The 104,596-nt window shown below is 35.6% G+C and carries 91 protein-coding genes, 1 pseudogene, 1 riboswitch and 2 other annotated features; of the genes and pseudogenes, 65 read left to right on the top strand and 27 right to left on the bottom strand.

Translation table 11 applies throughout. The features are described from left to right. Positions 1-77 precede the first annotated feature (77 nt). Positions 78-1,256 (bottom strand): DHH family phosphoesterase, encoded by a 1,179-nt coding sequence (locus RTL21_RS07685; protein WP_312094936.1) that lies wholly within the window; start codon positions 1,254-1,256, stop codon positions 78-80. Positions 1,257-1,398: 142 nt separating this feature from the next. Further along, entirely contained in the window at positions 1,399-4,491 is a 3,093-nt protein-coding gene (gene ileS / locus RTL21_RS07680) for an isoleucine--tRNA ligase (RefSeq protein WP_312094934.1), read from the bottom strand. A gap of 79 nt (positions 4,492-4,570) precedes the next feature. Continuing rightward, positions 4,571-4,823 (bottom strand) — a binding site (T-box leader). A gap of 186 nt (positions 4,824-5,009) precedes the next feature. Here ileS and RTL21_RS07675 point away from each other — a divergent pair. Beyond that, positions 5,010-5,438, top strand: coding sequence for a DUF2871 domain-containing protein (locus RTL21_RS07675; protein WP_312094932.1), 429 nt, complete (start codon positions 5,010-5,012; stop codon positions 5,436-5,438). A 64-nt stretch (positions 5,439-5,502) separates the two neighbouring features. Here the strand turns inward: RTL21_RS07675 and shc are convergent, their stop codons facing one another. After that, entirely contained in the window at positions 5,503-7,407 is a 1,905-nt protein-coding gene (gene shc / locus RTL21_RS07670; protein WP_312094930.1) for a squalene--hopene cyclase, read from the bottom strand. A gap of 140 nt (positions 7,408-7,547) precedes the next feature. Continuing rightward, positions 7,548-7,759 (top strand) — a binding site (T-box leader). Positions 7,760-7,949: 190 nt separating this feature from the next. Between shc and aspS the strand changes: the two genes are divergently transcribed. Both aspS and RTL21_RS07660 read left to right on the top strand, forming a co-directional pair. Further along, the gene (aspS, locus tag RTL21_RS07665; protein WP_312094928.1) at positions 7,950-9,245 is read left to right on the top strand and encodes an aspartate--tRNA(Asn) ligase; all 1,296 of its coding nucleotides are present in this window, start codon (positions 7,950-7,952) and stop codon (positions 9,243-9,245) included. A gap of 284 nt (positions 9,246-9,529) precedes the next feature. Continuing rightward, a complete protein-coding gene (locus RTL21_RS07660; RefSeq protein ID WP_312094926.1) occupies positions 9,530-10,414 on the top strand; it encodes an SMP-30/gluconolactonase/LRE family protein in 885 nt (294 codons plus the stop codon). 90 nt (positions 10,415-10,504) lie between these two features. Here RTL21_RS07660 and RTL21_RS07655 read toward each other — a convergent pair whose 3' ends face one another. After that, complete coding sequence (locus tag RTL21_RS07655; protein ID WP_312094924.1) at positions 10,505-10,924, bottom strand: universal stress protein; 420 nt, start codon at positions 10,922-10,924, stop codon at positions 10,505-10,507. A gap of 22 nt (positions 10,925-10,946) precedes the next feature. Beyond that, entirely contained in the window at positions 10,947-12,410 is a 1,464-nt protein-coding gene (locus tag RTL21_RS07650) for a SulP family inorganic anion transporter (protein ID WP_312094922.1), read from the bottom strand. 143 nt (positions 12,411-12,553) lie between these two features. Between RTL21_RS07650 and RTL21_RS07645 the strand changes: the two genes are divergently transcribed. Next, the gene (locus tag RTL21_RS07645; RefSeq protein WP_312094920.1) at positions 12,554-13,093 is read left to right on the top strand and encodes a recombinase family protein; all 540 of its coding nucleotides are present in this window, start codon (positions 12,554-12,556) and stop codon (positions 13,091-13,093) included. 139 nt (positions 13,094-13,232) lie between these two features. On the opposite strand, the gene RTL21_RS07640 is transcribed toward RTL21_RS07645, so the two are convergent. The 4 genes from RTL21_RS07640 to RTL21_RS07625 all read right to left on the bottom strand — a co-directional run bounded on the left by RTL21_RS07640 (position 13,233) and on the right by RTL21_RS07625 (position 18,495). Next, the gene (locus tag RTL21_RS07640) at positions 13,233-14,321 is read right to left on the bottom strand and encodes a helix-turn-helix domain-containing protein (RefSeq protein WP_312094918.1); all 1,089 of its coding nucleotides are present in this window, start codon (positions 14,319-14,321) and stop codon (positions 13,233-13,235) included. A gap of 219 nt (positions 14,322-14,540) precedes the next feature. Next, complete coding sequence (locus RTL21_RS07635) at positions 14,541-15,896, bottom strand: 6-phospho-alpha-glucosidase (protein ID WP_312094916.1); 1,356 nt, start codon at positions 15,894-15,896, stop codon at positions 14,541-14,543. Between the two features lies 1 nt (position 15,897). Continuing rightward, complete coding sequence (locus RTL21_RS07630; RefSeq protein WP_312094914.1) at positions 15,898-17,472, bottom strand: PTS transporter subunit EIIC; 1,575 nt, start codon at positions 17,470-17,472, stop codon at positions 15,898-15,900. A gap of 213 nt (positions 17,473-17,685) precedes the next feature. After that, positions 17,686-18,495: a MurR/RpiR family transcriptional regulator gene (locus tag RTL21_RS07625; RefSeq protein WP_312094912.1), complete on the bottom strand. Its 810-nt coding sequence runs from the start codon at positions 18,493-18,495 to the stop codon at positions 17,686-17,688. Between the two features lie 151 nt (positions 18,496-18,646). On the opposite strand from RTL21_RS07625, the gene RTL21_RS07620 reads away from it, so the two are divergent. Continuing rightward, on the top strand, positions 18,647-19,636 hold the full coding sequence (locus tag RTL21_RS07620; RefSeq protein WP_312094910.1) for a DUF3231 family protein: 990 nt from the start codon (positions 18,647-18,649) through the stop codon (positions 19,634-19,636). Positions 19,637-19,704: 68 nt separating this feature from the next. Here RTL21_RS07620 and RTL21_RS07615 read toward each other — a convergent pair whose 3' ends face one another. Beyond that, the gene (locus tag RTL21_RS07615) at positions 19,705-20,454 is read right to left on the bottom strand and encodes a MurR/RpiR family transcriptional regulator (RefSeq protein ID WP_312094908.1); all 750 of its coding nucleotides are present in this window, start codon (positions 20,452-20,454) and stop codon (positions 19,705-19,707) included. A gap of 508 nt (positions 20,455-20,962) precedes the next feature. Between RTL21_RS07615 and RTL21_RS07610 the strand changes: the two genes are divergently transcribed. From RTL21_RS07610 to trhO, 4 genes are all read left to right on the top strand, one after another. Continuing rightward, a complete protein-coding gene (locus RTL21_RS07610; protein WP_312094906.1) occupies positions 20,963-21,265 on the top strand; it encodes a PTS sugar transporter subunit IIB in 303 nt (100 codons plus the stop codon). A gap of 87 nt (positions 21,266-21,352) precedes the next feature. Beyond that, positions 21,353-22,699, top strand: a complete 1,347-nt coding sequence (locus RTL21_RS07605; RefSeq protein ID WP_312094904.1) for a PTS sugar transporter subunit IIC — start codon at positions 21,353-21,355, stop codon at positions 22,697-22,699. Next, positions 22,677-22,955, top strand: coding sequence for a hypothetical protein (locus RTL21_RS07600; RefSeq protein WP_312094902.1), 279 nt, complete (start codon positions 22,677-22,679; stop codon positions 22,953-22,955). Before RTL21_RS07605 ends, RTL21_RS07600 begins: the two co-directional genes overlap by 23 nt. 341 nt (positions 22,956-23,296) lie before the next feature. Then, entirely contained in the window at positions 23,297-24,268 is a 972-nt protein-coding gene (trhO, locus tag RTL21_RS07595; protein WP_312094948.1) for an oxygen-dependent tRNA uridine(34) hydroxylase TrhO, read from the top strand. Positions 24,269-24,405: 137 nt separating this feature from the next. On the opposite strand, the gene RTL21_RS07590 is transcribed toward trhO, so the two are convergent. After that, positions 24,406-25,011: a TetR/AcrR family transcriptional regulator gene (locus RTL21_RS07590; RefSeq protein ID WP_312094901.1), complete on the bottom strand. Its 606-nt coding sequence runs from the start codon at positions 25,009-25,011 to the stop codon at positions 24,406-24,408. Between the two features lie 196 nt (positions 25,012-25,207). On the opposite strand from RTL21_RS07590, the gene RTL21_RS07585 reads away from it, so the two are divergent. Next, the gene (locus RTL21_RS07585; RefSeq protein ID WP_312094899.1) at positions 25,208-25,966 is read left to right on the top strand and encodes an SDR family oxidoreductase; all 759 of its coding nucleotides are present in this window, start codon (positions 25,208-25,210) and stop codon (positions 25,964-25,966) included. Positions 25,967-26,243: 277 nt separating this feature from the next. Here the strand turns inward: RTL21_RS07585 and RTL21_RS07580 are convergent, their stop codons facing one another. From RTL21_RS07580 to RTL21_RS07565, 4 genes are all read right to left on the bottom strand, one after another. Continuing rightward, positions 26,244-26,933: a metal-dependent hydrolase gene (locus tag RTL21_RS07580; RefSeq protein ID WP_312094897.1), complete on the bottom strand. Its 690-nt coding sequence runs from the start codon at positions 26,931-26,933 to the stop codon at positions 26,244-26,246. A 162-nt stretch (positions 26,934-27,095) separates the two neighbouring features. After that, positions 27,096-27,776 (bottom strand): molybdate ABC transporter permease subunit, encoded by a 681-nt coding sequence (gene modB, locus RTL21_RS07575; RefSeq protein ID WP_312094896.1) that lies wholly within the window; start codon positions 27,774-27,776, stop codon positions 27,096-27,098. Continuing rightward, complete coding sequence (gene modA / locus RTL21_RS07570) at positions 27,757-28,551, bottom strand: molybdate ABC transporter substrate-binding protein (protein WP_312094894.1); 795 nt, start codon at positions 28,549-28,551, stop codon at positions 27,757-27,759. Before modA ends, modB begins: the two co-directional genes overlap by 20 nt. Then, on the bottom strand, positions 28,548-29,438 hold the full coding sequence (locus RTL21_RS07565; protein WP_312094892.1) for a dihydrodipicolinate synthase family protein: 891 nt from the start codon (positions 29,436-29,438) through the stop codon (positions 28,548-28,550). The genes modA and RTL21_RS07565 overlap by 4 nt, the downstream gene beginning before the upstream one ends. A 140-nt stretch (positions 29,439-29,578) precedes the next feature. Between RTL21_RS07565 and RTL21_RS07560 the strand changes: the two genes are divergently transcribed. The 4 genes from RTL21_RS07560 to RTL21_RS07545 all read left to right on the top strand — a co-directional run bounded on the left by RTL21_RS07560 (position 29,579) and on the right by RTL21_RS07545 (position 31,172). After that, the gene (locus tag RTL21_RS07560) at positions 29,579-30,016 is read left to right on the top strand and encodes a hypothetical protein (protein ID WP_312094890.1); all 438 of its coding nucleotides are present in this window, start codon (positions 29,579-29,581) and stop codon (positions 30,014-30,016) included. A 159-nt stretch (positions 30,017-30,175) separates the two neighbouring features. Next, positions 30,176-30,790, top strand: coding sequence for a sigma factor-like helix-turn-helix DNA-binding protein (locus RTL21_RS07555; protein ID WP_312094888.1), 615 nt, complete (start codon positions 30,176-30,178; stop codon positions 30,788-30,790). Then, entirely contained in the window at positions 30,781-30,945 is a 165-nt protein-coding gene (locus RTL21_RS07550; RefSeq protein WP_312094886.1) for a YvrJ family protein, read from the top strand. Before RTL21_RS07555 ends, RTL21_RS07550 begins: the two co-directional genes overlap by 10 nt. Beyond that, the gene (locus RTL21_RS07545; protein ID WP_312094884.1) at positions 30,942-31,172 is read left to right on the top strand and encodes a hypothetical protein; all 231 of its coding nucleotides are present in this window, start codon (positions 30,942-30,944) and stop codon (positions 31,170-31,172) included. The genes RTL21_RS07550 and RTL21_RS07545 overlap by 4 nt, the downstream gene beginning before the upstream one ends. Before the next feature lie 74 nt (positions 31,173-31,246). On the opposite strand, the gene RTL21_RS07540 is transcribed toward RTL21_RS07545, so the two are convergent. The 3 genes from RTL21_RS07540 to RTL21_RS07530 all read right to left on the bottom strand — a co-directional run bounded on the left by RTL21_RS07540 (position 31,247) and on the right by RTL21_RS07530 (position 34,951). Further along, entirely contained in the window at positions 31,247-32,227 is a 981-nt protein-coding gene (locus RTL21_RS07540; RefSeq protein ID WP_312094882.1) for a polyprenyl synthetase family protein, read from the bottom strand. 3 nt (positions 32,228-32,230) lie between these two features. Continuing rightward, on the bottom strand, positions 32,231-32,782 hold the full coding sequence (locus RTL21_RS07535) for a Gx transporter family protein (protein ID WP_312094880.1): 552 nt from the start codon (positions 32,780-32,782) through the stop codon (positions 32,231-32,233). 297 nt (positions 32,783-33,079) lie between these two features. Then, positions 33,080-34,951 carry an FAD-dependent oxidoreductase gene (locus RTL21_RS07530; RefSeq protein ID WP_312094878.1) on the bottom strand — a complete coding sequence of 624 codons (1,872 nt, stop codon included), beginning with the start codon at positions 34,949-34,951 and terminating at the stop codon, positions 33,080-33,082. A 411-nt stretch (positions 34,952-35,362) separates the two neighbouring features. On the opposite strand from RTL21_RS07530, the gene RTL21_RS07525 reads away from it, so the two are divergent. The 13 genes from RTL21_RS07525 to tuaH all read left to right on the top strand — a co-directional run bounded on the left by RTL21_RS07525 (position 35,363) and on the right by tuaH (position 49,205). Further along, entirely contained in the window at positions 35,363-36,409 is a 1,047-nt protein-coding gene (locus RTL21_RS07525; RefSeq protein ID WP_312094876.1) for an FAD:protein FMN transferase, read from the top strand. A gap of 22 nt (positions 36,410-36,431) precedes the next feature. Further along, positions 36,432-37,373: a 1,4-dihydroxy-2-naphthoate polyprenyltransferase gene (gene menA / locus RTL21_RS07520; protein WP_312094874.1), complete on the top strand. Its 942-nt coding sequence runs from the start codon at positions 36,432-36,434 to the stop codon at positions 37,371-37,373. 210 nt (positions 37,374-37,583) lie between these two features. Then, positions 37,584-38,387: an energy-coupling factor transporter ATPase gene (locus RTL21_RS07515; RefSeq protein WP_312094872.1), complete on the top strand. Its 804-nt coding sequence runs from the start codon at positions 37,584-37,586 to the stop codon at positions 38,385-38,387. Then, positions 38,372-39,229, top strand: a complete 858-nt coding sequence (locus tag RTL21_RS07510) for an energy-coupling factor transporter ATPase (RefSeq protein ID WP_312094870.1) — start codon at positions 38,372-38,374, stop codon at positions 39,227-39,229. The genes RTL21_RS07515 and RTL21_RS07510 overlap by 16 nt, the downstream gene beginning before the upstream one ends. Then, positions 39,226-40,020, top strand: coding sequence for an energy-coupling factor transporter transmembrane component T family protein (locus RTL21_RS07505; protein WP_312094868.1), 795 nt, complete (start codon positions 39,226-39,228; stop codon positions 40,018-40,020). Before RTL21_RS07510 ends, RTL21_RS07505 begins: the two co-directional genes overlap by 4 nt. Positions 40,021-40,793: 773 nt before the next feature. Further along, on the top strand, positions 40,794-41,453 hold the full coding sequence (locus RTL21_RS07500) for a sugar transferase (RefSeq protein ID WP_312094866.1): 660 nt from the start codon (positions 40,794-40,796) through the stop codon (positions 41,451-41,453). Then, on the top strand, positions 41,454-42,896 hold the full coding sequence (gene tuaB / locus RTL21_RS07495; protein WP_312094864.1) for a teichuronic acid biosynthesis protein TuaB: 1,443 nt from the start codon (positions 41,454-41,456) through the stop codon (positions 42,894-42,896). A gap of 35 nt (positions 42,897-42,931) precedes the next feature. Beyond that, positions 42,932-44,161, top strand: a complete 1,230-nt coding sequence (gene tuaC / locus RTL21_RS07490) for a teichuronic acid biosynthesis protein TuaC (RefSeq protein WP_312094946.1) — start codon at positions 42,932-42,934, stop codon at positions 44,159-44,161. Further along, complete coding sequence (locus RTL21_RS07485; RefSeq protein ID WP_312094862.1) at positions 44,158-45,087, top strand: NAD-dependent epimerase/dehydratase family protein; 930 nt, start codon at positions 44,158-44,160, stop codon at positions 45,085-45,087. Before tuaC ends, RTL21_RS07485 begins: the two co-directional genes overlap by 4 nt. Before the next feature lie 30 nt (positions 45,088-45,117). Next, on the top strand, positions 45,118-46,557 hold the full coding sequence (gene tuaE / locus RTL21_RS07480; protein WP_312094860.1) for a teichuronic acid biosynthesis protein TuaE: 1,440 nt from the start codon (positions 45,118-45,120) through the stop codon (positions 46,555-46,557). Between the two features lie 29 nt (positions 46,558-46,586). Beyond that, positions 46,587-47,252: a hypothetical protein gene (locus RTL21_RS07475; protein ID WP_312094858.1), complete on the top strand. Its 666-nt coding sequence runs from the start codon at positions 46,587-46,589 to the stop codon at positions 47,250-47,252. Positions 47,253-47,267: 15 nt separating this feature from the next. Next, the gene (gene tuaG, locus RTL21_RS07470) at positions 47,268-48,017 is read left to right on the top strand and encodes a teichuronic acid biosynthesis protein TuaG (RefSeq protein WP_312094856.1); all 750 of its coding nucleotides are present in this window, start codon (positions 47,268-47,270) and stop codon (positions 48,015-48,017) included. A 21-nt stretch (positions 48,018-48,038) separates the two neighbouring features. Next, a complete protein-coding gene (gene tuaH, locus RTL21_RS07465; RefSeq protein ID WP_312094854.1) occupies positions 48,039-49,205 on the top strand; it encodes a teichuronic acid biosynthesis protein TuaH in 1,167 nt (388 codons plus the stop codon). A 39-nt stretch (positions 49,206-49,244) separates the two neighbouring features. Here tuaH and RTL21_RS07460 read toward each other — a convergent pair whose 3' ends face one another. Next, a complete protein-coding gene (locus tag RTL21_RS07460) occupies positions 49,245-49,667 on the bottom strand; it encodes an Rrf2 family transcriptional regulator (protein ID WP_312094944.1) in 423 nt (140 codons plus the stop codon). A 299-nt stretch (positions 49,668-49,966) separates the two neighbouring features. Here RTL21_RS07460 and RTL21_RS07455 point away from each other — a divergent pair, with 299 nt between their 5' ends. The 4 genes from RTL21_RS07455 (at position 49,967) to murB (ending at position 55,450) form a co-directional block, all read left to right on the top strand. Continuing rightward, positions 49,967-51,355 (top strand): protoporphyrinogen oxidase, encoded by a 1,389-nt coding sequence (locus tag RTL21_RS07455; protein WP_312094853.1) that lies wholly within the window; start codon positions 49,967-49,969, stop codon positions 51,353-51,355. Between the two features lie 229 nt (positions 51,356-51,584). Further along, the gene (locus RTL21_RS07450; protein ID WP_312094851.1) at positions 51,585-53,165 is read left to right on the top strand and encodes a histidine kinase N-terminal 7TM domain-containing diguanylate cyclase; all 1,581 of its coding nucleotides are present in this window, start codon (positions 51,585-51,587) and stop codon (positions 53,163-53,165) included. 310 nt (positions 53,166-53,475) lie between these two features. Further along, the gene (locus tag RTL21_RS07445; RefSeq protein WP_312094849.1) at positions 53,476-54,294 is read left to right on the top strand and encodes an ABC transporter ATP-binding protein; all 819 of its coding nucleotides are present in this window, start codon (positions 53,476-53,478) and stop codon (positions 54,292-54,294) included. Positions 54,295-54,538: 244 nt separating this feature from the next. Beyond that, positions 54,539-55,450 (top strand): UDP-N-acetylmuramate dehydrogenase, encoded by a 912-nt coding sequence (murB, locus tag RTL21_RS07440; RefSeq protein WP_312094847.1) that lies wholly within the window; start codon positions 54,539-54,541, stop codon positions 55,448-55,450. Positions 55,451-55,616: 166 nt separating this feature from the next. Here the strand turns inward: murB and RTL21_RS07435 are convergent, their stop codons facing one another. Further along, entirely contained in the window at positions 55,617-56,228 is a 612-nt protein-coding gene (locus tag RTL21_RS07435; protein WP_312094845.1) for a VanZ family protein, read from the bottom strand. Between the two features lie 160 nt (positions 56,229-56,388). Between RTL21_RS07435 and RTL21_RS07430 the strand changes: the two genes are divergently transcribed. From RTL21_RS07430 to ilvD, 3 genes are all read left to right on the top strand, one after another. Then, complete coding sequence (locus RTL21_RS07430) at positions 56,389-57,321, top strand: aldo/keto reductase (RefSeq protein ID WP_396954425.1); 933 nt, start codon at positions 56,389-56,391, stop codon at positions 57,319-57,321. 248 nt (positions 57,322-57,569) lie between these two features. Beyond that, positions 57,570-57,806, top strand: a complete 237-nt coding sequence (locus RTL21_RS07425; protein ID WP_312094843.1) for a hypothetical protein — start codon at positions 57,570-57,572, stop codon at positions 57,804-57,806. 396 nt (positions 57,807-58,202) lie between these two features. Beyond that, positions 58,203-59,879 carry a dihydroxy-acid dehydratase gene (ilvD, locus tag RTL21_RS07420; protein WP_312094841.1) on the top strand — a complete coding sequence of 559 codons (1,677 nt, stop codon included), beginning with the start codon at positions 58,203-58,205 and terminating at the stop codon, positions 59,877-59,879. A 159-nt stretch (positions 59,880-60,038) separates the two neighbouring features. On the opposite strand, the gene RTL21_RS07415 is transcribed toward ilvD, so the two are convergent. Further along, on the bottom strand, positions 60,039-61,070 hold the full coding sequence (locus tag RTL21_RS07415; RefSeq protein WP_312094839.1) for an AI-2E family transporter: 1,032 nt from the start codon (positions 61,068-61,070) through the stop codon (positions 60,039-60,041). Positions 61,071-61,324: 254 nt separating this feature from the next. On the opposite strand from RTL21_RS07415, the gene RTL21_RS07410 reads away from it, so the two are divergent. The 21 genes from RTL21_RS07410 (at position 61,325) to RTL21_RS07310 (ending at position 87,567) form a co-directional block, all read left to right on the top strand. Continuing rightward, on the top strand, positions 61,325-61,474 hold the full coding sequence (locus RTL21_RS07410) for a MerR family DNA-binding transcriptional regulator (protein ID WP_312094837.1): 150 nt from the start codon (positions 61,325-61,327) through the stop codon (positions 61,472-61,474). 408 nt (positions 61,475-61,882) lie between these two features. After that, on the top strand, positions 61,883-63,187 hold the full coding sequence (locus tag RTL21_RS07405; protein ID WP_312094835.1) for a hemolysin family protein: 1,305 nt from the start codon (positions 61,883-61,885) through the stop codon (positions 63,185-63,187). A gap of 248 nt (positions 63,188-63,435) precedes the next feature. Then, positions 63,436-64,872, top strand: coding sequence for a PTS mannitol transporter subunit IIBC (locus RTL21_RS07400; RefSeq protein WP_312094833.1), 1,437 nt, complete (start codon positions 63,436-63,438; stop codon positions 64,870-64,872). Positions 64,873-65,146: 274 nt separating this feature from the next. Beyond that, on the top strand, positions 65,147-67,234 hold the full coding sequence (locus RTL21_RS07395; protein WP_312094831.1) for a BglG family transcription antiterminator: 2,088 nt from the start codon (positions 65,147-65,149) through the stop codon (positions 67,232-67,234). 14 nt (positions 67,235-67,248) lie between these two features. Then, positions 67,249-67,680 (top strand): PTS mannitol transporter subunit IIA, encoded by a 432-nt coding sequence (locus RTL21_RS07390; RefSeq protein WP_312094829.1) that lies wholly within the window; start codon positions 67,249-67,251, stop codon positions 67,678-67,680. A 4-nt stretch (positions 67,681-67,684) separates the two neighbouring features. After that, positions 67,685-68,836 (top strand): mannitol-1-phosphate 5-dehydrogenase, encoded by a 1,152-nt coding sequence (locus RTL21_RS07385; RefSeq protein ID WP_312094827.1) that lies wholly within the window; start codon positions 67,685-67,687, stop codon positions 68,834-68,836. A 584-nt stretch (positions 68,837-69,420) separates the two neighbouring features. Continuing rightward, positions 69,421-71,520 (top strand): PBP1A family penicillin-binding protein, encoded by a 2,100-nt coding sequence (locus tag RTL21_RS07380; protein ID WP_312094825.1) that lies wholly within the window; start codon positions 69,421-69,423, stop codon positions 71,518-71,520. A 602-nt stretch (positions 71,521-72,122) separates the two neighbouring features. Then, positions 72,123-73,058, top strand: a complete 936-nt coding sequence (gene qoxA / locus RTL21_RS07375) for a cytochrome aa3 quinol oxidase subunit II (RefSeq protein WP_312094823.1) — start codon at positions 72,123-72,125, stop codon at positions 73,056-73,058. Next, a complete protein-coding gene (gene qoxB / locus RTL21_RS07370; RefSeq protein ID WP_312094822.1) occupies positions 73,048-75,000 on the top strand; it encodes a cytochrome aa3 quinol oxidase subunit I in 1,953 nt (650 codons plus the stop codon). Before qoxA ends, qoxB begins: the two co-directional genes overlap by 11 nt. Further along, positions 75,000-75,602, top strand: a complete 603-nt coding sequence (qoxC, locus tag RTL21_RS07365) for a cytochrome aa3 quinol oxidase subunit III (protein WP_396954423.1) — start codon at positions 75,000-75,002, stop codon at positions 75,600-75,602. Before qoxB ends, qoxC begins: the two co-directional genes overlap by 1 nt. Positions 75,603-75,608: 6 nt before the next feature. Continuing rightward, a complete protein-coding gene (gene qoxD / locus RTL21_RS07360; protein ID WP_312094820.1) occupies positions 75,609-75,914 on the top strand; it encodes a cytochrome aa3 quinol oxidase subunit IV in 306 nt (101 codons plus the stop codon). A 407-nt stretch (positions 75,915-76,321) separates the two neighbouring features. Next, positions 76,322-77,278, top strand: a complete 957-nt coding sequence (locus RTL21_RS07355; RefSeq protein WP_312094818.1) for an ABC transporter permease — start codon at positions 76,322-76,324, stop codon at positions 77,276-77,278. After that, positions 77,265-78,221, top strand: coding sequence for an iron chelate uptake ABC transporter family permease subunit (locus RTL21_RS07350; protein ID WP_312094816.1), 957 nt, complete (start codon positions 77,265-77,267; stop codon positions 78,219-78,221). Before RTL21_RS07355 ends, RTL21_RS07350 begins: the two co-directional genes overlap by 14 nt. Next, positions 78,215-78,973 carry an iron ABC transporter ATP-binding protein gene (locus tag RTL21_RS07345; RefSeq protein ID WP_312094814.1) on the top strand — a complete coding sequence of 253 codons (759 nt, stop codon included), beginning with the start codon at positions 78,215-78,217 and terminating at the stop codon, positions 78,971-78,973. The genes RTL21_RS07350 and RTL21_RS07345 overlap by 7 nt, the downstream gene beginning before the upstream one ends. A gap of 285 nt (positions 78,974-79,258) precedes the next feature. Further along, a complete protein-coding gene (locus RTL21_RS07340; protein ID WP_312094812.1) occupies positions 79,259-80,215 on the top strand; it encodes a siderophore ABC transporter substrate-binding protein in 957 nt (318 codons plus the stop codon). 207 nt (positions 80,216-80,422) lie between these two features. Then, entirely contained in the window at positions 80,423-81,412 is a 990-nt protein-coding gene (locus RTL21_RS07335) for a Gfo/Idh/MocA family protein (RefSeq protein WP_312094810.1), read from the top strand. 42 nt (positions 81,413-81,454) lie between these two features. After that, on the top strand, positions 81,455-82,342 hold the full coding sequence (locus tag RTL21_RS07330) for an ROK family protein (protein WP_312094808.1): 888 nt from the start codon (positions 81,455-81,457) through the stop codon (positions 82,340-82,342). A gap of 279 nt (positions 82,343-82,621) precedes the next feature. Further along, on the top strand, positions 82,622-83,308 hold the full coding sequence (locus tag RTL21_RS07325) for a response regulator (RefSeq protein WP_312094806.1): 687 nt from the start codon (positions 82,622-82,624) through the stop codon (positions 83,306-83,308). Further along, positions 83,298-84,719, top strand: coding sequence for a sensor histidine kinase (locus RTL21_RS07320; protein ID WP_312094804.1), 1,422 nt, complete (start codon positions 83,298-83,300; stop codon positions 84,717-84,719). The genes RTL21_RS07325 and RTL21_RS07320 overlap by 11 nt, the downstream gene beginning before the upstream one ends. Before the next feature lie 279 nt (positions 84,720-84,998). Further along, positions 84,999-86,495 carry a S1C family serine protease gene (locus RTL21_RS07315; protein ID WP_312094802.1) on the top strand — a complete coding sequence of 499 codons (1,497 nt, stop codon included), beginning with the start codon at positions 84,999-85,001 and terminating at the stop codon, positions 86,493-86,495. A gap of 187 nt (positions 86,496-86,682) precedes the next feature. Continuing rightward, positions 86,683-87,567: a peptidylprolyl isomerase gene (locus RTL21_RS07310; RefSeq protein WP_312094800.1), complete on the top strand. Its 885-nt coding sequence runs from the start codon at positions 86,683-86,685 to the stop codon at positions 87,565-87,567. Between the two features lie 106 nt (positions 87,568-87,673). Here RTL21_RS07310 and def read toward each other — a convergent pair whose 3' ends face one another. After that, a complete protein-coding gene (gene def, locus RTL21_RS07305; protein ID WP_312094798.1) occupies positions 87,674-88,255 on the bottom strand; it encodes a peptide deformylase in 582 nt (193 codons plus the stop codon). 218 nt (positions 88,256-88,473) lie between these two features. On the opposite strand from def, the gene RTL21_RS07300 reads away from it, so the two are divergent. The 8 genes from RTL21_RS07300 (at position 88,474) to RTL21_RS07265 (ending at position 95,694) form a co-directional block, all read left to right on the top strand. Next, positions 88,474-89,196, top strand: coding sequence for a hypothetical protein (locus RTL21_RS07300; protein WP_312094796.1), 723 nt, complete (start codon positions 88,474-88,476; stop codon positions 89,194-89,196). Positions 89,197-89,643: 447 nt separating this feature from the next. Continuing rightward, complete coding sequence (locus RTL21_RS07295) at positions 89,644-89,889, top strand: hypothetical protein (RefSeq protein WP_312094795.1); 246 nt, start codon at positions 89,644-89,646, stop codon at positions 89,887-89,889. Between the two features lie 316 nt (positions 89,890-90,205). Then, the gene (locus RTL21_RS07290; RefSeq protein WP_312094793.1) at positions 90,206-90,748 is read left to right on the top strand and encodes a helix-turn-helix domain-containing protein; all 543 of its coding nucleotides are present in this window, start codon (positions 90,206-90,208) and stop codon (positions 90,746-90,748) included. A 47-nt stretch (positions 90,749-90,795) separates the two neighbouring features. Then, complete coding sequence (locus RTL21_RS07285; RefSeq protein WP_312094790.1) at positions 90,796-91,902, top strand: ABC transporter ATP-binding protein; 1,107 nt, start codon at positions 90,796-90,798, stop codon at positions 91,900-91,902. Beyond that, positions 91,892-92,689, top strand: coding sequence for an ABC transporter permease (locus RTL21_RS07280; protein ID WP_312094788.1), 798 nt, complete (start codon positions 91,892-91,894; stop codon positions 92,687-92,689). The genes RTL21_RS07285 and RTL21_RS07280 overlap by 11 nt, the downstream gene beginning before the upstream one ends. Before the next feature lies 1 nt (position 92,690). After that, entirely contained in the window at positions 92,691-93,494 is an 804-nt protein-coding gene (locus RTL21_RS07275) for an ABC transporter permease (protein ID WP_312094786.1), read from the top strand. Continuing rightward, complete coding sequence (locus tag RTL21_RS07270; protein WP_312094784.1) at positions 93,491-94,564, top strand: ABC transporter substrate-binding protein; 1,074 nt, start codon at positions 93,491-93,493, stop codon at positions 94,562-94,564. Before RTL21_RS07275 ends, RTL21_RS07270 begins: the two co-directional genes overlap by 4 nt. Positions 94,565-94,908: 344 nt before the next feature. Beyond that, positions 94,909-95,694 (top strand): divergent polysaccharide deacetylase family protein, encoded by a 786-nt coding sequence (locus RTL21_RS07265; RefSeq protein ID WP_312094783.1) that lies wholly within the window; start codon positions 94,909-94,911, stop codon positions 95,692-95,694. A 202-nt stretch (positions 95,695-95,896) separates the two neighbouring features. Here RTL21_RS07265 and RTL21_RS07260 read toward each other — a convergent pair whose 3' ends face one another. The 5 genes from RTL21_RS07260 to mgtE all read right to left on the bottom strand — a co-directional run bounded on the left by RTL21_RS07260 (position 95,897) and on the right by mgtE (position 102,077). Further along, positions 95,897-97,402, bottom strand: a complete 1,506-nt coding sequence (locus RTL21_RS07260; protein ID WP_312094781.1) for a mechanosensitive ion channel — start codon at positions 97,400-97,402, stop codon at positions 95,897-95,899. A 196-nt stretch (positions 97,403-97,598) separates the two neighbouring features. Continuing rightward, positions 97,599-98,258, bottom strand: coding sequence for a potassium channel family protein (locus RTL21_RS07255; RefSeq protein WP_312094779.1), 660 nt, complete (start codon positions 98,256-98,258; stop codon positions 97,599-97,601). A 222-nt stretch (positions 98,259-98,480) separates the two neighbouring features. Next, complete coding sequence (locus RTL21_RS07250; RefSeq protein ID WP_312094777.1) at positions 98,481-98,933, bottom strand: Dps family protein; 453 nt, start codon at positions 98,931-98,933, stop codon at positions 98,481-98,483. A 298-nt stretch (positions 98,934-99,231) separates the two neighbouring features. Next, positions 99,232-100,401 carry an FtsW/RodA/SpoVE family cell cycle protein gene (locus RTL21_RS07245; RefSeq protein ID WP_312094775.1) on the bottom strand — a complete coding sequence of 390 codons (1,170 nt, stop codon included), beginning with the start codon at positions 100,399-100,401 and terminating at the stop codon, positions 99,232-99,234. 317 nt (positions 100,402-100,718) lie between these two features. After that, a complete protein-coding gene (mgtE, locus tag RTL21_RS07240) occupies positions 100,719-102,077 on the bottom strand; it encodes a magnesium transporter (protein WP_312094773.1) in 1,359 nt (452 codons plus the stop codon). A 231-nt stretch (positions 102,078-102,308) separates the two neighbouring features. Beyond that, a riboswitch (purine riboswitch) is annotated at positions 102,309-102,407 on the top strand. A 63-nt stretch (positions 102,408-102,470) separates the two neighbouring features. Between mgtE and RTL21_RS07235 the strand changes: the two genes are divergently transcribed. Both RTL21_RS07235 and RTL21_RS07230 read left to right on the top strand, forming a co-directional pair. Next, positions 102,471-103,805: a 5'-deoxyadenosine deaminase gene (locus RTL21_RS07235; protein ID WP_312094771.1), complete on the top strand. Its 1,335-nt coding sequence runs from the start codon at positions 102,471-102,473 to the stop codon at positions 103,803-103,805. 507 nt (positions 103,806-104,312) lie between these two features. Further along, positions 104,313-104,596, top strand: a pseudogene (locus RTL21_RS07230) (hypothetical protein); the annotation flags it as partial.

Here is a 104,596-nt window from a genome sequence, read left to right as displayed (position 1 = left end):
GTACCCTACAGGTAGACTTTTTTTTAGTGTCTACTCTATAGGGTACATTTTATTCCCCCCACTGGTTTTTTGACCTATTATTTTTGCTTTACAAAGTCCATTACGTAACGAATATATTTATCATCTCTTGCAAGCCATACTCCATAGTTTCTACGTAGGAAGATTTCTCCTTGCAAGAAGGTAGAGAATGTTTGTTGGAGCTTTGTTCTCTTCTGGTTGATGGCCCACTGGTTTTTACTCACCTGATAAAGGAAGAACACCTCATCCTGTTTGTTTTCAAATAGAGTTCCAAGTGGAGAATCCTTTTTATTGTATTCGTTCTTTTTCGGATCTTCTCTTAAAGGCTCTAATGTGAAAGTTTCTAAGCAGTAATTTTGGTATGCTTTATCGGTTAAGTTACAGCCAGACGCCTTTACATGACCACCACCGCCATATGTGCCTGCCACTTTTGATACATCTACATGATCATGAATGGTACGGAAACCAAGTTTTTTTCCGCCAATATTAACAATTGCTATGTAATCTAAATGAGGATATTCCTTTCCAAGCTCATTCCCTAGTTCAGAATGGTATTGTTCAGCATAAACAACCCCAGCGTATAAACCATCAATCTCTTTTTGAACGAGCTCACGTCGTTTGCGGCGAATGTATCGATCAATTTTCTTTTCTTCCATGTCTAGTATTTGTGTCTCTAGCTCATCGAAAAAGAAATGCTCATTTGCCTGCAAACGGGTAACCATTTTTTCAACAAATTCATCAAAAGAAATAAGATAAAAAAGTGCATTTAAACGTTGTGCTGCTAGATTATTGTTTTTTTCCCAATCCCAAGTGTCATATTGTCTTACTAACTCAACAAATTCTGCAACTGCTGGTGAGGGATTCATGTATTTATTTTGGAGAAGGTATTCATATAATAAAGAAGTGGCACTAGTCAACGTTCCATCCTCATCTTGGACAGAAACAAATCCCCATTCAAAATCATTTAAATGAAGAGCTGTTTTATGATGGTCAATAAGTTGAACTTTTCCACCTTTTTTATAATAGTCATCTAGTCGAATCGTATTTTCTTCATTGACAGACAGATCAGTAATAAAGAGAAAGGTATCTTCTATTTTTTGATCTAAGAACTTTTCTACTTCTTGGTTCAGAAAAGAAACGGAATTATATCGAATCTCTACGTCTTCTCCGAATGCAAGTTTTGCGATAATGCCGCAGCCGACTCCATCTAGGTCATTATGCGATAATAGTTTGTACATTTTTTTCACCCCTGCCCAATAGTATAATCTAATATGGAAAAAATAGAACAGCTAATAGCTAATTTCTTTTAAAAAAAACTGCTAAAAGAAAAAAGGTGTCTCAAATAGGTTTTCAACCAGTTTCGAGACAGCCTTGATATCGTTATTTCAAACCAATGTATACACTTTCGCCGTCTATTTGAATTTCTTTCATATTCTCTGTTCTTTCAAAGTAAAACTTATGGAGAATTACCCCTTTATGGATAAGGGTATCATATTCCACAAGTGTTTTTTGAAAAGCTTTAGAACCATCGATGTATAAATCAATTTTTTTATCGATAGGCAGATTCTTCTCTTTTCGCAAATCCTGGATAGACCGAATGAGTTCCCTGATATTACCCTCTTTTTTTAATGTTTCTGAAATCGTAGTATCAAGCATCACGGTAAAGTGTTTAGTAGTAGCCTCGTGATAACCAGGTAAATTCGTCTTTTTATGGAGTACTATTTCTTCTCCTGTTAAGGTAATGCTCTCTTTATTTTCTAGTTGAACAGATAAATATCCTTTATTTATAAAGAAATTTATCTGTTCTTCTGTAGCGTTTTGCAATTTATCGTTTACACTTTTTACATTTCTTCCTAGCTTCGGTCCGGCTTTTTTAAAATCAAGCTTTAAAGAATAGTGAACATACTCATCTGCAGAATCTAACCAGTTAATCCCTTTTACATTCAGCTCATCCTTGATAATTGATTCAAACTGTAAAAGCTCTATGTTCTCCGTATTGTTTGCCGAAACAATCAGTAAAGTTGCTAATGGTTGTTTTGTTTTGATTTGATACCGATGGCGAAGGCTTCTTCCTAGCTCCACTACCTCTTTGACCTTTTCCATTTGCTTCTCTAATTGCCTTTCTCTCCATCCCGAAATAGTAGAAGGGAAGTTAGTTAAATGAACACTTTTCCCTGTTAAGGCAAGATGAATGCTTTCAGAAGTGAAAGGAATAAAAGGAGCAAGCAATTGTGATAAGTGAATTAATACAGTATATAGGGTTTGAAATGCAGACACCTTGTCATCTGACATTCCGTCTATCCAAAATCTTTCACGATTTCTGCGAATATACCAATTGCTTACATCATCCATTAATTCACCCATTTTTCTGGCTGCGTTTGTCAGCTGATAGTGTTCCATTTCGGTTTTTACCACTTTTGTCGTTGTTGCTAATCGAGAGAGAATCCATCGATCCATGATAGGAATGCTTTTGACCTTTGGCAATTCCGGGTCAAAGTGATCAATCTCAGCGTATAGAGAGTAGAAATGAAATAAGCTTAGGAATGTATCAATCATTTTTGATTTTGCTTCTTGGACATTTTTTTCTGAGAATCTTTTTTGATTCCATGGAGCACTATCTGCAACTAGGGCCCATCTCAAGGCATCTGCACCATATGTTTGGATAAGCTCAACAGGATTTAACGCATTGCCCTTGCTTTTAGACATTTTTTGTCCGTGCTCATCTAGTACATGCCCTGTAGCAACGACATTTTTATATGGCACTTCCCCTGTATAAAGGACAGATACTGCTAATAAGGAATAAAACCATCCTCTTGTTTGATCAATTCCTTCTACTACGACATCTGCCGGGAACTGTTGTTGAAATAAATCGCCATTTTCAAATGGAGTATGATATTGGGCAAATGGCATGGATCCACTATCGAACCATACATCAATAACCTCTGGTGTCCGGTACATATCTCCGCTGCAGGATGGACATGTAAAGACAAGGTCATCTACATATGGTTTATGCAATTCTAATTCATTAAAGGGAACTTTAGCATATTGTTTTACTTGTGCAATGCTTTTTGGAGCAACTTCCTTTTGACAGGAAGTACATTGCCAAACGTTTAAAGGAGTTCCCCAGTATCGATTTCGGCTAATATTCCAATCGACTAAACCATCGAGGAAGTTTCCGAAGCGCCCATTCTTTATATGCTCAGGATACCAATTTACTTCTTGATTTTTCGCAACTAGCAATTCTTTTGCAGCAGTTGTTTTAATAAACCAGCTTTCTGTAGCATAGTACAAAAGGGGTGTGTCACAGCGCCAGCAATGTGGATAAGCATGTTCATATTTCTCTTTATGAAACAACAGCCCTTTTTGATGAAGCAGTTTGATTATCTCCACATCAACCTTCCCATCTTTTACAAAGGTGCCGGCTAATGGGGTAATGCTTTCCTTGTATCTTCCCCTTTCATCGACAACATGAACAAAAGAAAGATTATTTGTTTGCACAAGACGATAGTCATCTTCTCCGTATGCTGGAGCGATATGGACAATTCCTGTTCCGCTATCGTTTGTGACGAAATCGCCATGATGAATGGTGTGACCTTTCTCCACTTGTACGTATGAAAATGGTGCTTTATAGGAAAGCCCGAGTAAGGATGAGCCTTTCAATGTTTCAAGTACTTTCCCTTCTGTGCCGACCACTTGCTCCAATCTATCTTTAGCAACGATGAATATTTCTTCCCCTACTTTTACCTTTACATAGTCTAAATCTTTATGCACTGCTAAGGCGACATTTGCTGGCAGTGTCCACGGGGTCGTTGTCCAGCCAAGTATATACTCATTTTCTTTTGTAGCGAGCTGAAACTTTACCGTTGCACTCAAATCCTTTACATCTTTATAGCCTTGGGCCACCTCATGGGAGCTTAAAGAGGTTTGGCAACTAGGACAGTATGGAGAGACCCGATGCCCTTTATACAGCCAGCCTTTTTCGTGAATGGTGCCAAGGATATTCCAAACCGATTCGATATATTCATTGCTCATGGTCATATAGGGATGATCCATATCAACCCAATACCCTAATTCTTTCGTAAAAGTTCGCCATTGTTTTTCATAGGAGAACACACTTTCTTTACATTGTTCGATAAAAGGGATAACTCCGTACTTCTCGATTTCTTGCTTTCCTGAAATCCCGAGTGCTTTTTCGACCCCTAATTCAACAGGGAGTCCGTGCGTATCCCAGCCTGCTTTGCGAACGACTTGTTTCCCGTTCATTGTTTGAAATCGGGCGATGATATCTTTGATGGTTCTGCCAAGCGCATGGCCGACATGTGGAAGGCCATTAGCTGTTGGTGGTCCTTCGTAAAATACGAAGGTGTCATTGTTTTTGCGCTGTTCGATTGATTTTTGAAAAATTTGTTCTTTTTCCCAGAAAGCGAGTATTCTTTTTTCACGAGCCCTGTCTGTTTCTTTTTGTTTTTCCATCTATATCCCTCCATTTATTAAATAAACATTCCAGTATAGAAAGATATTTTTAGGAAATAAAAAACACCCGTCCCTATTGAAAAGGGACGAGTGTATTATTCATAACCCGCGTTACCACCCAAATTCTGTTTGGCAAAAAGCAAACAGCGCTTAGTCAACGTACTATCATACGTGTTCCTTTTAACGGTGGAAATCCGTCAAGACTTACTAAATGTTCAGCCTTGCATCTCAGAGATGATTTTTCGGCTTCCCGTTTCCTTACTGGCTTTCACCATACCCAGCTCGCTAAAAAGGAACAAAAAAAACGTACTTTTTCTCTTCATCGATTTCTATGAATTGGAATGTTTTGTATAGGATAGCACTTTTAAATGGGAAAAACAAGAGATATATGCCTATTTTTCCTAAGGAGAAATGCGCTATAAATAGGAGTATTTAGCCACAAAACTGTCATAGTATCGAGATTAGGATTTTGTTAGAATGGTAGGTAGTGATTATTAGGCTTGAAAGGGAGTAGAGAGATGAAGAAAGTATTAAATATAGCCTTCTTTTATGCTATTTTAGGGTTAGTTAGTGGTGTTTATTATAGAGAGTTTACGAAAATGAGAGATTTTGCAGGGGAAACCCAGCTCTCCGTTGTTCATACGCACTCATTTGCCTTAGGAATGATGATAATGCTCATCGTCTATTTATTCTGTTATACGATGAAAATACATACACTTAAAAATTTTGATGTATTCTTTTATTTTTATAATATTGGTGTTCTATCAACGATTACGTTAATGATTATTAGAGGGACCTTGCAAGTACTAGAGTTTGATTTATCAAGTGGTTTAGATTCTGCTATTTCTGGAATTGCAGGACTAGGACATATCGCCGTTACTATCGGATTAGTGTTGTTCTTCCTTCTATTGAGAAGAAATCATAGCGAAAATATTCGTACAAAGTAAAAAGGCTGTTTTTCCGAAGCGGTTTGGTAGGGAAGCTGCTTCGGAAAAACAATAGATAGTGTAGTTAAGATTTTGCCTCTTTGTTTTTATTATCGTTTAGATAATGGGAAAGAGCCAATAAAGGGAAAATTTTATTATAGCTATGATAGTAAATATAGAACTGTTTTGGTAAACCAATGCCTGTTGGATAGGTGATTGCATGTGTGTCTTGTTTTTCTGTTAATAAAAAACTGATTCCCCTTTTTACTTCTTTGCTTTCCCCTTCTCCAGCCGCAATTAAGGCATCAACAGCCCAAGCAGTTTGGGATTCCGTGCTAAATGGTAGAGAAACATAGGTTAATTTTTCACAGCTCCTGCAAGACTCCCCCCAACCACCATTTGATTGTTGGATCTTCTTCAGCCAAGCAATTGCTTTCTTGATCGCTGGGTGATTTACTTTGATACCAACGGCTGTTAACCCCGTAATCGCTGCCCATGTACCGTAAATATAACAAACACCCCATCTGCCATACCAAGAACCATCTTTTTCTTGATTATCGATTAGAAAGCGGATAGCTTGCTTTACATGAGTATGTTTGTAGTTTAGTTGGGCAAAGTTTCCCAGGTATTCTAGTACTCTTCCGGTTAAATCAGCAGTAGAGGGATCCACTGCTGCATCCTTTGCATTGTCAATTGGTACCAATTTGAGGATTTCCCAATCGGTATTTTTTTCAAATGCCCCCCACCCTCCATCTTTATTTTGCATCGATAATAAATAGGTGGTGCCCTTTTGCCAAGCGTGATGAACAGTTTGATTCGTTGCGGCTGTGACGGTTAAGGCACGCAAAACGGCAGACGTATCATCATTATCTGGATTATTCGTGTTAATGTCAGAAAAACCCCATCCTCCTGGTTCCGTATTTTGGTTATGAATCTGCCAATCACCTTTTTTTGTATGTTGTTTTGCTAGCAAATAATTCGTTGCTTTATTTATCGTAATAGAATCTGTAGACATACCTGCTTGCTGTAATGTATAGCTAATTAAACCTGTATCCCAAACAGTGCTAGTAGAATTCTCTAAGTGACTTCGTTCGCCCGTTTTATCGATAAGGGATGTGAGACCAGAAACTGCCTTTTGAATAATAGGTGAATTCTTTTTATAGCCGAGAGCAAGCAGCGCATAAATCATAAAGAAAGTAGCGCTCGCATAACTGTAGAGAGTCCCATCCTCTTCTAATCGATCCAACATATATTTTTCTCCATATTGAAAGCCTAAGTGATGGAGATAGGCTGGAAGCTTTCCTATGCGTTTCATTTCTTTCCATAAGAATGTAAGGGGAGATCGGTCGTCTTCTAGGTGGGCATAGGATGGATAAAGGGCTATATCTCTTGTAAATAGGTCATCTAGCTGTGGCTTGGTTTTTGTTTGGATAGTGAATTTTTTATTAGCCGCTATTAACATTGGAATAAAGTGAATGCGAGCATAGGAGCTAAACTGATAGAAATTAATGGGCTGAAAGGTTGGCAAAAGTAAAAATGTCATCGGAATGTATATCATATGGGACCAAGGGTAAAGACCATTCACCGAAAGCATCCACTTTATCATAAAATGAGCCTTCGCTAGTCCGCCGTTTTTTAAAATAAATGCCTTCGCTTTTTTCATTTGTTTATCTTCCTTCGAATAAAGACCAGAATATAAAAGAGCAGTATAAGCAATAATGGTTGCAGATAGATGTCCAGCAGGTTCATCCCTATATGCCTTCCAGTACCCTTCTTTATGCTGGGTGCCCCGCAATGTTTTTACTAAAAGACGGATATGTTCTTCCTCTGTTTGAATGTTTAACGCTCGAATCGTAATGATATAAAAAGCATCGGTCATTATGCTTCCTTGAAAGCGGAAATGAAAAGAACCGTCTGACCGCTGTAGTTCGACTAGCTCTTGGATACGTTTTTGTTGTTCCTGTTCAACAGAATGAAGAAATGTATTCAATAAAATCACCTCAAAAAAACGTTGTATTAATAAACTTTATGCATCCTAAGGAAAGTCGTATTCAGAAATATTTATATTTTCTTTTTTTTGTGGTTGAAATTGGAAGAAGAGAGGGATATAATAAAACATAATTTAATCGAGCGAACATGTTGATCAGAAGGAGTATCCTAAGAAGTTTTTTCGAAAGAGAGCAGTCGGTAGCTGAAAAGATTGTGCAAAAGCCTTAGGAGAAGACATCTGTGAGTGTTACTTTGAACGTTTTTTAGTAGAGGTAACCGGCTATCACCGTTATGATACAAGTGGTTTCTGTATGGAACAATTTGGGTGGTACCGCGGATAATCCGTCCCTTTTATAGGGGCGGATTTTTGTTGTTTTTTGGGATGAATTTTACTGTTAAGAAAGTATAAGTTTTTTGAAGTTAATTTGGTGTCTAGCTCTGGGCACTTAAGAGCTTTTCTTATAAGGAGGTGAGTACCATGGACGATGATGATGATAACGATATGAATCGAAAGAATTTACTAAACGTAGGAGGAATAACGATATGGAATCTTCAAAAAGGGTACTCATCTCTGAGTGCGAACAATTTATTGGGGAAGAGATTGTTTTAAAGGGCTGGGTGAAGAAAATTCGCCAGCTAGGAAAGGTTGGATTCTTGTTATTAAGAGACCGCACTGGGTTGATTCAGTGCGTATTAGAGCAAGAGCAGAATCAGGTGAAGATCGAGACAGAAAGCATCGTTCAAGTTACTGGAACCTTTGTTAAAACAGATAAAACAGCAAATGGAGTAGAACTTCAAGTAAACGAAGTGCTGGTACTAGCAGAAGCTGACCCTTTGCCATTTGAAATTAATAAGAAAAAACTGAATGTAGGCCTAGATCATTTATTAAATAATCGCGTATTATCTTTACGGCATGAACAAATAAACGCAATTTTTTCGATTCAATCTATGTTTGTAAAAGGTTTTACAGAGTTTTTAATAAAAGAAGGTTTCACTCAAATTTTCACTCCGAAAATCGTTTCCCAAGGAGCAGAGGGCGGAGCAAATGTTTTTACTTTTAACTATTTTGATAAAAATGCCTATTTAGCGCAATCACCTCAATTCTATAAACAAATGATGGTCGGAGCAGGCTTTGAGCGAGTGTTTGAAATTGCTCCCGTATATCGAGCAGAAGAGCATAATTCATCAAGACATCTAAATGAATATATTTCGCTAGATGTAGAAATCGGATTTATTGAAAATGTGGACGAAGTAATGGAGATGGAGAAGCAGGTTCTTCAATATACTTATCATTATATAAAGAAGCATTGTCAGAAACAATTAGACGTACTTCAGGTCGAAGTACCAGTGATTAACGATATTCCCAAAATGACATTAGCAGAGGCACAGCAGTTATTAAAGGAGATATATCAAAAGGAATCGCCAGAAGGCGACTTAAATACAGAAGGGGAAAAATGCATCGGAAGCTATGTAAAGGAGAAGTACGGAAGTGATTTTGTTTTTATAACTAACTATCCGAGAGCGACAAGACCGATGTATACGATGCCAAATAAAGAGAATCCCGAGCTTACAGATTCCTTTGACCTATTATATAAAGGGAGTGAAATTACTTCAGGCGGACAAAGAATTCATCATCAAACAGAGCTAATTGCTTCTTTTAGAGAAAAGGGACTAAATCCGAATGAATTTAAGGCATATATCGATTCATTTGCATATGGGATTCCGCCGCATGGAGGGTTTGCGATTGGCTTAGAACGAATCCTTATGAAGCTTCTAAACTTAGGTAATATTCGAGAAGCAAGTGCTTTTCCTAGAGATTGTGATAGGCTTATTCCGTAAAATAGAAAGCCTGCTGGGAAAAGCAAGTAATTATTAAGAAAATTAGCTCCTTCCTCGTACATTTGTAGGTTAATTTGGGTGAAATGTTTAGTGAGAACAGAACCCATATCAGAGCTACATGATGAAAGGAGCTAATCTTATTATCGATAATTTCCTAAAATTTGTAGATTGAAACGTCTTATTTTTAAAATTTTTGGACAATTTTTGTGGAGATGGTTTCTTTTCTATGTAGAAAAGGTATATAACAAGGAGATAAATTTATACATAGTTGGAGGGGGAACCATATGCTAGAAGATCTAGAATTAGTGCTTGATGCAAAAGCAGTGCTTGGAGAAGGGCCATGCTGGGATTTTCGAAACAATATTTTATATTGGGTAGATATTGAAGGGAAAAAAGTACATATGTATAACCAAATCTCTGGTAAGCACAAAAAGATACAACTAGACCGAGAAATTTCGGCTATTATCCCTTGTAAAACAAAAGATACAGAATTTATCGTTACATTAGATAATGGCTTTCATTTCTTAAATATAGAAACGGGGCAGCTAGAGTTTATTGCTGATCCAGAGCAGAATATAGAGCATAATCGTTTTAATGATGGGAAGTGTGATGCTTCTGGCCGTTTATGGGCAGGAACAATGTGTAGAGATGGCAAGACAAAAGATGCGGCACTTTATTGTCTTGATAAAGATGGGAAGTTGACGAAAAAAATAAATCAATTGAGAATTTCGAATGGAATGGCATGGACAAGTAATAATCACTATTTATACCATATTGATACACCTTCTCAAAAAGTAACACGATATGAATATGATATAGAAACAGGAGATTTAGGAAAAGCAAAACAGATTATTGATTTTTCCGAGGAGGAAGGATTCCCAGATGGTATGACAATCGATAGCCAAGAAATGCTATGGATTGCTCATTATGGCGGAGGTAGGGTGTCCAGATGGAATCCAGAGAGCGGAGAGAAATTAGGTGAAATTCGCTTGCCTGTTCCAAATGTGACTTCTTGTACATTTGGAGGAAAAAAACTAAATGAATTATATATAACGACAGCAAGATCAGGTTTGGATGAAGAGGAGCTAAAAAAGTACCCTCAATCAGGAGGAGTATTTAAAGCCAAGCTAGATATACCAGGAGTAAAAACTTATTTATATCAAGACTAATCTTGATTGTTGAGAGGGAGATTTTAATTAAGATTAGAAAATAAAAAAGAGAGCTGATCAAAAAGGATACTCTCTTTGATCAGCTCTTTTTCATTTTACAACTAATACTGGACATTTTGCCCTTTTGATCACTTTATGACTAACGCTTCCTAAAACCATTTCTTGCAAGGAATTTAAACCGCGACTACCAATTACAAGTAAGTCAAAGCTGTTTTGATTAGCATACTCGACAATAATAGGCCCAGGCTCTCCATGAAGAAATATTAGTTGATAAGCAATGTGGTTGGATTGTAAGTATTCTTCTATCGATGCGAATTTTTTACGCCTAGCAAGTTCTAAATCAGCCGTTCCTTGTGCATGTAATACATCATATTTCGATTGAGAAATATTTAGGACATGGACAACTGTAATTACTGGGTTCTCCTGAAGGGAAGCTAATTTTGCTGCTTCTGCTGTCGCTCTTAAGGAGTTTTTTGAACCATCAATTGCTAATAGAATAGTAGAATACATTATTTACGCTCCTTTTTCTGACTTAGTGATCAGATATTTTAGCATGTGGTTTTTGAAATACAGCAAGTTTATCCACAATCTTTTTACTAGCAGAATCTAAGCCAGTAACGGTAACTGTATTTTGATTCTCTTTCAGCTTTAAAGCAATTTTATCAATTGCACCAACAGCAGAATCATCCCATACATGGGATTTAGTAAAATCAATGGAAATCTGTTTATTTTCAATGGTTGTATCAAATGCTTGAACAAAGCTATCGACAGAAGCAAAAAATAGTTGTCCTTCCACTTCATAATTGTATCCTTGTGGCGTTTCCTGTTTATGCATCTTCACATGGGAGATCTTTGCAGCGAATAAGACAGCACTTAAAATAACTCCAGCAATAACTCCTATTGATAAATTATCGGTTGCTACAACAATTATCACGGTTACGAGCATAACGATTGCGTCTCCTTTTGGAGCAGTAACTAAATACTTGAAGGAAGACCAGTCAAAGGTACCGATACAAACCATAATCATGATTCCAACTAGGACAGGCATTGGAATTTGTACAACGAGACTTCCTAATACCATTATCAAAAACATAAGAAAAGCACCTGCAATAAATGTGGAAAGTCTCCCTCTTCCGCCAGACTTTACATTGATAACTGACTGACCAATCATCGCACAGCCAGCCATTCCGCCAAAGAATCCTGTAACGATATTAGCAATTCCCTGTCCTCTTGCTTCTCTGTTTTTATTGCTATCTGTATCTGTCGCGTCATCCACGATAGAAGCTGTTAATAAGGATTCTAATAGACCGACAATCGATAAAGCTAGCGCATATGGAAAAATAATCGCTAACGTTTCAAAGGAAAACGGTACATTTGGAATAAAGAAAGATGGCAAGGATTGCGTAATTTTTCCCAAATCGCCAACAATAGCTACATTAATATTTCCAAAAATAGCAACAGCAGTTAAAATAATAATAGCAATTAGCGGTGCTGGAATGACTTTTATAAATCGTGGCAAGATATACACAATTAATAACGTGATGATTACAAATAAATAAGTAATATTGGTTACGTTAATAAGATGTGGCACTTGAGCCATAAAGATTAAGATGGCTAAAGCATTAACAAATCCAATCATAACCGCTCTAGGGATAAACTTCATTAATTTGGCAATCTTTAATACGCCGAAAAGAATCTGAATAAGCCCTGTAAGGATTGTAGCAGCAAATAAATAGTCTAATCCGTGATCTCTGACTAATGGCCCCATCAACAGTGCCATTGCTCCTGTTGCCGCCGAAATCATACCAGGTCTTCCACCTGCAAATGAGATAACTACAGCCATAGTAAAGGAGGCATATAATCCAATCATTGGATCAACCCCAGCGATAATGGAAAATGCAATTGCCTCTGGTATTAATGCAAGGGCAACGACCATTCCTGATAAAATATCCCCACGGATATTTGAAAACCAATCCCTTTTTATGTTTTCAATCAAATGATTCACCTCAATATCTTTCTGTTTGATACAAAGTAGTCTACCATGGATTTTCCCAAAAAGGAATATGTTTTGGGAAAGTTTTTACAAGGAGTGAATTTCTATCTATAATAATTAGATAGATAATGTTGGAGGCAATTAAAATGAAATATGGTTATATGCGACCTACTATTGCAGATACTAGCTGCGACCAGCAATTAAAGATGCTTGAACCAATTTGTGGGCAAGTATATATAGAAGAACATGATTCAGCAAAAGATAGAACGGAGTTATTAGCGTTACTTCAAAATCTTTCCGAAGGTGACAAAATCGTCGTAGGGCAGTTATTTACTATTGCAGATTCTAGTAGGCATCTAATGGAGCTGTTAGAATTGCTAGATAGGAAAGGTGCTTATTTGCAGACACTAAAGGAAGAAATTGATACGGAAAGAAAGAGAGAATATTCGTTGTCTAAAATGCTGAACCATTTAGTAGAGTTCCAGAATGAGATTATTCGGGAAAGAACAAAAAAAGGGATGGAATATGCGAGGAAGCATGGGAAAGCAAGTGGCAGACCTAGAAAAGCAGATGAAAATGTAAAAAAAGCAATCGAGATGTACCAATCAAAAAAATATACGTTGAAAGACATTAAAGAAGAGACAGGTATTAGTAAGTCTACTTTGTATAGATATTTAGAGAATTAATGGTGAGCGTCCTTTTTAAGGAGAAAAAGAGGGATCATTCTTCTTAGGAAAGATGAAAGCTGAAACGGTCGTTCATTCCTGAAATGAACGACCAAACAGAGTAGAAAATACCAAAAACAGCTTTCGTTAAACTACGAGCCTACTTTGTCTTTAATAGCTGCTTAATAATGGTGCCTAAAGAACTTCCGCCCATAAAAGGAGCTAGCTTTGTTAGTGACTGTGGAGAAATTTTATCAGCTTCAATATTGGATAATAATTGATCGATTGCTTCTTCTTCTAAAAAAGGAGCGAGTTCGATTAGCTGCTCTAATTCTATTTCTCCATCCACAGCTTTATTCACTAGGTCATTAAACGTATCCTCGCCTATAAAAGGGGCTATTTTTTTTATGAGGGACCATTCCCCCTTACTTGCTGCAATGGAAACTAATTGACCAATTGCTTCTTCTTCTAAGAAGGGAGCCAAGCCAATTATATGTTCCTCCTTAAGCTTATCATCTATTCCTTGCAAGACTAGGTTATTTAAAGCTTTATCACTTATAAAAGGAGCCATGCTTGTGATGAACTTCCAAGTTAATTGTCCATTTTGTACTTTCGGTATTAAGCTGTCAATATACTCTTCATCTAAGAAAGGTGCAAGCTGGACCAATTCCATTGGCTCGATTGATTCACTAATCACTTGATTTGCAATGGAATATAATGCACTGGAAGAGACAAAAGGAGCAATCCGCTGTATACTCTTCCAATCTTTTGTCTCTGCTGTTGCTTGCATGACGATTTCATCTAATGCTTCGGTTGAAAGAAAAGGAGCTAGATGAACAATGGTGTCTAAATCCCAAGCATTGGAATCCATTTTTTCAGATACTCTACTTAATTGACTAGTTTTAATAATAGGGGCGATATCAATAAGCTCCTTTACGTCGGCAGCTCCTGAATTAATTAAATCCGCTACTTCCTCTGTTTTGTCAGCCGATAAATGTTCAACCATTTTTCCAAGATGCTTGGAAGGTTCTGTTTGCTTAATCCCTCCATTCATTAAGAGATCAATAGTAACCTCAAATTCATTAGCAATAATGGGAATAGTCGTAATATCAGGAAGTGATTCTCCTCTCTCCCATTTGGATACTGCTTGGTGACTGACATTCAATTTATCTGCTAATTCAACTTGCGTAAGATCCTTTTCTTTTCTTAATTTCGATATATAGGCACCAATTTTTCGTGAATCAACCATACTTGTCATCTCCTTTACTTTTCCAGTGCGCACTGTCTAATTTGATACTAGCATACTTGCCAAATCATGCCTATCAACGGTTAGTTGAATATGCAAAAAATAACGATTCTACTGGTGGTAGAATTGTTTTGTAAAAGAAGATCTCTAGCGGAAATCAATGCATTATTAGAACACAAAAAATCCACAAAGAGTATCAACTCCTTGTGGACTATTAAAATCTTACACTAATACGCCTTCTTTATATTCTTTCGTTAATGTTGGCCAGAATTCTTTATTTGCTTCAATTAAATCATCAAGGACTGCTTTCGCTACTTTAGCAGAAGGTAAGGTTTTATTTAATGTGAATGCTTGTAATGCTTTTTCATAAGAACCTTCCACAATGGCTTCCACTAAAATTTTCTCTGATGCTAATTGTTGGTCAATCATTGCTTTGTAGAAGTAAGGAATGTCTCCAACAAATTCAGGTTTAGGACCATCACTTGTAATAAGCGCAGGCACTTCAATCATCGCATCATTTGGCAAGTTTGGAATTGTTCCATTGTTTTCTACCATTACTAAATATCTTTTTCCTAGATTTTGAGCAAGAGATACTGTTACATCTACAATAAATGTTCCGTGTACACCGACTGCAAAGGAATCTTCTAAAATACCAGTCTCTTCATATTTATCTACTGTTTCAAACAATGTTTTTTCACGGCCATCCATTACTTCGTTCGCACGAGTGTATTCCTTATTTGAAGTTTCCACAATATGATCTGGGAACAGATAGTATTGTAAATATGGATTCGGCAGATATTCTGGAAAATGATCCATGATTAGTTTAATATTCTTAAAGGTTTTAATCCAAGAAGAATCTGCATGACGATAGTCAATTTTTGAAACATCTTCTGTTAGTAATCCATATTTATATACATGCTCACGAATCTCTGGCAATCTTTCTACACCATCAACTTTAATACTTGTAAACCAGCCAAAGTGGTTTAAGCCAAAGTAGTCAACGTCTAATTCTTCTCTTTCTACACCGAGGATTGCTGCGATATTACGCATTGTTGCAACCGGCATATCACAAATATTTAAGACTCTTGATTTTGGTCGAAGTTTACGAACACCTTCTGCCACAATGGATGCAGGGTTTGAGTAGTTTACAATCCATGCTGTTTCTTTTGCATATTTCTCTACATAGTCGATAAGCTCAATCATTGGAGAGATGGTTCTTAGCCCATACGCTAATCCGCCAGGTCCACATGTTTCTTGTCCCACTACATTATGAGAAAGAGGAATTTTCTCATCGAGTTCACGCATTGCATATTTTCCAACTCTCATTTGGGCAAATACAAAGTCTACATCTTCAAACGCTGTTTCCGGATCTGTTGTATCAATTACTTTAATTTTATCTGTATATTCTTTGATAACGGCCTTCGCAGCTACAACCACTTTCGATTGTCTTTCTCCATCAATATCGTAGAAGCGAATTTCAGAAAGTGGTAGATCTTCTAATCTGTCCATTAAGCTACGAATAATTCCTGGTGTATAAGTGCTTCCTCCGCCTGCAACTGCTAATTTATATGTTTTCATCTTAAATTCCTCCTAATTGTTGGTCTACTTGATCTCGAACAGATTTGACATTTAAACCATAAACGACTTGAACGTTATTTCCGGATTTAATAATTCCTTTTGAGCCTGTTTGTTTTAATGTTTGTTCATCCACTGCATTTGGGTCTTTTAAAATTAAGCGTAATCTTGTATAGCAATTATCAACATTTTCAATATTTGCTTTTCCGCCTAATGCATCGACGATGGTCGCTCCTAAAGCAGATGGCGAATTGTTTGCTGCAACACTAGATGCAGCTGCTTCTGAATTAGCTAATTGATTTGTATCGGTTGCTACCGTATCATCTTCTCGACCTGGTGTTTTTAAATTCAATTTAAGAATTAAGAAGCGGAAAAGAAGGAAATAGATAGTTGCCATTAATAATCCTACTAAGATAAACATTGGCCAGTTTGACTTGGTTGTTCCAAGCGGTAAATTATATAGCAAGAAATCAATAAATCCATTTGCGCCAATTGCATGTACGTTAAAGATACTTAAGAGCATCATACCCACACCAGAAAGAACAGCGTGTAGGACAAACAAGATTGGTGCGGTGAAAAGGAAAGCGAATTCTAAAGGCTCTGTAACTCCTAGTAAGAAGGAGGTAAAAGCTGCTGGAAGAAGAATCGCTTTGGCGATCGTTTTCTTCTTTTTATCTGCAGTTACGTACATTGCTAGTGCTGCTCCCATAAGTCCAAACATTTTGCTTAAACCACGAGCATCCCAGTTAACCGTACTGCTTAAAACTTTAATGCTTGAATCTGCCATTTCCGCAAAATAGATATTTCTAGCTCCATAAATAATTTCGTTTCCGATATTTGCAACTCCACCTAATTCTGTGTACAGGAATGGAGTATAGACTAAGTGATGCAGACCAGTTGGGATCAGGATTCTTTCTAAGAATCCATAAATAAGTAATCCAACTACACCTAAATTTTTAATGCCGCTTGCAACTGTTGTAATGCCATCTTGGACGAATGGCCAAAATTCTGCGGCAAGTGCTCCTAAGATCATAGCACTAGGAATGGCTAAAATAGCAACGAAGCGATGTCCTGAATAAATGGCCATAACACCTTTGAATTCTGTATCACAGTACTTATTGTGCAAAATACCAACTAAAGCACCTAGAAGAATTCCGGAGAATACTCCCATTTCCAACACTTGAACATTTAGTACCATTGCTTGACCAGATAATTGCATTTGCTCTGGTGCTACTAAGCGACCAGTTAGATTTAATATTTGATGCATAGCATTTATGAAGATAACAAATGTTACTAGCCCGGTTAAGGCAGCGTATCCTTTATCTTTTTTAGCTAAGCCAATCGGAATGCCGACTGCAAAGATTAAAGCTAAATTCTGCAAAATGGATACTGCAGAGGAAGAAATAAATTTCCCCGTATTTTGGATAAGTGGATTTTCTAAAAACGGTATATATTGAGCAAGATTTCCGTTTCCAAAAACATTACCAAATGCAATAAATAGACCGATAATCGGTAAAATGAGAATTGGTGCAAATAAAGATTTACCGAAGAGCTGCAGACCATTTACGACCTTTTTCATCTATAAAACCTCCCTTTGTTGGTAAGCGTTGTCATATCTCTTTAATAACCAAAGTATATAATTGAATAGGTAATTTTGAAAGGGGTTGCAATCATTGTGTACTATGTCTTTCAATCCTGTAACATGTTACAAGACTTTAAGGAAAGATAATAACGAAATAGAGAGGATGTTTTAGAGCATCCTCTATTTGACTGTATATAAAAGGAAATGGCTTTAATATTCTTTAATAATACCTCTTTTAATTGCTACGATTAAAAGTAAATCAATGAGCATAAACATATTGGACTCATAGGAGGTTACTTCAAATTCTTGTTGAGACTCGATAGTTGGATCGAGGACGGTAAAGACAATATCAGCAATATTTGCGGTTGAGCTTTTATTATTTCCAGTAAAAAGAATTGTCTTTACGCCTTTATTCTTTGCAATTTTCACTTTCTCTAATACTTTAGCTGTTTCACCGGAGCGTGAAAAGGCAATGAGTAACTTGTATTTTTGTATATTATTGAGAAAAATTGCTCTGCTGTCACTTGTTGTTGTATTGGAAACATAATAACCAAATAACTCTAGCTTTTTGGCAAAATAGCTAGAAAAAAGGGTAGAGAAGCCTGCCCCATAAAAGTAAATCATTTTATTTTCACGAATTTGTTCAAGAAACTGTTCAATGCTTGTTTCATCTAGGGAATCAATTGTTTGTTTATAATTTTGTTTAAAGGAAGAAATCGCATTTATTAGTGGCTGATGGATACTATCCACGTATTCCACTTCTTGATCAAGCATTTTCGTGACTTTTAAATTTAGATTGTAAATAAATTCACTATAACCGCTAAAACCGAGCTTTTTACAAAGCCGGATAATTGTTGCAGTAGACACAAATAGATCATTAGCAGCTGCTCGAATGCTTAACGTTTCTCCTGCTAATTTCTTCTGAATGAGGAAATGGATGATTTCTTTCTCCGCCTCAGTTAGGTTTTTATCATTCGCATAATCAAGAAAAAGCATATCTATATTTTTCAAGCTAATCATCAGTCCTTGTTCGTATTTTCGTCTTGTATGTATTCCTTTATTATAATGAATATGTTGACATTATGTTTTGCTATTTTTCAATGGATAAGCATAAATCCTAAGAGGATGCCAATACTACTAAACACAATGTGAATTCTGGAGGTTTTACTTCGTGTCCCAATCAAATATCAAACTAACATCCTCAGAAATAGCTTCCCTGTGGACATCGTATATGAATAATTGTATGTCTAAGCAAGTTCTAACGCATATGCTTCAGCATGTAAAGGATCGAGAAATTTCAAGTGCACTTCGTTTTTCTTTTCAGTTTGCCCAAAAACAAGAAAAGCGTTTTATAAAAATTTTTCAAAAAGATGATTTCGCCATTCCCCATGGATTTACAGAAGCAGATGTTACTACCAATGCTCCTGCATTATTTACAGAAACCTTTTGTCTAGCATATATTAACCAAATGGCGAAAGCTGGCTTAGTTGCTTACGGGGGATTCCTTGCCATGAGTACAAGGGAAGACTTGATTGCCTTTTTTCATCATGGATTACATAATACTTCAAAGCTATATCATTTAACGAACGCTATATTAGAAAAAAAGGGATTGTTAATTCGAGCACCTCATACTTCTATTCCCAAGAAAATTGATTATATAGATAACAAAAAATATTTGAGTGGTTTCTCTTTGTTTCATAAAAAAAGACCCTTAAATGCAGTGGAAGTTTCGCATCTTTTTATGAATTCTCAGACGAACAATATGGGGGTGAAGATTACATTAGCCTTTGCAAAGACTACTACTAATAAAGATGTACGGGCATATATGTTAAGAGGAAAAGATATTTCCCAAAAGCATTTAAAATTGTTTATGGATGCTTTAGTGGATGAGGGGATTCAAAGTCCGAATTCTTCGGAGATAGGGATTACTGATTCTACAGTACGTACATTTTCAGATAAGTTAATGATGTTTCATATTAGTTTATTAAGCGCTTCTGGGGTTGGAAATTATGCATTAGCAGGAGGTGCTAGTCAAAGAAGTGACCTTTTGCTCAATTATGAAAGATTGTCGATGGAAATTGCTCAATATGCAAAAGATGGAGCAGATTTAATGATTGAAAATAATTGGATAGAACAGCCTCCTCCAACTATACAAACATAATTAATGAGGGGGGCTCGAGAATATGAAAAAGGGAAATCCTTAAAGATGGAGTTTCCCTTTTTCATATTTTATGCCTCTAGTTCAGTGGTACGGTTTTTACTGTTCCTTTTTACAGTGTGAGCGCTTTCCTCCAGTATATACATTACCGGTAATTGAGAAGTTATATTCGACTCTCCAATATATACCTCTGTCACATAATAGGCAATGTTAATATCGGATATTTTTGCTAATTGGCAGTTTTTGCTGTTGGTAATACTGATGATGTTGCAGCCTTCTAACTTTAATTGATTGGCGAGGTGTAGCGTGTGATCCGTTTCCCCAGAAACAGATAATATAATTGCCGTACTGTTTTTAAGCTCTTTACTGTTAATTGGATAAAAGGGGTCTTTAATAAAAGTAGAAAATTTTCCTAAGCTTGAAAAGTACCTTGCTCCATACTCTGCTAAAATTCCAGAACTTCCTGTTCCTACAAATATGACTTTATTCGATTGGAGCACCATTTCAGCTGTTTCTTGTATGTATGTTTCAAAATTGCCTTTCATGGTTCGTTCTAAAAACTCAGAAAGGTAGTATTTCGTTGATTTTAAGTTTTCTTGATCATTTCTATCTAAATATAATTTTAATTTAATCTTAAACTCGGAAAATCCATCACAGTTAAGTTTTCTGCAAAATCTTAGAATACTAGATGTGGAGACATGGGTTTCATCAGATAATTCTCTAATACGCATGTAAATAACCTTATCAATATTTTTGGTAACATAGTTATAGAGTAGCATTTCGAGATCATTAAAGGATTGGATCATTTCATTTGTGAACAAATTTCTTCCTCCTACTCTAAATGTATTTTTCCTATATTCCCCTCTTAACGGACAGTATGACTTTCCCCTCTTGCTAATGAGAATTCGAGGAAGATAGGTGGCAGATCAACTGTCCATAAAGGTTCGATTGGTTTAACCATCAGTGAGGGATGAAGAAAACCCCACTGATGGAAGTTTCACTTTATTATAAAACAGGTTGTGACTAAAATGTAACAATTTCCTTCTGAAGAAAAAAGATACTAAGTGTTTATTTTTTCTTGTTTTATATTTGAAAGCGTATACAATTTAGGTGGGGAGGAGAAGAAGATGTCTTCAAGTATGCATTACTTATCTTCATTTATATTCAAGCATGACAAAGCGCAATAAAAGAGGGCAGTGGCTTAATTGGATATTGTACTTATTCCTTTAAAGATCTATTAATCTGGGTTTAACAGCTAACAAAAAGTCGAGGAAACATAAGGAAGGAAAATAATTGTTTTTTGGTTTTAAAAATAGGGAGGGAATAAAAATGAAGAAATTACTTTTAGTATGTGCAGCAGGAATGTCCACTAGCTTATTGGTAAACAAAATGAAGGATGCGGCAAAAGAAAAAGGAATGGTTCTGGAAATTTTTGCATTGCCAGTATCAGAATGTCAAAAAGTAGCTCATGAAGTGGATGTTGTGTTATTAGGACCACAGGTTCGCTACCAAAAACCACAGGTTGAAGAAATTATAGCTGGAAGAGTACCAGTGGAAGTAATCGATATGAGAGCATATGGAACAATGAATGGAAAGGCGGTATTAGAAAGAGCATTAGAATTAATGGCCTAATGGATATGTGATACGCACCTAGAGGAGCCTCAAAACAAAACATTTTTTTACTGTAGAAATAATGATAATTATATAGGGGGAGTTATAATGGGTTTTATGGCGGCCTTTGAAAAGTTTGCGGAGAAAACGTTAGTGCCTGTTGCATCAAAATTAAACTCACAGAGGCATATAGTTGCCATCCGTGATGCATTTATTCTATCTTTTCCTATCACGCTTGCAGGTTCATTAATTGTCTTACTAAACTTTGCCGTTTTAGCTCCAGATGGCTTTATTGCTAAAATATTATTTTTGCATAAATTATTTCCTAATTTAGCAGATCTACAATCAGTTTTCTCGCCAGTTTTAAATGGATCTGTTAATATTTTGTCTATGTTTATTGTCTTTCTCGTTGCTAGAAATATGGCAATTTCCCTTAAAGCAGATGAATTATTAAGCGGACTTACAGGTCTTTCTGTATTTTTCATTATTTATCCACCTTATACAAATGTAGAAGGAACCAATTTCTTAACGACTCAATGGGTAGGTGCCCAAGGATTATTCGTTGCATTAATCGTTGGATTATTAGTGGGAGAGCTTTTCAGTAGATTATCTAAGTCAAAAAAGTTGCAAATAAACATGCCTGATTCTGTGCCTCCGGCTGTTTCTCGATCTTTTAAGGTATTATTTCCAATTATTATTATTACTGTTTTGTTTGCGATTGTAAACGCTTTGATAAATGCTGTTTATCCAGATGGACTACACGGATTTATTTATGCGGCGATTCAAACACCATTAAAAAGCTTAGGTACAAATATTGTCTCTCTAGTCATACTTGCAATTGTTTCTAATTTGCTATGGGTATTTGGTATTCATGGTCCCAATACGATTGCTGCAATTCGTGAAGCAATGTTTGCAGAGGCAAACTTAGAAAATCTTAACTTTGTTGCGGAGCATGGAACAGCTTGGGGAGCTCCATATCCTGTAACATGGGCGATAAATGATGCTTTTGCGAATTATGGCGGCTCAGGAATGACCCTTGGATTACTCATTGCTATCTTTATTGTTGCGAAAAGACAGGATTACAGAGATATTGGGAAACTATCGATTGCACCAGGGTTATTTAACATTAATGAACCAGTTATTTTTGGTTTACCAGTAGTATTGAATCCCATTTTAATCGTGCCGTTTATTCTTGTTCCTGCCATTAATATTATTATTGGCTATGTTGCCATTGTATCAGGATTAATACCGCCAATTGCTTATTCCGTACCATGGACTACTCCAGGGCCACTAATTGCCTTCCTTGGAACGGGCGGAAACTATATTGCGCTATTACTTGGATTTGTTTGTTTGGCTGTTTCTACCCTTGTATATTTACCATTCGTCATCGCAGCAAATAAGGCTAATGCAGTCAGCTATGAAGGACAAAAAAGTGATTCGGATGTCTCCATGTAAAGTATCAGTAGATATGAATCAATATACTATCCAATTTTTCTGTGGACAAATAAACTATGTTCGGTCTTTTTTTGAAAATTATCAAGATGATAAAGTTAGGACAGATGTAGAAATTATTAATAAAATAAAAGCAAATATACAGGTAGAATCAGAGTTAAGTATAACAGCAGCACAATCCTATCTGGAAAAAATTTTTCAACAATCTAAATATGGTTGTGCCCTACATTTCCAAACCAAGGCTTTAATGGAAGAGTAGGAGTAATAATGGATATACAAAGCTTTTAGGTGCTCAGTTAGAGAGCACCTATTTTAATGGTAAAGGATTATTTTTCTGATTTTTAAAGAGTATATTAATGTGCTAGTATGTGAACGATAAATATCAAATGGAATTTTCATACTAGGTAAAATCTGCATCTTTCTTTTTATCTCGTATTACATTATAATTATTTTAACTTAATTTATAAGCAGGAGGAGATTTCAATGAGTGAAGTCTCTTTCTGTTTGTTTGCGATTTTACAAAGATGCAATGGATTTTTACTATTAACACAATTGGTGTATAGTTATTATAGATAATTTTAGAAGGAATAGGGTGTTGAAATAATGAGTGAATATCGAGTATTACTTTATTATAAATATGTGCCGATTGAAAATCCGGAAGAATTTACAAAGGAGCATTTAGCTTTTTGTAAAGAGCTTGGATTATTAGGTCGTATTCTTATTTCCCATGAAGGGATCAATGGAACAGTTTCTGGTACGGTAGAACAAACAGATAAATATATAGAAGCAATGAGACAAGATCCTCGTTTTAGTGATACTATTTTTAAAATTGATGAAGAAGATGGTCATGCATTTAAGAAAATGCATGTTCGCCATAAGAAAGAATTAGTTAACTTAAGCTTAGAGGATGACGTAAATCCACTAGAACTAACTGGTAAACATTTAAAGCCAACAGAATTTTATGAGAAAATGCAAGATCCTGATACAGTTGTGATTGACGCTCGTAATGACTATGAATTTGATCTTGGTCATTTTAGAGGTGCTATTAAGCCAGATATTGAAACATTTAGAGAGCTACCACAATGGATTAAAGAAAATAAAGATATGCTTGAAGGCAAGAAAATCCTTACCTATTGTACAGGTGGGGTAAGATGTGAGAAATTCTCTGGATGGTTAATGAAAGAAGGCTTTGAAGATGTAAGCCAATTAGATGGTGGAATTGTCACTTACGGTAAAGATCCAGAAGTTCAAGGAGAACTTTGGGATGGTCAATGCTATGTATTCGATCAAAGAATCAGTGTGCCAGTTAACCGTAAAGAACATGTTATTGTAGGTCGTGACTTCTTTACAGGGGAGCCATGTGAAAGATATGTAAACTGTGCAAACCCAGAGTGTAACCGCAAAATGCTATGTAGTGAAGAAAATGAAGAGAAGTACATGAGAAGCTGTAGCCATGAGTGCCGCACGCATCCTAGAAATTTCTACGTGAAACATAATGGACTTACTCCAGAGCAAGTAGAAGCAAGAGTGAAAGAAATTGCTCAATGGGAAGAAGAAAGTAAAGTAAAGTAATGGTAAGGGCTGTCCTTTAAGGGCGGCTTTTTTTGTTTATTGTGGGAATGGGTTTGGTTGGAAAAAGTAAAAATTTGGCTGATACCCCACTTATCTGCACGATATCAACCTTTGTTGGATCATTAGTGGCAACGAAATTAGTTTAAGATCTTTATTTTAGACGGGGAGGAATGGGTACTGTGTATAAATGCTAATAATTGTTCTGCCATATACTCAGTAGGGTAACAAAAATCTTCCTTCACCCACTCCATAATCATACCGATGATTGCATTTGCTTGATAACTGATATGGAGATTTCGGTTGATTTTTGGATCTATAAGTGCATACTCAAAATCTTCTATATTTATATTTTTTAAGGTCTGATAAATACGCTGCTGATAATCGTATAGGAAGTCAGAAGAGAAAATAAGTTTATAAAACAGGGCATGCCTTTGAACATGTTCAAATATTTTAATCGAGTTAGATGATAATGTAGATACATCAAAGGTATCTAGATGAACATAGGGAAAGCGATATGCCCAAATTAAATCAGAGAGAACATCATTTGTTAAATCCTCTAGTAAATCTTCTTTGTATTGGTAATGTCGATAAAAGGTTCCTCGATTTACATCAGCAAGCTCGACAATGTTTGTAATGCTAATATCTTTAAAATCCTTTTGATCCATTAAAGTGATAAGGGCATTTTTTAATGCTTTTTTTGATTTTTTCACTCTTCTATCAGAGCTAGTTTCGATTGTTTTCATCATTATAAGCCTCCCTACTACTTCAAAGAATTTGAGTAATAAAACAAAAATCTACTCTATTGTTCAATAAGAGACATTTCTTGTTTTTTTGCTGATTGAATAGTTTATTGTAATAAAATTATACTATAAGAGTAGTGAATACGTTAAATAATTTAACTGCTTTTTGATAGCGATTTCAGTAGGAGGAGTAGATTATATGAAGTTACAAGATAAAGTTGCGGTTATTACAGGTGCAGCATCTGGAATGGGTAAAGCAATTGCTTTAACTTATGCAAAAGAAGGTGCAAGTGTTGTTGTTTCTGATTTAAATTTAGAAGGTGCTGAGGCTACTGTTCAGGAGATTGAAGCAAATGGAGGAAAAGCATTTTCTATCAAAACAAATGTAGCGGTAGAAGAGGATATTCAGCAATTAATTGATTCAGCTGTTGATACTTTTGGAAAAGTAGATATCCTTGTGAACAATGCTGGGATTATGGACAATATGGAGCCAGCAGCTGATATTGAAGATAAAAATTGGGAGAGAATATTTGCAATTAATACGACTAGTGTGATGCGTTCTACTAGAAAAGTATTGCCATTATTTTTAGAACAGCAGGGTGGAGTAATTGTAAATATTGCTTCTGCAGGAGGTTTATATGGAGCTCGTGCGGGTGGAGCTTATACTGCTTCTAAGCATGCGGTTGTTGGATTTACGAAAAATACTGGATTTATGTATGCTGACCAAGGGATTAGATGTAATGCGATTGCTCCAGGAGCAGTTATTACAAATATCGGTTCTACGATGACAAATATCAATCAATATGGTGCATCTAAACAACAACTAGGTATGGCGATTAATCCAAGAGCTGGCAGTGCAGAAGAAATTGCAAAGGTTGCCCTGTTTTTAGCATCTGATGATTCCAGCTTTTTAAATGGAACAGTTATTACAGCTGATGGTGGCTGGACTGCTTATTAAAATAGAAGAAACTAGTTATTGCCGACAAACTTAGGTTGTCGGCAATATTTTTTACTGTTAAAATGGATAAGTTTTCTGAAAGCCCACACGCCCCTAACCGGGTGCCATCCGCTTTTCTGATTGTCTAACACCAGCACCAGCGCCTACCGCCTAGCAAACTTCAGGTCATCTCCCTACGATAAGTCAACATCGAATCGCTTACGCTCTTCGTGTTTCCTATATCTCAGTCGATGCCCTTCCAGTTTGTACGGCGGTGAGCAAGACGCTGGCGCTTTTCTTACAACTCGATGGTTTCGCCTAGCTCTAATACTTTCCCTTTAAGCCCAAGTTCTTCCAGCTTGTTTACAAAGGCTTTTGCGTCTTGCTCGATAACAGGGAATGTATTGTAATGAATCGGAATGATTAGTTTTGCTTGATACCATTCGGCTGCTTGCAGTGCATCTTCTGGTCCCATTGTATAATGGTCTCCGATTGGTAGAAAAACAACGTCTAAATTATTTCGATCACCAATCATTTTCATATCACCGAAAAGTCCAGTGTCTCCGGCATGGTGTAGCACTTTTCCCTCTGCTTCGATAATATATCCAGCTGGCATCCCACCATATAAGATGTTTTTATTTTCTTCATCAATAATCCCTGAACTATGGAAGGCATGTGTCATTTTTGCTTTGGCAAATCCTAAATCGACTGTTCCGCCAATATTCATGCCAATTGTTTCAACGCCTTTCCATGACATATAGGCAGCTAACTCAGGATTAGAGACAACTGGGGCATTATTTGCTTTTGCGATGGGTGCGGCATCGAGAATATGATCCATATGAGCATGGGTCAATAGGACAGCATCCACTTTTACTTCCTCTATTTTTGAAACTGCTGACGGATTTCCGCTAATAAACGGATCAATAATTAAAGACTTTCCTGCTGTATTAATTTCAATAGCGGATTGACCATGATAAGTAATTTTCATGCAAAATCATCTCCTTCATTCCACAAAAAGGTGGATTCTTGTCCATTTTAGATTAAAACAAAGAGGGGAAATGTGCCAAATGATATGCCTATTTTTCATAGGAAAGCACATCTTCTTTGCTATAAGAAGTATTCACACTTCCTCTTAAGGAAATACATGGAACTACCGTTGTTTTGGCTGGCAAAAAGCTAACATCGCAAAAGAAATAATTGTGATGGTTACTACCCAAATCCATGCCATTCGTATATTTCCCGTATCAATAGCAACATAAATCGCGGTAGGTAAGGTCTGCGTTTTTCCTGGGATATTACCCGCAAACATTAAAGTAGCTCCAAATTCTCCTAATCCTCTGGCAAAGCTCAGGATGCTCCCGGAAAGAATAGAATGGGAGGCGAGTGGAATGGAAATGGATGTTAGTACTTTCCATTCATTCGCACCATCTACTCGTGCCGCATCTTCAATGGAGGGATCAATTTGGATAAAGCCAGCTTTAGCTGATTGATACATTAAAGGAAAGGATACTACAAATGCAGCGATTACCGCAGCCCACCACGTAAAAATGACAGGCTGCTGAAAAATCCATTCGATTCCTTTGCCAATGAAACTATTTCTACCAAACAAAACAAGCAATAGGAAGCCTGTAACTGTTGGGGGAAGGACGATTGGCAAAAGTAAACATGTTTCAAGCAATGTCTTTCCTTTAAAATTTTTTCTGGCTAACTTGGCAGCAAGAATCGTTCCACTGGCAATGACAACGACAGTGGCAACTAGAGAAACTTGTAAGGAAATAGAAATGGGTGACCAAAAATTAGCCCATTCCTCTTTAGTTAACAATGAATCCATCTTCTTTGAAAACCTTTAAACTAGTTGGTGTTTGCAAATAGTCATAAAATGTTTTTGCTGCCTCATAATTTTTACTGTCCTTGATGATGCCAATTGGATAGACAATAGGAGTATGGCTTGATTCATCCGCAATTGCTACTACCTCGACAGAATCGGATGTCTTTGCATCTGTCCCATAAACGATCCCTGCAGCCACATTGTTTGTTTCTACATATGACAATACTTGGCGGACATCCTTTGCGCGAACAATATTCTTCTCTACTTCTTCCCAAATATGGAGGGATTGAAGCGTCTCTTTTGCATAATTTCCTGCTGGAACAGATTCAGGTATACCAATAGCAATTTTTTCCTTATCCAATTTTTCTAAATCAGCGAAGCTATTAATCGTTGTATTGGATTGTTTATTGGTAATGAGTACTAAATTATTTTTAACTAAGTCCATATGATCTGAGTCCTTAATAAATCCATCCGCTACTAAAAGATCTAGCTTATCCTTCGCTGCTGAGAAAAATAAATCAACTGGTGCTCCTTGTGAAATCTGTTGTTGTAATGCTCCTGATGAACCAAAATTAAAGGTTATTACAATGTCTGGATGTTCCTCTTCAAATTTCTCTTTGATCGTACCTAATGAATCTTGCATACTTGCAGCAGCAGAGACAGTTAAGGAAATAGGTTCTTCCTTAGGGGGGGATGATTGTTTCTGATTGCTACTACAAGCGGCTAGAACCAGTAAGGTTATAAATAAGAATAGTATGAGTTGAATGTTCTTTCTCATAGTGCGTCACCTTTTTTCCCAACATTCCTTAATGTTTCTTTTTCTTGAGTACTCAAAGTAGATAATGGCTCTCTACATATTCCTGCTTCAATATTATTTTCTGTTAGAACATATTTGATAGCCCGCAGTGCTCCTATTTCTAAAATGGTATGTATGGCTGGGAGTAATTCAGAGAATTGTTCTTCTGCAAGTTTCCATTCGTTTGTTTTTATCAATTGAACAATTTGTTGCATTTCTTTTGGAAAAATATTTCCTATTATACTAGTGATTCCGTCATAACCGTTTTGCATATTTTCTAAAAGTTGTAGATCAAACCCTGTTAAAACAGAGAAGGAAGGACCAAGCTTATTTTTGACGAGAGGAGCATTTTTAGGATTACCAGCCTCTTTTAGAGCTTGGATTTGAGGATAACGCTCTACTAGATCGTATAAAGTATGTAAGTCTAGGTTAAATCCAGTACGTGGTGGATTATTATAGAGCATAATTGGTAAATCAGTAGCATTACAAACTTTTTTCACGTAATCCTCTGCTTCTTTTTGGCTCATACGTAAATAAGGAGGAAATCCAAGCATAATTCCATCCAGATTTTCTCGTTGGGCAGCCTCTGCCAATCGTATGGCATCGGGTGTTCTCACAGCAGCAACTCCTCCAATGAGAAGGAGATCCTCTTGTCCCGCCAACTTTGCTTCGCGATAGAGAATTAGTCGTTCTTCGATTGACATCGAATGCTGTTCTCCAGTGGAACCACTGATAAGAAGAGCAGGAACATGATTCTTTTTATAGTAATCTATTAAAGAATAAATGCCACTTAGCCAGAGCTTTTCCTTATGATCAAAAGGGGTAACCATCGCAACACTATATGGAACAAACGGATTTTGTTTAATCATACTCCTCACTCCTTTTAAAATAGATTATACTTGAACTATTCAGATAATTAAAAAGAAAGCTGTTTAATAAAAGGCTTTCTACCAATTTATCTTTTTCTTGCTATGAAATCAATATGAAATATGAAGGGAGCAGGGTATTTGTGGTTAGGGTAGCGCTAAATTATGCAATCATGCTAGAACTAGTGAAAAGTAAAGGATACAAGGAAGAAGAGATTTTACAAGCTCTGGAAAGGAAAGACCTTGTTTTCTTTCAAAGCTGTGGCAATGGTTTGCCGGATTGGGAAACGCTATTCACTTATTATGAAAAAAATAAACCAGGAGTAAAAGCGATCATTGCAGATGATTATGAAATTACCTTTTTGACAAAGGGAACATTAAAAAGACTTTTATTACTTAAATATCAATTAGTGGAGGGAAAAGACTTTGAGGATCGAGGAGAAATTTTAGGGACAATAACTTTACCAAAGGAATTCTTTCATTCCTTTACAACAATAGTAGCGAAAAATTGGACTTTTGTCGTATTGGAAGAGAATACATACAATGTTATCTTTGATATTAAGTTATCAGTAATCGAATAAATGTATTTGGGACAAGTGGTTGTTATTTTTAAGATAAATCTTTCTTTATATATATAGAAGGAGGTAAAAATAACAAATAGGATAGAAAAGCGGCTAATGAAGATTAGTCCCTTTTTTTACAACAAAAACAGAACATATGTTCCTTTGGGAGGTTTGAATATGAAGGAATGCCGTTCTTTACAATCAGAGGCTTTTACCACGTTTTTGCAAGAAAATAAATCATTATTAAGTAACCCAATTGTAAAGAGTTTTTTGAAGAAAAAGGTGAATTTTCATCTGTTAAAAAAAGCAATAGAATGTCCAACAAAGGAAAATAGAGAAAAGGTGGATGAAGCCTTTAAAAAGCATTTCTTTACGATTCGGTTTACTTCGTATATCACTTCTTCGATGGAGTATAGCACCATTAATTTTAATAAAAGCCTAACTCTGTATCAGAAAAGATTTCCCTTAATTTTGGCTGAAAAGGAAACAGAAGGAGAGAAGGATCTTACTCTACAGGATAAGCATGCTGAAATAGAAAGCATAGTGGAGAATGAGGCTATGAGATCTGGTATGGAGGAATATATCTCAGACAAAACGATATATTCTGCCATTCTTAGCCTGACACAATCACAACGAGTAGTTCTTACCTATGCATATCTTTATAAATTAACGGATACAGAAATTGCTCGGGCAATCGGTACATCACAACAATATGTTTCCAAAACGCGAAAAACAGCTTTAAAACATATTGTTTCATTTATGAATAGAAAGGAGGAAGGTAGATGGAATTGATAGACATGACACAATGGATGACAATAATCAGTAACTTTGGTTTTCCGCTAACTTTATCTTTATTTGTTCTGCTTCGTTTAGATAAAAAAGTGGATCAGCTTCTTAAGGAATGGAAGGAAATACATTCAAATCAACGAAAGGAAAATGGCAAATGACAGATATGTATACAATCGTGAAAAGGGCAAAAGTAGATCCTGAAATATTAAATGAATTAATTGAGATGTTTGAGCCAAAGGTAAATAAATTAATGAAAAGAACAAATCCAAATGATATGGCAGATCTTTCTCAAGAGCTAAAACTTATGCTTATAAAGTCTGCCCATCAATATGATCTAGATAGTATACCGGGATTCTGGGAGTTTAAGGATAAGCAAAAAAGATAAGGGTTATGTAAACGTAAAAATCCGAACCCAGTACGAGCAGATGAGACTCTAGGTTCGGATTTTTTTAGGAGATGCTAAACTTTCCGCTTCAATAAGCTATTTGTAATCGCGTAAAGATGATTTTTGTAATCTCCTTCAGGTAATTTATTAAGTTGTTTGATGGCTTTTTCTGTATATTTTTTAGCGAGAAGTTCGGATTTTTCTACCCCATTATATTTAGCAATAAGTTCAGAAATCTGTTGCATGTCCTCGTCAGTCAAGTCGTCTTTTTTATCTAGGATAGGAATCAGCTCTTTAGGACTTGCTTGAATAGCATAAATGAGTGGCAGATTATAATGACCTTGTTTAATATCTGCCATCACTGGTTTGCCTAATGTTAAGCTATCTCCTTTATAATCCAGAATATCATCCATTATTTGAAAGGCCATGCCGATATAATGGCCCATATTCCAAGCATTCATAGCGAGTGCTCTGTTTGCTTCACTTTCAATCGCACCGGAATAGCAGCTTACTGCAAAAAGCTGGGCAGTTTTTCCGGAGATTCTTGTTAAATAATTTTTAACTGTAACGGTAGATTGGTATCGGGCGTTCAATTGATCTAATTCTCCGCTTAAAATTTTTTCCATGCTGCGGGCATTAAATTCTAAATGAGATAGAGAAGTAGCGTGTTTGGATAAAATGGTAAAACAAACGCAGAATAGATAATCACCTGCGTAGATGGCAAACTTATTCCCGTTTCGAGAATGAATGGTTGGAATGCTATGCCGTGTCGGTGATTCATCAATAACGTCGTCATGGATTAGTGTCGCCATATGCAATGTTTCCAATGCAGCTGCGACAGCAATGGCACGATTCTTGTCTTTAGAAGGACCTATTTGTGAACAAAGAAGGGAGTAGGCAGGTCTCAGTAACTTACCACCGGAATAGATTAAATCCTTAATCGTTTTTTCTACTACTTTGTCACGAACGCGAATATTCTTTTCAATTAATTGAAGTACTTTAGACAAGTCATTTTTTAATTCAGGATACGTATCCCACATTTGATGTACACGCATAGTCTAACCTCTTTCATTACTAGATTCGTTTATTTCAGATAAATCTCTATAATATTGTAGTTTTTCTACATGTGTGATTAAATAGTTGGCAAGTATTCCTATGGCTATTCCTGATAATATTCCGATAAAGGATAAGACAGGTAGATATAGGAGTACGGTCCATGTTTGTGCAACAAAGCTTGCAACGGCCAATTGGCCAATATTATGAAGAATTGCCCCAGTGGTACTTACCCCAATTAAGCTAATTCGTTTAGTGCCTAGTTGCTTTACGCTCCACATGCCGATAAAGCTTAAGATTGCCCCGCTTGCACTATACATAAAGGTAGAAAGCGTTCCTCCTAATAGTGCTGCTAAGCAAAGGCGAATCGCAACTACTTTAAAGGCATCTTTCGTAGGAAGTGTGTATAGAGCCAAGCATGTAATAATATTTGCTAATCCAAGCTTTGCTCCTGGCGCAAATGCAAAGGGAAAAGGGATTGCTCGTTCTAATAAGCTTATTATTACAGCTTGTGACGCAAGCAGTGCTATATATACAAGGCGTTGATTTTTCGTCATCTTCTCAACTTCCATTCTTGCAAATATAATTATTCCTATAAATAAGTTGCTTGTAGGTTAAATAAATACTGACTCGTATTAATCAGTACAGGACAAAAAAGAATAGGTTTTTAGTTTTATCTTTATTCTGTGACCAGGTTGAATAATGCGGAAAGCAACCAACTAATTTTGAAAGACTAGCTTTTAAAAGCATCACTGAATAAAATCAAAAGCTTCTTTTTTCTCCTTTACTGATTCAGGAGGATTGCTAGAAACATGGAGAATTCTATATTCTCTATGTTTCTAGCATATTTTCAATTATTTATAGTCTTTATATATCGCTCGTTCTTTTCCGTACCACCAGTCGCCTAATTTTCTTTGAAGGAAAGGAATAACCCAATAATCTAATCCGAATGTACGACCAGATCCGTTCATCAAGGCGATAGATGCTGGTAATGCCCAAACTTTATCCCATCCAAGCATCGCACATAAAGTGAACATTACTAAGAATGCAGCACTTGCAGCATTTGCTAACCATGTGAATAAACCAGCTAGAATTGCTAAACCGATTGCTAATTCAATAAAAATCATCATTTTTTGCATAAATAGTGCAACTTCTGGTGTCGGTAGCATGATTTTCATAATCCATTCAAACCAGAATGGCATTTTGCTTAAAATTGGTGTCGCCAAGTCAGTAGAAGCAGCTGCTTCACTTGCCCCACTTGTTGCTGTTTGTAGCCATTCAAAAGGCATTTTTACACTAGTAGCTGTTAGCCAAGAATCTTCTCCAATGCCTTTGAATAGATTTGGAACCTTAGACCAGCTAGAGATAGAATCTTTCCATACAGATTCACCCCAAAATTTTGCACATGCTTCAATTATCCAGAAACCTGCAACAAATACTCGTAAAGGTAAGCTCCAAAGGACATTGCCATAGCGTGTTAAGAAGTCACGGAAAATATTACGTTTATCTTTTGTATGGAAAAACTCATGCATCACATATTGGTACATATAATAGCCGCTTCCGATGCCAAAGAAATAATATAGATTAACCATATGTTTCATGAAGTTTGCAAACCAGCCACTTAAATGCATACCACTTAAATTCGCAACGCCGTATCTTGCTCCTATTGATACCATTACCCCGTGGTATTTCCCTTTATATGATTCTTTTTCGCCGCCACTAATTTCTGCAATAATATTCTTTGCAGCTGTCAAAGCAGTTTGTTCAGCAGCTTCTACAATTTGAGGAGTAGGCTTTCCAGGCTCTTCTTCAAAATATGCTAAGTCACCAACTACATAGACATCTTTATAATCTTCTGATTCCATATGAGCATTTACTTTTAATCGTCCTGCTCTTCCAGCAGACATACCATAATCTTTTGTGTCAGAATTAGCACGAACACCTGCTGTCCAAATAAGGGTGTAGGTTGGAAGCTCTTCGCCAGATTTTAGAACGATAGCATCTTCTTTTACTTCAACGATTGGAGAGCTTTTCAGGATTTTAACACCTTTTTTCACCATATAGCTTTCAGCTTTATCAGCATCTCTGCGTTCAAGCATATTTAATATAGTAGGAGCTGCTTCCACAACGTATAAGGTAATATCCTTTGCATCTAGTTTATAGTCTTTCGCTAATCTTTCTTTCCATTCAATAAGTTCTCCAACCATTTCGATTCCTGTGAACCCAGAACCACAGACAGTAAAGGTTAGCATTGCTTTTCTTGTAGCTTCTTCATGAACACTAGCAGCTTTCCGAACGGTCTTCTCAATATGTTCTCTTAATCTGACAGAATCTTCCCAAGACCAAAGAGTAAATCCATTTTCTTTTACTCCAGGTGTGCCAAAATCATTTGGTTCTCCGCCCATTCCTAAGATTAAATAATCAAAGGAAAATTGTCCGTGTTCTGTTGTTACTAATTTACTTTGATAATCAACGTGTTTAACATTGTCTGTAACTAATTTAACCTTCGTACGATTAAATAAACGACGTAAATCAAATTGAATAGCATCTGGTTCTACTCTGTGTGCAGCAACCTCATGTAATTCAGTCATCATTGTATGATAGGAATGTCTATCTATAAGTGTAATGGAAACCGAATCATCTTTTTTATACTTTTTAGCAAGCTTTTTTGCAGCATGTACGCCCGCATAACCAGCTCCGATTATGACAATATTTTTTTTGTCCATTCTTCCTATTCACTCCCTTAATTGGTTAATTTCTTTTTGTGAAGTTTTGAACAATACTAATATAACAATGTGGTTTTTATCTGTCTATGGACTTCATAGAATGTATACAATTTAAAATTTCGCTTGTTCACATTTTCGCAACATTTAATAGCTGCTGATTTTTGTCATAAATTCTCCATATTTTAAGAGTGTGCTGATAAACACTATTACAACAATGATTAGTTCGTAAATCAGCTGTTTTGCAGGGTTTTGTCCACTAAAAAGTCGATAGACAGTGGAAGAAAGCAGTGATAAAATGACGGTGTTATAAATGTGAATAAGTTCACATTATGAAAATGTAGGACTGTTTGTATGTAATTGACTAAAGATAAAAACGACCGTGATGTGACATTCATAGAAGGGATGATTTTGATGAAGAAATTTAAAAAGGCGGCGATTTTGTTACTGTCCTTCTTTATATTAGTAGGCTGTGGCAAACAAAAGGAATCAGACGCAAGTATAACAAGTAACCCCTATAAAAGAACGGAATTTTTAATGGGAACGGTAGTAACCATTAAAATCTTTGATAAGGATAAGGAAGAAGTATTGGATAAGGTGTTTGACCGAATAGAGTTGTTAGCAAGTCAAATCACTGTTAATGAAGAAGGATCGATTGTTGATGAAATCAATGAAAATGCCGGTCGCAAACCAGTAAAGGTACCAGATGATATCTATCGTTTAGTGAAAGCTGGAAAAGAATATAGTGGTTACTCAGGAGGCGACTTTGATATTACGATTGGTCCACTTACTAATTTGTGGCATATAGGATTCCCAGATGAGAAAAAGCCGGCGCAATCAGAAATAGATGCTGTTCTACCATTAATTAACTATGCAAAGATAGAATTAAATGAAGAAAACCAATCCGTCTATTTGCCAGAACAAGGAATGATGTTGGACTTAGGTGGAATCGCGAAAGGATTTATTACAGATGAAGTTGTTAAAGTATTAAATGATAATGGAGTTAAATCGGCGATTGTTGATTTAGGTGGGAATATTTACGTTAAAGGAAAAAATGCATCCGGAAAGGCTTGGGAAGTTGGCGTTCAGGATCCTTTTTCCGATAGAGGAGAAATGGTAGGGAAAATGGAAGAAACGAATACTTCGATTGTAACATCTGGGATATATGAACGTTATTTGGAAGTAGATGGGGAGAAATATCATCATATTCTAAGCCCTAAAACAGGCTATTCTGTAAATAATGATGTCGCTGGGATAACGATTGTTTCTAATAAGTCATTTGATGGTGACGGATATTCCACAACAATATTTATAAAAGGAGTAGAAGAAGGATTAAAAGCAGTAGAAAAAATGGATGGAATGGAAGCCATTTTTGTAACGAAAGATAAGAAGGTTTACTTAACATCTGGATTAAAAGATAAATTTACATTAACGAATGATAAATTTAAATTAGCGAACTAATAAGGAAGAGGGGGCACTAGGAATGACTATTCGTTCATTTTTAAAGTTAGTAGAAATACAAACAAAAATAGCAAGTGTTTTTCCATTTTTTATCGGGATACTATTTGTATTATATCGTTATAACGCCTTTCATTTGAAAAACACGCTTATCTTCTTTAGCTCAATGTTAATCTTTGATTTAACAACAACAGCTATTAATAATTATATGGATTATCGAAAAGCAAATAGTGATGAATATAGGAAAGAAAAAAACGTGATTGGGCAAGAAGGATTGAAAGAGAGTACAGTTATAGCAACGATTCTCACACTCTTTTTAATTGCAACTGGGTTGGGAGTTTGGCTTACGATTGAGACAGGTTTGCTGGTGCTTTTGGTTGGATTTATCTGCTTTTGCATTGGAATCCTGTATACTTTTGGTCCCATTCCTTTATCAAGAATGCCTTTAGGAGAAGTATTTTCTGGCGTTACAATGGGATTTGGAATTGTGTTTCTAACGGTATACGTAAATGCGTTTGATGTTGGTATCGCTTCTTTAGCATGGGAAAAGGAAATGATTTTCCTACAAGTAAACATTATAAAAATAATTGAAATCATTATTGTATCGTTACCATGCATGTTTACGATTGCAAACCTTATGCTAGCAAATAATATTTGTGATGTGGAAGAAGATATAAAGAATCATCGATTCACTTTGCCGTTTTATCTAGGAAAGAAATATTCTTTATGGCTTTATAATGGGCTTTATATTGGTTCCTTTGTAGCTATACTAATCTCTGTTTTTCTACATTTGCTACCAGCTATTGCGTTATTAAGCTTAGTTGCTATTTTACCAGTATATAAACATATTCGGATTTTTAACGAACTACAAGTAAAATCAAAAACATTTAGTTTAGCTGTAAAAAATTTAATTATCGTTAATGGATTTTTAGTAGTTTCCTTAGCTATGTCTTTCATGATTAGATAAGAAATTTGCTTGTACACCGATAAACAGGCGCTTGCGCTTTTCTTGTCTAGCTCCAGCGCCTATCGGTTAGCAAACTTCGGACCTTTTCCCTACGATAAGTCAACATCCCCTCACTTAGGTTCGGGGTGTTTCCTTTATCTCAGTCGAAGGTCCTCCAGTTTGTACACCGATAAACAGGCGCTTGCGCTTTTCTAATAAGGGGGGATTGGTTTGGGTGTTGTTTTGGAAGTGAAAGGATTGAGCTTTCGCTATGATAAAAAGCAGGATAGGGGCAATGTCTCGGATGTTTCCTTTCAATTAAGAGAGGGAGAATGGACGGCGCTCATCGGCCATAATGGGAGTGGAAAGTCTACATTAGCTCATTTACTTGTTGGCTTGCTTCAACCTGATGAAGGACAAATTAAGATAAATGGATCTGTTTCAAAGAAAGATGCTGAATCCGAGAATATAGGCATTGTTTTTCAAAATCCTGAAAATCAATTTATTGGAACAACGGTAGAAGATGATGTTGCTTTTGGACTAGAAAATTTAAATATGCCATATAAAGAAATGAGAGCAAGAGTGGATAAAGCATTAGAAGATGTAGGAATGTTAGATTATCGCATGACGGATCCTTCTCAACTATCAGGGGGACAAAAACAAAGGGTGGCGATAGCGGGTATGCTGGCATTACAGCCCAAGGTGCTCATATTAGATGAAGCCTTTGTTATGCTAGATCCGAGAAGTAGAAAGGAATTAATGGTTACGATACGGAAATTGACCAATCAGGGAATGACTATTCTATCTATTACTCATGATATGGACGAAGCAGCACAGGCGGATAAAGTAATCGTCATGAAGCAAGGGCAAATAATGAAAGTAGAAAGTCCTGCTCTTCTATTTATTGCTGATTCCACACTCGAAAAGCCGTTCGCAGAGAAGCTAAGAGAAGCATTGAAAAGTAGAAAATGTGAGGTTCCAGACAAATATATGACAGAAAAAGAAATGGTGCAATGGATATGCAAATCGAATTGAAGGATGTATCAGCAAATTATCAGCTTGGACCAATCCGTAAACAAAATATAGTGAATTCCGTAAATCTTAGGATTGAATCAGGTGCGTATACAGCGCTCATTGGACGAACAGGAGCAGGGAAATCAAGTCTGTTAAAGACATTGAATGGTTTACTTCTACCGACAAAAGGAAGTGTTCGTGTAGGAGATACAATAATAAAGGCACCTTACGATAAAGAAGCAATCCGGAAGATTCGCAAACAAGTGGGAATGGCATTTCAATTTCCAGAATCCCAATTATTTGCTGAAACCGTGGAAAAGGATATTTGCTTTGGTCCACTAAATTTTGGAGTACCTTTAGAAGAAGCGAAGGAAATTGCTAAAAAGATGATTGAACTAGTTGGGTTAGAGGCATCCATTTTATCAAAATCTCCCTTTTCCCTATCGGGCGGGCAAAAAAGACGAGTTGCTATTGCGGGGATATTAGCAATGAAACCGTCTGTTCTTGTCTTAGACGAACCAGGAGCCGGATTGGACCCACAAGGAAAAAAAGAAATAATGTCTCTCATTTCTACTTGGCATCAACAAGAAGGCTTAACTACCATTCTAGTTACACATGATATGGAGGATGTGGCTTTATACGCAGACCAAGTTATTTTAATGGATCAAGGGAAAATTATTAAATATGAAAAAACAAAAACTATCTTTTCGGATTGGGATTTATTGGAGAGTTGGGGGATAGAAATGCCACAGGCTCGGCGCTACCAAATGAAAATTGAAGCGGAAACAGGAATAAAATTACCAAAGATATGCTTAACGCTGGAAGAACTAGCAGATGCTTTGGTTTCGGTGGGATTGGTATGAATAAATTAATTTTAGGAAGATATTTTCCAGGAGATTCATGGCTTCATCGATTAGATGCGCGGGCAAAAATGATCTCGGTCATTTTACTTATTGTTATGCTATTTATAGCGGATAATTGGCAAGCCTATTTATTTTTATGGCTGATCACACTTTTAATTATGCATTTATCACAAGTTTCTTTTCGTACCTATGTGCGAGGAGTAAAGCCGATGATCTGGCTCATTCTATTTACAGTAATGCTACAAGTGTTATTTACTTCAGGTAGTAATGTGTATGTAGAATGGGGACCTATTACGATTTCAGAGTATGGCTTAATAAATGGAATATTTATTTTCAGTCGTTTTGTTATGATTGTATTTTTATCAACGGTCTTAACATTAACAACAAAACCAATCGATTTGACAGATGGGATAAATAAGCTCTTATCACCACTTCGTTTAATAAAGGTTCCTGTTGATGATATTAGCATCATGTTGTCTATATCCTTACGATTCATTCCCAATTTACTAGATGAAACACAAAAAGTAATGGATGCACAAAGAGCAAGAGGGACGGAGTTCGGCGAAGGGTCTTTATTCCAGCAAATGAAAACATTAGTACCAATATTTCTTCCTTTGTTTGTCAGTTCTCTGAATAGAGCAGAGGATTTGGCTAATATGATGGATGTAAAAGGATACCAGTCTGGAATAAAAAGATCTACCTTTCGGAGAGTATATTGGAAAAAACAAGATACATGGTGTTTATGTAATGTATGTTTTATTGGGGTGGTAACATTTTTATTAAGAGGATAATAATTTGAAGAAGGATTGTCTATTAGCCTATAAAGGGTGGTAGGCAATCCTTTTTTATTTCATTTCATAGATTTTAAATAGCCTATTTTTCATTGGAGATGGGGATGGGGAATCCGTCTCAAAGCCCTTTTTCATTAAAAAGAGGCAAGGTGGGTAACAGAGAAGCTCGCTCTGAGCCCGAAAACAAAAGAAGCAGCAGGAAAAGGTAACAGAGAAGCCCCCTCTGAGCCCGAAAACAAGAGAAGCAGCAGGAAAAGGTAACAGAGAAGCTCGCTCTGAGCCCGAGAACAAGAGAAGCAGCAGGGAAAAGGTAACAGAGAAGCCCCCTCTGAGCCCGAAAACAAGAGAAGCAGCAGGGAAAAGGTAACAGAGAAGCTCGCTCTGAGCCCGAGAACAAGAGAAGCAGCAGGAAAAGGTAACAGAGAAGCTCGCTCTGAGCCCGAGAACAAGAGAAGCAGCAGGGAAAAGGTAACAGAGCATCCATCTCAACCCCTTTTCACAAATAAGAAACCAAGCGGGTAACAGACGAAGCATTTGCGGTTTTTGATGTCCCTTTTCGTGCAATCCACGATTTCCATACCTCAATGAATTCCTCTATATATTTCATTGAAAAATCACTAATCGCAACTAAAAAAACACCATTTTGCACCAAAAAAACGGGAAATTTACAATCCTTTACCATTCTTTAAAATAGATTCAACGAATTATTAACATTAGAACCATATACTAAATTTGTACATAGCCCAGATAGATAAAACTTTGAGGTGAAAAAAATGCAGGCTAACAGGAGTATCCATATTTTAAAAGAGATATCAATTGTACAAGCAAATAAACTTACGTCTTCTAAAAAAGTTTCCTTTTATCAATTTTTTAAAAGAATGATGGATCTCTTTATAGCGAGTATAGGTATTGTTATTACGCTTCCGTTGATTCTACTATTTGCTGTAGTTATTCGCATGGATTCCCCTGGTTCTCCCTTTTATATTCAAGAAAGGGTTGGAAAGCATGGGAAATGCTTTTATTTAATTAAATTGCGTTCGATGAGAATGGATGCAGAAAAAGATGGCGAAAAATGGGCAGAGGTAAATGATCCAAGAATTACAAAAGTCGGTACATTTATAAGAAAAACAAGAATTGATGAATTGCCACAATTATTTTCCGTATTAAAAGGTGATATGTCTATTATTGGACCAAGACCAGAAAGACCGTCTTTTACAGCGAAATTTAGTGAAGAGATAGATGGGTTTTCCAATAGACTTCTTGTTAAACCTGGGCTAACAGGACTTGCGCAAGTGAATGGCGGATATGATATCTCACCAGAGGAAAAGCTCAAGTACGATCTTCAGTATATTAATAATGTAACTTTTTCTTTAGAGATGAAAATTTTATTAAAAACAATAAAGGTTGTGCTAACAGGAGAAGGTGCGAGGTAATTGGACTCCATTAAAAGCAAAATTAACAGTGGAGCAAAATGGACCAGTATATCGACGTTAGTCATTACTTTATTGCAGATTGGGCAGTTTGTAATACTGGGAAATGTAATGAGTGCGAAGGAATTTGGCATGATAGGCATGTTAACAACTATCATTATCTTTGCGCAGATTTTTGTTGAATTAGGGCTAGGAGCAGCAGTCATTCAAAAGCATCATGTAACAGATAGACAATTGTCCACTTTATTTTGGATAAATATTCTTCTTGGAATCCTTATCTGTATTCTAATGCAGGCAGCCAGTCCTATTATTGCGGATTATTTTCAAACAGGTGAGCTAGAAGGAAAAATACGTTTGTTATCGATTGTTTTTTTGATTGCGCCAATTGGTCAGCAATCGCAATATTTAATGCAGCGTGACTTATCTTTTCAGCTATTAGGAAAAGTAGAAACAATAGCAACTATTATTAGCTTTAGCCTCTTGATAGGATTGGTCGTTTTCACTAGGCAAAATCCAGTTAGTGCATATATATGGTCTCAGATTTGTCTCTATTCCTTGAAAGGAGTTCTTTTTTATATTTGTTATCTTCCAAAGTGGAAACCAAGCTTTGTGCTAGATATCAAAGATTGTAAAGAATTCTTTTCTTTTGGAGTGTACCAGCTTTTATCGCGACTCGTAAATCGTTTAGGCAGCAATATTGATATGTTGTTAATTGGGAGATTTATTGGAATGGAGGCATTAGGGATATATAACTTAGTCTATCAAATAGTGACCATTCCTGTTCTTAAATTAAATCCCATTATAACAAGAGTTGCGTTTCCTGTGTTTGCGAAAGATAAACATAACAATCAAGCATTAGAAACAGGGTATTTATATATGACCAAATTATTGGCAGTCGTTTCTTTTCCGCTGCTTTTAGGTCTACTTTCTGTTGCAGATTTAGTTATTCCTCTTTTTTTTGGAGAGCAATGGGTAGAGGCGATTCCTATATTGCGAATTATGATCATTGTCGGGATTTTAAGAGTTCTTATGAATACGAATGGAAGCATTATATTAGCAAAGGGAAAGGCAAATATTGCATTTTATTGGGACTCAGGAGTATTAGTTTGCTACGGTTTAGCGTTGTTCGCAGCAGTTCAGAGTAATCAGCTAGAAACAGTGGCATGGGCATATGTAGCTGTAAGCATGCTTAATTTTATCAGCGGTAGAATGCTATTAACTAGAATGATAGGACTTCAACTGAAAAGATATATAAAAGTATTGCTACTGCCATTTATTCTTGCTGGTATGAGTAGCGGGATCGCATTACTATTAAAAAATCAAATGATTTCTATTCATAATAACTTGGTTTGGACGCTTATATGGACTGTTGTGATAAGTGGGATCAGCTATTTATTGTTATTGCATGTATTAAAGAAGCTTGGTGTTAGAGAAGAGTATCAATAATCGGAGATAATCCTAAAGAAAGAAGGATATGGATGATGAAAGTATTGTGGATAACCAGTGTTTACCCTAGTGCAGATAATCCTGGAAATGGGGTGTTTCATGAAACACAGGTAAAAGCATTAACTTCTTTAGGAGTAGAAGTAACGGTTATTAATCCTATTCCTTTAAACGCGTCCTTTATTAGAGTATGGAAGAAAAGATATCGAAAAAAGAAACTACCCTATTGGGAGGAGAGGAATGGAGTAAACGTATATAGACCAGTGTATAGAGCGACACCAGGTCAACTTCGCTGGTTTCAGCCGGATAAACGCATTGCAGGCAGCATCCTTAAAACCTTGAAGAAAGAAAATATAGATGTTGATTTTATCCATGCCCACTTCGCAATGCCATCTGGAGGTGCGGCAAGAATTGTCGCTGCCGAATATCAGAAGCCTTGGCTTCTAACGTTACATGGAAGTGATGTTCATATTTATCCTTCGTTTAGCCAAAGCGCAGAGCGGATTTTTCAAAAAACGGTTAGATCTGCAGATGAAGTGATTGCGGTAGGGGAACATCTTGCAGCTGCAGCAAAGTTAAAAACAGGGAGAAGCTGCACGGCGTTACCTATTGGAATTGATTTAACCCAATTCAAGCTAACGCCAACAACCACATTGAAAGCAAAGCAGAAAGAGGAGTTAGCGTTACCTGGCAACAAAAAAATCCTTCTTTATATTGGCCGCCTTGTGAAAGAAAAAGGAATTTTTGAATTAGCTGAGGCGTTGCCTTATCTTCCAGAAGAATATGTAGTCGTATACGTAGGTGATGGGCCTGAGAAAGAAAAGCTACAAAAACAGAAATTGTATAATGAGCGCATATTCTTAGTTGGACAAATTCCTAATGAAAAGGTGCGAGATTATTTATTGGCAAGCGATATATTTATTTTACCGTCCTATTCGGAAGGTTTGCCTACCGTTGTTATAGAGGCTATGGCTTTGAAAATACCAATCATATGTACAAATGTAGGCGGGATACCTGATTTGTTTGGTGAATATTCTGATCTATTGATTCAACCTCGTTCGGTACAACATATAGTAACAAGCGTGAAAGGGCTAGCCGCTGATCCAGCGTACTATAAAGAGGTAACAGAGGCATTGTATCAGCGTGTCCATGCACATTACTCTGCAGTGGATAACGCAAAGAAACTAGTAGAGAAATATCGGGAAATAACAAATAAGTCTATTCATTCTACTCACGAATTAAATCACTTTTGGGGGGCAGCGAAATGAGCAAGGTTCTAGTTACAGGTGGAGCAGGTTTTATTGGATCACATATTGTAGAAGGTCTTTTGGAAGAAGGATATGAAGTAGTTGTTATGGATAATTTTTCATCCGGAAAATTCGAAAATATTAAAGATTTACCGATTCAAATTTGTCCGTTTGATATAACGGATCCAAGAGTAATCGATGTTATTGTCGATTTAAATCCTTCTTTTATTATTCACCAAGCAGCCCAGGTAAGTGTAGCAGAATCGGTGCACGATATATTACATGATGAAAACGTAAATGTAAAAGGCTCTTTGCATGTGATTAAAGCAGCTATTCGTGCCTCTGTGGAGAAAATATTATTCGCTTCCTCAGCAGCTGTATATGGAAATCCAGTGGAGCTTCCTGTTACGACAGAGCATCCAACTTTACCGGAATCTCCCTATGGATTAACAAAATTGACGGTCGAAAAATATCTAAAGCTAGCGTATAAATTTTATGGGCTCTCCTATGGGATTTTAAGATACAGCAATGTCTATGGGCCAAGGCAGGATGGAAAAGGAGAAGGCGGAGTTATCTCTATTTTTGCTGATCGAATTCTTGAAAATGAAGCACCTATCATTTTTGGTTCCGGAGAACAAACAAGGGATTTCATCTATGTAAAAGACGTAGCAAATGCAAATATACAGGCTTTAAAGCAACAAGAAAATGTTTGCTTAAATATTTCCTCTAATAATAGAATTTCTATCAATCAGCTTTGGGGAAAGATAAGCGATATTGGGGAAGTTGTCTTTAAGCCAATATACAAGAAAGAAAGAGATGGAGATATTCTACATAGCATCCTTTGTAATGAGCAGACAATGGCGCAATTAGAATGGAAACCTCAAACGAATTTAGAAAACGGATTAAGAGAAACCCTATACTCATCAAAAAAAGTATTACAAAAGTAATCGTAGGATAGGGAGGAAGGATTGTAGAAGTTGGGAAATAATCGTACAGTAAGCAAAACAATAGGATTTGCAGTCTTATTCATCGGTTGTCTTACGGTTCTATATGTGACAACTATGTATAAATTAACCTGGATACTTCCTATCGTTTGCATATGGGTTGCCATTCAATTAGGTGTTTATTTGAAATCGATCATTACACTTGACCAATTATTTCGAAATATTATGTATGCCTTGCTGCTTTCCACCTTTCTTAACCAGTCTGTCATAAGTGTAAATGTTGGTGCCTTTTCTCTTTTTTTATACAGAATATTACTATTATTAGCAATTGTTTTGTACATTAGCACGGCTTTATACAAGAAAAGGATAGTGGAGGACTTTAATCATAGTGGATTGTCATATATCTGGTTGTTTTTTGGCGGGTGGATTCTTTATGGAAGTATTTCTGTTCTTTGGTCCATCTCCATTATTGCTTCTATTAAGTATATGTTTTTATTGATTATGGGGATAGCTTTCGTTTATTTAGCGAGTATGACATTTAAAACAAGGCAGCAATTGAAGCTATTTTTGGCAGGATGGCTTGGAATGACTGTTTTATTAATGGGAATAGGCTTTGTGAATTATTTCTTTTCTATTCAATTGCCAAGTTCTGGGCTGTATGGAGCTTCCATTTATAAACTGTCTTACCCGACAGCTGTTTTTTTTAATCAGAATGATTTTGCTGTTTATCTAGGAATCTCCTTTTTCTTCTTTTTAGCTGTTGCGAAAAATGCTAAGCGACCCATCCTTAAAGGATCCATGCTTGTTTTAAGTGTAATGGTTCTAATCCTTCTTTATTTAACGGAATCACGTGCAGCGATGCTTGCGGTAGGAGGAGGAGGATTAGTATATCTGTTTCTATTAATCCCAAAGCGCTGGAAGAAAATAATCTTGTGTACCCTTTCTGGCATGTTTCTATTAGGCTGTCTTTTGTTTGCAAACAGAGGAATTGCCAAATTCCAAATGCTTATCGATTCAGCAGGAGAATACGGGCTTAATGAAGTGCTACCATCGAACTTAGCAAGAATCAATCTTTTAAGGAATACCTTTTACTATTTGCTGGATTCCTATGGATTTGGTATCGGAGCGGGAAATATTCCCTATTATTTGGAGCATAAAAGTTACTTTCCAACGGGGAACGTTTATCAAGTGCATAATTGGTTTGCTGAAATTGCCGGCAACTTTGGTTTAGTTATTGTGCTTGGTTATTTGCTTATGTTGGTCTATGCATTTATAGAATTCTATCGAATATATCAAAGCATAAATAGTGGTACAGATAAAATGCTGTTAGAGTCATGTATGATCGGAATGGTCGCTTTCCTTATTTCAAGTATTAGCCCAAGTTCCGTCATGAATTTATATTTCCATTGGGTATTTCTGGGGTTTGTTTTATCTACATTGTCTGTTTATAAAAATAGAAAGCTAGAATCTTGACTTTCATTACAGAAAGGGAGAGTTCGTTTGTGAAGTTCGTTTTATCACTTATCACAGCTAGATTGAAAAGATATATTTTGCCCTTAATGGTACTTAGCGTCCTTCTAGGAGCAATTGGGTGGTTCACACCTGCAGGAAAAGAAAAATCGTCTGTGAAAGCAGAGGCAACTATTTTACTTGGAAATTATGAAAACGAATATATGAACAATAGTGAAGTAATCGCGTCATTACTAAGAAATGAAACGTCTTTTACGAAGTATTTACCAGATGTAGAGATAGATAAGGAGCAACTCCTTATTTCTACTGATACACCTAAAAAACTGAGGTTTGCTTTGACTGCATCAACGGAACAAGAAGCAATAGATTCCTTATCTGAATTAGTAACATCTTTTTTAGAAATGGATCAGCAATACTATCAAGAAAAAGATGACATTATTTCAGAAAGTATTAATCAGCTTCAGGCAAACCATGTTCAAGAGGAATTCGTTGTAGACCAACAACGATTTTTATACGAATTAAAAACGAAACAGTTAAATATGCAGCCTGCAATGCTAGTGAAGGATATCGCAGCAATAAAGGCAGACCATCAAGTAGTTTCTCAACGAGATCGGGCATTCATCGGAGTAATGATCGGAATTATGCTCAGTTGCTTATGGATAATGTATCCACTGTTTTTAAAATCTGAATCTGATTAAAGAGGTGAATGTTGAATGGCTCCATCTGTATCCATTATTATGCCTTCTTACAATTGTAAAGAATATATATCTTTTAGCATCGAGTCTGTCAGAGAGCAAACATACACTGATTGGGAGCTATTAATTGTTGATGATCATTCAACTGATGGAACTGTCGAATTATTAAAGGAATGGGAAAAGGCAGATGGACGAATTCGTGTTTTTTACCGAACTGTTAATGGAGGGGCTGCTGTTGCTCGGAATATGGCACTTGACCATGCGAGTGGAAAATATATCGCTTTTTTAGACAGTGATGATAGATGGAAGAAAAACAAGCTTGAAGCTCAACTAGCTTATATGAGAACAAATAATTATGCCTTCACCTTTACTGCCTATGAGTGTATGGATCAAACAGGAACGCGTTTGAAAAAGTATATTCGTGTTCCTAAGCAAGTTGATTATCAAACGATGCTAAAAAATACAATTGTTGGTTGCCTTACTGTCCTGATTGATCGTGACCAAGTTGGGGATTTTCGTATGCCTAATATTCGTACTCGGCAAGATTTGGCAACATGGCTAATGATTTTAAAGCGAGGATTCCGTGCGTTTGGCCTTAATGAAATATTAGCAGAATACAGGGTGGGAAATGAATCAATCTCCAAAAACAAATGGAAGGCCGCAAAAAACAATTGGCATGTGTATCGTCAAATAGAGCAGTTAAATTTCTTGCAGTCGTCCTGGTATTTTTCTCATTATGCCTATAATGCTATTCGGAAAAGACTGTAGAAGGTAGAGGAGCTTTTTAAAATGAGAACAATCCATGTTATTGTGGCGACTGGTGTATGGAATTTAGACAATTTAACATACCGTAGACATCGATTTGCAGAATTTCTACAAAAGCAGCAGGAAACAGAGGAAGTAATTTGGCTTTGTCCGGGGAAAAAACAGACACCGGACGTAACAAAATTAGAGAATGGCATTTATCAATGGATCATCAGTGACCTAGGGAATCATAAATTGCAACGGTTTGCTCGATTTATCCCCTTTTTCTACCAAAAGAAGCTCCGAGGCTTAAGTAATTATTTAGCAGAAAAGAAAGGAAACTGTTTGGTGAAATTATGGTATACTTACCCAGCATTTCCGTCATTACATAAAATCTATTCTTGGGATCAAATTGTTTATGATTGCAGTGATTTATGGGCAGAACAATTAAGTGGAAAGTTCTCACTTTTAGCTTATTTAAAACAAAAGATCATCTTGAAAAGTGAACAAAGCATTGTAGAGAAAGCGAGTTATATTACTTGTACTTCAAGCTTTTTAAAAGAGGAATTAGTAAATCGAACACCAGAATATCGAAATAAGATATACACATTTGAAAACGGAGTGGAATATCGGCTATTTCAACAACTGGAGAAAAGCGTTCCTCCAATAGAGAAAGAAGGAATAACGATTGGGTATATTGGCGGGATTAAGCCAAAGCTTGATTTTAGTTTCATCCAGCAAATAGCGCAGAAAAGGAAGGAATGGAGGATTTTGTTGGTGGGACCAGACGGGACTAATTGCAGCCAAGAGTTTATGCAATTATTGGAGGAACCAAATATTCATTGGACTGGAAGTGTACCAAGGAATCAGGTTTCAGATTATATGCATACCCTTGACGTTGGAATCATGCCTTATAAGGATATTCCATACAATAAAGCCATTTTCCCACTAAAGCTTTTTGAATTTCTTGCTGCTGGTAAACCTGTGATAGGGATGAACTTACCCTCGACAAAGGAATATGCAGAAGAAGGTGTTTATGAACTTTTGCAAGGTGGGGGAAAGGTAGATCGATTTATTCAAGCATGTGAGAAGATGGTGAACAATGCTGGAAATCAGGAATGGAAGACAAGAAGAAAGCAGCTTGCAAAGACGAAAGATTGGGAGACTATTTTTCAAGAAATTATCCATATCAATAAAGAAACTAGCATGTGAGGGGTAACCTGGCTGCTAGTTTCTTTGTTATCATGAAATTTATATTTTACTGTATATTTCCATTTCATCCATTATATCTTGTAACGTAATTTGTGCTAATTCTTTTTCCATTGAGCGTTGGATAGTAGAAAAAGTTTTATCTAGTGTAGAGTGGATTTTACTGCCAATCGGACAATGATGATTTGGATGATCATGTATGGCGAACCATTCGCTTTTCGATTGAACGGCTAAATAAATTTCCAAAAGAGAAATGTCAGCAGGCTGTTTTAATAAGATAGCTCCTGAAATCCCTGCTCTGCTCGTTAAAATTCCTCTTTTTTTCAAAAGTCCACACATTCTTCTTATAACAACAGGGTTTGTATTAACACTTTCCGCAATAGAATCAGAGGTTATTTGTTCATAGCGTTTCGAGGCAATCAAAGATAGGATATGAATAGCAACAGATAGTCGGCTGTTAGCCATAATAGATAGACACCACCAATCAAGTTTTTTGTCATTCATCAGAAATGCGTTATAATTGTTGCATTGATAAAAAGGATAGCTGTTCTATTGAGAAGCGCTTACATTTTTAAAGCTAATATTATTATACAATGGATTTTACTTCCATAAGCAGTTAAATTCCTGTTAAATTGTGAACAAATAGACACAAAAAAACGTTGATAAATAGAAAGAAAAAGGCAGGTATGCTTTATAATAAAAACAGTTATTAATCGTAGAGAAAACAGTTTTAGATATTGTTCTAGTAGATGAGGTGTAGGATTGTGAAAACAGTTTTAGTCGTAGGTGGTGGAATTACTGGGTTATCTACCATCTATTATTTACAAAAAGAGAATAGGGAAAAAAATTTAGGACTCCGTCTAGTGCTAGTGGAAGCAAATGACTACCTTGGTGGAAAAATTCATACAGTAAAAAAAGATGATTTTATTATGGAAACTGGAGCAGATTCTATCGTTGCTCGGAATAAAAATGTACTTCCTTTTGTGAAGGAACTAAATTTAGAAGAGGAGCTCGTTTTTAATGCAACGGGGACTTCCTATATTCATACGCAAAAAAAGCTATTAGAAATTCCAAAGGATTCTATATTTGGTATTCCGATGACGCTAGAAGCACTTTTTACAAGTGAGCTTATTTCTACTCGAGGGAAGCTAGAAGCTTTGCGGGATATTGTTCGAACGAAGACAAGTTTTACAAAAGAATCTTCCATTGGGGCGTTTTTAGAGTATTATTTTGGAAAAGAAATCGTGGAAAAACAGATTGCACCTGTGCTGGCAGGCGTTTATTCGGGAAATATTTATTCGTTAACCATGGGGTCTACATTGCCTTATCTATTAGATTATAAAGAAAAATATGGAAGTATTATCCGTGGTCTTGGAAAGAATAAAGAAGTATTTCAGTCAGCTGCAAATAAAAAATTCATCTCCTTTAAAAAAGGATTGTCGACCATTATTGATCGGCTTGAAGAGGTGTTAACAGATGCAACGATTTTAAAGGGCGTTGCTGTTACCGACATAAAAAAAGAGGTAAATCAATATAAAATCCAGCTTTCAAATGGGGAGGAGCGAATGGTAGATACAGTTGTATTATCAACTCCACATGATGTAGCTCAACGGATTTTAAATAAGGAAGAATTAAATCCGGTGTTCGGTAAATTAAAGAATTCATCGAATATTACCATGTATTTATCCTATGACATATCCGATAAAGAGCTGCCTAAAGACGGAACAGGGTTTATTGTAGCAGGAGATAGTGACATTGTTTGTAATGCATGTACGTGGACTAGCAGAAAGTGGAAGCATACATCAAACAATAGTCAACTATTACTTCGCCTATTTTATAAAAAAACGAATCCAGCCTATGAGCGATTAAATGCTCTTTCTGAGGAGGAACTGGTAGATGAGGCAAGGAAGGATATTGAAAAGAGTTTGGGAATCACCTCAAAGCCTAAACAGTATGAAGTGACGAAGTGGACGAATGCGATGCCTGTTTACTCTTTAGAACATAAGCAAGCGGTAGAAAAGCTTAATCGAAGCTTAGAAGATTTATATCCTAATGTGTATCTAGCGGGCTGTTCTTACTATGGTGTAGGAATTGCAGCATGTATGGCAAATGGGGAAGAAACGGCCGAGAAAGTGTTAAAGTCAATAGAATAGCCAGAACAAGCAGAACCGCTTTGCAATGGAAAGGTTCTGCTTTTTTTTGAACATATAAAGGTTGAAAGAAATTATTCTGTATATTTATAGTAAAATAGAGGATATTTTACTTCCTATCTAGTAACAGCTTTTCACAAGATTTATAATAATTATAATAAGTGAAGACTATAATGAAATGGAGAACTAACATGATGAAGAAAAAGATGACTATTCAACAGGGGTAAGCTAAATGGATCAAACAGTAATGATATATATTGTTTTAATAACGATGTCCGGTGCATTGCATGTGATATTAGCAATTATTGCTTATATGAATAGACATGCGTTTGAAGGAATGAGAACCTTTTTATGGTTTTCTTGTTTTATAGCTATTTATGCATTTGGATATGCATTAAGTCTTGCTAGTACAACGATAGAAGAAATGCAGTTCTGGACAGCCGTTCAGTATTTAGGCATGCCGTTTTCAGCACCTGCTACGTTAATTCTTGTTTTACAGTATATTGGCTATGATAGACATTTAAATAACAAAACGTATTTTTTCTATTATTTAATCCCGGCGATATCCTTTTTACTCCTTGCGACAAATGATTTTCACCATTTATTCTATCAATCTGTCTATTTAGAATATCGCAATACAACGCCTATTATGCAAATTACAGTAGGACAATGGTATTTAATACATGGTGCATATACATTTGGAACACTTGCGATCGCTTTTGTGCTTCTATCCATCTATTGGGTTAGAGGAAAATCAAGACATACGAAACAAGTGGTTATTCTGCTAACGGGAATACTCGTTCCTATCGTCGCTTCTTTTTCTTATTTAATAGGAATAACTCCGAGTAGCTTAGATCCTGTACCGATTTCTATGCTTTTTTCTAGCTCGCTTTATTTATATGCCATTATATCAACGAAGTTTCTATTGGTGCCCCCAATAGAAAAGGATTATATTTTCGAAAGTATGGGAGATGCAGTTCTTGTATTAGATCAAACCTATCATATAAAAGATTTTAACAAGGCTGCCTTTACTTTATTTTCCCATGTAAAATTAGGGGAGCATATAGCAGCTGTATTAGGGCTGGATAGCCAGCTTCTTCCACTGATGAAAAATGTCCATACGGAATCAGTAATCATGGAGATAGAAATGAGCCATGGAATGGGAAAGGAATATTATCAAGTAAAGATTTCTCCGATTAAAAGAGGAGAGTCAATGATTGTCGGGACGACTATTATTTACACGAATATTACGGAACAAAAAGCGGAACAATTGAATTTAACTAAACTTGCATACACAGATGGCTTAACCCAAATATATAATCGGGCGTATGTTCTATCTACTGCCGAAAAAATGCTTCCTTCTTATGCCAAGATAGCTGTAATTCTGTTTGATATCGATTATTTTAAAAAAATAAATGACACCTATGGACATTTAGGTGGAGATGAAGCATTGAAGCACATAGCTAAACTCTGTAAAAGTGTGATCCAGGAGAATGGAATCTTTGGAAGATATGGTGGGGAGGAATTTATTCTCTTTTTATTCGGAATAGAAGCGGAAGAGGCCATTGCCATTGCTAGTAGTTTAAGGAGATTAATAGAAGAGTCGCCTTTGCATTATCTTGAAACAGTTATTAATATTACTGCAAGCTTTGGTGTTTCAATAAAGGAGGAATGTATCGCTCTTACTCCTTTGATTAGTGAGGCAGATGAAGCTTTATATGCCTCTAAAAGAGGCGGGAGAAATACTGTTAGCTTGGCAGTCGAAGGAAAATATATTACATTATCTTCTGAAATTGCGGTGGGGAAATACTGATTATATAGTAAATTTTTTCAACGTTTTCCTATTTGGTCGGAATTTTATATGTTGTATGGGATAGATTTCTATTATTATGAGGATATGCAATAAATATCGCGAAATGTTTAAAATTGTATTGAATGAAAGCTTTGTTCAATCTATAATATATAATGAAAATCATTATCATTTAGTTTCTTGTTTTAATTTTGGAATAAAGAAAAGAGTAAATGAGATAATAAGACTAACTACAAATTAACAGATGTTTAAATCAAAAAAATGGTATAGCAAATTCAACTATAGATAGAACAAATGAAGGAGGGGAGAACAAATGGACATATTGTCTACGGATCAACTGAAAATTGGATATGAAGATAAAATTATCGTCCATGACTTAAATTTACATGTTCAAGAAGGGAAAATTACTACTATCATTGGACCAAATGGTTGCGGTAAATCGACGATATTAAAGACGCTTGCGCGGATTCATAAGGCGAAGGCTGGATATGTTTATCTAGATGGAGAAATGATACACAAAATTCCAACGAAAAAAATTGCGCAAAGAATGGCAGTTCTTCCTCAATCTCCAGAGGCACCGAATGGATTAACAATATTTGATTTAGTTTCCTATGGTCGTTCCCCTCATCAAAGAGGCTTTGGCCGTTTAGGGGATAAAGATAGGGAAGTCATAAATTGGGCATTGGACGTAACAGGGCTAACAGAACTGAAAAATCAGGAAGTTGATACGTTGTCGGGTGGACAGCGGCAAAGAGCTTGGATTGCGATGGCCATTGCGCAGGAAACAAATCTGCTTCTTCTAGATGAACCAACCACTTATTTGGATATGGCTCATCAACTGGAAGTGCTGAAATTGTTAAAGAAATTAAACGAAGAAGAAAATCGAACAATTGTGATGGTTATTCATGATCTTAACCATGCAGCGAGATTTTCGGATCATATGGTTGCGATGAGGAACGGACAATTAATGAAAGAAGGAACAGCGGACGAAGTAATGACAGAACAGGTTCTGAAAGATGTCTTCCAAATAGATGCTGTTGTAGTAAAAGATCCTCGAACGAATAAACCAGCTTGTCTCTCTTATGATTTATTGCACCAAAAGGAAAAAGAATTAGTGTTATCAGCTAAGTAATCGATGAAAAGATTGCTTAGTTTTTTTGTATTGGACTTCTTTCATAAAAGTCTATTTTAAGGTTCTGTCGTAAAGCAAAATTAAACTAGTCTCCTCTTTTTCTTAGCATGAAGGGATAGGATTTTTCATATAATGGATTGAGTATGGGTTCACATAAATTTGCTTATTATCGTCGTACCAATTTATAATTTTGGTATACTATTAGAATAGTGTAGTCAGAAATATGTATAGAAGGTTGAGATTAATGGATAAAAACATATTGATTAAAAAGTTTCTTGAAATTTTGCCTAACGAAAGTGTGAAGGTTGATGAGGCATTAAATAAATATACGTATACTAAAATTGGTGGAAAGGCTGATTTCTTGCTTTTTCCACTTACGTACGAGCAATTGCAGTCTGCGTATAAATTGGCGCTAAGCGAAAATGTACCAATCACTATTTTAGGAAATGGTTCGAATGTTTTAATTAGAGATGGTGGAATTCGTGGAGTCGTATTTAATTTAACAAAGCTTCAGGCAATTTCCCTTGAAGGCAACAGAGTAATTGTTCAAAGTGGTGCTGCAATTATCGAAACTTCTAGATATGCCTTAGAGCATTCATTAACAGGATTGGAGTTTGCCTGTGGCATTCCTGGTTCTGTAGGCGGTGCGTTATATATGAATGCTGGTGCCTATGGCGGAGAAGTTTCTGACGTATTGGAAACAGCGAAAGTATTAACTAAAACTGGTGAAATTCGAACGGTAACAAAAGAGGAATTAGAACTTGGCTACCGTACAAGTAGCATAGAGAAAAATGGCTGGGTCGCATTAGAAGGAACTTTTTCACTTAAAAAAGGAAATTACGCAGATATTAAAGCAAAAATGGATGAACTTACTTTCTTAAGAGAATCAAAACAGCCATTAGAATATCCTTCATGTGGAAGTGTCTTTAAAAGACCACCTAACCACTTTGCTGGAAAGCTCATTCAAGACAGCGGACTCCAAGGATCAAAAATTGGTGGTGCGCAAGTATCTACAAAACATGCTGGTTTTATTGTGAACGTAGAAGATGCAACAGCAAATGACTATCTATCCTTAATAAAGCATGTACAAAAGACTGTAAAAGAAAATTTTAACGTCGACCTTGAAACTGAAGTAAGAATCATTGGGGAAGAATAGAAAAGCTGCCCATTAATGTACAAATTGAGCTTGCTTGTCCAGAGAACAATGAGTAAGCTACACGATATCTAATATATATGTTGGGATAGGAGCATCTAAAAAGAGGGAATCTTTTTTAGATGCTCCTATTTGATATAGATCTAAAATGATACGTAAAGGACAGGTATTACTTGATACTGTACAGTCTCCGCACAAATAACCTCATCATTAAAAAGAGAAAATATCCAACCATTGCTCCAAAGGTATTCAGAATAAAATCATCTATATCTGCAGCTCTATCTACAGTGAAGAAAAACTGAATAAGTTCAATAGAAAAGGAGCAGAGAACCGCAAGTCCTAATGTAACAAGTGTTCTAAATCGCTTTTTATACAAAAAAGGCAGTAGAAGACCAAATGGGATAAACAATAGGATGTTTCCTAAGGTATATAGCATCCAAAAAAAAGGCGGCTTATATTTGTACTGGTATAAAATTTGAACATAAGGAACAAGATTCATTTTTCCTTCATTTAGATTAGGTGGAGTAAAGTGAAAAGGCTCTAAGGTCACATAGATAACTGTCAGTATATAAAAGAAAAATAGATTGAGGATAAATTCTCTTGTAAATGGTATGTTTTGTCTTTGATTATGTTGTTGAATCCGAAAATAGATCCATAATGGAACGACAAGTGTGAGGATAAAGGGAAAATTTAATAGTAATTGAACGCTGCTCATCGACCATAGTGTGATAAATAAAAAGAGGACAATGATAAAAAAAATTCCGTTTTTTAATACATGCACAGATATTCGAAGTCCTTTCTTTTTGTTCTCCTAAGAGTATATGTAGGCTTGTTCGAAAGTAGAATACAAAGCGAATCACTTTACTCTTTTCATGGAAATAAGACATACTAAGAGTGGAAGAAAATGTTTGTCTATACATTAATGAAGGGGATGAATCTTTTTGAGTAGTAAAGTTCAAATAGGTCAAACGGCTATGCGGGTTACCAAACTAGGATATGGAGCAAATTCTGTCGGTGGTCATAATTTATTTCCGAATTTAAATGATGAAACTGGAAAAAGTGTGGTAAGAAATGCATTAGATGCGGGGATTGATTTTCTTGATACAGCTTATATATACGGCCTAGGAAGATCAGAGGAGTTAATTGGAGAGGTGCTAAAGGAAAGAGGCAATCGCCAGGATGTTGTCCTTGCAAGCAAGGCTGCTCATAAATTAGTGGATGGCAAAATACAGCTTGATAATAGTAGAGATTTTTTACGTAATGCTGTAGAAGATAGTTTAAAACGACTGCAAACAGATTATATTGATTTGTTCTATGTTCATTTCCCAGATGATGTTACTCCAATGGCTGAAGTGGCAGGTACGCTAAAAGAGCTAAAGGATGAGGGCAAGATTCTCGCAGTGGGAGCTTCAAATTTAGATGCTGAGCAAATAAAAGCATTCAATCAGGATGGCTATTTAGAAGTATTTCAAGCAGAATATTCCTTGTTTAAAAGACAGGCAGAGGAAATTTACTTACCGTATTGTGTCGAGCACAATATTAGCTTTGTTCCATATTTTCCATTAGCTTCTGGATTATTGACAGGAAAGTACTCAAAGGATTCAACCATTAGTGATGGCAGAAAAAATAATCCGCTTTTCCAAGGAGAAGCATTTATTCGAAATGTAGAAAAGGTGGATCAATTAAAGCAAATGGCAGAAGAAAAAGGCTTTGATGCAACGCATCTTGCTTTAGCATGGTTATTAGAACAGCCGGCAGTAGATGTTATTATTCCAGGAGCAAAATCAACAAGTCAGCTTAAGAATAATCTGCGAACATTAGAAGTGACATTAACAGAAGAAGAAGTGCGGAAAATTGGTAACATATTTGCATAAGAAGGCATGTGTGTGCATATTTGATCCTTTATGGAAAGCGAAGTGTATTCAGGCTGCGGATACTAACAACTGAAACAGCTTTTTTACAAGCTAATTAAAAAGCCAAACAATCATGCAATTTTGTGTAATTGTTTGGCTTTAACTTGGGCTGGAATACTTATGTCCCAGCCCCTTTGATAAAGTGGGGACATTTGGTGATTTGAGGAGTCGATTCCGCAAATCACCAAACGAACAAAGGGAGAGATGATGTGTATACGTTTATAGCGATTGTAGTAGTATGGCTATTTCTTGGGATGGGAATAGAATGGGTCATTGTAAATCTGCTTGGAATAGAACCTAAAAGCACATTTGGAAAAGGGGTATTGTTCTTCATCAATCTTCCAGGTAATATCTTTATCTATTTAATTACCATTGTAAGTACAATCATTGTCCTACCTATCATTTGGTTGTTTACTAGTATTTTCGGAAAATCAAAAGGCAATTGAATGGGGAGATGACGAAGTAATAGGATGTGATAAACATACAAAAAGCAAGTGGAATTGATAATGCGCTACGTGATAGAGCTTTTAGAGAAAAAGTTTATAATGAATGTACGAAAGAGAATGTTATTTTTGTATAGTATTAGCCTAGCCTTGAATCCAAGGAGAACTGATGGGTAGCAAAGGATTCGGAGAAAGTTATGTAAGGTTTTCTGACATTATTCGTCAGAAAAATCCTAATTTAACAATGATTTTGTCTTTTGGTATGTCTAGTAGGGGAAGTTACTTTCTTTAAATATTCAAAAGAAGAAATTATACCAATTTTGCTTTCATAGTGTTACAATAAGTAAAAGTTTAAATATACAGATTTTTCGATTTAGTCGGATAATTGGAGGGGTAGAAGTGACACAATTGAGAAGTAATATGATTAAAAAGGGATTTGACCGTGCACCACATCGAAGCTTGCTACGTGCTGCTGGTGTGAAAGAGGAGGATTTTGATAAACCATTTATTGCTGTAGTCAATTCATATATTGATATTGTTCCAGGCCATGTACACTTACAGGAATTTGGAAAAATCGTGAAAGAAGCAATAAGAGAAGCTGGCGGTGTTCCGTTTGAAATGAATACAATTGGGGTGGATGATGGAATTGCGATGGGGCATATTGGTATGCGCTATTCTTTGCCAAGCCGCGAAATCATTGCAGATTCGATTGAAACAGTAGTAGCTGCACACTGGTTTGATGGAATGGTTTGTATTCCGAACTGTGACAAAATTACACCAGGAATGATGATGGCTTCCTTGCGCTTAAATATTCCTACTATCTTTGTAAGTGGTGGTCCAATGAAGGCTGGGGTTACTAGTGATGGCAGAAAGATATCCTTATCATCTGTATTTGAAGGAGTAGGAGCTTTCCAGTCAGGCAAAATTGATGAAAGTGGATTAAGAGAATTAGAACAATTTGGCTGTCCGACATGTGGTTCTTGCTCAGGAATGTTTACGGCAAATTCAATGAACTGTCTTGCGGAAGCATTAGGCCTTGCGTTACCTGGAAATGGGACAATTCTTGCTGTGGCTCCAGAACGAAAAGAGTTTGTAAAGAAATCAGCTAAACAGTTAATGGAATTAATAAAAGAAGATATTAAACCGAGAGATATTGTGACGGAAAAAGCGATTGACAATGCATTTGCATTGGATATGGCATTAGGTGGATCAACTAATACCGTTCTTCATACATTGGCATTAGCACATGAAGCAGGTGTAGAATATCCGCTTGAAAGAATAAATGAAGTAGCATCAAGAGTGCCTCATTTGTCTAAGCTTGCTCCTTCATCTGATGTACATATTGAAGACCTTCACGAAGCAGGTGGCGTTTCAGCGGCTCTTTATGAGCTTTCTAAAAAGGAAGGAGCTCTTCATTTAGATACATTAACTGTTTCTGGAAAAACACTTGGAGAGAATATTGCTGGATGCAAAGTGAAGAATTATCAAGTTATTCGTCCAATCGACGACCCGCATACACAAACGGGAGGATTAGCAGTATTGTTTGGCAATCTTGCTCCTCAAGGTGCGATCATTAAAACAGGTGGGGTTCAAAATGGAATTCAGCGTCATGAAGGACCAGCTATTGTGTTTGACTCACAGGATGATGTATTAGAGGGATTAGTAAAAGGAAAAGTGAAGGAAGGACATGTTGTTATCATTCGCTATGAGGGACCAAAAGGGGGACCAGGGATGCCAGAAATGCTAGCACCTACTTCACAAATTGTTGGAATGGGCCTTGGTCCAAAAGTTGCGCTTGTAACAGATGGACGTTTTTCAGGTGCATCTCGCGGTATTTCAATCGGGCATGCTTCTCCAGAGGCGGCTGAAGGAGGACCGTTGGCATTCGTAAAAGATGGTGATCATATTGTGATTGACATTGAAAATCGCACAATGGATGTCATTGTTCCTGAGGAAGAATGGGAACAAAGAAAAGCGGAATGGAAAGGCTTTGAACCGAAAGTACAAAGCGGCTATTTAGCACGTTATTCCAAGCTTGTAACATCTGCGAATACAGGAGCCGTATTGAAGTTTTAGGCTTTTGCCGAGAGCCCTCGTGACTTCAGTCGTGGGTTGTTGACTTTCATCATGTTAATTTAATGCAAAAGCAGGTTGGATACACAGTAAAAAGTGTATCCAACCTGCTCTTATATTTATGGAAGATTATTATTGAACATTGTCGCTCTAAAAAACAAACTATTCCTTTGTTATTTCTACTTTTCTCTTAGAATCCATACTTTGTACCTGTAGGATATCTAATAGGAAAACAAACACAGGTATACCGATAATTAATCCCCATACTCCAAAGAAATGCTCAGAGAAGATAAGGACAATAAAAGTGAAAAACACTGGCAAATTTGTTTTGGAGGACATTAATTTCGGATTAAGTATATACGCCTCGATTGCATGGATTATACAAATAAATATAATCAAAATAATGATATAGGTATAGCCGCCAATTGTGTATCCAATTGTTAACAATGGTATTAGAGAAATAATAACTCCTGCGACCGGGATTAGACCAAAGACAAATATCATAAGGGATAGACCAAGTAATTGAGGGAATCCAAGAATCCATAATCCGATGGTCGTTAAGATACAATTCACCAAGGCTATGATGACTTGAGCCTCCAATACTTTCCCAAATGTTAAAACAAATTTTTTGCCGAAGAATTCAATTTCATTATAAAAAGCTGCTATTTTACTTGTACGAAAATTTTCTTTATATTTTATTAAGCGTGGCTTCTCCAATAGGAAGAAGAAACTTAGAATAATAGCTAGTATAAATTGTATACTTATGGAGCTAATGCTGGAAAAGTATTTGACGACAATGCCAAGTCCTTGTTCCAAATAGCTGTTGATTTGTCTTTCTTGAATGATGGAAACAATATAATTTAAGACAGCATTATCATGTGGACGGGAATAAAAATCCATGACTTGTCTAACTAATGCCGTTATTTCTTCCACTAGCATTGGCAAATATTTAATAAAGCTATAGGAAAGTATTCCGATGGTTATTAGATAGAGGATGCTAACTATAACGTTTCGTTTTACGTGAATTCGCTTGGAGATGATTTTCTCCATACGATCCATTAAAAATGAAAGGATAAAGGTAAAAAGCATTAAATTAATCATGCTTCTAAGGGCATAAATCCCTAAAATGATTAAAGCAAAGATGAAAAACCTTTTTACACTTTTATTGGTAAGAAAATTGATAATTGTTTCCACTCCATTTCCCCTTTTTGATATATTTTCTCTTTTTATCTATCTTCCTATATTTTAACCTAAATTGTATGTTAATAATATAAAAAAACCGACATTTTGCGAAAATTTAGCCAGCTAGCAAAAGGGGCATGCTATATAAGAAGTTTTTTGCTTGAATCTTTTCTCCCTCCACTTATATAATTATTAAATAGCTGGTTTTCTAAAAGATAGTTGTTTTCCATTTTAGGAAACGAGCTAATAAGTAAAATGAAAACGTGTTGGATAGGAGGAGAAGCGATGGGGATGTGAAATTAAGAATTGGTGATTTGGCAAAAGTTACGGATGTAACAAAAAGAACCATTGATTATTATCCAAACCTTGGTCTTCTTCAAGCAAAACGTTCTAAAAATAAATTATTGTTCCTGTAGTGAAGGGCTGTTGAACAATTTAAAGCTACTGAGGATTGTAAAAAGAGCAAGTTAATGCTCGAGGAAATTAGGGAACAATTTAATAATCATAAAATAAATTCTTTAGATATAGAGGAACTGAAAGCAAGTAGGAAGGATCTAAATGAACATATTCATCAGATGCTTACAACAGTAGAAAATCAGGACCGACATAAAAAAAAGGAAGTAAGAAATACTATATCTCATGAAAGTATTTCCTTAATATAAGCATTGTTGCTTTTGCTAAATTAACTGTTTTTTATAGTATGCACTAATTTATAAACGGAAGTAGGAATTTTACGAGCAACAGCATTTCTCTAATTATAGTGGAGAAATGCCGTATGTGGCTTTTATTAATCAGGAGGTGTAAGCCCCTTTACGGGCTACTTATTGGAAATTTTTAATTTGATTTTATTTGTGATATTAATTGCATTAACTGCTTTTTTCGTTGCAACAGAGTTTGCGATAGTGAAAGTTAGGAGTTCTAGAATTGATCAGTTAGTTGCAGAAGGAAAAAAAGGAGCACTTGCAGCAAAAAAGGTAACGACACATTTAGATGAATACTTATCCGCTTGCCAATTAGGGATAACAGTTACAGCTTTAGGACTAGGCTGGATTGGGGAATCTACTTTCGCAGAAATTCTAGAGCCACTATTTGTTAAGTTATCTATTGGGAATGCACTATCCCACTTGATTGCCTTTGTTATTTCCTTTTTACTTGTAACCTTTTTGCATGTCGTTGTTGGAGAACTTGCTCCGAAGACGGTAGCTATTCAAAGGGCAGAAGTAATAGCATTAACCTTTGCGCCACCAATTATTTGGTTCTATCGATTATTATATCCTTTTATTTGGTTGTTAAATGGATCTGCACGACTTTTGACAAGTATCTTTGGATTAAAACCAGCATCGGAACATGAACTTGCTCACTCGGAAGAAGAATTAAGAATCTTAATGTCAGAAAGCTATAAAAGCGGTGAAATCAATAAAAATGAATTAGCATATGTAAATAATATTTTTGAATTCGATGAGCGGATTGCCAAAGAAATTATGGTGCCGAGAACGGAAATGGTTACCATCAGTGTGGACAATACGTTTGATGAAATAATGAATATATTGGAAGAAGAGAATTATACTCGCTACCCACTAGTTAATGGGGATAAAGACAATGTAATTGGATTAATTAACATTCGAGAATTTCTTACGGCAACCATTCAAAACAAACAAGAGATTCAATTAGAGGAATATATGAAACCGATTATTCGCGTGATTGAAACGGTTCCTATTCGAGAATTACTGATTAAAATGCAAAAGGAACGCACACATATGGCGATTCTGCTTGATGAATATGGTGGTACCTCAGGTATCGTTACTGCAGAGGATATTTTAGAGGAGATTGTTGGAGACATCAGAGATGAATTTGATGACGATGAAATTTCTGATATTCGCAGAATTAAAGAGGATCATTATATTCTTAATGGGAAAGTATTGATTAGTGAAGTAAATGATCTTTTGGGTACGCATTTATCAGAGGATGAAGTGGACACAATAGGCGGATGGTTTTTGACAAATAATTTTGAAGCGGTTGAAGGAGATACCTTAGAAGAAGAAGGGTATATCTTTAAAATTAAAAACATCGAAGAACATCATATACACTTTATCGAAGTAATGAAAGATGCAAGTGTAGTGGAAGTTTAACGAAAAACATTGTTTTTTAAGAGAAGGGGAAACCCTTCTCTTTTTGTTGTATTGCCGTATAAATTGTTGTTTTAATGGAATCTTAAAATTATAGTTAGAAGCTGAATACTGATTTTATTGAATTTTATTAATTTATTCAATTTAATTGTGTCAGCATCATGTCTGTCAAAAATGCATTTAGTTTAAATTGTTATTAAGCTGTAAACGCTTTATCATAAAGGCATGAAATATAAGGGGGTTTAAACAAAATGTCAGACGAAAATAAAAACGGTTTTCGTGTAAAAATACAGCGTTTTGGTAGTCATTTGAGCGGCATGATTATGCCTAATATAGGAGCATTTATCGCATGGGGGTTAATTACAGCACTATTTATTCCAACAGGTTGGACGCCTAATGCAGATTTAGCTACACTTGTAGATCCAATGATCAAATACTTATTGCCATTATTAATTGGTTATACTGGTGGTAAGATGGTATATGCAGAACGCGGTGGTGTAGTTGGTGCCATCGCAGCAATGGGTGTCATCGTAGGCGCAGATATTCCAATGTTCCTTGGAGCAATGGTAATGGGACCACTTGGTGGTTTCTTAATCAAAAAAGTGGATGATTTATTTAGAGGTAAAATTAAAGCTGGATTTGAAATGTTAGTAAATAACTTTTCAGCTGGTATCTTAGGAGCAATTATTGCAATTATTGGTTTTAAATATATCGGTCCAATTGTTGAGGGGTTAAGCAGTTTCTTATCAAGTGGAGTAGAATTAATTGTAGATGCAAATCTATTACCGTTAGCAAGTATCTTTATTGAGCCAGCTAAAGTATTGTTCTTAAACAACGCAATCAACCAAGGTATTTTAGGACCGATTGGGGTAGAGCAAGCGAAAGAAGTTGGTAAATCCATTCTATTCTTATTAGAAGCAAACCCTGGTCCTGGGTTTGGGGTATTATTAGCTTATTGCATATTTGGCAGAGGTACATCTAAACAAACAGCACCTGGTGCAGCAATTATTCATTTCTTGGGTGGTATTCATGAAATTTACTTCCCATACATCTTAATGAAACCTATTATGTTATTAGCTGTTATCGCTGGTGGAATGGGTGGAGTATTCACCTTTACATTATTTGATGCTGGTTTAGTAGCAACTCCATCTCCTGGTAGTATCATTGCATTAATGGCAATGGCGCCAAAAGGACAACATTTAGGTGTAATTGCTGGTGTTGTAGTCGCGACAATTATTTCTTTCGTAATCGCAGCAATTATCTTGAAAACAAGCAAAGATAAAGAAGAAGACATTAGTGCAGCAACAGAAAAAATGGAAGCATTAAAAGGGAAAAAGAGCTCAGTAGCAGGTGCAATTACTGAAACTGCTGCAGCTCCTAAAGCAGATGAAGCTACAGAGTTTGATTATAAATCCGTGAAGAAAGTAATCTTCGCTTGTGATGCTGGTATGGGATCTAGTGCTATGGGTGCATCTATTATGCGTAATAAAGTGAAAAAAGCAGGCATTGAAGGAGTAGATGTAACAAACACATCTATTGCGAACCTTCCAAATGATGCAGATCTTGTTATTACACATAAAGATTTAACAGACAGAGCAGTAGAAAAATTACCAAATGCACATCATGTTTCTGTTGAAAACTTCATGAACAGCCCTAAATATGATGAAATTATTGAGAAATTAAAATAAGCTTATGTTAACAGACTGTCAGCCAAACTTTGGCTGGCAGTTTTTGTTGGCTAATAGTAACAAATTATAACAGCCTTCCTTTAAATAGTTGCTATCTATCAATAATCTGCTTGGGAAAAATGTATTTAATTTTCAGTATTTATAGATAAAAATAGGGCATCCTAAATTGAAATTGGCAACAATAGAATTGAAAAAAATATGTTTAAAACTGTTTGAATAAGTGTATATAGTAGTTCTATAATTAAATTATGTCAGGTGATTAAGGAGATAAGCTATGATTATTTCCGCTCGTGAAAGAATTATTTTACAGATACTTTTAGAAAATATAGATGAAGAATTGACGATAAAGGGAATTGCTGAACATGTAAATGTTAGTGAACGAACGATACATCGTGATTTAAAGAATGTAGAAGATATAGTAGAAGGCTATCATCTTAAATTAAATAAAAAAGCTGGAGTTGGGGTAAAAATTATTGGAAACCCTAATGATATTTATCAACTAAGGGTATCTATATTAAAGCAAGACTATATGGAATACACTCCCGATGAACGGATACTCGTTGCATTATGTACCTTATTAGATCACCAAGAACCAATTAAGCTATTTACATTAGCAAAGGAACTTGGGGTAACAACTGCTACAGTAAGCCATGATTTGGATAAACTAGAACCGACCATCGAAAAGTATAATCTACAATTGATGCGAAAAAGAGGCTATGGTATAGAATTGGTTGGAACAGAAGAAGACAAAAGAAAAGCAATTCGCAGTCTGATATCGGACCGATTTGATGTGCCAGAGTTTCTTAAAATGGTTAAGGAAAATATTCAGAAGAAGTCTAGCAATAAAGTCGATTCCATTTCTGAACGCCTTTTAGGGCTTGTTCAAAAGGAAAAATTGTTGCGCATTGAAAATATTATAGAAGATATTAATGAACAATTGCCTTATTCGTTAGCAGATAGTTCCTATGTTGGGTTAGTAGTTCATATCGCTCTTGCAATGGAAAGAATTCAGCGGGGAGAAAATATCACGTTTAAAGAGGATTATTTAAGCGAGCTTTCCCAAACAAAAGAATTTGAATTTGCTCGGCAAATCGTAGTGAGACTGGAACGGACTTTTGATATTTTGATTCCTGAAGAGGAAGTCGGCTATATTACAATGCACTTAAGAGGTGCCAAAGTACGTTACGATAATAAGGTTGGCATCAAGGATGAAAATGTAGAAGTAGCTATGCTAGTAAGGACGTTAATTGCTAATGTAGAAAAATTGTTACATACGACATTAGCAGCAGATGATTCTTTATTTCAAGGGTTACTTGCCCATCTTCAGCCTACATTATATCGTTTAGATCAGAAGATGAGTATCTCTAATCCTTTATTGGACAATATTAAAGAGGATTATGCAGAGCTGTTTGAGGTAGTGAAAGAAGCAGCGAGACAGACGCTTGTCGACAGAGATGTTCCAGAAGAAGAAATTGGCTATTTGGTCTTGCACTTTGGTTCAGCGCTTAATGACAAAAAAATAACAAAGAATATAAAGTTATTGATTATTTGTTCGAGTGGAATTGGAACATCGAAAATGCTTGCGGCAAAAATTATTAATCAAATTCCAAGCTTGTCGGAAGTCAAAACAGCTTCTGTGTTTGAATTAAAGAACATTTCCATCGATGATTATGATGCAATTCTTTCGACAATTCCACTAGAGGATATCTCACGAGATTATTTAGTAGTTAATCCGATTCTTAATGATAAGGACTTAGAGGAAGTCAAAACCTACCTTAAGAGGAATAGTGGCCATTTATTAGAGGAAGAAAAGTATGTGGATGCTCCAAAATATAAGCAGCCTTGTTTGGACTTTCAGTCATTTCTTCTGTTTACAGAGCAATCACAGATTTTATCTTCTATTTTAAAAGAATTGCATATATGGAATGAAGGACCATGTCTAAGTGATAGCTTAAAACAGGGATTAAAGATATTAAAACAGCAAGGTTCCATTTTAAATGAGCAGGAAGTTTTCGCTGCTTTAGAAGCAAGGGCTCAAATAGGTGGGCTTGCGATTCCTGAAACAACCTTAGCTCTTTATCACACAAGTAATAATCAAATTGAAAAACCATCTTTCAATATAATTGACTTGCCCGAGATGGTGAGTTTGAGGGCAATGAATGGTGCTAATGAAATGGTGAAGCGAGTGTTACTTTTACTTGCGCCGTTAAGTGCAAATCCAAATGTAATGGAAGTATTAAGTTTTCTAAGCGCATCTATTATTGAATCCGAGAGGAGTATCGAGGTATTCAATAATGGTAATAAAGAAGAACTATTGAATTTTATTAGCAGCCAGTTTTTACAACATCATTTGAGAAATTAATAGGAGGAATAAAAATGAGTATTTTAAAAAAGGAAAATGTTATTTTAAACAGCAATGTAGTAGGTAAAGAGGAAGCAATTAAAAAAGCAGGTCAAATTTTAGTAGAACAAGGATATGTATCTGAGGATTATGTTCCAGCTATGCTAAAAAGAGAAGAAATTTCATCTACTTACATGGGGAACTTCTTAGCAATTCCGCATGGTACAGATGAAGCTAAAACAGCTGTATTAAACTCTGGTCTTTCTGTTATTCAAGCACCAAATGGAGTAGATTTTGGTGATGGTAACATTGTAAAGCTTATCATTGGGATTGCTGGGAAAGATGGCGAGCATTTAGAGTTATTATCTCAAATCGCAATTGTATGTTCTGAAATTGAAAACGTAGAAAAATTAGTTGCAGCGAAAACAGAAGAGGAAATAATCCAAATTTTAAGCGAGGTAGAATAATACTATGAATGCTATTCATTTTGGAGCAGGGAATATAGGAAGAGGATTTATCGGCCTATTATTGCATCAGTCAAATTATGCCATTACCTTTGTGGATGTTAACGAACAAATTATCGATGAATTGAATCGTGTTGGTCAATACAATGTGTTGCTTGCAAATGAAGCAAAAGAGCAATTCACAGTAAAAAATGTAAAAGGGATTAATAGTAAAATTAATCCTGAACAAGTAGTAGAAGAGTTTATCCATGCAGATATCGTTACTACAGCAATCGGACCAAATATTTTAAAATTCATCGCGCCACTAATTGCAGACGGAATTAAAGCACGAATGAAAAGTAATCAATCACCTGTCAATGTGATCGCTTGTGAAAACATGATCGGCGGAAGTAGTGCGCTTAAACAGTTTGTTTTAGAGCATTTAAATGAAGAAGAAGCAGCTTGGGTGGAGGAATACGTTGGGTTCCCTGATTCAGCTGTAGACAGAATTGTGCCAAACCAAAAGAATGAGAATCTATTAGACGTTCTCGTAGAGCCTTTCCATGAGTGGGTTGTAGATGAAACTGCTCTTAAAGGGGCTAAACCAGAAATTGAAGAAGCTCATTTCGTCGAGAACTTACAAGCATATATTGAACGAAAATTGTTTACTGTAAATACTGGTCATGCTGCAACAGCATACTTAGGCAATATCAAGAACTATGAAACCATTTCAGAAACAATCGATCATGAAGATGTGAAAGAAAAAGTACTTCACGTTTTACAAGAAACAGGAAAAGTACTTGTAGCAAGATATAGCTTTAATGCAGAGGATCATCAAAAATATATCAACAAAATTTTAGGTCGTTTTGCGAACGTTTATATTGTTGACGACGTAAAAAGAGTTGGTAGATCTCCGTTAAGAAAATTAGGGGGGAATGATCGATTAGTTGCTCCAGCGTTAGCGTATTATAAGGAGTTTAACGAAATTCCTTCTCACTTAGTAGAAGTGATGGCATCGGCACTTCACTTTTACACACCAGAAGACCAAGAGTGTGTGGAATTAAAGAGCTTAATTGATGAAAATGGAGTTCAAACGGCTTTCAGTAAAGTATCAGGTTTAAATGAAGACCATGCTTTAGTGAAAGAAGTTGTACTTGCTTATAACAATATTAATGCATAAAAAAATCCAATGTGGTCTTGATAGGCTACATTGGATTTTTTAATACTTAGGAAAGTTAAGCATTTGAAGTCAATTTGTTGTCTAGCTCCTGGCACCCAGGGGCTGATGGGCTTCACTATCTTTCCCTACGATAAGTCAACATCGACTCTCTCCGTTCGCCGTGTTTCCTTTATCTCAGGAAAGATTGCTCCACCCCATACGCCCCTAAACGGGTGCCCTGCGCTTTTATCTTGTAGCGGTAGAAGAGTTTACTTTTGATTGTTTGCGCTTGTCCCACATTTTTTTGGCGAAGGGATAGATGATTGGTCCCCACGTAATCATTCGTTTGAACATTTTTTTCATTATCTCTCACATCCTTTTTATCCTTTAATAGGTCTTTTCCCGAAAGTAAGATAGAATAAACAATAGAGCCTTAACCTTGATAAATTTGGTAATATTAGAGGGGAGTACCTTCTTGTAATTTATAACAAAAGAGCATATAGTTTTGATAGATACTTGCAACAAATGAATGAGAATAAACGTCTAATGTTTGGATAGAAAAACTTGCAGTATTCCATGAGTAAAAGTAAAGGATAGGTTATAGAATGGAAAGAATAAAACCATATTGGGAAGGATTTCGACGCTTTTGGAAGAAGAGACATCTTACTCAAATAATACTTTTGGCTGTATTATTGTTTGTTTTATTGGCTATATTGTATTTCACGTATTTAGCAACACAAGCAAATGTTAGTACCCTAAAGGCTGGTTTAAGCCAGGCGACGATCATATACGACAAAGATGGGGACGAAGCAACCCAAATAAGAACGGAAAGAACGGAAGGAATAGAATTGACAGATGTACCTAAATACGTTCCGGCAGCGGTTGTTTCCATTGAAGATGAGCGTTTTTATCAACACAATGGGTTTGATATCAAAGGTATTAGTCGTGCCTTTTTTAAAAATATCTTTGCAGGAAGAATTACAGGTGGAGGTAGTACAATTACCCAGCAATTAACCAAAAACGCCTTGTTAACTTCTGAACAGACGTATAAGCGTAAAGCAGAGGAATTGTTTCTAGCGGTAGAAATTGAGAAGCATTATAAAAAAGAAGAAATTCTGCAAATGTATATGAATCATGTTTATTTTGGTAGTGGAGCATGGGGGATTAGCCAAGCTTCCTTAAAATACTTTAATAAAGATATTAGGGAAGTATCCATAAGTGAAGCTGCATTACTTGCAGGGATATTACAGGCTCCCTCCGCATTAGATCCTTATAATAATTATGATGGAGCCATTTCTCGTCGTAATGTTGTCCTAAAGAAAATGTTAGACTTAAAACAAATAACAGAAGATGAATATCAAAAGGCAGTAAAAGAAAAAATTATACTGGAAAATGGAGGAGGCTCTTTTATAGAAAGAGAATACCCTTACTATGTAGATGCGGTTATTGATGAAGCAATTAAACAGTACGGGCTTACACAGGAAGAACTCTTAAAAAGAGGTTATAAAATATATACTGAGTTAGATCAAAATCTTCAATCGACATTAGAGAAAACCTTTGCTCGTGATTCTCTGTTTCCAAGTAGTGCTGACGGGACATCAGCACAAGGAGGAGCAGTCTTGCTTGATCCAGAAACGGGAGGAGTAAGAGGATTAGTCGGAGGAAGAGGAGAACAGGTCTTTAGAGGATTTAACCGAGCGACTCAAATAAGAGTGCAGCCAGGATCTACGATGAAGCCACTAGCTGTATATACACCGGCTTTAGAAAAAGGCTATAAAATAGATTCGATGCTCGAGGATAAGCCGTTTAAGAAGGGAAATTATGAACCACAAAACTTTACAAAAACATTTAAGGGTGAAGTTCCGATGTATGAAGCTTTAGAAGAATCCTTAAATGTTCCAGCAGTCTGGTTATTAGACCAAATTGGATTGGAAAATGGTCTTAAATCACTTGATCGATTCGGAATTCCTTATGAAAAGGATGATGAGTATTTAGGAATAGCCTTAGGTGGAATGACCACAGGTGTTTCTCCTTTACAAATGGCTAGTGCTTATTCTACGTTCCCAAATGATGGAGTTCGAATGGAGAATCATTTGATCACAAAAATTGTTGGACCAACAGGTAACGTTATTGCAGAATATGAATCTAAATCAACAAGAGTAACATCTAAATCCGTCACAGATGATATGACTTCCATGTTACTGGATGTTATTAAGTCAGGAACAGGTCAAGGTGCAAAAGTGGCTGGATTCCAAATTGCCGGAAAAACAGGATCTACTCAATTAGATAACAGTAATATTTCTGGTACAAAGGATCAGTGGTTTGTAGGCTATACACCAAATCTAGTTGGGGCAATGTGGCTCGGCTATGATAAAACAGATAATCAACATTATCTTCCAAGTAAAAGCTCTGGAGATGTAGTTCCAATCTTTAAAACAATTATGGATCAAGCCGTTCAATATGTAGAACCAGAAAATTTTAAAGTATTATCTGTCAGTGATAGACTGGCAAATGAAGATAATGGAAATGTCAATAAAAAAGTAGAAGAAACAAAAAAAGTGATTAAAGAAAAAGCGGAAAAATTAGAAACAACTATTAAAGAGAACTCTTCTAAATGGAGCCAAGTTGTAGATGAAATAAAAAAAGATGCGAAAAAGATAAATGAAAAGGTAAAAGGGAAGTTAGAAGAAATATTAGAAAATTAGTATTTTTAAAAAGGCAGAAATATATACTGATACTAGTGCTATTGCCACTGTAGACAGTATATATTTCTGCCTATTTCTATTTGGCGTGAAAAGCAAAGGTTTTGGGGGAGAAGTATAACTGGATATGTATAAAATGGAAAGATAACCATGTTTAATGAAGTGAAGTCTGTGATAAATATTACAGAATAAAATAAAAAGGAGAAAAGTGAATACAAAGGGATAAAATAATGGAAAAACCAACCAGATTATTCTATAATCTATGTAAGCGTTTAAACCGTCTGTAAGAAAGGATGAACAATGAAATGCTAGGTTGAAAAATTGTTTGTGACAAGATTGTGGACATAGATTTTAATAATAGCATCTGCTATAATAAAAAGGTTGATAAAATCTTGAATATACGGAAAGCATAAGAATATAAAAAATGAAAATTGGTAAAATTATACTTACGTTTTTTGTCACAAATAATAGGTTCGAGATATGATATCATCATACAGGTAGTAATAATCGTTATTTTACCTATGTAATATGAATGTTCTATGTCAAAATATCGAACATTCTGTGAATATTTTAACATTTGAACTTAAACGGAAGGAGCTGTACAAATGAAGTCGAAAAAAGGAATTTTAATTTCGCTTTTAGCAATTGTACCATCATTCATCTTAAGCGGTTGTGAATCTATGGTTGTATTTGATCCACAAGGTCCTGTTGCTAGAAGTATTACAGACTTGATTAACTGGTCTATTGTATTTATGGCTTTGGTTTGTCTAGTAGTTTTTGTACTATTTGGTTACATAGTTTGGAAATATCGTGCAACGAAAGAGAATGCTAACTATGAACCAGAAGAACATGGAAGTACAAAGCTTGAGATTATTTGGACTATAATCCCATTTTTAATTATTATTGCATTAACCATTCCAACTGTAAAAACAATTTATGCATTAGAGGATATACCAGAAGATTATAAAGATCGTGATCCTATTGTGATTAATGTAACTTCTGCAGACTGGAAGTGGATTTTTAGCTATCCAGAAGAAGGAATTGAAACAGTCAATTATGTAAATATCCCTGCTGGCGTGCCAGTGGAGTTTAAGTTAACTTCTGCTGGAACAATGCAATCATTCTGGATTCCTGCATTAGCTGGTCAGAAGTACACAATGTATGGGGCTGAAACAGATCTTTATGTTGTTGCTGATAATCCAGGTAACTATGAAGGGCAAAATACAAGCTTTAATGGTAAAGGATATGCGGAGATGAAGTTTGATGTCGAAGCAAAATCTGTAGAAGACTATGATGAGTGGGTAGATGAAGTAAAAGAAACTGCCCCTAAATTAACAGAAGAGAAATATAAAGAAATTATCGAGCCGACACATTTAGGCCGTATGACTTTCTCTAATACACATTTAGAGTGGATTGATCACGGTAAAGGTGGAGACTCAAACTACTATTTAAACCCTGAGTTATATCGAGTTCATGGATATCCAGGTAGAACTTTTGAAAAGAACCAAGAGTCAGACGGAGGTGAAAAGGATGCACATTAAGTGGGATGATATCGTTATTACTGGCGATCCCCTAATATTATCTGCTCAAATAGGTATTACACTAACAATGCTTGCTATTGTAGTTGGTGTTACCTATTTCAAGAAATGGCAATATTTGTGGGATGAATGGATAACAACGGTTGATCACAAAAAAATCGGTATCATGTATATTATTGTAGCCGTATTAATGTTCTTCCGTGGTGGAGTAGACGGTTTGATGATGAAATATCAAACCTCAGCACCTGAAATGAAATTCTTAGATGCACAGCATTACAATGAAGTATTTACAACGCATGGTGTTATTATGATTCTTTTCATGGCGATGCCAGCGTTGATTGGATTAATGAACGTAGTAATTCCTTTGCAAATTGGGGCACGTGATGTTGCGTTCCCACAATTGAATGCATTAAGCTTCTGGCTAACATTTAGTGGTGCGATGCTTTTCAATATTTCTTTCGTAATTGGTGGTTCTCCTGATGCAGGATGGACATCCTATTTCCCTCTAGCTGGGAAAGAATTTACACCAGGAGTTGGGAACAACTTCTATGCAATTGGTCTGCAAATTGCAGGTATTGGTACGCTAATGACAGGTATTAACTTTATTGTTACTATCTTGAAAATGCGTGCTAAAGGAATGACATTAATGAAGATGCCAATGTTTACTTGGACTGCATTAATTACAAACGTTATTATTGTGTTTGCATTCCCTATTTTAACTGTTGCATTAGCATTGATGACATTTGACCGTTTATTCGGTACACATTTCTTCACGATTTCAGGTGGAGGAAATGCGATGCTATGGAATAACCTATTCTGGTTATGGGGACATCCAGAAGTTTATATCGTAATCTTGCCTGCTTTTGGAATGTACTCTGAAATTATTGCGACATTCTCAAGAAAACGCCTATATGGTTATAATTCAATGATTATTTCTATTGTAGGGATTGCTATCTTAAGTATGGTTGTATGGGTTCACCATTTCTACACGATGGGATCTGGACCAGTTGTAAACTCTGTATTCTCGATTACAACGATGTTAATTGCAGTTCCGACTGGGGTTAAAATATTCAACTGGTTATTTACAATGAGAAAAGGTCGTATTCAATTTACTACGGCTATGCTATGGTCACTTGCATTTATTCCAACCTTTACTATTGGTGGGGTAACTGGAGTTATGCTTGCAATGGCTGCAGCAGACTATCAATATCATAATACATTATTCTTAGTAGCTCACTTCCACTATGTATTAATACCAGGTGTTGTATACGCAGTATTTGCTGGTTTCTATTACTGGTGGCCAAAAATGTTCGGTTATGCTCTAAACGAACGTCTAGGAAAATGGCATTTCTGGTTATTTAATATTGGTTTTAACGTAACATTTATGCCAATGTTCTTCTTGGGATTAAAAGGGGCAGTAAGACGTTCTTATACTTTCTCTGCGGAATCCGGATTTGCACCATTATTCATGCTATCAGCAATCGGCTCTCTCATTCTTGCTGCCGGATTTGCAGTGCTAGTTTACAACATTTACTATAGCACTCGTTATGCAGATAGAAAGAATTCAACAGATCCATGGGATGCAAGAACATTAGAATGGCATACAGCTTCTCCAGTACAGCCATATAACTTTGCTATCACTCCAGAAGTGAAAGCATTAGATGCATTCTGGTATATGAAGAAAAATAAAGAAGGCTTGGTTTTAAAAGAAGAAGAATTAGAAGAAATCCACATGCCGAGCAACTCTTGGCTTCCATTCTATATGTGTGCAATATTTGGAGTAGTTGGTTTCTTCCTAGTATTTGAATGGTTTATCCCTGCTGCAATCTGTAGTTTAGGTATATTTGTTGGCTTGATAATTCGTTCTTTTGATTATGACGAAGGTTACCATATTAAACTGGATGTTATTAAGAAAACGGAACGCGCATGGAGAGGTGAGAAATAATGGCAAAAGTCGATAAGTCTTTACCACTAGAATATCAGACAGAGCAAAGTCGTTTAAATATTCTAGGCTTCTGGATCTTCCTTGGTGCCGAGGTTGTACTATTCGCTACCTTGTTCGCAGCCTATGGATCTTTAAAGGATAACTTTGCAGGCGGACCTACTCCAGCTGAATTATTTAAATTAAAAGATGTAATGATTGAAACACTTTTACTATTAACAAGTAGTTTTACATGTGGTATCGCTATATGGTATATGCGACGCCAGAATTTAAAGGGATTATTAACTTGGTTAATTATCACTTTAGCATTAGGTGCAGGTTTCGTCTTTGTGGAAGTAAATGAATTTATTCATTATGTTCATGAAGGGGCAACAATGCAGACAAGTGCATTCCTTTCTGCATTCTTTGTATTGCTTGGAACGCACGGATTGCACGTATCACTAGGTATAGGCTGGGCAATATTAATTATTGTTCAATTAATTAAGCACGGTTTAACACCAACAACAGCTCGTAAGACATTTATTATAAGTTTATACTGGCACTTCTTAGACGTTGTGTGGATCTTCATCTTCACATTCGTTTATCTTGCTAGAATGGGAGGGTAATAAAAGATGGCAAAAAATCATGAAAATGAAAAATTTCCAATTGGTCATATTGCAGGTTTTATTGTTTCTTTATTACTTACCTTCGCAGCTGTAGGAGCTAAGCTATATACAGATCTTCCAATGATTACTATTATGTGGATTATCGGTGCATTGGCAGTAATTCAAGCCATTCTTCAACTGTTTATGTTTATGCATCTTACAGAAGGAGAAGGACAAGTACAAACTATTAATATCGTTTATGCATTCTTCTGCGCGATTGTAGTAGCAGGAGGAACTATTTGGGTAATGACATCAGGACATGTTCATTACTAATAAAGCGTAATGTGAAAGAAGTCTCCATTGGAGGCTTCTTTTTTTGCATTAGAGAGGAAGGAAATGGTCGTTTTTACAAGGAAGGGGAAAGTGCGTTTTAATTAGGACTTACTTTTACTGGACTAGTTTACTTAGTCTGTGTTGGGATGGATTTTTCCAAGAACTACAGTGCTCTGCATTAATCAATTTGTATGATGGTGCTCTTGTTGAATAATAAATCATGACAAACTAACTAGGTAATTAGCTTCATTCTTTTTGGAATTTTATGATTAATCTATCAGGCCTTTGAAAAAGCATTGACGAGCTGGAAAAAGATGATAAAATAAAAGAAGAATCTAAATGATAATGAAAATCATTTACGACTACATGGGGAGTGAGGGAAGAGAGTAGTATTACTCAATAGCACGATGAAAATAAGACACTTAAGTATATTGTTAATAGTATTATCTATCATCTCCCTATTTGTTGGGGTTATTGATATTCACCCGAAAAATATTTTTCATTTAACAGCAGATCAAAAAGAAATTCTTTTGATTAGCAGATTTCCACGCTTGATCAGCATTATCATTGCTGGTGTAAGCTTGAGCATTTGTGGCCTAATTATGCAGCAAATATCGAGAAATAAATTTGTTTCACCTACGACAGCTGGCACGATGGACTGGGCAAGATTGGGGATATTAATAGCTCTTATGCTTTTTACAGGGGAGAGTCCGATTGTAAAAATGTTAATCGCATTCGTATTTGCACTTGGCGGCACATTTCTGTTTATGCGAATACTGAATATGATTAAATTTAAAGATGCCATTTTTATTCCTTTAATTGGTCTAATGCTTGGAAATATTGTAAGTTCAATTACCACTTTTTTTGCTATGAAATATGATTTAATACAAAATATGTCTTCATGGTTACAAGGAGATTTTTCCTTAATCATGGAAGGCAGATACGAGCTTCTTTACATAAGCATTCCGGTAGTAATTATTGCATATTTATATGCCAATAAATTCACGATTGCTGGAATGGGCGAAGATTTTTCGATTAATCTTGGACTAAATCACAAAAGAGTGGTGAATATAGGATTAATCATCGTTGCATTAGTATCCTCTGTTGTATTGCTGACAGTAGGAATGATTCCTTTTCTTGGATTGATTATTCCCAATATTGTTTCTTTATACCGTGGAGATAATTTAAAAAACAGTTTAACACATACAGCATTACTTGGTGCAGTATTTGTATTATTCTGTGATATTCTCGGAAGAGTGATTATTTATCCATATGAAATTTCGATTGGTGTGATGGTAGGAGTCATCGGTAGTGGCGTCTTCCTGTATTTACTTTTAAGGAGAAAGTCTTATGAAGCAGCCTAAGATAAAACTTATTGTATTAGCAGTTCTGGCGCTTACTTTAATTACTATATTCATGCTAATCAAAGTCAGTAGCAATAATTGGGAATATGTCATTCCACGTAGAGCCATAAAAATTGTTGCAATTCTTTTAACTGGTGGTTGCATTGCCTTTACTTCGATGGTATTCCAAACAATTACAAATAACCGAATTTTAACACCAAGCATTTTAGGATTAGATTCCTTGTATTTATTTATTCAAACCATTGTTGTTTTCATTTTTGGCTCAAGCACGATGTCTATTATGAATAGCAACATTAACTTCTTGGTGTCAGTAGTATTAATGGTTCTTTTTTCTAGTATCCTTTACAAGCTATTCTTTAATAGAGAAGATCAAAATATTTTATTATTACTGTTAATTGGGATTGTGATGGGGAGCTTTTTCTCTAGTGTTTCATCCTTTATGCAAGTATTAATTGATCCAAATGAGTTTCTTATTATTCAAGATAAAATGTTTGCAAGTTTTAATAATGTAAATACCAATATTTTAACGATTAGTATTATTATTGTAGCAGTAGTGTCTATCTATGTTACAAGATATAGCCGCTTCTTTGATGTCATGTCTTTAGGAAGAGATCAGGCCATTAACTTAGGAATTGACTATGAGAAGGTTGTCCGCAATATGTTAATTGTGGTATCCATACTTGTGTCTGTTGCTACGGCATTAGTTGGCCCAATTACCTTTCTTGGGTTATTGGTAGTCAATTTAGCTCGTGAGTTTTTAAAAACATATAAGCACAGTACATTGATTACTGGATCCATTCTATTGAGTATTATTTCTTTAGTTGGTGGTTTACTAATTGTAGAACGTGTATTTACATTTTCAACGACTATCAGTGTGATAATTAACTTTGTAGGTGGAGTGTATTTTATCTATCTATTACTAAAGGAGAGAAAAGCATGGTAGAGGTACAGAACATTACAAAACAATATGGTGGTAAAAAAGTGCTTGATAATGTTTCTCTTTCTGTAGAAAAAGGCAAAATCACTTCTTTTATTGGACCAAATGGTGCCGGGAAAAGTACATTGCTTTCTATTATTAGCCGCTTAATAAAAGCAGACAGTGGTGATGTCATTATCGATGGCCAGCATATTGAAAAGGCCAAAAGCAATGATCTTGCAAAGAAAATTTCTATATTAAAACAAGCAAACAACATCAATCTTCGTTTAACAATAAGAGAGCTTGTAAGCTTTGGAAGGTTTCCTTATTCACAAGGAAAGCTGACAGATTTAGATGAAAAAATGGTAGATGAAGCAATTAAGTATATGGAATTAGAGAATATGCAGCATAAGTACTTAGATCAGCTAAGCGGTGGACAAAAGCAGAGAGCTTATATTGCAATGGTAGTTGCCCAAGATACAGAATATATTCTTTTGGATGAACCGCTAAATAATTTAGATATGAAGCACTCTGTGCAAATTATGAAAGTGCTAAGAAGATTAGTAGAAGAGCTGGGGAAAACGGTAGTAATTGTTATCCATGATATTAACTTTGCATCGGTTTATTCAGATAATATCGTAGCATTAAAGAATGGCAAAATCGTAAATGATGGACCAGCTAAAAAAATAATCAATCAAAAAGTATTGAAAAACATTTATGAGATGGATATGCAAATTGAGGAAATTAATAATCAACGAATATGTGTTTATTTTGCATAGAAAGAGATATTTTAACTATTGATAAATGATTGGTTCATTGTAGAGAAGAAGCTAATGGTGGAAGAAAAATAGAAAGGGGGCAGTGTAATTATGGCTGACTTAAATAAGTCCCTTCGCCAGAAGAAACCATAATAACACTACCATTAGTATTAGCAACTCCTAAATCATTCTAGGAAAATGAGGAAGGAAAGATGCTAATAATACCTTATCATAGGGTATTCTGTCTTTAAATGCAATGTATTCAATTTAATTTATATATATTACATTTATAGAGGTGTTTATAAGATGAAGAAAAAGCTTTCCCTATTATTATTAACATTCGTGCTTGCAGTTTTAGCTGCATGTGGAAATACAGAAAAGTCAAATGCAGAAGCAGATTCAAGTAAAGCTAGCGAGAAGCCAGCAGAAATTAAAGTTACCCACGAATTAGGAGAAGACACAGTTCCAGTTAATCCTAAGAAAGTTGTAGCTTTTGATTTTGGAATTCTAGATACATTAGATAAATTAGGAATAGAAGTAGCTGGTGTTCCACAAGCTAATATTCCTCCATATCTTTCTAAATATGAAGATTCAAAATATGCAAATGTAGGAAGCTTGAAAGAACCAGATTTTGAAGCAATTAGTGAATTGGCACCAGATGTTATTTTTATCTCTGGAAGACAGTCAGCTGCTTATGAAGAATTGAAAAAAATTGCTCCAACGGTATATGTGGGAGTTGATACAACAGATTATATGAATTCATTTAAGCATAATATGGATCTTATTGGCGACATTTTTGATAAGAAACAAGAAGTTGCAGATGAACTAGCAAAAATTGATGAAGATATTGCTACTATTAATGAAAAAGCAAAAACTATAGATGGTAAATCATTAATCGTATTAGTAAATGACGGAAGCTTAAGTGCTTATGGCAAAAACTCTCGATTCGGGATTATTCATGATGTATTTGGCTTAGCTCCAGCAGATGAAAATATTGAAGCTTCTACACATGGACAAAAGGTTACATTTGAATATCTAGCAGAAAAAAATCCAGCTTACTTATTTGTCATCGATAGAGGAGCTGTAGTCGGTGGAGAATCTTCAGGTGAGAAGACACTTGATAATAAATTAGTAAACGGTATTGATGCAGCTAAAAATGATCATATTATTTATTTAGATCCGAGCTACTGGTACCTATCAGGCGGCGGATTACTATCAACAAGCGAAATGGTAAAAGAAATCTCAGAAGCAATTTCAAAATAATAAAGTTTGAAAAAATCCAACGAGTAGAATTTACTTTTACTTGTTGGATTTTTTTGAGTTTATAAAAGTAGCTGTAAAAAGCCGATAACTAGTAGCAATCAATAAACCATTTTCAAAAGATAAAAATATTAGCAGATAGTTGCTTTTTTAGCTGCTTCCATCCAAAATAAAAGAAAGAAGAGATAATTCATCAATGAGGAGGTACTTATGACAATCAGAGTTGGAGTAATTGGGACAAATTGGATTACAGAATCTTTTATTGAGGCTGCGAGCGAAATAGAAGACTTTCAATTAACTGCAGTATACTCAAGAACAACGGACAAAGCGAAAGCGTTTGCGGATAAGTATAAAGCAGAAAATATTTTTATAGATTTAGAGGAAATGGCAAAGAGTGACACAATCGATGCTGTATATATTGCTAGTCCTAATGCCCTTCATGCGCAACAGGCAATTGTTTTCTTGAAAAATAAAAAACATGTCTTAACAGAAAAAGCGATGGCATCAAATGTAAATGAAGTGAAACAAATGATTGCAGCTGCAAAGGAAAATAACGTCTTATTAATGGAGGCGCTTAAAACAACTTTCCTACCTAACTTTCAAGTTATTCAAGAAAATTTACATAAAGTTGGGGAAATTCGTCGGGCTTTTGTGAGCTATTGTCAGTATTCTTCTCGATATGATGCTTATAAAGAAGGTACTGTATTAAATGCTTTTAGGCCGGAATTATCAAACGGTGCATTAATGGATATCGGTGTATATTGCCTTTATCCAATGGTACTTCTTTTTGGTAAACCAGAGGAAGTAAAGGCAAATAGTTTCTTATTGGATTCAGGAGTAGATGGGGAAGGAAGTATCATTTTAAGTTATCCAGATATGGACGTTATATTAATGTATTCAAAAATAACGAATTCCTATATTCCATCAGAAATTCAGGGCGAGGAAGGAAATTTATTAGTACAACAATTCAGCACACCTACAAAGGTAGAATTTATCCCTCGTAAAGGCGAAGTAGAGGATCTGACGGTTTCACAAAAGACAGCTTCTATGTATTATGAGGCGAAGGAATTTATTGAATTGATTAAAGCGGGAAAAATCGAATCTGCTGTGAACTCTTACGATGTTTCTTTAACTGTGATGGAAATTATGGATGAGGTAAGAAAGCAAACAGGAGTTGTTTTTCCAGCCGACAAACAGTAAGTACGCAAGTAAATCTAGGTAATTCAGAAGGAGAGAAGACTAATGTCATTATACGGCGCTATTGAAGCTGGTGGAACTAAATTTGTCTGTGCGGTAGGGGATGCAAAAGGAAATATTAAAGAAAGAATTTCCATTCCAACGACAACCCCTGAAGAAACAATGCCAGAGGTTATTGCATTTTTTAAAAGGTTTCCAATCGAAGCAATTGGGATTGGATCCTTTGGTCCAATAGATGTAGATAAAAATAGCCCTACTTATGGAAATATTACAACCACTCCTAAACTGGCTTGGAAGGACTATCCATTATTAAAAGCAATAGAAGATGAATTTTCTGTTCCAACGGGTTTTAACACGGATGTAAATGTTGCTGCGCTAGGAGAGGCGAAGCTAGGTGCAGCTAAAGGAGTAGATAATTGTTTATATATTACCATTGGTACAGGCATTGGTGCTGGTGCGTATATTAATGAGGAATTGCTGCAAGGATTAACACATCCAGAAATGGGACATATTTTAGTTAGAAGACATCCTGAAGATACATATAAAGGCAGATGCCCATATCATGCAGATTGTCTAGAAGGGTTAGCTGCTGGACCGGCAATTGAAGAAAGATGGGGCGAGAAGGCAATCCGATTAAGTGACAAGGAGAAGGTATGGGAAATGGAAGGATATTATATTGCGCAGGCACTAATGCAGTATATTTTAATTCTATCTCCTAAAAAAATCATCCTTGGCGGGGGTGTTATGAACCAGGAGCATGTGCTAACACATGTTTATCGCCATTTGAGCGAGCTTTTAAATGGATATGTTTCTTATCCAGAAGTGAAAGATAAGATGAATGAATATATTGTTAGACCAGGATTAGGAGATAATGCCGGCATCACAGGAGGACTTCTTCTGGCGGAAAAAGTATTGGAAGAAAGTAAAGCATAAGTTAACTAAATAAATTTTGTTTTAGTAGACCATTTAAAAGGAGGATATTCATTTAAATGGTCTTTTTTTGTGTAATGTCTAAGTAATTGGCTGTTTTCTAAAAGGTTATTGTTTCTATAATGGAAAAAAGATTTAAGTAATATAGAGAAGCTTTTAGAAAAATTATGAACAAACTATTTCCTATCCGTTAACAATCCATTAAATAGGGTGGAATCCTATTGATTCTATTTGTAAAAGTAGCTTTAATTAGTAACAAGCAGAAAAAATAGGAGCGTATCTATGAACATTTTAGTGGTAGAGGATAATAAGAGTGTTTGTTCCATGCTAGAAATGTTTTTTATTAAGGAGGGGTTTCAGGTAACCTTTTTTGATAATGGCATGGAAGGATATAAACATTTATTACAAAATAAATATGATATGATTATTTTAGATTGGATGGTTCCAGATTTAGATGGAATAACTGTATGTCGAAAAATAAGAGAAACGGATAAAGAAACACCCATTATTATGCTAACGGCAAAGGATACAGAATCAGATCAAGTACTGGGACTAGAAATGGGAGCAGACGATTATGTAACAAAACCCTTCAGCCCATTAGCTTTAATTGCTAGAATAAAGGCAATTAGGAGAAGAAAGTCAAATGTAGAAGATGTAGGCGAGAGTTCAATCATTCAATTAGATAAGGAAACAAGAGAAGTATTAATTTATAATCTGCCAGTACTAGGGTTAACTCCAAAGGAATTTGGTTTACTTGCATTCTTTGTTCAACATCCAAAACAAGTGTTTTCCAGAGAGCAGATTTTACAGCAAGTATGGGGATTTCAGTTCTATGGAGATGACCGGACGGTTGATGTCCATATTAAAAGACTTAGAAGGAAAATAGGAAGAGATAGTCAGCCCTTTATACATACAGTATGGGGTGTAGGATATAAATTCGATGAAACGGTGGTAGTCCATGAGAATTAAATACATCTATCAGCAGCTTATAAGTCACTTAAGTGTCATTCTAGTAGCTCTGTTAGTTTTGAGTCTAGTTTTTTCCCATTATATTGAGAAATTAGTATTTTCCATGAAGGCGGACGAACTCCAAGGATATGGATCTAATATTGTTCAGGATGTTCAAGGGGCTGATTTATGGTCTGCTGCTACTTATTCAACATTATTACAATATTCAGAAGAACTTAAAGGAACAGGGATAACGATCGGCATATTTAATACGCAAAGAAATCGAATTTGGTCTTTTGGAAAAGATTTGGATATCAATATTACTCCAGCAGAGTGGAACGAAATAAAGGATGGCAGCAGTACAGTCATTAAACCAAGTACAAGAAGAGGAGACCAAGAGGTGGCCTTAGTTGCCATTCCGTATTCTGTTAATAATGTAGTGGTTGGAGGAATTATCTTAACTTCTCCTCTTGTAGAATCGAAAGAAATGATTCAGGAAATTAATCGCTATTTAATTTATATTCTCTTTTTAGTGTTTGCGATTGCTCTTTTAATGAGTTTTATTTTTTCACGCGTACATGTAAAGCGGATAAAAAAGCTTCAGGAAGCTACAAGCCATGTTGCAGAAGGAGATTACAGTGTAAAAGTATCATCCTCGACTTTTGATGAGATTGGAGAGCTAGGCCAAGATTTTAATCAGATGGTAGATAGACTAAGGGAGTCAAAAGAAGCGATTGACGCGCTAGAAAATCGGAGAAGACAATTTATGTCTGATGTTTCTCATGAGTTAAAGACCCCTCTAACGACGATAAGTGGAGTGATTGAAGGATTAAATAATAATATGATACAAGAAAATGAACGGGAAAAAGGACTTAAATTAATTAGCCAAGAGGCAAAAAGACTTCTCCGGTTAGTAAACGAGAATCTTGATTATGATAAAATTCGTTCTAATCAAATTATCCTAATGAAGGAGTTTATTCCCCTTGAAGAAGTATTGGAGATTATTTATGAACAGCTAACAATCTTAGCGGAAGAAAAGGGAGTGAAAATCTATGTAGAGGTAGGTCGTGATGCAATAATTTATGCAGATTATGATCGACTAATCCAAATCATTATGAATATTACGAAGAATAGTATTCAGTTTACCGAAAATGGAAGTGTTTGGTTAACAGGGCGAATGGAAGCAGGTAGAACAATTATTGAAGTCAAGGATACGGGTATTGGAATAGATGCTCATGAAATAGAAAACATCTGGAAGAGATTTTATAAAGCAGACCTCTCAAGAACGAATAACCCATATGGAGAATTTGGACTCGGCTTATCCATTGTTAAGCAATTAGTTCAGTTTCATGAAGGTGATATTCAAGTAACGAGTGAAAAAGGAAAAGGAACAACCTTTACACTTTTCTTCCCTCTTCCAAAGGAAAAGTAACAGAGCCAACTTCATTTGTATAAAATAGGCTGAAAAGGAGTTCACAGTTAGGGTTTTCCGAGGAGTATATTTAAAGTAGTTGGAGGAAATCATCGGATAGCAATTCACTTAACACAACTGGAATAAAATGTTCTAAAATTCTTCTAGGTCTTTTCAAACTTTGTTCATAATTTATTCATATATGATGGTTACTATGTATGTATAAACAAGTTATTAGAAATGAAACGAATAATAATTAACTGAAATAAATGTTCGAAATGGAAATAGGAGGAAGCGAAGATGAGTGATTCTGAAAAAAGAAATGAATGGGAGAAAGATCACCCAGAAGAAAAACAAGTGGGTCTTGGTGGAGATGACTTTACAGAGAATAAAGCGGCAGAACAAGAGATAATGAATAATGAAGATCAGACAGCTAAGGAAGAAATGCAGGTATCACAAGAAATGGAACAACCTTCTTTTGCTACTGCAGAAAAGGAGCAAGTTCATCTAGATAAAGAAGAAATGGAAGAAATTAAGGCTACAGAGCAAGCGGTAGCAAGCTCCTCTGAAGAAGGGCGAGCGGAAAGAGCACAAATGAATAGTCAAAAAGGAACTTCTAAAGCAAAAGGTTTCCTTTCCTTGTTGGCTGCAGGTGTTGTTGGGTCTGCATTAACGTTTTTTACGATTCCGCATACGGACCTATACAATAATTCCTATGATAAGCTTGAAAAGCAAGTAGCAGAGCTTTCTAATAAAGTAGATAGTAATCCATCAGGAACTATCACTGCAAATACTACGACGAATACGGCAACAAGTGATGGATCTGCATCCATTGCGGATATAGTTGAAACATCATCGAAAGCAATCGTGGGTATTGAAAACCTTCAACAACAATCCAATCCATTTTCACAGAGCTCTAGTGATGTAGAATCTGGATCAGGATCTGGCATTATATTTAAGAAAGATGATCAATATGCATATATTGTGACAAATAACCATGTAATTGAAGGGGCGAATACGTTAGAGATTTCTCTTTATAATGGGGATAAAACAGAGGCGAAGTTAATTGGCGCAGATGCTTTAACTGATTTAGCAGTAGTAAGAATTGATGCCAAATATGCATCTGATATTATAAATTTTGGAGATTCCTCTACACTAAGACCTGGAGATCAAGTATGGGCAATTGGTAATCCGCTTGGGTTAGAGTTATCTCGAACAGTAACACAAGGTATTGTAAGTGCTGTAGATCGAAGTATTACAGTAAATACGTCTGCCGGTGATTGGGAATTTAATGTTATTCAAACCGATGCAGCTATAAATCCAGGTAACAGTGGAGGAGCTTTAATTAATTCTTCAGGCGAAGTAATTGGTATAAACAGTTTAAAAATTAGTGATTCTGGTGTGGAAGGATTAGGTTTTGCTATTCCAAGTAATGATTTAATACCAATTGTAAATGAAATTATCGAAAATGGAAAAGTAGAACGTCCATACCTTGGAGTAGGATTAGCAAGCTTAGAGGAAGTACCTCGTATGTATTTGCAGGACCTTCCAAATGAGGTTTCAGAAGGAGTAATGATTACGAATATTGATTCGAATTCTGCGGCTGCGGAGGCAGGATTAAAAGTTCAGGATGTAGTTGTTTCCATTGATGGGAAGAAAATAGCTAATTCCACGGATTTACGAAAATATCTTTATACAGAAGTGAAAATCGGAGATAAAGTAGAATTAGAAATCTATAGAGATGGTAAATCTCAAAAAGTGGAATTAACGTTAACAAGCAATAACACGACCAATTAATCGACACGTTTCATGTGAAACATTCAAAAATTGTCGGAAAAATTCCATCTTATTTAATAGTAGGATGGAATTTTTTTTAAATCCGTTAATAATTTCGTCATAATTATATGATAATATAGTGTAAGAGTTATAATAGGGGTATGCCTGTTATATCCAAAATTTTGTGCAGAGAGGATTTTAGCTTAATATGAAAAATAAAAAGGTTCTTATTCCTATTCTAGCGGTAGTACTAGTAGCGTTAATAGTAGGAGCAGTTTATCTAACACAACGAAGTGAGACGGTTGCAACAGTAGAAAAGGAAAAAATTACGCAAGAACAATTAAATGAAGAGCTAAATAAGCAATATGGCGCAAGCGTATTAAATACGATGATTTCTAATAAAGTAGTAGACCTTGAAGCTGATAAAGCAAAAGTGAAAGTTACAGATAAAGAAATCAAAGCAGAATTGGACAAGATGGTTGAACAATACGGCGGGCAAGAAACCTTTGATATGCTATTAGCTCAAAATGGTCTAACAGAAGATGTATTTAAAGAGCAAATTGAGCAAAATCTAAAAGTAACAAAAATTCTTGAGCCATCTATCGAAATTACAGATGACGAGATTAAAACATATTTTGAAGATAATAAAGCAAGCTTTGACACACCAGAACAAGTGGAAGCAAGCCATATCTTAGTAGAAGATGAAAAAACTGCTAAAGAAGTGAAGAAGAAGCTAGATGAGGGCGGAGACTTTGCTGAATTAGCTAAAGAATATTCAACGGATACACAAACGAAAGAGAATGGTGGAGAATTAGGTTATTTCTCTACAGGACAAATGGTGGAAGAGTTTGATAAAGTTGCATTCGAGATGAAGGTAGACGAGATTAGTGATCCAGTTAAAACAGATTATGGATACCATATTATTAAAGTAACTGGTAAAAAAGAAGCAAAAGAAGCAACATTGGATGAGTCAAAAGAGGAAATTAAAGAAGCGTTGTTAACTCAAAAAGTCCAAGAGCAAGCTAGTACTTGGTTATCAGAGGCAACTGCAAAATATAAAGTTGAGAACAAATTAGAAAAAGATGCTGAGTAAATAAAAGGGGGATGGCAAATGCCATCCCCTTTTTTAATTGTCTAGCTCTAGGCACTCAGGAGCTGATGGGCTTCACACCCCTAAACGGATGCCTCCGCCTTTCTTATTAATATAGCGGACTAATATCTACATTAGCAGGCAGCTCAAATGGGTTCTTACTATTAATATGATCATAAAATAATATCCCATTTAAATGATCTATTTCATGCTGGAAGACGATTGCTTCATAATCCTTTAATTTAATCTTTACTTCTTCCCCAAGAATATTATAGGCCCGAACTGTTATTCTTCGATAGCGAGGAACATAGCCGACGATTGGTCGATCGATGGATAGGCAGCCTTCGCTTTCTGGTATAAAGGTCATTGCAGTAGAATGACTAATTATTTTGGGATTTATTAGCATAAATTCCAAGGCTTCTCCGTTTTCTTGTCTCATATATGCAGCGAACATTCGCTTATCTAAGCCAATTTGATTAGCGGATAATCCTACTCCAGCACGTAATTGATATTTTTCCGATAGAATGGGATCCTGGCTATTTTTTAAGTATTGTAGCATGCATTGCAGCACTTCTTGATCTTCTTCAGTAGGAGGAATCGAAACTTCTTTTGTTTTTTCACGAAGGATGGGATCGCCTTCCCTCACAATATCGTCCATTGTTATCATATAATCTTTTGTAAATTTACTCATGTAATAATTCATCTCCGTCTAATATTGTATATATGTAAAATAGCAGAAGCTAGTTAGTATGTCTAATCGTTTGCTATTAGATAATGTAGTTATTGATAGGAAATGCTCTAGTAGCAATACAGGGGAAATTTTTTAGTAGAAAACTTACATATAAAACCAAGAACAGGAAATGATATGAAAGATATAAGATTATCTATAAAATGGAAAGGAAGATTAAAATGAAAAAAATAATGCTATTAATGCTAGCTTTAATCGTAGCATTAACAGGCTTTGGCTCTTTGACTAGTGCAGCCCCATCCCCAGCAACACCAGAAAAAAGGGAAATATCCCAAGAAGATACACAGTTTTTAATAGAATTGGCAAAAAGTCTTGGTATTGAAACTGAAGGAAAAGATCCTGTTGCTATAAAAAAAGAGATTCATGAAGTATTGATAAAGAAAGAAGCAAAAAAACTAGGGATTAAAACAGAAGGAAAAGAATTACAACAAATTGCGATGGAAGTACATACTGCCCACTTAAAGGAAGAAGCAAAATCGCTAGGAATTAATACAGAGGGTAAAGATGGAAAAACTCTTATGAAAGAAGTCTTTGAGGCTAAAATTTCGAAAAAGGCAAAAGAGCTTGGAATCGATACAAAAGGAAAGACAATGCAGCAATTAGGGAAAGAAGTACAAGAAAAAATGATTATGGTTGAAGCAAAGAAACTGAAGATCAAAACAGACGGAAAAGATTTTAAACAAATTGCGGACGAGATAAGAGATACACAAATTATGAGTAAAGCGAAAGAATTAGGGCTTGATACAGAAAATAAACAGCCAAAAGAATTATTAAAAGAAATGATGATAAAACACCCGGAAGAAGTGAAAAAATTAAAGCTATTTCCTTCATATGGGCAACATTTCATGTTTAAAAAGCACCATAAATTGCATAAAGAGGACTAAGGATAAATGGAAAAAACACTTGGATTGTTCAAGTGTTTTTTCTTTTTCTATTATATCGTTCTATATATAGAATGATATAATAGGTTAGAAAATTTTTAAATGTGGGAAAAGGAATGCAAAAACCAGTAAAATACAATCTTTTAGACAACAGGATATTTTCTCCAAAAAAATAGGACAGGTGACTAGGTGTTCAATATATTGAAATAATTCTTTCGACCTATTAACAAATGAAGTTTTCAAACATAATATCTATTTTTCAAAAAAAAATACATAAATACATGTTATTTTCCTAAAGGATTAGTATGCTTAAATTAGCAGACTTAGACAGTAAAAATGGATGTATTGAAAATTTACACAAAAAGTTGCCACTGGATAAAAGAATGAAGATAGGGAAAAGAAATCTGTTAAGTACCTGCAGTAAAATGGGAGCAATAGGAGGAATAAAGATTGAAGCAATATTCCAAACTACGAATTACTGAAAAAGATGAAAATATTTATAAAGCACTGTGTGATTTGTATAAGGAAAAAGGGGGAAATGTAGGGATTGGCCCTACAGAGATTGGAATAAGAGTTGGAAGAGATTCCTATGATGCTTCTGCGTATTGTAATGCATCTTTAAAGAAGCTAATTCATTTTAAAAAAATAGAAAAAATAGATAGTGGAAAATACATACCGATTGATAATGGAATGTAGAATACGAGTGAAAGGGAATTTTCCTTAAAAAAGGTACCTCATAGGATATGTTAGTGGAGTTAATATTCATGTGTATGAATAATGTAATCTTTACTAATCATTATCTTAAACGGGAACTTATATTAAGGGGAATTCTCTTTTTTGTTTTGTTGGTGCTTTTCCTTGGGGAATGAAAAATTTAGAAATGCGACAAAAAAGGATTGCATGTTATACAAAGTATTGTATAATAATTGGGTAAAAGTAAACTTTAAGTTTAGTAATACAAAACTCCTGTGTCTTCAAGTTTACTATTTCTAAACAAAAAGTAGGTTGAAATATGGAAATTGGGAAAAAAATAAAGAATTTACGGCTGAAAAAAGGGCTCACACAAGAAGAATTAGGAGAAAGAACGGATTTAAGTAAAGGGTATATATCCCAGCTAGAGAGAGATTTAAGTTCTCCTTCTATTGAAACGTTTTTTACTATTTTAGAGGTGTTAGGATGTACACCAAAAGAATTCTTCGATGACGAAGAACGAAAGCAAAAGGTTGTTTATACTGAGGATGATGTAACCGATTTTTTAGATGAGGAGAAAGGCTATCGCATTCAATGGCTAGTTCCGGAATCAAATGAAAAGGAAATGGAGCCAATCTGCCTGATCTTTGATAAGAATGGAGAATTTAAACAATTTGAACCATCATTATCGGAAACATTCGCTTACGTAGTCGAAGGAGAGATTTTACTTAAATTAGGAAAGCAAGAGTATAAGGCAAAAAAAGGGGAATCAATCTATTATCATGCTACAGAGGAACATCAATTAGTAAATTTAGCAGATGGTGTGACAGAATTGATTCTCGTAGTAACCGATTCTTATTTATAAGGAGAGGAGCTATTCTATTAGAAAAAATAAATTAAGAGGGGGATATTATGGCTGAGCAGCATATTATTCGATTTGAGAATGTAACAAAAAGCTATGATCAAGAAACAACAGTTTTGGAAAACGTAAGCTTTGAAATTGAACGAGGTAAATTTTATACACTGCTTGGACCATCTGGCTGTGGAAAAACAACTGTTTTACGATTAATTGCTGGATTTATGGAGCCTACAGAAGGAAACATTTATTTTAACGGTAAGCTGATTAATAAAATACCAGCAAATAAAAGACAAGTAAATACAGTTTTTCAGGATTATGCGCTTTTCCCTCATTTAAATGTATTTGAAAACGTGGCCTTTGGCCTTCGCATAAAAAAATGGAAGAAGCAAGTAATTGAAGAGAAAGTGAAAGAAGCTCTTCGTTTCGTAAACCTAGAAGGCTATGAGAATAGAGAAATCAGTGAAATGTCTGGTGGACAGAGACAACGTGTGGCTATTGCAAGAGCGATTGTAAATGAACCAGAGATCATTCTTCTAGACGAACCTTTATCAGCATTGGATTTGAAGCTTCGTACGGAAATGCAGTATGAGCTTAGAGAATTACAGAGAAGATTAGGGATTACTTTCATCTTTGTTACACATGATCAGGAAGAAGCATTGGCGATGTCTGATGAAATCTTTGTATTAAATAAAGGAAGAATTGAGCAAAGTGGAACTCCAACAGATATTTATGATGAACCAATTAATCGCTTTGTTGCAGACTTTATCGGAGAATCCAATATTGTTCCAGGGTTGATGAAAAAAGATTTTATTGTTCATTTTGGCAGTAAAACTTTTGATTGTGTGGATGGTGGATTTAACGAAAATGAAGCAGTGGAAGTAGTAATCCGTCCTGAAGATTTAGAAATAACCTCCGTTGAGGCTGGAAAGTTAAAGGTGAAGGTTGACTCTCAATTATTTAGAGGAGTTCACTATGAAATTTGCGGATACGATGAAGACGGAAATGAGTGGCTTGTCCATTCAACCAAAAAAGCTACTGTTGGGACAGAAATCGGTCTATATTTTGAACCGGAAGCCATACATGTTATGCGTCTTGGAGAAACGGAGGAAGAATTTGATAAACGACTAGAAGCGTATGAGGGTGTAGTCAATGAAAAGTAGTACAAAATGGTATACCGTCCCATATTATCTTTGGATTGCGCTCTTTGTCATTGCCCCGGTTGCACTCGTTGTCTATTATTCCTTCTTTGATATTGAAGGGGCATTTACGTTTGAAAATTATCAGAAGTTCTTTACACCTGTTTATTTAAAGATGACGCTAAGTTCCTTCTGGTACGCATTTTTAATTACCTTCTTTTCCTTGATTATTGCATATCCTACTGCATATTTATTAACAAAAACGAAGCATAAACAATTGTGGTTGTTATTAATTATTCTACCATCATGGATTAATCTATTATTAAAAGCGTATGCGTTTTTAGGGATATTTGGAACACATGGTGCAGCAAATCAAATGCTAGATTTTCTGGGAATAGGCGAGCAACAGCTGTTATTTACCGACTTTAGTTTTCTATTTGTAAGTGTTTATATCTTTATCCCCTTTATGATTCTTCCTATCTTTAATGCATTAGAGAAGTTAAACCCTAGCTTAGTTGATGCTTCTCAGGATTTAGGGGCATCCTCTTGGACTACATTCAAAAAGGTTGTATTCCCTCTTACATTAAATGGGGTAAAATCAGGGTGCCAGGCTGTATTTATACCAGCTTTGTCATTATTTATGATTACGCGTCTAATCGCAGGTAACCGTGTGATTACATTAGGTACTGCTATTGAACAGCATTTTCTTATCACACAGGATTGGGGAATGGGTTCCACGATTGCAGTATTTTTGATTATTAGTATGATTATCATCATGGTTCTTACAGGGAACAGAAAGAGAGGGATATAAAATGAAAAAGCTGTCAAAATGGTCTGTCTTATATTTAGGAATTGTCTTTGTCATTTTATATGCACCTATCTTTTATTTAATCTTTTACTCTTTTAATAGTGGAGGAACCATGCATGATTTTGATTCCTTTACATTCGATTGGTATAAAGAATTATTCCAAGATACGAGATTACTAATTATTGTTTTAAATACTGTCATTATCGCCCTTTTATCTGCGGCGATATCGACAATTATAGGTGTACTTGGGGCAATTAGTATTTCCATGATGCGGAAGAAGGGGATTCGGAATTCTATTTTATCTTTAAATAATGTTCTGATTGTAAGTCCAGATGTTATTATTGGTGCTTCTTTCTTAATTTTCTTTACAATCATTGGGATTAAGCTAGGATTCTTTTCTGTCTTATTATCTCATATTGCTTTCTCTATCCCGATTGTTGTCATCATGGTTTTACCAAAGCTGGAGGAAATGAGTCCAACTTTAGTAGACGCGGCATTGGATCTTGGAGCTAGCTGGAAGGATGTACTTACAAAAGTTATTATTCCGTATATTTCACCAGGAATATTTGCTGGATTTTTTATGGCGTTGACCTATTCATTAGATGATTTCGCTGTAACCTTTTTTGTAACAGGAAACGGGTTTACGACGCTATCTGTAGAAATTTACTCTTTAGCAAGACGAGGTATTTCTTTAAATATTAATGCATTATCCACTTTGTTATTCTTATTTACCTTGCTCCTTGTAATTGGTTATTATTTCATTACGCAACGTGTCCATAAAGCTCCACAAGCGGGGGTGAGAAAATGAAGTCTCTAATTCGCGGATTAATTGTTATCTTTGCACTGTCTTTCATTCTATTATTTATTGTCCATCAGCTAAATTCAAGCAGAGGATATACAAGTGGCAATACGTTAACCGTATATAACTGGGGAGATTATATTGATGCAGATTTAATTACCAAATTTGAAGAGGAGACAGGAATAAAGGTTATCTACGAAACATTTGATTCAAATGAGGCGATGATGACAAAAATTCAACAGGGGGGAACAAGCTATGATATTGCGATTCCCTCTGAATATATGATTGATAAAATGAAGGAAGAGGAATTATTAATTCCAATTGATCATGCTAAACTTCCTAATTTAAAAAACATAGATAGTCGATTTATGAATCTTTCCTTTGATCCAGATAATCAATATTCGATTCCATATTTTTGGGGGACGGTTGGTATTGTCTATAATCCAACGATGCTTGATAATAAGGAAATTACTTCTTGGAATGATCTATGGGATAAAGATTTAACAAATGAAATAATGCTTATTGATGGTGCCCGTGAAATTATGGGGATGAGCTTAAATAGCTTGCATTATTCTTTAAATGATAAAGATCATGAACACTTGAAGGAAGCGAAGGGGAAATTAGATACACTAACTCCAAATGTAAAAGCCATTGTCGGAGATGAAATTCGGATGCTCATCGAAAATGGAGAAGCGTCTATTGGTGTTCTCTGGTCTGGTATGGCTGCTGAAATCATGTGGGAAAATGAAGATGTAGAATATGTTGTCCCAGAAGAGGGCTCTAATCTTTGGTTCGATAATATGGTAATCCCGAAAACGGCTAAGAATGTTGATGGAGCCCATCAGTTTATAAACTTTATGCTGGATGCGGAAAATGCTGCGCAAAATACAGAATATGTTGGTTATTCTACTCCAAACAAGGCAGCGATGAAATTTTTGCCAGAAGACATTACGGGAGACGAGCGCTTCTATCCAGATGAAGAAATGACTTCTAAATTAGAGGTATATGAAAACCTTGGTCAACGTTCTTTAGCAGAATATAATGATTTATTCCTTGAGTTTAAAATGCACCGAAAGTAAATAATTTAAGGCTGTTTTCTAAAAGATTGTTGTTTTTTCAATAGGAGAAAAGAATTAGTTGAAATAATGGAGCAGCCGGAATACACGTAGACGCCACGGGGATTAGCGAGACAGTCTGAGACCCCGGAGGCGAAGCTGAGGAGGCTCAGCGCGAGCCCCACGGAAAGCGAAGTGTATTCTGAACTGCGGGTAATAGCAACAAACTTTACGAAAACAGCCTATTTAAAGATGACAGTTCGCTAAAATGTAGCGAACTGTTTTTTTACATATAAATGATTCTCCATATATTTGTATGCAACCTGTCTTTGCGGAAAATACTAACAGAAAAACAAGGTGGGTCAAAAATGAAAAAAATAATCTGTTTCTTCTGTTTTCTTTCTTTTCCATTAGGGATTTCCGCACAAGAGGTAGATTCATCTAATAATCAAGTGAGAAAAGAGCTAGCAATCGTTATTGATGATTTCGGTAATAACATGAAAGGTACAGATGAAATGCTTAATTTACCTGTTCCCATTACGGTTGCTATTATGCCTTTTCTATCTACCAGTAAAGATGATGCTATTCGAGCACATAAAAAAGGGCACGAAGTAATTATCCATCTTCCACTAGAACCAAAAAAAGGGAAAAAGAGCTGGCTTGGACCGGGTGCCATTACTACAGATCTATCAGATGAAGAAATTAGAAAACGAGTAAAGGCTGCAATTGAAAGTATTCCTTACGCAGTGGGAATGAATCATCATATGGGCTCGAAAGCGACAGAAGATAAACGAGTGATGAGAATTATCTTAGAAGAATGTCATAAGCATGATCTCTACTATTTAGACAGCAAAACAACGAGTAAAAGCGTTATAAAGGAAATAGCCGAGGAATTGAATGTACCTTATTTAGAAAATGACCTCTTTTTTGATCATATATATACAAATCAGCATATTGCTAAGCAAGCTAGTCGGCTAGCTAAAAGACTGGATAAAGAGGAAGAATTTATTGCTATTGGCCATGTGGGAATTTCTGGTCCTTCTGTGGTGAGTGTTTTAAAGGAGTACATTCCGGTTTATCAAAAAGATGCTGATATTGTACCACTTTCTACATTAGTAGAAGGCTATGAACTTCTTGATACCGATTTACCATAAGGTAAGATCACAACAAAAAAAGAGCAAAACCATCACGCTATAGCGAAAACGATATATGACGCTGGTCTGTGCTCTCTTTATTAGATTAAACTATGAAATTGGTTTCATAACAATAGGTTTTTTGAAAATAATGACAAAATAGCTTTATCCTTTAGAGGAAATGGGGACAGAAACTTATCCTGTTTGTCCCCATTTAAGTTTATTAATTATTTAAAGGATTATCATCATTTGGCTTTTGAATAGATGTTTGCTCCATTTTTGTATCTAGTTTGTCTAGTCTCTTTTTAGCAAATTCCTTGCCGCCTAGACCAAAAGCAAGTCCAAACGCTAATGCAAGTCCACCTAGGATTAGGATAAAGGCAGAATTGACGATAGAAGACGCCACTCTTAATTGGTCAAGTGCCATAAACACAGAAAGAGTGATAATCGCATATTTCGCGATAATTGGTAATACTTTGAAATGAGCACCTTGTAAAATACTGCTTAGCAATTGCTGAACGAGATAGCCTAACCATAAGCCAATGCCAATGATGATAACAGCAGCGATAACCATTGGTAAATAAGCGATAACAGCAGTAGATAATGTGACTAAAAATTCTAGTCCTACAATATTTAAGGCTTGTACAACCAATAAGAAAACAATCAGAATTTGTACAATGGTTCCAATGATATTAGAAATACTAGTATTGGCGTTAATGCCCATTTTTCGTACATACGTATCTAGACTAAGCTTTACTAATAAGGTAACAACCAGTTGCTTCACCCATTTACCTATCCAAATACCAACCAAGATGAGGATAATGGCAGTAGCGATATTAGGAATCATCGTTAAAATGTCATTTAACATGTTAATAGCGGGCTGGGAGATTCCTTGGATATCTAATTTCTCAAGCGCTGATATAACTGTTGGGATGAGAATGAAAATGAACACAATATTGCCAATAACGGAAGATAGGCTTACATTATCAAGAAGCTTGCTGATGCCTATTCGATTAGCTAAAGCCTCTGTGCCGATTGCTTGTAAAAAGTTTGTTAGAATGGTACGAACAATCTTTGCGACAAACCAACCGACTAATACAATCAGTGCTGCTGCTAGTAGTTTCGGTAAAAAGGCAAGCATGTTTTGAAGCATATTGGCAAATGGTTCGGAAACTCCATTTAAATTAAGTGCATCTAAAACAGCAGGTAAGAATAATAGCAATACTAAGTAGAAAACGATATTAGCGACTTTATCCATTAGATTTTGCGGGTTATTCTTTTCTGCAAGCTTCCATTTTTGCAGTTTCTCGTGAACCTTTAAAGTAGTTCCAGTTTTTTTGATAAGAAATTTTAATCCCGATGCAATGACCCATGCAATTAATAGAATTAATGCTGCTTTTAAAATATTTGGAATAGCCCCAAGAATAGATGAAAGCATATTCACTAAAGGCGACGTAATAACCGTTAAATTCAAGATATTAAAAAATAGAGAAAAGACGAAAACCAATAATAAATAAAAAACTATTTTACTAATTATTTTTTCAGATGAATATTTTCGGGGTTTTCCTTCCGGGAAAACTTTCTCATCCAAATTTGTTTTCTGCAGTCCTTTATATAGGGCTTTTTCAATGATTTTAGCAATAATCCATCCTACGATTAAGACAACCACCGCTAAAATAAAATCAGGTAGTTTGTCCCAAAAGGAATTCCAATTCCAGTAATAGTTCATATCCTTCACTCCTTGTTTTTAATGTATACTACTAATACCCAGTGATTGAAGGATTAAACGTTGCGGGTAATGGCGCTGATAGATTTGGAGGATAAATGAAAAAAGAGAAGGTCTTGATGTAAGCCTTCTCATTTAATGTGTAAATATTTTTTTTTGGCAAGTTACTTTTCATTTCATTATTGTTGTGTTTTTAGGTTTATCTTAACGCTTTTTCTTCAAAATCATATAAGCAATTATTGCTGCCTACCATAATGAGAATATCGCCTTGACGGATTATTTCATTTGCGGATGGTGAGACGATTGTTTCTCCTGCTCGCTGGATGCCGATGATTGTACAGCCGTATTTTGCACGTACGTCTAAGTCTAAAATAGATTTGTTATGTATTTTAGGTGAAGCTACCATTTCGACAATTCCATGTTCTTTAGAAAGCTGAATATAATCAATCATACTGTCGGAAATAACATGATGCGCAATTCTTTTTGCCATATCCTGTTCTGGATGAATCACACGGTCAGCGCCAATCTTTTCTAAAACGCGTTTATGATATACATCGGCTGCTTTTACCCAAACTTGGCTTATACCCATTTCCTTTAAAAGCATCGTAGTAAGGGTACTAGATTCTACATCATCTCCAAATGAAACAAAAGCATGATCAAAGTTGCGAATACCGATTTGTGTTAGGGATGCTTCCGTGATATGTGTCATTTGGACGCAAAGCGTAGCAAATGCTCGATATTTTTCCACTTTCTCTAAAGATTGATCAATGGCTAATACTTCTGCTCCCATTTTATGAAACTCTTCCACTAAACTGCCACCAAAGCTTCCTAGTCCTATCACAACAAATTGTTTTTTCATGTTAATCCTCCTAGGGATGAAAAATACATACTTTTGCCATCATTATACTTTTTTATTGAAAAGAATGAAAATGATTTTTTCTTTAAGGAGGCTGTAAATAACGAAGAAGGACAAAATGAAGGAATATGGAGATGGTTAAGAGGAACTATTTTTGGGAGAATAATAAAACCACTTTTTCGATAGTAAGAGGAAAAAGTGGTTTTATTCATTCTAAAAGGAAGGTTATTCAGAAAGATACGCAGTTAACATCCATAAATGCTTCTCGATTTTGCCAATAAGATCGACAGCTAAATCATTTGTAATAACATCTTCTAATTCATCAGCATGCTCTGCTAATGCTTTTAGTTGTGTATTAATATGGCTATAATCCTCTACTAAAGATTTTACCATTTCGTTCGCAGTTAATTTCTCTGTGCTTTCTTGTAATGTGGATGTTTCGATAAACTCTTTTAATGTAGAAACAGGTTTTCCGCCAATAGTAAGCAGGCGTTCTGCAATTTCATCGACTGCTTCAGCAGCCTCATCATATAATTCTTCAAATTTTTCATGAAGCGTGAAGAAGAATGGCCCTTTTACATACCAGTGATGTTGATGAAGTTTTGTGTATAATAAGCTCCAGTTAGCAATTTGTACGTTTAATTCTTTTTGTAATTCTACTTTTGTTTGTAATCCCATATTAACAAACTCCCTTCGACTGATTATATATTAATTATAACAAGTTTTAATTTAAAATCAATACTTATTTATAATTATTATAATTTAGTTTTTATTACAATTGAATAAATGATTGTCATGTCGTTGTTATCAAAGGTGGAAGGTAAGATTTTACCTTTTATTTTTTGTTGTCCTATTAAAATATATACCCTAATTGTATAGGAAAGGAAACAATAGGAAGAAAGATTTCATTAAATGGACAAATTTAAAAAAGACTCAGGAGCAGTACACTGAGTCTGGGAAAAAGCCAATATTCCCATTAGAATGAAAGGGAATTGGAAGAAAACATATAGGATTTATAATGATAACGAATACTAAAAATAAGGCCCATTGCCATCATATTACACATTAAAGAACTCCCCCCATAACTGATAAAAGGAAGGGGGATCCCAGTTATCGGTAATAATTGTATGGTCATGCCAATATTTTCGAAAACGTGGAAGGTAATCATGCTTATGACCCCGACACTAATATAAATACTGTAAGGATCCGCTGTTTGTAATGCCGTTTTAACGAGGTGGTATATTAAGAAAAAATAAAGAATGATAACAATGCTACCGCCGATAAAACCATATTCCTCGCCAATAATAGTAAAAATAAAATCAGTATGTCTTTCTGGGATATATACTTCTTCATTTCCCAATCCTTTTCCACTAATAAGCCCGGAGCCTATGGCCATCAATGATTTAACCAGCTGCAATCCTGCGTCGCCAGCGTTCTGGGGATCAAGCCAAGAATTAATGCGATCGAATTGATAGGGATCGACTCCTAAATATTTTTCTAACAGCTCTCTCCCAAAGATCGCTAAGTAAAAAACGATGGAACCAAAGGCTGCAGCAGCTCCATATAACGGGACGAGTATTTTCCATGAGATTCCTGAAACTAACATCATTCCAATTAAGATAGCCATTAAAACGAGCGTTGTACCAAAATCCTGTACAATAACTAAGCCTATCGGGATCCCAGCTACGATGCCAAGCTTACACATTAAGATAAAATCTGTTAGTAGTGACTTATGGATAGTCTTTGTATGATGGTTATTTATGACCTTTGCAAGGGCTAAAATATAAAAAACCTTCATATATTCTGAGGGCTGTATACTCCCGACATGGGGGATAATATACCAGCTTTGCGCTCCGTTTCTTTCGGGTGTAAATTCTGTTACTGGAGCAATAAGTAGTCCTATTAATAACATGGCACCTATCCCATATAGAACCCAAGTTATTTGTTGAATTTGTTCATTATCAAAATACATAATAATTGCTATCACGATAGAGCCAATTACATACCACATAATTTGTGATTGTAAAAAAGAATCTTTTGGCCCCTGTGCGCTGTATATAGCTATGCAACTAACTAAGCAAAACAACATAAGTAAAAGACAGAGTGTCCAATCGAATCTGTCAGAAAATCCTTTTTTTGTTCTCATTCTAGCAAACCCCTAGTTCAAATTTCTTATATTTATTTATATAGACGGAAAAGGAGGCTGATTGGTTTCCTTATTTTTCATAATCCTGTAAAAATGCTGGGGTAATAAATTATTTTTTTGCTTATTTGGGAATAACGATTTTCTTAGAATGGAGATCAAAGCAGGAAGGAAATGGTCCCAAAATCAGTTATATGATCCAAAGCGGAAAGGAATTGATCCAAACCCCAACTATATGATCCCAACCAAATATATGGTCCAAACTTAAAATATATACCAAACACTAAAAAGAGACTGTCTTTGTAAGACAGTCCCTGCTTTCACATTAAGTGATAAAGGAAAATTTGCGCGATTCCGAAGTAAATAAATAGCGAAAATATATCATTAAGTGTTGTGATTAATGGCCCAGAGGCAACTGCTGGGTCAATATTCAACTTATACAGAATGATGGGAATAATGGTCCCTGATAGTGTTCCGATTATAAGGGTGCAAATTAAGGAAAGACCTACAACTAAGCCAAGCATGAGATCACTCTGCCAGACATAAGCAATAAGTGTTATGAGGACACCGCATGTAATCCCAATGATCAAGCCGACTAATAATTCCCTAAATATTAATTGAGTAACAACTTTTTTATTAATCGTATTAGAAATAAGTCCGCGAACAACCACTGCTAAAGATTGGGTTCCTGTATTACCAGTCATTCCTGAAATCATAGGCATAAAAAAGGATAAAGCAACAACTTTTGTAAGTACATCTTCATAATTGCTTATGATGCTTCCGGATACAACGCCGATAAATAAAAGTAAGATTAGCCATGGAAGTCTTCTATAGGCAGCAACGGTTGCTTTTGTATCAAAATCAATTGATTTCCCTGCAGCAGAGAGCTTTTCGATATCTTCGTTTGCTTCTTGAAAAACGACATCAATCATATCATCAACAGTTACAATTCCCATTAATACATTTTCTTCATTAACTACTGGAATGGCTAAGAAATCATATTTCTGGACGGTTTGCGCTACTTCCTCTTGGTCTTGGTCCACTGTTACGCTTATAACCCGTTCGTACATAATGTCACGAATTTTATCCTGTGGTTCGGCGATCAAAAGGTCTCGATACGAAACAACCCCGACTAATTTTCTATTTTGATCAATTACATATAGATAGCTTAATGTTTCTGCAAAATCTGCGAAAGATTTTAGTTTATCCACTGCTTCCCGGGTAGTGTAATAATCACGAATCCAGACAAAACGGTTGGTCATGAGGCGTCCCGCAGTTTCGTCTGGGTAGTTCATTAAGTTTTGTACAATGATGGATTCTTCTTTTTTCATTTCAGAAAGAAGTTCTTTAATTCTTTCTGGTGCTAGTTCGTTTAAAAGGGATGCTAGATCATCATTATCCATTAAATCTAGAACTTTCCCTGTCTTGTCCATTCCTAATGTATTAAGAACTTCAAGCTGTTCTTCTTTGTCTAATTCTTCTAAGAGATGGGCTAATAAGTCGACTTTTAAAAAAAGTAAAAAACGAACCCTATGCTTTTCGGGGAGACTTTCATAAATTTGAGCTATATCATATGGTTGTAGCTCATCAACGATGGATTCAAATTCAGATTTTTTATTATCTTTTAATGTCTGAATGATGTGAAGTGTGATTTGGTTTTCGGTCATTTGGTGTATCATACTTCTCACTCTCCCTTCCGAGGTTTTAGGCAATTATTCGACATATACCCTGTATTATTATATGTAAATTAACGAAAGAATGAAATGGATAATTCTTTGTAAAAAAGGAGATTTTGAGAAAAAATTTTAAAATAAGTGAAAAAAACAATGTTAAATATTCTGACAATTAACTTGAAAAGATTTAATTCTGGATTAAAATAAGGATATAACATGAATGGCTGCAGGTATCTGCCACACAATCGCAACTTTTTTCGTATATCCTTAATAATTGGATTAAGGGTCTCTACTGGAAACCGTAAATTTCTTGCTACGAAAAAATATGCTTAATTAGCATATTTTTCGTAGCTTTTTTTGTGTTTATTCCGAAATTTGAACAAGCATGGGGGGAAATAAATGGGGAATCTGTTAATCAAAAATGCACAAATAGTAACGATGAATCAAGCAGAGGAAATTGTTACGGGGGATATCTATATTGAAGGGAACATCATTAAAGAAATAGGAACGAATATTCAAAAGAAACAGGTGGATAAAATACTCGATGCGACAAATAGAACGGTAATCCCAGGATTTATTCAAACACATATCCATTTATGTCAAACATTGTTTCGGGGAAAGGGGGATGATTTAGAATTGATGGATTGGCTGAGAAAAAGAATTTGGCCACTCGAAGCTGCCCATGATGAAGAGTCTATCTATTATTCAGCGATGCTTGGCATAGGTGAACTGCTGGAAAGTGGAACAACGACGATCGTAGATATGGAAACAGTCCATCATACAGAGCATGCTTTTCGTGCCATAGCGGAAAGTGGGATACGAGCGGTTTCTGGAAAAGTGATGATGGATAAAGGCGCTGAAGTTCCTTTGGCATTACAGGAAAACACGGTGGAGTCTATTCAACAAAGTGTTGACTTGTTGGAGAAGTGGAATCGCTTTGATAATGGAAGAATTCAGTATGCATTTTCACCACGATTTGTCGTTTCTTGTACAGAGGAATTACTGAAAGAGGTAAAGAATCTTTCGGATAAATATAATGTATTAGTCCACACCCATGCATCTGAAAACCTGGGGGAGATTCAAATTGTCCAAGAAGAAACAGGAATGAGGAATGTTGTCTACCTAGATCATCTTGGCTTAGCAAATGACCGGTTGATATTGGCGCATTGCATTTGGCTGGATGAAGAGGAGAAACGAATTATTCAAGAAAAAGGTGTTCATGTTAGTCATTGTCCAGGTTCTAATTTAAAGCTTGCATCAGGTATAGCAGATACGCACCATCTCCTTTGTAACCATGCTTCTGTGAGCTTAGGAGCGGATGGTGCTCCATGTAATAATAATTTAGATATGTTTAATGAAATGAGATTAGCTGCACTTATTCAAAAGCCTATTCATGGTCCAACTGCAATGGATGCAAAAACGGTCTTTCGAATGGCGACCATTGGCGGGGCTAAAGCAGTTGGCTTGGAAAAAGAAATTGGCAGTTTGGAAATTGGCAAGAGAGCAGATTTAGCTATTTTAAACCTGCAAAATTTTCATACCTTTCCTTCTTATGATGTGGATCCCATTTCGCGAATAGTCTATTCTGCAACAAGAGCGGATGTAGAAACAACAATAGTGGATGGTAAAATAGTGATGGAAAATAAGGTTATGACAACAGTGGATAGACCTATAGTATTGATGGAAGCAGATAAAAGTATCAAGAGGCTGTTAAGTAAAACAAAAATAAGTTGATAAGTGACAGAACATCGTGGCTAGGGAGAGTGGATAGTAGGAATGTATCCATTGCCTGTTGCGGTGTTTTTTTGTTTGTAATGAGTTGGTTCGTTTGGCTGATAACGCGCTAAGTTTGACAGATAAAAGGGAAGAATGACAGATATCATCAAAAGTTTGGCTGATAGCCATCCAAGAATGGCTTATAAATGAAAATTTTAGCAAATATTAATCTTGAAAAAAGGAATGGCGCTTAAGCTAAGCTGGTTTATTCCTTTTTTTTCTAATTTAAAGATTATGTAAGCTATTTTTCCTAATATTTGTTAAACTAAAATGGTTACAATAAGCACAACTAGATGTATGATGGAAAGTATGTAGAAGCGGACCGATAATTAAAGTCTAGTAACATAGAACAAGGGAAAAATTCTTGTAATCAGATAAATAAAATGGAGTAAAAGCAATTTCAGTAACAAGAAAGTAAGCTAAAGCTATCCGTTTACAAGCTAATAATGTTTGGAGGTTTACTTTATGAAAAAAGGTAATAATGATATTCGAGATGTGGTTTATATCCATCTAAATGAGAAAGAACGTTTTGTCCTTTCTTACGGTATAGAGTTTAGAGAATTTTACAGAGTATTGGCTGACACTCTTTCCTCTATTTTATTGTTAAAGCATCGGTATGAAGATGGAGAATTTCATATACATACACAATTCGAATATGTTCCAAACAATAAATTAGCACCATTAGCAATAGAAGATGTTTATGGATACGGGGATTTTGTATGGGTCGATTTTGATGAGACGGAAACATT

Source organism: Niallia sp., assembly GCF_031978665.1.
Lineage (GTDB): Bacteria > Bacillota > Bacilli > Bacillales > Cytobacillaceae > Niallia.
This window is presented reverse-complemented; position numbering and strand designations above follow the sequence as displayed.

What these genes read in the sequence shown, in the direction of transcription:
- RTL21_RS07445 (WP_312094849.1), top strand. Translation starts at nt 53,476, where the DNA reads ATGGACATATTGTCTACGGATCAACTGAAAATTGGATATGAAGATAAA.
- RTL21_RS07580 (WP_312094897.1), bottom strand. Translation starts at nt 26,933, where the DNA reads ATGAAAATTACTTATCATGGTCAATCCGCTATTGAAATTAATACAGCA.
- mgtE (WP_312094773.1), bottom strand. Translation starts at nt 102,077, where the DNA reads ATGATACACCAAATGACCGAAAACCAAATCACACTTCACATCATTCAG.
- RTL21_RS07355 (WP_312094818.1), top strand. Translation starts at nt 76,322, where the DNA reads ATGAAAATAAGACACTTAAGTATATTGTTAATAGTATTATCTATCATC.
- RTL21_RS07625 (WP_312094912.1), bottom strand. Translation starts at nt 18,495, where the DNA reads ATGATTAGCTTGAAAAATATAGATATGCTTTTTCTTGATTATGCGAAT.
- RTL21_RS07630 (WP_312094914.1), bottom strand. Translation starts at nt 17,472, where the DNA reads ATGAAAAAGGTCGTAAATGGTCTGCAGCTCTTCGGTAAATCTTTATTT.
- RTL21_RS07340 (WP_312094812.1), top strand. Translation starts at nt 79,259, where the DNA reads ATGAAGAAAAAGCTTTCCCTATTATTATTAACATTCGTGCTTGCAGTT.
- qoxD (WP_312094820.1), top strand. Translation starts at nt 75,609, where the DNA reads ATGGCAAAAAATCATGAAAATGAAAAATTTCCAATTGGTCATATTGCA.
- RTL21_RS07265 (WP_312094783.1), top strand. Translation starts at nt 94,909, where the DNA reads ATGAAAAAAATAATCTGTTTCTTCTGTTTTCTTTCTTTTCCATTAGGG.
- murB (WP_312094847.1), top strand. Translation starts at nt 54,539, where the DNA reads ATGGATAAAAACATATTGATTAAAAAGTTTCTTGAAATTTTGCCTAAC.
- RTL21_RS07590 (WP_312094901.1), bottom strand. Translation starts at nt 25,011, where the DNA reads ATGAAAACAATCGAAACTAGCTCTGATAGAAGAGTGAAAAAATCAAAA.
- RTL21_RS07645 (WP_312094920.1), top strand. Translation starts at nt 12,554, where the DNA reads ATGAAATATGGTTATATGCGACCTACTATTGCAGATACTAGCTGCGAC.
- RTL21_RS07285 (WP_312094790.1), top strand. Translation starts at nt 90,796, where the DNA reads ATGGCTGAGCAGCATATTATTCGATTTGAGAATGTAACAAAAAGCTAT.
- RTL21_RS07450 (WP_312094851.1), top strand. Translation starts at nt 51,585, where the DNA reads ATGGATCAAACAGTAATGATATATATTGTTTTAATAACGATGTCCGGT.
- RTL21_RS07545 (WP_312094884.1), top strand. Translation starts at nt 30,942, where the DNA reads ATGACAGATATGTATACAATCGTGAAAAGGGCAAAAGTAGATCCTGAA.
- RTL21_RS07555 (WP_312094888.1), top strand. Translation starts at nt 30,176, where the DNA reads ATGAAGGAATGCCGTTCTTTACAATCAGAGGCTTTTACCACGTTTTTG.
- RTL21_RS07245 (WP_312094775.1), bottom strand. Translation starts at nt 100,401, where the DNA reads ATGAGAACAAAAAAAGGATTTTCTGACAGATTCGATTGGACACTCTGT.
- ileS (WP_312094934.1), bottom strand. Translation starts at nt 4,491, where the DNA reads ATGGAAAAACAAAAAGAAACAGACAGGGCTCGTGAAAAAAGAATACTC.
- qoxA (WP_312094823.1), top strand. Translation starts at nt 72,123, where the DNA reads ATGAAGTCGAAAAAAGGAATTTTAATTTCGCTTTTAGCAATTGTACCA.
- RTL21_RS07290 (WP_312094793.1), top strand. Translation starts at nt 90,206, where the DNA reads ATGGAAATTGGGAAAAAAATAAAGAATTTACGGCTGAAAAAAGGGCTC.
- RTL21_RS07610 (WP_312094906.1), top strand. Translation starts at nt 20,963, where the DNA reads ATGAAGAAATTACTTTTAGTATGTGCAGCAGGAATGTCCACTAGCTTA.
- RTL21_RS07675 (WP_312094932.1), top strand. Translation starts at nt 5,010, where the DNA reads ATGAAGAAAGTATTAAATATAGCCTTCTTTTATGCTATTTTAGGGTTA.
- modA (WP_312094894.1), bottom strand. Translation starts at nt 28,551, where the DNA reads ATGAGAAAGAACATTCAACTCATACTATTCTTATTTATAACCTTACTG.
- qoxC (WP_396954423.1), top strand. Translation starts at nt 75,000, where the DNA reads ATGGCAAAAGTCGATAAGTCTTTACCACTAGAATATCAGACAGAGCAA.
- RTL21_RS07315 (WP_312094802.1), top strand. Translation starts at nt 84,999, where the DNA reads ATGAGTGATTCTGAAAAAAGAAATGAATGGGAGAAAGATCACCCAGAA.
- RTL21_RS07565 (WP_312094892.1), bottom strand. Translation starts at nt 29,438, where the DNA reads ATGATTAAACAAAATCCGTTTGTTCCATATAGTGTTGCGATGGTTACC.
- RTL21_RS07460 (WP_312094944.1), bottom strand. Translation starts at nt 49,667, where the DNA reads ATGGCTAACAGCCGACTATCTGTTGCTATTCATATCCTATCTTTGATT.
- qoxB (WP_312094822.1), top strand. Translation starts at nt 73,048, where the DNA reads ATGCACATTAAGTGGGATGATATCGTTATTACTGGCGATCCCCTAATA.
- RTL21_RS07505 (WP_312094868.1), top strand. Translation starts at nt 39,226, where the DNA reads ATGAATAAATTAATTTTAGGAAGATATTTTCCAGGAGATTCATGGCTT.
- RTL21_RS07275 (WP_312094786.1), top strand. Translation starts at nt 92,691, where the DNA reads ATGAAAAAGCTGTCAAAATGGTCTGTCTTATATTTAGGAATTGTCTTT.
- RTL21_RS07605 (WP_312094904.1), top strand. Translation starts at nt 21,353, where the DNA reads ATGGGTTTTATGGCGGCCTTTGAAAAGTTTGCGGAGAAAACGTTAGTG.
- RTL21_RS07550 (WP_312094886.1), top strand. Translation starts at nt 30,781, where the DNA reads ATGGAATTGATAGACATGACACAATGGATGACAATAATCAGTAACTTT.
- RTL21_RS07320 (WP_312094804.1), top strand. Translation starts at nt 83,298, where the DNA reads ATGAGAATTAAATACATCTATCAGCAGCTTATAAGTCACTTAAGTGTC.
- tuaH (WP_312094854.1), top strand. Translation starts at nt 48,039, where the DNA reads ATGAGAACAATCCATGTTATTGTGGCGACTGGTGTATGGAATTTAGAC.
- modB (WP_312094896.1), bottom strand. Translation starts at nt 27,776, where the DNA reads ATGGATTCATTGTTAACTAAAGAGGAATGGGCTAATTTTTGGTCACCC.
- RTL21_RS07385 (WP_312094827.1), top strand. Translation starts at nt 67,685, where the DNA reads ATGAATGCTATTCATTTTGGAGCAGGGAATATAGGAAGAGGATTTATC.
- RTL21_RS07280 (WP_312094788.1), top strand. Translation starts at nt 91,892, where the DNA reads ATGAAAAGTAGTACAAAATGGTATACCGTCCCATATTATCTTTGGATT.
- RTL21_RS07250 (WP_312094777.1), bottom strand. Translation starts at nt 98,933, where the DNA reads ATGGGATTACAAACAAAAGTAGAATTACAAAAAGAATTAAACGTACAA.
- RTL21_RS07485 (WP_312094862.1), top strand. Translation starts at nt 44,158, where the DNA reads ATGAGCAAGGTTCTAGTTACAGGTGGAGCAGGTTTTATTGGATCACAT.
- RTL21_RS07640 (WP_312094918.1), bottom strand. Translation starts at nt 14,321, where the DNA reads ATGGTTGATTCACGAAAAATTGGTGCCTATATATCGAAATTAAGAAAA.
- aspS (WP_312094928.1), top strand. Translation starts at nt 7,950, where the DNA reads ATGGAATCTTCAAAAAGGGTACTCATCTCTGAGTGCGAACAATTTATT.
- RTL21_RS07380 (WP_312094825.1), top strand. Translation starts at nt 69,421, where the DNA reads ATGGAAAGAATAAAACCATATTGGGAAGGATTTCGACGCTTTTGGAAG.
- RTL21_RS07395 (WP_312094831.1), top strand. Translation starts at nt 65,147, where the DNA reads ATGATTATTTCCGCTCGTGAAAGAATTATTTTACAGATACTTTTAGAA.
- RTL21_RS07260 (WP_312094781.1), bottom strand. Translation starts at nt 97,402, where the DNA reads ATGAACTATTACTGGAATTGGAATTCCTTTTGGGACAAACTACCTGAT.
- RTL21_RS07235 (WP_312094771.1), top strand. Translation starts at nt 102,471, where the DNA reads ATGGGGAATCTGTTAATCAAAAATGCACAAATAGTAACGATGAATCAA.
- RTL21_RS07660 (WP_312094926.1), top strand. Translation starts at nt 9,530, where the DNA reads ATGCTAGAAGATCTAGAATTAGTGCTTGATGCAAAAGCAGTGCTTGGA.
- RTL21_RS07255 (WP_312094779.1), bottom strand. Translation starts at nt 98,258, where the DNA reads ATGAAAAAACAATTTGTTGTGATAGGACTAGGAAGCTTTGGTGGCAGT.
- RTL21_RS07540 (WP_312094882.1), bottom strand. Translation starts at nt 32,227, where the DNA reads ATGCGTGTACATCAAATGTGGGATACGTATCCTGAATTAAAAAATGAC.
- tuaG (WP_312094856.1), top strand. Translation starts at nt 47,268, where the DNA reads ATGGCTCCATCTGTATCCATTATTATGCCTTCTTACAATTGTAAAGAA.
- RTL21_RS07535 (WP_312094880.1), bottom strand. Translation starts at nt 32,782, where the DNA reads ATGACGAAAAATCAACGCCTTGTATATATAGCACTGCTTGCGTCACAA.
- RTL21_RS07330 (WP_312094808.1), top strand. Translation starts at nt 81,455, where the DNA reads ATGTCATTATACGGCGCTATTGAAGCTGGTGGAACTAAATTTGTCTGT.
- RTL21_RS07300 (WP_312094796.1), top strand. Translation starts at nt 88,474, where the DNA reads ATGAAAAAAATAATGCTATTAATGCTAGCTTTAATCGTAGCATTAACA.
- RTL21_RS07685 (WP_312094936.1), bottom strand. Translation starts at nt 1,256, where the DNA reads ATGTACAAACTATTATCGCATAATGACCTAGATGGAGTCGGCTGCGGC.
- menA (WP_312094874.1), top strand. Translation starts at nt 36,432, where the DNA reads ATGACTATTCGTTCATTTTTAAAGTTAGTAGAAATACAAACAAAAATA.
- tuaC (WP_312094946.1), top strand. Translation starts at nt 42,932, where the DNA reads ATGAAAGTATTGTGGATAACCAGTGTTTACCCTAGTGCAGATAATCCT.
- RTL21_RS07310 (WP_312094800.1), top strand. Translation starts at nt 86,683, where the DNA reads ATGAAAAATAAAAAGGTTCTTATTCCTATTCTAGCGGTAGTACTAGTA.
- RTL21_RS07335 (WP_312094810.1), top strand. Translation starts at nt 80,423, where the DNA reads ATGACAATCAGAGTTGGAGTAATTGGGACAAATTGGATTACAGAATCT.
- RTL21_RS07270 (WP_312094784.1), top strand. Translation starts at nt 93,491, where the DNA reads ATGAAGTCTCTAATTCGCGGATTAATTGTTATCTTTGCACTGTCTTTC.
- RTL21_RS07655 (WP_312094924.1), bottom strand. Translation starts at nt 10,924, where the DNA reads ATGTATTCTACTATTCTATTAGCAATTGATGGTTCAAAAAACTCCTTA.
- def (WP_312094798.1), bottom strand. Translation starts at nt 88,255, where the DNA reads ATGAGTAAATTTACAAAAGATTATATGATAACAATGGACGATATTGTG.
- RTL21_RS07500 (WP_312094866.1), top strand. Translation starts at nt 40,794, where the DNA reads ATGCAGGCTAACAGGAGTATCCATATTTTAAAAGAGATATCAATTGTA.
- RTL21_RS07400 (WP_312094833.1), top strand. Translation starts at nt 63,436, where the DNA reads ATGTCAGACGAAAATAAAAACGGTTTTCGTGTAAAAATACAGCGTTTT.
- RTL21_RS07390 (WP_312094829.1), top strand. Translation starts at nt 67,249, where the DNA reads ATGAGTATTTTAAAAAAGGAAAATGTTATTTTAAACAGCAATGTAGTA.
- RTL21_RS07585 (WP_312094899.1), top strand. Translation starts at nt 25,208, where the DNA reads ATGAAGTTACAAGATAAAGTTGCGGTTATTACAGGTGCAGCATCTGGA.
- RTL21_RS07345 (WP_312094814.1), top strand. Translation starts at nt 78,215, where the DNA reads ATGGTAGAGGTACAGAACATTACAAAACAATATGGTGGTAAAAAAGTG.
- RTL21_RS07350 (WP_312094816.1), top strand. Translation starts at nt 77,265, where the DNA reads ATGAAGCAGCCTAAGATAAAACTTATTGTATTAGCAGTTCTGGCGCTT.
- RTL21_RS07635 (WP_312094916.1), bottom strand. Translation starts at nt 15,896, where the DNA reads ATGAAAACATATAAATTAGCAGTTGCAGGCGGAGGAAGCACTTATACA.
- RTL21_RS07525 (WP_312094876.1), top strand. Translation starts at nt 35,363, where the DNA reads ATGAAGAAATTTAAAAAGGCGGCGATTTTGTTACTGTCCTTCTTTATA.
- RTL21_RS07510 (WP_312094870.1), top strand. Translation starts at nt 38,372, where the DNA reads ATGCAAATCGAATTGAAGGATGTATCAGCAAATTATCAGCTTGGACCA.
- RTL21_RS07325 (WP_312094806.1), top strand. Translation starts at nt 82,622, where the DNA reads ATGAACATTTTAGTGGTAGAGGATAATAAGAGTGTTTGTTCCATGCTA.
- RTL21_RS07530 (WP_312094878.1), bottom strand. Translation starts at nt 34,951, where the DNA reads ATGGACAAAAAAAATATTGTCATAATCGGAGCTGGTTATGCGGGCGTA.